Raw genomic sequence first — 113,493 nt, 5'->3', positions numbered from 1 at the left:
CGTCAACTTGATCAACGTGTGCCAAGGTGATGCCCTCAAACTCGGGCGCCACCCGGGGACTGAACCCATGGGCGCTAACCACCTGGCGAAACAACTCAGCTAATGTCACGTTATCAAATGAGCGGGTTCGGCGTTCCTTGAAGCGGGTTTTGTCATCGATCTGAAACGGCGCAGCCGTGGCCACAATGGTAACGGTCGGCGGGAACAGGCGCGGGATGATGCGGGTGATCTTAAACTCGCCCTTATCAACCAATTTGCCGTCATACCCCTCTGACCACCCTAGGGTGGCGCCCTCTTTGGGCATACCAGTTTGGCCGGCTGTGTCCACCGTCAGAGTAATTTGGTCAGACTGGATGCCTGAGGCGTCAACTCGCTCCCAAGAGATTAGCCGGCTATTGATAATGCCAGCACCCGGGCCACGAACTGACACTTGGGGAATAAATCCTAATCCCATACGTTCACCACCTTATCCGGCGTTTTGGCTGCAAGCTCTGGCAGCTTCACCTCTATCCCTGCCGGCAAGATAGGGCCGTATTGCTCCAGACCAGGATTGAGTTGATACAGCGCCTCTTCGGCTTCGTCATCATCCCGCTGCAGCTGTTGCCACAAAATAAGGGCCACAGAATCACCATCACGACTGCGTATTGTACTCACCGGCATACTCCTCCAGTTCTATGGTAAAGCCCACAACAAAAGCGGTACCGTCATCGATAATGCGGTCTTGTTTCTCCTGCAGGCGCTTAACTGTCCACAGCCCTAAATTGCGCCCATAGCCATCAGTCAACACCAAGGGCGCTCGCTTAGCTTGGAGTGCTCTGAGCTTGTCCATATTGCTCATACCTTCGCCACGGAACCAGGTACCCGTAACACTGATATTTTCCAACGCTTGCCCGGTGTTTTGACTGATAGGTTTTTGACCGTACCTAGGAACAGTGACCCATCCCCCATCACTGGTACGCTGCAATCCCTCATAGGGCGTTCCCTCGCTGAGCGAGAAGACAAACCCTCCCAATGACATCATCTGTCTCATGTGTCGCTCCTATCTGATAGGCTGCTATCTGCCCTGGCTGATACATCACTATTACCCAACAGCATCGGGCTAAGCTCAGCCTTCATTCTAGCCATAAGGTCGTTGCCCACATCACGGTCATAGGCAGGATTGCCCGAAGGCGTGATCTGAATCGTCGGTGAGAATGTGATGGTCTTGTTGGACTGTTCGAGCTGCTTGGTTTGTTGAGCGACAGCAGCCGGCGCGGGTTGGTCGGTTTTATCCTCACTGAACCAGCCGCCTATCTTAGTGCCTGCCCACTCTCCCACAGCACCACCACCTAAACCGCCAACAATGGAACCAATGATCCCACCGATAGCAGTGCCGACAATAGGCACAACAGAACCTAATGCCGCACCGGCCATAGCGCCAGCAGCTGCACCACCCATGCCGCCGACCATATCCCCTGCAGTGCCGCCTATCTGCTTAGAATCACCACCAGATATGGCAGACGCTAATCCAGCGCCTTGCAGCAAAATATCCGCTGGTTTAAAGATCTTCCCGGCACCTTTCAATAAGGCACCGCCTGCGGGTAGCATATCCATCACGCTACCTGCTGCACCGGCTATATCAGCCCCCGCCATGGCTAAATCACCGGCTGAAGCAGCGCCAGAAACCATAGACAAAGCAGCGCCACCACCAAGTAAGCCTGCCATGCGACCAAACCTACCGGCACGACCAGGACGACGACCTGGTGCATTAGAGCCCGCCAAGGCAGGCTCTGGCATTAAGCCACCAAGCAGATCACCTATGCCTCCGGCTAAGCGGCTGGCACCTCCGCGCATACGACCAAGACGGCCACTAGGACGGGCAGCACCTCGCCTGGTTCGGCCCTGACGGCCATAACCACCTGAGCCAGCACCTAAGCCGCCAAGTTTACGATTAAGCCTATCCAGCGCTCTAGATGCTCTGTTGGCGCTTGTGGTTGTTTCTTCGGTAGAGCTGGACAGTTTGGTCTTACCCAACTTAAAGCGGTCGAGGCCATTGCCCATGGTCAGCTTGGCCAGCTTGAATGCGATAGCACCAGCTTTAACCACAGCAATGGCTGCTGCCACTCCTAACAAGGCACTGGTTAGGTTTGGGGAATCTTTAGCAACATCAGCTATAAAGTCCACTACTGTCATCAGGGGCGGCACCACGGCATCGAGGACGGGTAGCATTCGATCACCTAAGGCGATAACCATGTCATCAAACTTACTGCTTAACATTGCAAGTTGATGGCCACGGGTCTTAGATTTATTTGCATATTCGTCATTGACGCTGCCGGCGCGGTCAGCTTCTTTAGCTACCCGACCAAAGGCCGCTATTACCCCGTTTTTGTCATCATCCATGGTCGTGACCAACTTGGACACGGCACCCTTGATTTCAGAGCCAAACAGTTGCGATATGACTGCCCCACGCTCATCGGCTGAAACGTCCTGCAGTTCGCGTAATACGCCCAACAAGGTGCCCTTGGCATCTTGCTGCATGGCACTGGCGAGTTCTTCTGGGTCGAACCCCAATTTACCCAAGGCTTGTTTCTGACTGCCCGTGGCCGAATAGCCGGCAGTCAAAGCGCCTGAGATATTTTTCAGGGCAGTGGCCGCAGTTTCTTCCGTGGCGCCACCGGCGATCAAACTGGCAGACAATGCGGCGGTATCGTTGTAACTGAAACCGGCACCCATGGCGGTAGAACCCTGACGAACCATCACAGCAGCAATGTCTTTCGCCTTGGCGTTCATGTTGTTGCTGAGATAGTTGGTCGCGTCAGCTAAGTCGAGGGCGTTCTTCTGGGTGAGGCCCATAGCCGCTCGCCACGTTGCTAACGTAGAACCCGCCTCTTCAGCAGAGACGTCCCATGCCACGCTCATTTTGGTGGCCGACTCGGCGAACTGCAGCAGCTGGTCTTTCTCGATACCAGACTGACCTGCAGCCGTGACTATGTCGGCAATGCCGTCTTGCTTCACACCCAAGTCACCGGCCATCTTCATCATCTGGCGGCGGTAATCGGCTTCTTCCTTCTCACTTGAAAAGTTAACGACTTTCTTTACATCAGCAAACTTGCTCTCGTACTCAATGGAACGCTTACCCGCCATCACCATAGGTGCAGCGGCAGCTGCCACCCCAACCGCCTGACCAACCAGCTCGCCCTTTTGAGCATTTCTGGCATCAATGCGGCCCTGTAGGGTCTGAATGTGTTTCAGCTTCGCCGATTGCTGCTCGAGCGCCTTGTTCGCTGCAGTGGTTTGTTTAGCTAGACGTAACTCTTCCGCGCCCAAGGCGTTAACCTTGAGCCCTGCTGCTCCCAAGTCACGGCGTAAGCCACCAAGCTCTTGAGCCTGGCGACCATAGGCAGTGGTTAACTTAGCCGTGGATTGCTCTGCCGATTTCAATGCCAGGCGCTCTTTTTTCAGCGCCTGCTCGGCATCCTTCTTAGCCTGAGTGAGACGGCCCACTTCCTTACGGGCCTTAGCCACTTCTGCCGATTCAGCACCATAGGATAACGTCAGTTTTTCAACCTGACTTTCAGCCGATTTTAATGCTGTGTTGTGCTGGTTCAACGTGGCAATTGCAGACTGCTCTGACTGCTGCAATAGCTTAGTTTCAATTTTGGCGTCAGCGAGCTTGGATTGGGTTATGTCCAGCTGTTCAGACAAGCTCTTGAAACGGGTGATTAGCTTTTGCTTATCACCTAATTCCTTTAACTGGGCACTCGTTTCGGTAGCTGCACTTCGCAGCTTGCCGACACTCTTGGTCGCATCATCGGTCGGGCCGCTAAAACGGTTTACCGCCGATAAGATGATCGATGTTTTTTGGTTGGTTTCTCCCACGGCTTACCCCTTCTTTATCCCCAGCTTTGCGGCCGCCAAGTGATAGCGGCGCATAGCTTCGTCAATGCGCCAGCCTAAAACCTCCCCCGGGGATACGTGGTAAACCAGGGGGATAACATCCGTTAGGACTTCAACATCTTTTGGCGAAAGAAGTCCGCCGGTTTTTCCAAAAAATCAATCAGGCGCTCCTGCAGTAAATTCCAGTCAGGCAGCGAAAGGCGCTCCAACTCTTCACGGCTGAATCCTGAGCAACTGGAACTGATAAACAGGGTTCGGTCCCATTCATCCTTGTGCGTGTCCATCAAGTCGGTCGTGGCCACGGTAGGTGGGCGAAGCGTATAACCGGTTTTATCCTGGCCATCGTCACCTTGGAACGGCACCAACAACACAGGCTCAGCAGATGAGTCGAAGCCTTCAATAAGTTGGGCGGCACTCATGTGCATTAGCTCCAACACTTGCTCCTGCAGGCTGGTATAGTCTGGCGTAACAAGGCGCTTTAATTCGCTCAACGTCAGGCCTGTACTGGAACAGATGCAGGCACGGAGCAGGTCGGTATCTTTGCCTTTGTGGGTCTTGCTCATTTCTCGGTGCTGACCCATGGTCAGTAATTTCACTGGGACAGAATTAAGCGGTTGTTTCTTGTCGTCTTCAATCGCCCATACCAGTTCATGCGTTTTAGGTTTAAACATTTCAAACTCCCAAAATGAAAAAAGGCCCACTCCTAAATGGAGGGGCCTGTGCGTAGCAGCGAAGAAAAATTATGCCATGCCGATATTGCGACGATGCTCAACCATGAGATCGCCTTTACCCAGATTCAAAATCTGCGCGTTGCGGTCAATCTCGTAGATCAACTTGCCATTTTCGGTTTTCTTGTAAGCACTGATGGCCATTTCCAACTCAGAATCGGGCAACTCTCCCATCTTGCTAGGGGATTCAGTGACAGAAATTACCTCGCCGGTCAGGCTGTAAATGATGGCGAACTTGTTGCCATCTTCATCCTGGTGCGATTCCTTCACATCCACCTGACAGACTTCGCCAGCAGCAAGACCAAAAGCGGCAAGCAGCTCCTGGTTGGCGCCCTTGACCTTGAACTTACTGTTCATCTTTTCCAAACCGACCATGATTTGCCCAGGGATAAACGAGCCTCCCCGGGTGTCCTGCATGGCCTTCTTGATTTCTGGCGCAGTAAACTCTTCCAGCTCTTTGATCAAAGGCTGACCGTTAATCATGCCGGCGCGGGTAATACGTGAGCGTTGTCCACCCATTACAGAACTCCTTCTAGGAAGGACTCGACAATGCCGACATCCTCAATTAAGTGGTACACCATGTGCTCGTTCGGGGCGAAGCCATGGTACTTAATGGCAATATGCCATTCGCCGTTGCGATAGTTGTCTACCGTATTCAGCGTGGGGTGCAGATACACTTGAGCGCCCATCACTGTCTCATCTGCCTGCAGCGTCTTGAGCCAGTAGTTCAGCTTAGTGATCTCTTGCTCCATAAAGCTCTTGCTGAGATTGCGGCCCATGGCGCTCTGTGCGGTTTTAGCCAGCTTGCGCACAATCGCGTACTCAAGCCCCACCTGAGACACGAAACGCCCCATCACGCAGCGGTTGCCAATAAGCGAGAAGCCACCCATTGAGGTTCGGGCAAAATAGGACACGCCGTTTTTATTCAACAAATCACCATTTGTTGATTTGTCCATGATGTTGTAATCAATGGTACGAGCCGTGCCTTGGATTAACGCACCCATACCGCCCTTGGCTGGACTCTCCCAAGCTCGAACCCTGGCAAAGCAAGACAACGCCACTGCAGCCGCCGAGAAGTACACGTTACCCTTGGCCGCTTGGCTGTATACAGCCACTTGGGGATCGACTAGATAGAAAGACTCATAACCAGTGCCGTCACCACCCAATGACTGTGAGTAAGCCACTGCGGCTTGGTCGTTAGTGTTTGGACCATCACCCACTGGAATAGCAAACAGGCGCTTACCCATAGCTGCCAGTGCATCAGCTACCGGCTTAGTATTGAAGCCAGGGGCCGCAATATGGGTAGGTGTTTCCTGACAATCTGGCAAGGCTTCGATACCGGTACGTTGTCCAGTTGCAGCATCTATTCTTCCGATGATGTTGTTAGTTGCAGCGGCCGCATCAAGACCTTCTTCGACGATCACCACATAGATAGGTACTGAGACTAAGCGGAAAATCTCATAGCAAGAACGCCACAAGGTGCCGCGCTCGGTACCGGCAATATCCAGCTTGGCCGCATCACCTAGATTAGCCACACGAATAGGACTGTTCTTAGGCAGTAAAGGGTCGGCATCTGGCGCTGTTCCTACCAAACCAAGGACAATGCTACCCAAGGGTCCCATAGGTGGCGGCGCGGCTTGACGCTCGATGCTGATCCCGTTATGCACAAACGATGCAATCTCAGGCATTAGTTATCTCCTTTGGTGGATTTGTCAGCCTTGGCAACGCCAAGCTTGCCTGACAGCAATAGAAAATCTGCCTCACAGGGCAGCAGTTCAACAGTCGCACCGGCTTGGTGCCAGTGCTTGTTATTCGGACACTGATAGGCTTCCAGCACCTGATACTTCTGGCGCGGATTAGCCTGGGCTTTCTGGGTAGCCATAGGGCCTCCTGAAATAAAGAACCCGGCACATGGCCGGGTTAGGGGTATAAAAAAACCGCCTTTAGGCGGTTAGTTATTCGGGTTTAACGGGCCAGACAACAGCAAGCGGGTCATCAAACATCTGTGGTAGGTCACGCAAGGCTTGACGATAAATCTTAAACTCTTCCGCTTTTTCTATAGATAAGGGTGAGTCTGGCATCTGAGTGAAATCAGTTTCGCGCAAAAGGCGATCCCGAATCATTTTGTTTTCTTTCCAGTGACCATTTTTTATTACATCAATTGGAGTTTGATTTTCCATTATCCATTTACCTCACCACGAATATAACCAACAGTAGGAACGCCAACATGAACGCCATCAGTAATAGGAATTGGGGCCGCGGCGGAATAACCAGCGATAGGTACTTGTGCCTCATAGTAAACATTGATAACTACATTGGCAAAGTCGGCACCAATTTCATACGTTGTATTTCCACGCAACCAGATCCACACATCATATGGGCTAGACTGCGTTGACAACTTTCCAATAAAAGGAATATCTGCGTCAGGTAAAACCCTTGATGTTGATTTACCATCAACCAGATACATGTCAACCAGAATGTAACCAAAATTAGCGCCATATTCACGATCGTTGGCTCTGAAGTGGAATTCTAAGGCCCCATTCCATTGACCGTACACCGCGCTGTCTTGATGGACATGGCGACGCAAATAAAAATTAGCGCCGTTAGGTTGACTAATTCTGACTGGATACCAGAAATTCTGGTTTCCTTCGACTCGCAGCGGTTTAGTTATACGCTTCTGTAACGCATAGCGATTGTCAGCATTCGTTTTGAAGCCTTCAAAACTTTCTGAGGCAGCGGCCACCTTCTGATCAATCTGCCCCATCTTTCCGGCCACTGTGGCGGTCATACTATTGACCGATTCAATTAGCGCCGCTGTTTCTTGCGTACTCATAGGTGCTCCTTTTATACGCTGTTAATTAAATTAGTGCCGTTATCAAAAGCGGCGGTTAATTGGGTTATCAGGCTACTGAGTTCCTGATTGGTACTATCTAGTCCGGTTTGTTTGGCGTAGAACGCAGCCGCTTTACCCTCTAACAAAGCGGCATCGGCGGCCTTAGCGCCTTTTGCCAGATACCTGGCATCGGCTGCTATCTTGTCGTACACATCGGCGCTATTGGCCTTAGCGGCCAGCGTGGTAATGATGGTACCAATGCTGTCTTGGTTGCCCTTAAGCGCAGCGGCTAACTCGTAGATGGTGTCCAACTCAGCCGGCGCCAAACCGATAAGGTTCTGGATAAGCTGATTAACTTCATCCTTGGTGTAAGTCACCCCCTTGTCTGCTTTATTGGCCAGCTCAGCTATGTTTACGGTAATTTCCACATCACCACTGCCGTCGAAATTGACTTGACCACTGGCATCACCCGTTAGGCTAAACAGCCTGGCCACCTTAAGCGCATGGGCATAATCGGCAGTGGCTGCTAGGCGATTGGTGACAGTCAGATAATCTATAGTGCCGCCGGATTTACTGAGCTTGTTGCGCAGCTTGCCGTCAATTGTGCCAAGCAGCTGACTGAGCTTACTCAGCATGATGTCTATTGGCGTTTGGGGTTCAGCCATGGGTTACTCCTGGGCGCCAATGGCGCCAATATAATGATCCAGTGTTAGGCTCATGCCGCTAACCATACCCAACTGCGCTTGGCTTACCTGTTCGGCCTTTTCGCTTGCCATAACGGCGGCATGCTGTGCCTGCTGCGCCATGGTCAACACACTTTCAGCTACGGTGCCGACAGGCCCTTGAACGCCGATAGATACGACATTAAGCCGTGGCCGGCTAAGCTGCTTAATGGTGACCTGATTGCCACCAATATCCATTCTCACTACTTGCCGAACGGTATGGCGCAGCGTTATACGGTTGAGGTTATTCATTGCACAGCCCCAACAGTCAGCCGCGCCCAACCGCGCACCAGGCTGTAGGCATCACCACTTGGGAAGGTGACCCGCACTTCCCAGTGCGCATCCTGCCACGCATCAGCCTGCTGACCAGCGGTTTTCTCTGGGCTGATATGTATGGCCATACGGCCCTTGGTAGGCTCGGGCACGGTAATGTCACCCGCCATACTTGTGCAGCTAACCAGTAGGGCATTACTGACTGAACTACGCACCTGCAGGGTGATACTGCAGCCGGTAATGTCAACCGGTTGCAACACGCCGGCTTCGTTTTCAGTCTCCCAAGTCAACTCAAAGTCAAAGGTAGTGCCAGTGACCAGGGGCAGCTCTTGTTCGTCCATACGCCCCCCTTAGGCATGTTTCTTTTCCAAATCAAGCAGACGAAACTCCTGCTTGATTTGGCGATGCATGGTGTCTACCTGAGCGATGGCCATCTTGATAAATTCCTCATCGATGAGGATGTTGAGGTTTTCAGTGCCAACAACCACAGTCACTGTGTTACTGGGTAAGGCGCTCAAATCCAAGGTGATGGGCTGGATGCAGTGACCATCCTTTGGCTTGTAGTTTAAGGTTGTGTTAGGGGCAGAGATCACCCCGAACAACGTACCTGACGCCAACCAGAACCCTAATTCTCTGATAGGGTATTCTTGTGGGCCGCTGAACTTAGCGGTGGCTTGCAATGTTGCGCCGGCGCCGTCCTTATATTCGCCAAACTCGACCCGCTGAACTTCGTTCTGCAGCGTGGCCTGGTCTGGGTTTGGGGTGTAGGCTCTGTCACCTGCCGATACCCATTTGAGTTCGGCTTTAATCCCTTTTGACTTGGCGCCAATACATTCGTCCAAGCCCTTGCGGGTAATTACTAATTTGAGTTGGTCGGTCATCTGATTACCTTATATAACTGCGCTCGCGTTAACTGCTGAGACTGTGATGCTGTAATGGCCGGCTACGGCCGTGATACCCAACTGGGCATAACCGCTAACGATGGGCGTGATAGCCAGCAAGTTCAACGGCTGAATGTTTATCCCAGGCAGAGCGCCACCGGCTATCGCAAGCGACACGGTGGCGTTAGGCATAGGCCAAAGCCCTGCCGCACCATGAGTCTCTTTGACATTTGTCGCTGGGGCTCTGGCGCCGGCTAAGCCGAGCTGAGTTTCTACCCCAAACATCAGCGACAGTTCGATCACATCACGCTCTGATTTACTGTCAGCTATATAAGCCATAAGCTTATGCACGTTGGCGACGTTGACCGGCTTATTACCTTTATCCCACGCCAGCACGGCGAGGTTATAGGGTGCCGCTTGCGGAACCTGTTTATACCAAGGCGTGATCTCACTCAGAAAATCCAGTGACTCCAGCGCCATTTTCAAGCCGGCACGAGTGCCACTCAGGCGGCGAACCTGCCAAGCATTGCCGGTCAAATTTCGCTTTAGATGCTCAGGGTCAGCCGAGTCCCATACCGGCAGCTGCCGCTCGGCAGCAAGATACGGCAGCATATTAGGCGGGGTATACCTGGCATCGAGTAACTGAGGGTAAGGCTGAGGAACAGCATAAAGCTCTTCACTCAACGCCAGCTCCAGCCCCCGCTCTAAGGCGCTGCGGTTATCTGGCAGGACGCTATAGGTTTTCAGTGCTGACGGTAATGTTGATTGACTCAAGATACGGCGCCTCACTGTGAGCACAGCGTATGGGCTGCGCGGGTTCGGTTAAATCGGCTCTGTGAGCCCCTGTTGATTTCAATAAAACGCTGTAGATCATTGACGGCTCTATGCTCCCGCCCAACCTATGCTGGCTGGTTGCATATTCCTGCACGGCTTTCTCTGCAGCGACTTTAACCATGTTGGCATCTGGCCCTGGACGAACATAAAGCTGTGCTCTACACGACCAGTTTTGAATGCTCGGGGTCTTCACCGTAATAAGATCCGTTTCTTGGGCTATGTCATCCCGACCAAGATAGCTCTGGGTCGCATCCACCAATGCCTGCTCTGGTATACCGTTGCCGGCATGGGCCAATATGTAACAGTCCACTACGCCAGGAGTGACTTGACGGGCTTGGGCATCTTTGGTTTTGCCAGCATCTTCATGCTCTGCAAACTCATAGGTCACCACCACCTTGTTAGGCTCAGGACTTTCCACCTTAACCATCGGCCTCCCCCCCAAGGTCATAGCATGGAAGCGGTAACCTGAGCGCGTACCCGTAGTGGCCAAGGCGTAAGCTGCCAGGTAATAACGGGTCAATAGAGCCTCGTTGCTCTCCATCACTGGCGGTACAGGCGGGTAAGCATTAGGGTCACCTTCTGCCAGCACCAGACGCTTAACGCCCAACTGGCTGGCGATCAAGTCAACCATGGCCTTGTCCGTGGCATACATACCGAACATCTGCTGCGCCTGGGCATTCATCTGCCGAAAATGGCTTTGCAGAATAACGGTAAATGCCTCGGTGAATTTGGTCATCAGCTCGGCCTCGTTGGCGAATGTTTCGCGCACCGCGGCGGCATATCCTGGGGCTTTTTGTTCTAGGTACTCCAGTACGCGATTTTTGACATTGGCCAGCAAGGTTTCAAAAGTCGGTGTGGTGATCACATCCGATTTAGGTAATGGGTTTTGATGGGGAAACATCCAGTGGCACCTCAAATCTAACAGGACGGCCATGCCACATGCCCTCAAAATACAGGCTCAATCCAGTGGCACCGCGCTTGGCCATGCAGCTGCTAGGGATAAAATCCTGCAGCCCGTTGGCCGGGTTATAAAAAGCCTCGATGGCAAATGCCTGGGCACGAACCAGCATGCTGTCAGACATATTGTCGGCCAAGGTTTCCCGCACTCTGCTGCCAAACCTCGGCCGTTTAGCACGGCCAACCAGCGGCGTGGTCATCACCTGGATAATCCGGCTCACCAACTGCTCAAAGCCGTCAATCTGACGGCCTGTGTTACGGTCGATTCCTATCATAGAAGCGCCTTTATATTCTCCGGCAAGGTCATATCTAACGCTGCGCGGGTGCAGTCATTGTTCCATAAGACTTCAATAGATTGAGCCAATGAAGATGCCATCAACTTATTTTTCATATCCGCTAAGAATCGTTGCTCTGCTGCGAATCGCTCAGCAAGGCTACTCATTGCAGATTGAAACATTTCAGCAATGTCAGACAAAAAACTTTCTAAAGCAGACGATGACATTGAACCCGAAAAGTAGGCTGCAACTTTTTCAACGATGCTATTTGCAGCATCACCAATCACATTGAAAAACTCGTCACATGCACCGTTGACCGTTGCAAACAATGCCTCGGTGTTGAAGCAGCTAGACGGCACTTGATTCGTCAGAGCATCTAATCTATTAGCTTGCTGCGCCATAGACGAAAGCCGTAACGTGTCATTTGACATAGCCGTTATTTGAGACACATTCCCGAGTAAACTGCCATTTGCAGAACTCAATAGCTGGCGCGTACTGGCTAGAATATCTGGATTAACGACACCTAAACTTTCTAATGGCCTTAATGCATTGTCGGCTTGATTTACCGCCGAAATAGCTTGATTACCCACTCCGATAGATGGACTCGAAAAACTCAGGCCGCCCGATTGGATTTTTTTAAATAAATCAATGTTCATCGCTATTTCGTCTCGTTAGGTGTACTCGTGTTAGGGTTGCCAGTTGGATGCGTATGTCCATTATAAATATTGCGATCATCTTGCATGCTGCGCGTGTGGTCGCTGACCTCGCCATCAGCCTTGACGTCCTTAGTCGCATACACCAGCTTGGTATCGAGGGTGATCTTCTCGCTCGCCTTTAATGTCAAGGTGCCGGCATCCATGTCCCATATTTCTGCGCACTTATCCCCATAGGCCGTAACCACTTGTTTAGGGTTATCAGCGGGGAAAGGGAACTGGGTGGAATCTATACCAACCAGTGCAATGCTTTGGGCGCCGGTGTTGCCGCCGCCAAAATTCAAAATGAGTGCTTGCTCGCCTTTCGTCGGGCAACGGTAATGAGATACCCGCCCTGCAGACTGAGCAAACCACTTAATAAAAGGCGTGGTCAGGTCGCCATGCTTAACCTTGACCAGTTTATTGCTTCCGTGTATTTCACTGACACAACCCAAACGGATCATGAGTTGCTGGCGCCGGCGTAGTTCTTCCACCTCAGTGCTTAGCTCTTCAATACGATCCAGATATGGCCCAAGCATTTCACGCACCAAGATTTCAAGCATCTGCCTCATTGAAGTCCTCCAGTGGGTGATATTCGGCAGGGTCATCCATGTTTACCGGATTCACTGCCAGGCGTATGCCCCGTTCTTCATCAGGCTCCAGCGTTGGCATGCCGATGGTAACTTTCTGCACGTATTTGATTGACCACACTGAATAGGCATCAAGCTCAGGATCTAATGCATCTGGGTCGGCGCTGACGACTTTAGCCGGCATAGCCTTGATGCCAAAGTTAGTGTCCTGCAGGACCACACTGAGGAACATGGCCGCATTACGGGCATCAAGCTGATAAGTGCTTTCTTTGACTCCCATAACGGCCAACACTTCACAGTGCAAATTGACCGCCAACTGGCCATTACCCGGTTGATCTCCAACTGGCTCCCATCCCATTACTGAGATAAACGCACAAGGCGTTTCTAGGGTGTCCGTAATCTCAGGGTAATACTCTACCCCCTTGAGCCATGGCGCCTTAGATTTGAGCCAAAGGCGCACAGCCTCGTGATATTCCGTTAGGTGTATGCCTTTGCTCATGCGTATTTATTCCATTTCTGTTGACGACTAGCGATTGAACTACGGCCAGCCACCCGGCCTTTCATATCAGTGGTGAAGTGCTGCATGAACACTTCCGGCAAGTCCATAAACACTTCATCTTCAAGCCTAAACTGGAGCGCCTCTCCCACAGCCACTTTCTTCTCTCGGATAGGAAATCTGGCCGCCCCTTTACGTGCAAAGATGGAGCGCTTACCGCGAACTCGACCAAGAAAGCCGTCTTCGTATTTTTGCTGGCCAAGGGTCTTTGATGTAAAAGCCGCGCCGGCTGGAGAACGCTTGCTACCTAGTCGAGACAATCGGCCTTTTAAACGGCCAATAGACATATCGTTAAGACCAAACCACAGCTTAAGTTCGTCCAGCTTGGCGCTATCAGTTTGACCAACACGAAATGAATACTTGTGCGCCTGCATACGCTTGCGCACTTCCTTGAGCCCCTTGGCATCCATGCCGTCACGCATTAATTTTGAACCTTGTGACTTCATGGTGACCGAAGTTCTAGCAATAGCGCGGTTATAGGCGGCCAAAAGCTCCTTTTCAGTGCCGCCCAACATCAACTGAACAGACTCAAGCTCACTTGGATCAATATCGAATAGCAGGCTTTGTTGATTGCTTTGCATCTTTGACTCCAAGATAAACCCGGGTCAGACCTGAACCTTCTGGAACCGGTTGTTTAACCAGTTGCCACTCACTGCCAGCCACGGTCACACAATCCCGAATATTAAGCCCTGCAGCATCACTATCGGGCAGCAGTAGGGAAGCGTTATTCCCCTCAACAAAACCGCCCCCTTTCAGCTTGGCCGTCTGCTGTGGATTTTTGTAAATCCCCACAACAGGCTTATTTCCGCTTGATAGATGCAGGATGGCTGGCGTACCGAAGTCTTTGGGGTTAAAGAACACCCCAAAGTCATTAGCGCCTATCACTCTTCAGGCTCTTCTTCATCACCGAAGAAATCATCAAGCGCATCGGCTTCGCCTTCTGGGTCTTTGATTTCAACGGTGACCTTGGTTGAGTCCTTAACCACTTTTGCCTGACCGGCACGTACTAAATCACGCGCTTCTGCTTTGGTGACTTCTACGACAGAATCAACCACGCTCTTACCTTCGCCTATCTTTGGAAATACAGCGGTACCACGGATCATCACGCCAGAAATAATTTGAACTTTCATGAGTTCACTCCAGATATAAAAAAGGCGCCTCGTTGGCGCCGTAACTTAAGGGTTATTACACTTTCTTGCCGTAGGCAAAGGCAGCACCATGGCGGATAGCAACGTCTGCATCCTGGAACACGCGCAGCACAGTACCACCGCTAGCAGCCTTGGTTGACTTATCAACGGTCAGGTCAAGAGCACCCCACATACCGACCAGTGCCTGGCTAAAGTCGCCGTGCAACATGGCATCGGTTTCAAGCTGGGTAGATACCACACCTGGATAACCGTTCACCTGGTCGCCATCCCACAGGTACTTAGCCGTTCCAGCCGCCTTTTCTGTGGTTTTTAGGATGCCACGTAGTGATGGACGCATAGCGTAAGCCATATTAGCCGCCAGTGCGTTGGACTCGGCCACGGCGGTTTCAAACGCCACGATGGTATTCCAGTCCCAACCGCCTGCAGGGATTGGGATCGCATGCACACCCGTCTGATTTTTGATACCCAGCGGCTGGTTATTGAGGCCAGTTCCGAGGAACACCGCCTTATCAATACCCAGACCGATACCGCGCAGCATTTCATCACGCACCAGTAAATCAATATCTGGCGTGGATTGCTGCATCAGACGGCGTGTAATTGGCACAGCACCGGCAATGGTCTTCGGTGACATCTTAATGATGCCCAAGCCTACATTTGACTCAGTACCATCTTCGTCTTCATCAATCCAGTAGAAAGACGCGCCGCTGGTCATTTTGGGAATATCGACGTTACCGACCAGGCCAGTCGCAAAACGCACACCTAAGCCGGCTGCGATTGAGTTAGGGCGCAGCAGATCGATAAACTGGCTGCTCCATAAGTCAGTTGCGACCAACTCGCCACCCATACCTGCACCTGTAGACTGAGCCGCTCGGCCCAGTTGCGCCAATACTTCATAGTTGACGTAAAAGCCGCGAGCATCTTTGCCCATTTTATCTGCTAGGGCGACAGAGATTTCACGCTCAAAACCAGCAGATTTCCAATTGCCGGTGATACTGGCGCGAACCGCATTGATAAGGCTATAACGGCGAACGTCTTTAGCGTCTAACCCCAGGTTCATTTCTGTACCGGTAGGTTTAACTTTCTTATCACGCACACCATCAAGAACCAATTGACGGAACTTATCAACTGGGTCGCCATTGGCCACGGCTTCTTGGGCTTCACGACCCATGCCAAATTGTGAACCCATAGCCATGATTTCTTGGCAGCGTTCAGTTTCTTGCTTGCGAACGGCTTCTTCGTCTACGGCTACAGCCGGTGCTTTAGCACGAGGCTTAGCCGCTGGCTTTTGAACGCGGGTTTGTTCTTGTTCTTGCTCTAAAACATCATCTTCTGGGTCCATATCTAACTCTCTTAGTTCAATGTTAAAATCAGTTGTGTCGTCGTTATCATCACTTCGGCCTAACCCCACTGAAGTGTCAGCTGGCACAGATACAGATGAAATTTCATAGGGCTGCCATTTGGTTGCCCTATACCAATCAACCCCGTTCTCGTCTCGCTTAACGTGGATGATCTCCAAAACACGGTACCCAACGCTGATATGCGGTCGAATACCATCTTTGAGGTCTTGCCATAGCTCTTCGCCGCGCTGGCTATTGGAAAGGCGAATAATGGCTCTACCTTTCTTTTGGTCGATAACTGCGCTTTCAATCGCTCCACGTTGGTCACGAGTGTTGTGATCCATCAGGAACGCGCCGCTATTATTCAGTCTCGACAAATCACACTCACCAGGCGCATGCCCGAGAATTTCCATGCCGAACCACCGTTCAACGGGTTCCTCGCTTGAGAAACTCAATTCAACGGTGCGGTTTTCTTCATTAATGGATTCACGGACAAAGGTGAGGGTGCGAAACTGGCGGCCAAGCTTAAGAGTCTTGCTCTTCTTCTTTGCCATTTAGGTTTCCTTGTTGTTGAGTGGTTACGGCTCGCTGCTTGCGTACCTGTGCCACCATGTTTTCAAACTCCAGCAACTCGTTGATCACTGTCTCAGGGTCCTCCCCCCGTTCACGAATGATCTGCAGCGGGGATTTGGTCATGTTGTTGATGGCCTCAGTGTTGGCCTTCTCATCTTTGAGCGGGTCAACCCAATCCCATCTGCGGCCCTGGAACCTGTGATTATCCAGCCGTTTAAGTTCGCTAAACCGCAAGCCAGGGATGGCATTGCTGAGCAGTGACATTCGCAGCCATTTTGATTTAACCAAGTCACACAGTTCTTGACGCATCCAGCGCTGTTTCTTCTTCCAGCCGTCTCGGTCTTCCAACACGAACTGGCGTAGGCTAGAGAAGCTAATTCCCTCACCATCATTACCTAGGGTGTTGTAACTGACATCCAGACCACTGGCAGCGCCGCGCTTACCCTCTTTCATGTAGGCCGCAAAGTTGCTGCCTGACTGATTGAAGTTCAGCTCTTTTAGGGTGTAACCATAGGGAACAACCACGGCCATGCCGGGTTCGACCTCTTCAACAAAATCGGGCTCATCGTCTTCATCCTCTGGCTCAACGTCAGAGTCAGGCTCGTAAGCCAACATCTTGGATGCTGCTACCCTTGCACCGGTCAGCTCCGCTTCGCGGTAGCCATGCAAGTGGTGCATTTCCAGCAGCGCAGCATGTGCCCAGGGAACGCCACGACATTGACCTACCCTGTAAGGCAAAAAGGCCAGTAACATTTCACTGGCCGGGATGCGTTCATAACGGGTGTTGCCGTAAAAATAAACCCTATCCCCCGGGTGGTTAGTGAGAATGTGGTACGCCACAGGGCGGTCCCATCCATCTAATTCAACCCCCATGCGAATACGCAGGCCATCTTTAAGTTCACGGTTATAGTTAATGTCTAAGTGGGCTGAATCGAGCAGTTGCAGCGCAAAGCCGTACTGATTAGGGAACCCCTCAACAAAGCGCACCAGGATTTCACCGTCCTCGGCAACTGTACGGATAAACAGCGTCTGAATGTCTTGCCAGCTATAACGGCCAGTCACATCACAACTGCCTTTCTTCCCCCAGTTAGCAAAGTGTTCCTCAATCAAATCATTGGCAGCCTTGTCATCTGACTGACCACCAAAAGACTTGGCCTTGCTCTGGAAGGCAAACCCTTCTGGCCCGACTATGTGGGTTTCGCACATAGACAAGAACTTGACCACGTAACCGTCATCGTTACCGGCGCGGCGAGACTGAGCCTTTATCACGGACAAGTCTCGGCGCAGTTCCTCGTTAATGCTCAGTGACATGCCACCAAGGCGTGGTCCTGTCAGCCCTTGCTTTGCTAGCGCGAAGCGTTTGCTGCCTGGTTGGCTGCGGCGCGTCTTGCGGCCATCGGTTTCTTGTTTGGCTTCTGTCATGCTGGCAACCTCGTCAACACTCGTTTAAGCCGGAAGCCTTTACCCTTCTCGCTTCTGACTTTTTGAATGTAAACCCGACGCAGCTTATGCAATTCCAGAATGGGAATGCGGTCTAGGCGGCGGTCGTCAATGGTGTAACTCTCATGATCGGAAAGAATCCGGCCCTCGAGCACCGTGTTAATCGCATCCAGCATTCGCTTGGCGTGACTGCGGGGATCGTGCCCAGCGGTCAAGCTGGCAAAATCGGCCTCAATCTCCATCTGGCCAGACGCTATTAACTGCCGGTCAGCGCCATTACTGGCATACAGGCGCCAGTCATACAGCCCAGGAATCCAGGCTGCTGTCACATCGGCTAACTTGGAGACTGTCACCAGTCCGTCTGCAGCGGTTGTGTCTATGTCAATGGCACCTTGGCCGCGCAGGGCATAGTTAAACTGCCACTGGCCATCCGCTAACTCGTGACCAAATGACCAGCCAACTGAGGTACCGGCGCTTATTTTCTTGGGTTCATTCATTATCTATACCGGCTGACAAAGCCTCCGCCGCCGGTGCGTTTACGGCTGGACCGTTTGCGCTTGACTGGCTTTCTGGTGGCTTTTGGTGGAGTTTCTTCATCTGGCTCGGCATCTTCATGCTCGGAGCCATCGGGTTCATCTGGTGAAGCAGACGACTTCTTGCGGTCAATTCTCAGCATACGGGCGCACATGTATTGCATCCCCTCACAGTCCAGGTAATCGTTCCGATTTGCGGTCTGATTCCACTTTCCTGTCTCTTCGTTAAATTCTTCGGCAACAATATGGCGGCAGTATTCCTCGGTAATATCTGAGGGGATCAACCAATCGCCTTCTTTGCCCTTGGGCCAGCGCACTCGGCTATGTACCCAGGCTTTGGCCAACGTAGTATCAAAGTCCCATCGTTTATCACCGTGCAGGCGAGTCTTACCCTTCTTATCTACTTCAAGGCGAACTAAACGAAACGGTTTAGGCAAACGCTCAAACCCCATAAGGGCGCGAGTTCGGCCCTTATGCCGGCGCACGAACGCCAACACTTCATCAGTTCTGAAACCAGCATCGACACCCATCAGTTGGATTTGCTTGCCATCCCATTCCTGCTCTAGGAACTCTGACAGCTCATTCCAGACCTCAGGCTTATCTGTGTCTCCCCAAATCTCGCCCCACTCAATCAGACGACTAGACATGCCAGGGCGCCAAGCGCGAAGCACGTAGTACAGCCTGTTCTTCTGCACGTCTACCGTGCAAATGAGTTGGTCAAAACCTTCAGGGATCTGGCCGGATGCATAGGACGAACGCAGCGCATAAACCTCTTCCCACTCTGGCGCCTCACCGGCTATGGCGTATATCTCACCAAAACCAGTGTTATAGACAGTCAGTAATGCATTGGGGTTACCACTCTTTTGTGCTTCCAACAATTTACGAGCAAGAAAGCCATAACTTTTCTTGCCAGAAAAGCTACACAAACCACTGACCCAAAGACTGAAATGGTTGTTTTCATCGGAGGTATTCAAAAAACCCGCATAGGGAATGACATGTTCATAGCCATTCTGAGTGATAAGCACATGCCCATCGGCAAGCGTAGCAACCTGACCAGGAGCAATTGCCACCCCGAGACGGTTCATTTCTTTACGGTGACGGTCTTCAATCTGGCTCCCACAATGAGGGCAAATTAATCTCGCCGCTTTCACTGCTTGAGCGGGTGTACACTCATCCTCAGTCCCGATGCCTGGCCACCATAGAAGCTCACTTCTAGGCATAAAGTATTCGTGACAGTCGGGACAAGGTACTGCCCATTCGTGGCGAGTTCCCTTTTCCCATTGCCGCCAAATGGGGCTTGAAACTTTCCCCTTATCAGAAAGCGCCCAATGAACTAAGCCTGTATCAGGATGAGGCGATGCCCTCACAATACCGTGAGTTGGCGTGCTGGTGAGTCCAAGCTTTGAATCGGTATACGCATCACCACGCGCTTCGGCAATTTCAGCTAAATCACCTTCACCTGTGGCGTTCTCATCGGGTCTATCCAATTCATCAACGAGCGTGATAACCGCTGAATCAGATGCCAGTTCTGTGGCCGAACCTGCCCATGCAAAACGCAGCGATGCGCCCGCGACACGTTTCTTATGTTTGGTACTTTTCTTGTCGAACTTCATCCATAAGGTTTTGGCCTCTTGGAACATTTCAATAATTTTGGGTTCGACAACGTTGTTAATATTAGATTCTGTAGGGCCGACATAAATGATTGGTGCAGGATCATCGTCAAGCTTCCAACCAATGACATTCTGCATCGTTGCAGATTTACCCATTTGCGTTCCCATCACAAAGGTCACGCGATTAAACTGCGGACAAGCAAATGCTTCACAAACAGGAAGCATGTAAGGCGTTGTCGAAGTATCAAAGGGCCCTGGTATCGGAGAGCCGGGTGGCATGATCCGATTCTCAGTCGCCCAAGTCGCCGCATTCCTCAGAGGCTTCGCATCCACGATCACTGCGCTGTTGAGCACGGTATTCAGCAACAAATCCACGGAGGCGTTCAGCTGTGGCAGCGCGGACACGGCGGCATTCACTGTCGATTCGATGCTTGCACATGGCTGGTTCATGTATTTGTGCGACCTCTGAAGCTAAACGCGCTCCCAAGCTGTTGAGTTCACTGCCATAGAGTGCGGAAATTGCATATAAAAATTGCCCAACATCTTCCAAATCAATCACAGATTGCTCGGCTTTCGCGGCATCTACATCGGCCTTACGCCGTTTAGCCATGGTTAAAAGCAGCTCTTCACCATCTTTGGTGCCTTCTACAGGAGCACCGTTGGGACCTTGAAGCTCACCAACCTGTCGTTTTACTTCACGCTCGATCAACCAATTGATCGCTAGCTCAGTATTTATAACTAACGCCTTACCTCTACTCCCACCTCCTTCAACGGGTAACCCCGAGTCAATTTGGTTAGCAACCCATTTGGGTGACTTACCCAAAATGTCAGCAAATTCATTACGATTTACATATGCCATAACGCACCAAAAGAAAGGACTTCTTAAATTGAGTAAAAATCAAACAAAAGTCCTTTCTTTTGCTCCAAAGTCCTTTCTTCATATTTAAAACAACGATCTGATTTCAAAAATCTTTTATCAAAAGTCCTTTCTCAAACCAGAAAGGAGAAAGGACTCAGTTTGAAAATATGAAACGAGGCAGACTCCGCGAGTCTATGCCCCGTTGGTTAACTCCTTTCCTAGGAGTACCTTTTTTCTTTCATATCAGAAGATTACATAGAGTTGACTGCAACGCATTGGCGTAATTGTTCAATGTAAAGCGTGAGCTGAGCCATGTCTGATTGAGAAACAATAAAAACTTCATCGCTCTCGATCACATTCGTTAGCACTGGAACTGTTGCCACGCATGGGGTTTTGGGGGTCGGTAACATGCTGCACCCGCCCAAACTGACGCAAATAATCACCAGGATTGGTCTTAGCCAGTCGCAACCGTTCTTCACGCTTTGTTTCATCATCACGCCTTTTTAGTTGCACGCCCCACTCAAGCAGTAAAACGAACAACTTCAGCCAATTCACTGCTTATTCTCATTCTTTGCTGCACCGTAATTAGCAGCAACAAAATTAAGTATTGCTTTCAATGCATTAGGTAAACGAGAGGTAATAGACGTTGGCAGTAATGCAACAGCATGAGCAACACCATAAAGCACAGCAATCATCACTCCTGCCCATCCCGGCAATGCCTCAATAGGTGGAATTAGTTCTGGCGATGCTGCCAATGCCGCAAATGGCATTAACACTAAAGCAAGCATTAACCCGAAAACTGTGGCTAATTTCGTATTTGAAAATAGTTTTTGCATAATCAATCTCCTATGGAAGTAACGCATTAACACCTGCAAGCTCACACCGCACCAAGTACTCCTCTGGTGTGCCCTTGCCTGCCGATGTGTTGTAATGCCGCTTCCAGTACAGCGCTCGCCCTTCACGAGTCTCAGGTATCGGACTCTGCACAGCGAAATAACGTAAGCGACAAAAGATAAAACTCAGTAATGGCGAGGTTTCTAGCTCGACATAGCTAACCTTGCCCAGATAGATGCCAAATGCCTGATAAAGCGCATCAGCCAGTCGATGTTTTTTGTATTTACTCTTTAACCAATCAAACGTGCCTTCATCTACCTGTGTTACACCTGTTCCAGCGGCATAAGTGGTTAAGTCACGATAAGAGCCCAATAGCGTTTCAGCTGCTGCAGTCTCAATCAATAAATCAACGGCCTTATCACCACCGCCTAACACCCCACAAACCGCTTGAGCAAACACCATTACTTGCTGCTTATTAACGAGGCCGTAATACACGGTCATAGCAATCCTCCAGAAACAAAAAAGCCCCGAATATTCAGGGCTTATGGAATGAGTTGACTGTTTTATTTGGGCTTCTTAGCCTGCTGACGCTCGTCTAAATATTTCCAAATATCAAACACTAATCGGCCTGCCACAACTAACAAGCCACCAACTGAAACTAACGTGGAAATAGTAAAAGCTGAGGTAGGAATTTGTGCCGCCATATCTGCGGCTTCCTGTGCCTTAGCCGCCACTTCACTAGAAAAAATACTGATACCACTACCGCCACCGTAGGCAATTAAACGCCCTTTCCATTCGCTGGCTTTTATTAATACATTCATAAGCTTTAGGCCAAAAAAATGCCCTATCCAAATGAATAGGGCAACAGGTGAAGTTCTCAGGTTATTGCTTTGGTGAGCATAGCTGTAATGTACAGTTTTTCGGCGTTTCAAATAGCCCTAAAAATGTCCCTTTTTAAGTCTTTTGCCACAGAAAAAACCTTTTTTGCCTTGGTTCAGGCTCAAATTTTGTCACTTAACTGACATTTTTCACTTACCGATTAACCAAACTCATCCCAAATTGACTAAACCATTGCATCCTTCTCTGAGGCTGATGCAATAACTTGGCTGTAGAGCTTGGTGTTACAGGGCTTAGGGCTGACTAAGAAAACAAGATGATCTCAGAAATATCTCAGTCATACATTATCGAACACCAGTAATACCAAGTAACATTAACATCTCTTTTTTTATAGCTCGTAAATCATGTGCCGCCATAGTGTTTTGGTTATATAAATAATGCATCACAGCCTCATTCCCACCATTATGCACCTTTGAGAAATTACTATAAAAATCATATGTTTTAGTTGTATACGAATTAAATACATACACTCCTTCTTCACTCAATTTATTGAACTTTGGAAGCAGCTCCAGCTCTATTTTCAATTCATAGCTTTTAAGTTCATCTTCAATACTTTTCAGTTGTGAATTATCTAAATAATAATCCAATCCGTGATATACAAAATTAAAAGTAAAATCGGAACTAACATCTATCAACAACGCTGCCATTTGAACTTTAGGATTCTCAATCTTCCCTTGTTTTTTTTGCTCAATAAATTCATAAGTATTTTTCATTGAAACTTGAAACTGATTATTAAGACGATAAGGAGTGATAATTAAATCCACAGGGAAGCTAGTAATACCTAAATGACCTCTACCAAACTCAAAATCTATAAAAATAAAATCGTAGTAACCTGCTATATCGCTGAATGCAGATTCAAAAACAGCCTCTCCACTCCAACAAACATCTTCACTAAATAATATTTTTGGATATGGCTGATTTGAATAAATGAAATATTTTTCCATCAACTTTAGATGGCTATATTTCTCATTTACGATTACTAAAACATCATAACCATCATTAGCGAGAAGAATCGCCATATCTCGAGTGAGCGAAGATCGTCCCATACCTCCTGCTCCACCGGCAAAACTAATAACTTTCCCATGGTGATAGCCATCGCTAAAATTTGGTGGAAACGATAAGCCTGTCTTCAAACAGAACAATTCCAAAGTAGCATCAGCGATTCGTACATGGGTACCAGAAGATTCAGACTCTTCAAATTTCTGCCACTGTCGAAGTGAAACATGGACCAGTTCTGCGGCTTGCTTTTGAGTCAGCCCTACTTTTAAACGTAAAGATTTAACTTGTTCAGGACTAATTAAGAAAGTTTTCCTAGCCATACGTCTTTTTATTCGCAATAACAACAATAAGTCGTACTTTAGTACATTTAACGAATAAATGCACGTACGAAAAAACAGCTAGAAAAATCATGCTACTAAGGAGAAACTATATGTAATTAAAGGAAAATACTTTGAATTTGCGCTTTGTGGCATGGCGGATTTATTGCGCGATTGGAAAGGTGTGTTCTCATAGACTTATCAAGAAAACATAGAGAAAAGTATAAATATGGCACTAATAACCCGAATACTAGAAAACGCCGATGGAGCTCAGCAGATTGCAATTTTTGATACAAAAAAACACCTTACTAAAAGTGTTCTAGGTCTATTTATAACAATCAATGGTGAAGAAGTTATAGCCCGTATGGATGAACAAATAAATGCAAAACCAATAGCAAAATTGATTTTTATGGGAAAGAAAATCTAAGAATTAGGCACTAGTAGATGTTGAGTCTAATAATTTTAAGAACATCATTTGATGTATTCATAAAAACAGGCAGAAAAAATTAATTTCCCACCTGATTTTAAAATTATTAGGCATAAATTATTCATATGCCTGTTAAGTATCTACATTCCTAATGCTTTTATTATTATTGCACCAATTACAGCTGTAACCAATGGAGCAAGATAAAGTTGATGTAGCTGAGAGAAAATACTTGATGATGATACCTGAGTAGATGCTTCTATTTGCTCTCTACTTCGAGCATTATAGCCTTTTATCGATTCTTCAATGAGTTGATCTTCGATCTTTTCATTTATCTTCGCAATTCGTATATTTAGTTTTTTGCCAGATGCCAAAAACGCAATACCAACAAAAAAAAGCATATAGATGAATATGAAATAGACGTTTTTTGGCTCAGACAAGTTCATATGATCTGGAATAGGTGAATGTTTCCAGAACACACTTAACGGTTGGGTATGTTCATACACCCAAATTACCAACTGCTTAAATGGTCGAGCAAGTGCACTACCAAATTGAGTCCCATCATCTAGCCGATAGTAAATCATCTTTAGAAACGATATGACTGTAGACACGATTGAAGGTAAAGCAATAACAACACCAATAACGATCTTCACCGCGGCCTTCTTCTTGGCTTCTTTAATATTCACTCAATACTCCGTTGAATTGTTGGTATGTAGCTAAAGAACTAGCAACAACTAGCCCTTTAGCTATGTAAAACATCTGAACTATCTATAGATTATTGTTGTACTGGATAAACAATGAGCTGCCATTTAATTTGGCCATTACTAGTGCTGTGTTGCTTGTGGTTTTGTGGAGGTAAGGTGTGACCTCCAGCAATAGCAATCTCATCACCACAGTTAGTACATCTATATATTCCAGGATGAGGTGCAGCGGTCCCTGGACTATAAACAGCATCGAAGGCAGCATCTTGTGACTGGGTTAGCGTATTTCCATATTTATACAAAGCCATGTTTATCTCCTATGATTTAATAAAACTTATCAGCGTTCTAACAAAGGCTCTGTTTGACAAAAACACCGACAAGGATAACAAGCACACTACTTAAAACCCACAGCTAAATCCTTATAACTTTACATCTTGTTAAACTTATCAAAAAGAGAAGGAGCGCACAAATATCCGTATAAAAACTATAAAAAACAGAGAAAAGTGATAGTTGTGTATATCAGTCGAAAAAGTCGATTCCAAAGGTATTTTTCAAATCTAATTAAAAATAAAGAGCAAGCAACAACGATTAGTGGACTAGAACATCAACACAACAACAGCTAAGTAATAGCGGTATAAAATAAAGCTTCATAATAAATAAAACGAATCATCAATTAATAACCTTCCGGACCACCTTCTCGTAAAATTTGAATCCTAGTTCATTGATTGACGCCCCACCGAGACTTCCGGCATAGGAGCCTCCCCCTGGCAAATGTAGCAATCCAGACATAACTAATGGTTGGTAACCCAACTGTGCTCTTTGCATCCAAATTTTACGTTTCTCGTCATCATTTAAAGCTGCATTCACTTGAATCTCATATTGATAAAATTCCTTAAGTCTTGGTATACCCTCAAACGGATGTATGGAGTCAATACTGAACATCAAAGAATTATACTCATCACCTGAAAAACTATAGTTTACAAAGGTTTCAACAAATAGTTGCCCAAGTAGTTTTGCTTTAATTTCATCATGATAACGGTCAATATAAATCAACGTATTCTCAGTAATTTTTTCAATAACCTCAGCAGATAACACATCTTCTTTTAGTAAAAGCACATCTTCTTTAGTTATATGTTCGACTGAAATTTGACCAATAAAGCTCGCATATTTCTTAAGAAAATGTGCATTGTGAACCGAGTTCCATACACTATTGGCAGCAACCAGCCATTTAATTACAGGAAGATCTCTAAGAAGCTCTTGGTCTGTCACAAATTTTTTCATTGTAGTATCGAGCGATATTTCAGCTATATCAGATAAAACGTCCTTATTGACTTGCGTCAATGACTGGTCAATAAGGTTCGATTTTGGCTTTTTGCTCATATAGTTAAAACTCCAATGCTCACTTCAAACCAACTTTAAACTTTATGTGGTTATCAAAGCAACTCCCCCTCCGCTCGCCGTAGCCAATACAGGTAAGATTTTTGTGAATCGAAGCCCACCAAAGCCCAGTTGCGTTTACAGATATAGTGGACACGTAAGGCACGGCGGCAATCATGACTTAACCGGGTAATTTGTCGATCATAGTTGGCAATATGGGCAGGAACTGTGACTTCACTGATAACCGAACCAAAGCAACGGACCTCTCCCAACTTATCGCAGGCGCTGCGGCTGGCGTGCCCTTGCCCATACTCCTTGTTCGACCAATAACGCCCCCACTGAGTCAGCTCTTTGCGCAGCTGTTTAATAGTAATCCTTTCTCTTACATCATCTTGCATAAACCGCCGCCCTTTGGATTTCACTCAATGGAATACGAAACACCTGGTCGCAAATCGCCGTTAAATCATCATAGGAAACTGGCGTTTGCCCACGTTCCCAACGCTGATAAGTCTTTGAGTTAACGCCATAGGTTTCAGCAACTTCAGCTTGGGTCAAACCACGAATACGGCGACCCGTTTTTAAAATCTCAAATCCACGAGTCATACAGCCCCCACAAATCCGCGCTTAACCAAGTGTTGGTGATAAGCCTCAAGCGCCGCCAAAACACCTTTATCTAAGGTGCTATGCACGTAAGTGCGCAGTAATACCGGTAAGGCGTGGTTTAAAATGCGCTCGCCAACCATAGTGTCCACGCCCATATCAGCAATAATGGTTCGACAGAGTTTACGAAGCGCATGGCTAGTAAACTCTTTAAAGCGAATTTGCTCACTCCAGTATTGCGCAGCTCTTTTGGAGATCACCCCGCTATCACCACAAAATAAGTAAGCTCGCTTACCTATATGCTTTAACTGCCATTGGCGATAGCCAAGTAATAATGCCTTTGCTGCTGGGGTTAATGGCAACCGGTGCTCTTGGCGGGTTTTGGCATTTACGGCAGGGATAATCCAATAATCACCAGCAAAGTGCTCCCAACGGCTTAACCGGGTTTCATTAATGCGTGTTCCAAACATCAGCATAAGTAAAAACAGTAAATTGGCAGGACGACTAGCACCCTGTAATGCAGCAAACAGTTCAGTTAAATCCGTCTCTGTGAGTGTTGTTTCTAACGCTGGGCCCAACTTCAAGCTAAACTGCACTCTGTATCCAGCTAGCGGGTTAACCGCTAATAAACGTAAATCGCATGCCGCCGAAAAAGCTCTTTTTAAAACGTTTACACATAGACGGATATAATGGGGAGCATACTCGGCAGAAAGCATCGCTTTTACCAGTAAAGAGTCGATACTAATAAAATCAAACTCAATGATTTTTTGGTGCCCGACTTTTGGTAAGAGCTGCTTATGGATCATTGAGACACAGTTATCTCGCCAACTTTTACTTAAGGTTGTATTGGTCGAAACATGCTCTGCATACCAAAGCAACAGATCTTCAAGCGTTAGCAATTCACTACTATTGCTAATCTCACCAATCGCACGTTTGGCCAGTAATTGTGGTAAGCCATTAAAAAACGTCTTCAAACACATAGAAGGAAAGTTGCCTTGCTTCTTCCAAAGGCTTTTCCCACCCTCATGCAACACCAAGAACACGCTCGCTTTAGTCCTATTTTTATTCGCCCTAAACTTCACATTGGGATATTGCCAATCCCTAAATTCACGCGCACCAGACTCCACTAACCAGCGTTTTATTGTTGTTATATTAGCCTTACCAAACTGCACTCCCACGAAAGGCTTAACCGATTTTGGCATCAATCCCCCCACCCAAACCATGCTTAGCCCTTAACTCAGCCAGTATCTGCCGTGCCTTAGAGGGAGCGGTTGGAACAGTCACTTCTGCCGGTAAAGCTTTCGGTAACTCAAAATCAAAATCCTCACCGGCCACATACCGCCTAACTAATTGCGTGTAATTATGGCTAAACACCTCAAAAACCTCTTTTTCAGCCCCTTGAGCAAATAACCAACTTCCAGTCTCGCGTACAGCCAAACGCACAATATCATGGCTCCAGCGGTGCCTATCGGGACGATGGTAATGCTTTAACGCTTCGCGATAGGCAGCTTCCAACTCTGGCAATCCGGCATCATTTGCAGATGGCATACACCAGGCACAAAATTGCCTTGGAGTAGGCCAAAACTTACGGTCGCCTACCTCTCGCCGCGCCCTATTTAAACCATGCTGAACTTGTTCACGACTACGAATCCCCTGCACTGCTAGTGTCTTAAGCCATTCAGATTTATGTATTCCTTCTTCATCCTGGCGAGGCGCACCAACAGGAAATAAAATTCTTAGTTTGACGAAAATACTATCCACAATGGCCCGATCTGCAGTAGTCGGTTCAGCCCTATTACCCTGCCCGCCATTCCCAACAATCGGCCGTGAATGCATTAAGGTTTGTATGCTTTGTGCGCTCATACCAAAGGGTCCTCCGGGTCAAATACATGGCGAGTCCAATCCTCTGAAGCAGTCGGAATATGATTAGGGCTTACGCCCGCATTCCCTAACCACACAGCATTAAATCCACGCCAATTTCGAGTAACACATTCGGCCAAGCAATCATCGACGCTAAAACCGGCACCAACGGCTAAGTGCAACTGTGGCGCTAAACGATTAATCACCGTTTGGCTAACATCAGCCCTTTGTCGTTTTCGCATAGCCTGCCAATCAGCCAATGTCTGTTCACTCGGCATGGCTGGCCAAGCAGAAAAATCCAGCGCATTTTTTTGTATAGTTTTTTTAGAGCTTTTAATGACTGGTTTAATGACTGATTCGGTGCTATCTGGTGGCATAGGGTCTGCTACCTGCTGGCATACCCCTATGCTATCTGATGACATAGGGTCTGCTATCTGCTGGCATCCCCCTATGCTATCTGGTAGCACCCTTGAATTATCAGCCTTTGCGGCCTGTTTTGGTGTTAAAGACGGATTTTCATTCTGCTGCAAAGGCTCGTGCTTAGACGGTTTGCGTTCACCTTCCCGAAGGTGCAATTTATACACATTTGAGTCATTGCCTTTTGGACCTTTTCTGGCCTTAATCGTCAACAGACCATCATCAGCAAGATCTTTAATGTGTTTACGCACCGTACTGTTACCAATCTCGCACTGCTCAGCAATATATTGATAGCTCGGCCAACACTCGCCACTATCACTCGCATTGTCAGCGAGCTTGATTAGAACCAGCTTGCGTAGGGGGTTGCCGACTTTCACCTTCATCGCCAGCACCATTAGCTCCATACTCATACGTAAGCCCCCGTTCTTTCCCTCAAATTAGTCAAATTGACTAAACTCATTTGCTTATCTATCATGCTATTGCCTTTTAGATGGGTATTAAGCCTGCACTCTGTCGCCAAACATTCGGCAGGCTTTCTTCATTTTTTCGGACTTAAGTGAATCGCAATTAGACCGCGCCAATAGAACTTCACGCTTTATCCCAACCTCACCGTCTGCTTGTAGCTTTGCTTTTTTGGCTTTAAGGGCAGTAATTTCAGCTTCAAGCTCTATCGGATCTTTGTCACTTAACTGACTATCCAGATCATGTGAATGTGCGCTGTAGTTTGCTGCACCATAAAAACAACAGATCAAACATTCCTCATCAAACATGGTTCCCCTCCACTGCCTTTAAGCCGGCTTTATTACCAACAAATGGATAATGCTTCTCAAGCAAATCAAGAGCTGCTTGGGTTGTTCCCCTTGACTCAGTTAGCTCACGATATGCGGCCATAACCTCATCACGGCTTGGCGCATTACCGAGTTGAATAACGGCAATTTGGGCTTCGGAGTTTTCTTTGGTCAAAGTGATAGCTAACGCCGCGGTATTAATCTCATTCCCGGAAAATCCATGGTCGGCAACAACAGTTACCCCAACAATGCCGTAAACGGCGTTAAGGTAGTTCAGCTTCAAGTGCTGAGGCATAGCCGCCAAAATGGCTTGTTCAACGTGGAATAAACGTTCAGGCATGGCATGGGTTTCTTGATACTGCCCAAGCCATCTAAAAATCTTTTGGGCATTGACCCGCGAATCGTTATACGGGTCACTTGTATTGTTAAAACTTATCCCCTCATTTGCCAACAAAGGCATTAGCCCAAGTTCATTAGCCGCTACAACAATCTCAGAGGCAATAATCGAACGGCTCACCTTAGGCATTTCAAGCCAACGGTGAATTGCCACCATTAATAAATCCAACCGTGATTTGTGTTTCATGAAGATTAATCCCTAAGCAGTATGCTTGAGCTGGTGATTAGTTTCGTGATCGTGCAGTAACTCATCCACACTGACCTCACCTTGAGTTGCGGTGGAAATAAAACGGATATATTTGGCAGGGGCTTGTTTATGACGATGGAGCCAATTCCACACATGGCCTTGTCTGATTCCTAGCTGGTTGGCTAATACTGTTTGCCCACCAATAATCTCTATCGCTTTTTCAATAGCTAACATTTGACTCCCTTACATGTAATAACAACCAAAACTGTATTTGATAACAGTTTTTACTGTTTGTCAATTACACTTAAAGTTGTGAGAATCAAAGCATGAACCTAGCACACAGATTAAAATCACGAAGAATCGCACTCGGCCTGACTCAAAAGGATGTTGCCGAGGGGTCAGGTATTACCCAACAATCACTGCAAAAAATTGAAGATGGTAAAACCCAGAATCCTAGAAAAATAGTTGACCTAGCGCGTATTCTTAAATGCTCTCCTGAATGGCTGTTATTTGGTCGCGACAATATCCCATCGTCTGAAACAAGCAACATATCTGTTGGTCCAGAAATTAAGGGGTTCTTTCCATTAATAAGTTGGGTACAGGCTGGAGCTTGGTCCGTCATTGAAGAAATACATGCTCTTGAAGCCGAGCGTTTTCCTTGCCCAGTGAGCTGTAGCGCCAATACCTTTGTGCTGAAAGTACAAGGCATTAGTATGGAACCCACCTTTCATGATGGCGATTTAATCTTTGTAGATCCCGAAGTTGAATGGCGTCATAACTCTTATGTTGTTGCTCGGCTAAATGACCAAAATGAAGCAACATTTAAGCAGTTAGTTGTAGAGGGTAGTTTAAAATTTTTAAAGCCATTAAACCCTAATTGGCCAGAGCAGCTGATCCCCATTAATGGGAATTGTTCAATTGTCGGTGTAGTAATTTTTTCAGGACGTTCATTCTAAACTAGGTCACAACATGCGTAAAAACAGGGATCGTAAGCAAAAAAACAAACTAGACCTTTTTGGAAGAAAGGTTTCTTCAAAACGGCTCCAATCAGGCTCATTCTCAAAGTTAACTAGAAAAAAACCTTGGAAAGCACGTAAAGTTGTAAGTGAAATTAGAGTTATTGCACCAAGTATTTTGAATTTTTATAAACCCAAACATTTTGGACCAACTAACACTTTTATTCAAAATTTACAAAAGGCGATAAAGCAAGCTCACAATCAAAAGAATACTAAAGTAAGCATATGTTTTAGAAGTACAAACTTAATTACTGCAGCTGCTGCAATTAGTTTATTTTCAGAAACTGATCGCTCAGTAAAAAAATTTCCTAACGTTAATTTTTCAGTAGTAAAACCACCAAAAACATTACTCTCAAAAAAGGATAGGACCCCTTTCCCCTTGGTTGATTCAGTATTGAATCGACTTGGATTTTATGAACTACTGGGACAACCAAGTAGACACTTAAGAGAGTTAGCTAGTGTAAGATGTTGGAAACATGCAGTAGGTAGAGTTGCTGATGGTGAGGTTGCAGCAAGCTTGATAGAGCAGGCAAAAGAAGCTGGGATAGACACAAACATACTGTATCGAAGCTCACTTGAAGCATTAGCTAATGCAGTAGAACACGCTTATTCTCAAGAAATTGCTTCAAAAGCAGATCTCACTGACAACCGTTGGTGGATGTTTATAGCAATACTTAATGGTAGACTAGTTATACTCATTAGTGACTTAGGTCACGGTATTCCGAACACATTAGAAAAAACACAGCCTCCAGAGGTACTCAGAAAAATTTGGGGACTTCTAGGTGGAAAAGCAACTACAGATTGTAAAATTATTGAAGCTTCAACTTTAGTCAAAAGAACTAGGACTCAGAAGCAAAACAGAGGTAAAGGAGGGAAAGACTTAACTTCTGTTATTGATAGCCATCCTGGTAGCACGTTGACAATTTTTTCTGGCCACGGAGTTTATCAGTACAAAGGTACACATGCTCTCAAAAGGGGCTATGCTTTCGAAACTCGTTCACCGATAAATGGCACAATAGTTGAGTGGTCAATTCCAATAGCCAATGATCTGGATAAGATATGAAAACAGTAACAGTAGCAGAATTTAGCCGATTCCCAGGACCTAGATTTAAAAAACTTGGACCTCATAGCGGTGAAGAGTTCAGAGACGATGTCTTGTTAGTTGAGCTTGCTAGCAATGATGAAGTTCAAGTCGATCTTGATGGTGTATTTGGATATGGATCTTCGTTTTTAGAAGAAGCTTTCGGTGGCTTAGTTCGCAAGGGCGTATCTAAAAATAAGCTGAAATTTCTTATGGATAACCTAAAGTCTGAAGATGATCCTTCATTAATAGAAGAAATAATTGAATATATACAAGATGCTCAACGAGGTAGCTGATGGAAGGTTACTTTTGGGTTGCTTGGATACTAACGATTGTTAGTTGGGGGGCTGTGCCCGTCTTAAATCACAGATTAACAATTTCACGAGATAAACGTTCTGAAAGAAATAAGACAATAGATGCAATTGAGTCTTTATTTGAAAAAATGAATCAAGATTTTTTAACATTTTTAAAAAGTGAAGACTTTCAACTGGATATGTATTACAACTTAATATCAAAGAATCAACAACTCCAATTTCTAGTGAAAAGAGTTATTTCATTTGATAAGAATTTAGTGACGCCCAGTGCAAACATAAGAAAAATCAGAAGATTAACAACTAGTGATGACTTGAAATCTGACAGAAAGATGGAACTTATGCGAGAGCTTCTGGCCGTACAGATTGAGTTATTGCAAAAACTCCCCAAAGTTTTTTGATTTAACCTCCAAGAAACCCCGCAAATGCGGGTTTTTTTATACTTAAATTCACGTTAAAACAACCTAAAACAATTTAAACAACTAAAAACTGTTGACACAAATACAGTTTAAAGTTGTAATGATTCTATCTTTTACAACCAAAGAGTGGAATCATGATACTCACCCATACACCAAGCACCACCAAACAACGCCAGGAACATCGTCTACTGGTCTCAATCCGCTTTGCCGCCGTCTTACACGCTATACGCTATCCAAACAGCAATCCTATGGAGAGCGAACGAGTGCAACAGCGTCTGCAAGACCTAGAACAACATCTTTTTTTTAACAATGCAACTCAGCTATTCCACCAACAGTTTGTCGGCCGTAGTGGCGAACTTGGCCAAGAGTATTCGCTATATGTTGATCCCCGTTCAGGTAAAGCATCAGTCACTAAAGTCTCATCTGAAAACATAAGCCACTTAGCCTTAGCAAGAGCCTAAATGGCGGCATCTGGGCCGGAGCAGGAGACACAATATGTTTTATGTATACGGAATTTCCTTGGGTGTAGCCAAAAAACTTGCGCGGAAAAAATGCAGTACAAGTGTTGGTTATGGTGCTAATCGCCGAGACCTATCACCTACCGAGTACGAACAAAAACTTGAAGAATTGACGTTAGCGAACTTTGAAAAAATGAAACCACAAAAACTCAGTCATTCACTTTCAACGCCAACGCTATGCCAACAATACATTGAGCTTGCGAAAACACAGGAACCCCATAAAGAGCTGCATATTCGTTATAGAAAACCAACAGGGAAAGTACACCCAAAGACTAAAAGGCCACTGTTTTCTTGGGAAGTTTATAACGGAGAACAGCTATGAATTACCTAATCCAAGGTGGTGAATCGTCTAAGCGCCTCAAGCTATTGGTTTCACTCACCCGTATCGACTCGAAGGGAATTTGTGAAGCGTTAGAAGATTATTACGTATTCGGATTTCAAGACTCTGTGGCGATCGCGAGGAATAGCATCGACGCCGGTAACTTCTCCCGAGCCCGTAAACGCCTAGAAAGTGTGGCCGCTACAGTTGAGCGGATAAAAGAAATCGACTGGATTAATAAAGATTTGTCAGTTAACCGACAATAACGGAGAACAACACTATGCAGTTACCAGAACAAGTAAATAACCAGGACATCATCATAGGCTCTGGTTGGATAGTCGCCGTAAAAGATGGCTGGGCCTTACCCGGAGGTGGATTTACCACAAATCGTGCCGTAGCCATTCGAGCCGCCAAAGGTATTCACAGAGTATCCGTTAAGAGATAAAGGACTCATCATGCAACAAATCCTAACAGAGCAAGATCTTGAGGAACTGTCAGGCCATAAACGTGCTTCAGGACAAATTGAATGGCTTGGGCAAATGGGGATTAACTTCTTTATTCGAAAGGACGGCAAACCCAGTGTCACTTGGCACTTTGTTAATAATCCCTATGGCATGAAAGCGAAAGCCGCTGCCAATGATGAACCTGATTTTGGTGCAATGTAATAATGCGTAAACGCAAAGCAGAAGATGCCTGGATGCCACCTAGGGTATACCGCAATAAGGTACGTGGTCAGTATGTAAGTTATATCTATAAGCAAGCTGGTAGTACTAAAACGATCACCCTATGTGGTATCAATGCGAGCCGTGCCGAAGTGTGGGTAGCCTATGAGTCCGCGATTGGTGAACTCAATGCCGTCTATACCATGCGCAGTTTGATCAATGAATACCTAACAAGCACTCACTTTATTGAGTTAGCTCCCCGCACTCAAAAAGATCGAGAACAAGAGCTTGAACGCTTTGGTAAGGTATTTGGCAAAATGCGTCCCGACGCCATTGAGCCACACCATATCCGCACTTATATGGATAAGCGCGGAGTAAGCAGTAAAACACAGGCAAACCATGAGTTAGCCTCTGCCAGTGTGGTATTTGCTTGGGGATATGAGCGCGGCCGATGCAAAAGCAATCCAGCAAAAGGGATTAAAAAGTTTAAGTTAAAAGCGAGAGAGCGTTATATCACCGATGTGGAATATCAGGCTATTTGTGACTGCGCAGAGCTACGCCTACGACTGGCAATAGAGATAAGTTATTTATGTGCTGCTCGTCAGGGAGATGTGATCGACCTGAAATGGTCACAAGTAACAGAGGAAGGATTATTTATTCAGCAAGGTAAAACCGGCAAGCGCCAAATCAAAGGCTGGTCAAATAGGTTAAGAAACATCATCGATGAAGCCAAAAGTTTACAGTCTTGTGTTGCCAGCATTTATGTCATTAATAAAGATAGAGGCGGAAAGCTATCATCCGAAGGTATTCGTTCTTCATGGCGCCGTGCTATTAATAAAATGAAGGAGCAATACCCACATCTAGCAACAGACTTCACTTTTCATGATCTTAAAGCCAAGGGCATTAGTGACTTTGAAGGAACTTTGGCAGAAAAACAACAATTCAGTGGTCATAAGACGTTAGCGCAAGTAAACACTTACGACAGAAGAGTGCCAGTGGTACCCACTTTAGGCGGTAATAAAGGTGAATAGAGATGCGATGAACTGCATATCTTTTTTCAACACTTATTCCAACAAAAAGAAAACGGCTCGCATATTTCTATGCAAGCCGTTGTTTTATTTGGCAGGGGTGGCAGGACTCGAACCCGCAACCATCGGTTTTGGAGACCGCTGTTCTACCAATTGGAACTACACCCCTGTTGACGTGGGGCATTATGCTAAAAGCACCTCCAAAGGTAAAGTACTTTTTATGGCAAAACTCATTAACTGAAGGTTTTTCAAACAAGTTAGGCTATTGCTGTTGATTTAACTGCCACTGAGATTAAAAAGCCATCGCATATTAGCTTAATGGCGTAGTAGATACTTAGTTTAAAGCCCATAGATTAAAGGTAACTAGACTAAATGATCCCACAACAAATCAGTTTGATGACGTCGAATAAGTGTGCCGTTTCGGCCATTTTGAGGTGCTTAAGGGTTAAAGACGCGCATTTATCGAAAAAAGATCTGAGTTCGATTTATAAAATCGGCGTTTTATAGTATAAGCATCGTCAATTTCATACACAGCTCGACGGAACCACTCATGTCTGACAAATTTTTCTTCAAGGGTCGTAAAACCCCCAAGCCGAAGCACGAAAGCTATGGCTACAACACTAAGCGTGCCGCTAAACCGGGTACAGAAGCATTACCATTACAATTAATTGTTGCCGACGAAGCGCGTAAACTCGAAGTTGCCGCGATTGTTGCCGAACACCAGCTGTTCGCCAATATCGAAGTCAATGCCGACGTCGCTGAAGATATTGTTGAATTAGACGGTTTATTAAATAAGCCTAAGACCACGACTTTCGAGAAAAAACCGAATCGTAACGAGCCTTGCGCTTGTGGTAGCGGTCAAAAATTCAAGAAGTGCTGCGGCAAGTAAGCGCTTTCATCAGCGTGATATAGATAGGGACTTTTGCTGTAACGCTTTTGTGCGTCGGGAATCGCCCCTTTTCTCCCCCCTCTTTTTAGTTTCTCTCCCCAAAGCCAATTAATCTTCCAACTTTGAGATAAAAATCCGCTGCAAATCGTTATTCCATAGCTGAATAATTTTGCGGGTCTTTTCTTTATTCCAAAAACATTTACCAAATAAAATTAAACCAGCGCCTTCAAAGCAGCGTTTATCTTCTATTTCAAATTGCGCTAATAATGGTTGCTTTATCCCATCGATAGGAATGCCGATATCTTTACTGTCGGCGGGGTTAAGCCAGCTCATCGTCGGGTCAGTGTGGGATATCGTGCCCCAATACATGTGGGGTTTATTGTCGCTTGGGTCCGCATCGGCAAAATTGACAAACAGGTTCTTCGCCCGCCAACGGTATTTTCGCTCAGCGTCTGTGTATACCCAGAGATCCGATTTTGCTAAATCTGTACCGCGCAATAAACTGTGGAGTAACTTTTCGAGCCCTTGGCTGGGCACTCGTTTTTCAGTGGAATGTTCAGCGGTGTTAACTTGGTAGCCTGTTTTCGACTCTTGTATCCGATCATCCACTGACGGTGCAACAGACACTTTCGATGACTCAGGCATAGAGGACAATTTAGGCGTTGGCTCAGTCTTGCTGCTTAATACCTGTGCAGTCGAAGCTTTGTTTGCAGGCGTATGGCGACGAGGTTTACGGCTAAAATCGATCATTAAGGCATCGGCGTCCACCAGCTGTTGCTGCACTTCGATGGCATCTTGCTCCTCACGGGACTTTTGTGCCGAAGGTTTAAATTCAATGCAATCGGCTTGATGATATCGCGAGCCAAAACAAGCGGCTTTACCGTCTTTTGAGGCTTTACGGAAATATGCTTTACCACCGCAGGCGGGGCAAATTAACCATTGCCGCAAACGCTCGATATCCTCATCGGGTAATTGTTGAAACTTAAAAACACTATAAGTCGTTCTCGCAATTAAATGATCCTCTGTTTCGAGTTCACAAATAGCATCTAACATAGTGTTCTCCTTTATTTTCGACTGCTGGCAATACCGCTATCTATGCCCAAGCATTAATCCCAAAAGTGATAACACTTAACAGAAGCAAGATGCCAAGTACGCGGTAAATCAAACCTAAAGTGCTGGTGCCTTGCGAGCTCGCATCCGAATGTAATGGCATGATTTTAACTTTTGCGGCATCTTGGGTTTTGTGTTTCATTCTGCATCCTTAAAATATTTCGCCAATGGAATTATCAAACTTGAAGGAATTAATAATGCGGCTTTTGCGGCACTTGATGCATGATAAAAGGGTGTCAGTTGAGTGATTAACGCGTTGAAGCATTTGAGTGCGGCCAAGGCATCGGCTGCGGCATAATGAATTTGCGCACTGGATAAAGGCACGTGCTGCCAATTCGATAAGGTGACTTTTTTAGGTTTGTCGATACGTACACCCAAAAGCGCCGCAACTAATTGGCGCGTCCCCATTTCCTTCTCCGCTCCAAGTTGAGCCAGTGCCCAATTTAAATCTAATGTTGAAGCGACATTAATGTCCCATTGCCGCTTGAGAGCTTGTGCATCACTGCGTAAACCAACCCCGACTTTGAGTATGGTTTCATCTTCTAATAAGGCTTTTAACTGGATGAATTGCTCTCCCAGAATGGCATGCTGAAATAAATAACAGGTATTCGCTGTCGCGATTTGGATAAGACTCAAGGGGTGTTGCACGCCGCGCTCAAAGCTTGCACGGGTTTCTGTATCAAAACCTAAGACTTGCTCAACCTGTAATAGTGCCAATACTGCATTAAACTCCGATGGCTCAACCACCTCGATGCGGACATGTTGAAATTCAAAAGCTGCTAACGCTGCAAGTTCAATATCATCAATACGTGTAGTCAAAGCGATACGTTGCTGCAGCCACAAATATGCCCACTGACGCTGCGCTTGAAGCTGAGTTTTAGCTTTAATCGCATTTTCAGCCTCGGCCGATACCCGCTCACTTTTCAGCGGCTCAGTCGAGGCATTGAGGTTATCAAGATAAGCCGTGCCAGCAGCATCCATTGCCGCCATTAACCCATCGGCATCTTTGCCAAACTCTTTACGTAACCAAGCCAGCTTACTCGGGGAGACACAGTACTTCATTAACTTCATTGTGCTCATCCTTGATGGTTGATGCGCGCAGCTAGTTAACTACGCAATTTCTGTATTCCTGTCATCGCAATAAGTGCAACAGCGCCAGCAACGACACCAAATAAGCCATTAAGAATACTTGGCGTCAGCACAGCAAACACAGGTCCAACAACACCAATGGCAGCAACCGCTTGTTCAGCATGGTGGATTTGCTCGCCGACTAGGTGTAGGCCATGAGTTAAAATCCCACCGCCCACCATAAACATGGCTGCCGTGCCAATAATCGTTAAACTTTTCATTAATACGGGAGCTGCGCTCAATAAACCAAAACCTAATTTACGGTTCATTTGAGTTAATACAGAGGCACCTTCACGTTGACTCAAGTACAAACCCGCATCATCCATTTTCACAATCGCCGCCACTAAGCCATACACGCCTATGGTCATGACGATCCCAATGACAGCTAACGTAAAAAACTGTGTCGATAGGGATTTGTCCGCCACGATACCAAGGGTTATTGCAATAATTTCCGCCGATAACACAAAGTCGGTACGAATCGCCCCTTTGACTTTTTCGGCCTCGTAGGCGGCGAAATCTTTAATCTCAGGTAACTCATTCTCTACTTGGGTTTCGTGTTGTTGCTGGCCTTTTCTATGGCTATAACTGTGATGCAGTTTTTCAAACCCTTCGTAACATAAAAACAGTCCACCAAACATTAATAAAGGGGTGACAGCCCAGGGAATAAAAGCACTGATAAGCATTGCTGCTGGTACTAAAATCAACTTATTACGGAATGATCCCTTAGCCACCGCCCACACGACGGGTAATTCACGATCGGCGCTTACGCCCGTCACTTGCTGGGCATTGAGGGCTAAATCATCCCCCAGTACACCCGCGGTTTTCTTTGCCGCCACTTTACTCATTACCGCTACGTCATCCAAAATTGATGCGATATCGTCAAGTAAGGTTAATAAACTCGCGCCTGCCATGCTAAATCCCTCTACAAATCATCTATAAACCATTCTGCTTTTGCCATAGTAGCTTAGTTAGATTAGTTGCGTATAGCGAAATGCTTTCCAACTTAACTGCTTAAGTTACTTACGTTATTGGGACTGCTTGCTAATGTGAAAATGCCTGCAATCTAGATCACACCCACGGTGGAATTGCGCCACATTATTTATCGGAAAAGAGTATACTAAGCCCAGAATTTTTTACTCATTTGCCGTTACAGGATGTCAACATGACTCAAGATGAAATGAAAAAAGCTGCCGGTTGGGCCGCACTTAAGTACGTTGAAAAAGACAGCATTGTTGGTGTTGGTACGGGTTCGACTGTGAATCACTTTATCGATGCACTGGCGACCATGAAAGCCGATATCGAAGGCGCAGTCTCTAGCTCTGAGGCATCAACTCAGAAAATGAAAGCGCTGGGTATTCCCGTTTATGACTTAAACAGCGTCGATCGTTTATCTGTCTATGTGGACGGTGCCGATGAAATCAACGACCGCATGGATATGATTAAAGGTGGCGGCGCGGCATTAACTCGCGAGAAAATTGTCGCGGCTGTGGCTGAGAAGTTTATCTGTATCGTGGATAACACTAAGCAAGTCAACATACTAGGCGAATTTCCACTACCCGTAGAAGTCATTCCGATGGCACGCTCTTATGTGGCGCGTCAACTCGTTAAACTTGGCGGCGATCCTGTGTACCGTGAAGGCGTTGTTACCGATAACGGCAACGTGATCCTCGATGTGTACAATCTTAAGATCCTTAATCCAAAAGAATTAGAAAGTCAGATCAATGAGATAGTCGGTGTAGTGACTAACGGTCTGTTTGCCAAACGCGGTGCGGATGTGTTACTCGTTGGCACCCCTGATGGCGTAAAAACCTTTACCGCCAAATAAGTTCTGCGTTTAAAGAATCCATCGCAGTCACAAGGCTGCTGATTATAAAAATGCACAGTAAAAAATACGCTGTAAAAATGCCAGCCACTTTATTCAAAGGGCTGGCATTTTTTATGGTTCTATTTAGGGTTCAATGTTATCTGACTCAGCAGCCCATCGCAGACAGCTTATATCAAACGCTTGGCTTACCAAGCTCTGGCAACTAGACCTTTTAAGTAGAATCCTTCTGGGAAGGCGCTACCGATAGGGTGATCGCTCGCTTGGCTTAAGCGTTCGATAAACTGGATTTCACGTTTCGCATCGAGCGCAGCATCGGCCACGATTTTTTGGAACAGATCCGCAGGCATTAATCCTGAGCAAGAGAAGGTCAATAACACGCCACCCGGATTCAACAACTGCAATGCAATCATGTTGATGTCTTTATAACCACGGCAAGCCCCGTTTAACTGTGCCTTGTTATCGGCAAACTTAGGCGGGTCGAGCACAATCACATCAAAGGTTTTGCCTTCATCACGGTACTGGCGCAGCAACTTGAACACATCGGCTTCGTTGTAATGCACATTGTCATCACTCAAACCGTTCACTTGCATATTGAGGCGCGCTGTCGCCAAGGCAAGAGAAGACACATCGACGTTTTCAATACTGGCAGCACCTGCTTTCGCAGCGTACAAACCAAAGGTGCCTGTGTAGCAGAAACAGTTCAATACCGATTTATCTTTCACGAAACGGGCGGCAATGGCGCGGTTATCACGTTGATCGAGATAGAAACCTGTCTTATGGCCTTTAATGACATCGACGGCGATCTTGATGCCGTTCTCTTCGATAATCACCGGCATTTCAGGCAGAGTGCCGTGCAGTAAACCGGTAACTGGCAGCAGGCCTTCTTTCTTACGGGAATCCACATCGGAACGCTCATAGATAGCACAATCTGGATATTGCTCAGCCAATAGCTCGACTAAGGTATCGCGCCATAAATCAGCACCTGTGCTCAGTAACTGGCACACCAACACATTGGCATATCTGTCGATGGTAATCCCAGGTAAACCATCGGACTCAGCAGCCACTAAACGGTAACCCGTTAAGCCTTGCTCGCGGATTAAATCGTTACGGCCGATTTGCGCCCGCTGTAAACGTCTGGCAAAAAACGCGCGATCAATTTCTTCTTCGCGATCGAAAGTCCAAATCCGCACTTGAATTTGCGACTCAGGCGACCAAGCACCACGACCTAACCAATGACCATCATGCGCGACCACATCGACTGTCTCACCCGCTTCAGGTTTTCCCTTAATGTTATGAATAGCATTGGAAAATACCCAAGGATGGCGACGCTCGAGTGACTTCTCGCGGCCGGGTTTAAGTTTGATTCTGATAGCCATAGTTGCCTTTAAAAATAGGGCCGCCACTAAAAAAGGGCTGCTGTCTAAAAATGGGAAACGGATGATATACCCAATGCCACCTAAGTGCGAGTACCGAACACGCCGCAGCGCTTATTTACCATCATCCACGGGTGGCCGATCATACCTTATTTTAACGGTTAATTCTGAATGATCTTCATGCGAAATGATGTTGGAATGGTTAATGAAACAACGCTAACAAAACCGTAAAGACAACTGACATGATTTGAAATAAGACGAATTAATCAGTGAACACGAGAACTTAGCTACGTAGCGCTAACTCAACAATGACGGGCGCATGGTCAGTACTGTAGGCGTCGCGTTCATATTCAGGTCTGACTAAGTGTCTATCGCAGGTCTGATAATCTACGACTTGCGCTAAACTGCGGCCATGGCTCGCATCAAACTCACTCGAAAGCAAAATATAATCCAGCACTGAACCTTTAGGGCCATAGTAATGGGTCGCCGCTCTGTGTTCCCTATGGTAAGCGGTATTGCCCGTCAAACTGTCCCTCAAGTTCGCTTCAATAAATAACTCATAGGCATCCTTAAGTTGATACTGAGCAAACACTGCCTCTAACGCCGCATCCGATAAATGCCCAAGGCCAGCGGCTTTAATGTCATTACTGTGGATACTCTCGCCCTGTATCGTTAACGCATCTAAGGCGCCCATTGTCAGACTGTCATTAAAGTCCCCCATCACGATAACGGGATGTTTAGATTCTTGCCTGCGTACCAATATGCCATTGAATAATAATGCTGCTTCTGCGCCGCGCTGCATGGTAGATGCCCAGCGGCCTAAGGCTTGCTCTGTGAGTAATTGGGTTTCTGAATGCAGTTTCATGCTCGCTGCGGGCGCTAAATTATCTAAACTAAGTGGCTGATGTCCGAGAGGTTGATGTTCAAATAGCTTAGGCTCGAGCGCTAATCCGGCACGTTTTGACTTAAAGTGCACCACATAATAGTCACACTTGCCGATATGTGGCACTTCAACGGTTGCGCGCAGCACCTTACGGCTAAAGGCAAATTCACTCGATAATCCCATGGCTGCCACTAAACGCGCATCAGGTTCAACACTGCTGATTTCCACTATGGGATAACGGGAGGCAAGCGCGACCACAGGGCTGCGATAAATGTAATCACTGATTAGAGTTGGCTCATCAACGACCGCAAAATACCCTAGACCTTGCTCGCGAGCGATTCGTTTGAGCGGTTCAGGGCTAAACACTTCTTGAAATCCCACAATATCGGGCTGGCGATGGGCGAGAAACTCACTCAACCACTGACACTTTTTCTGCCATTGCCCATGGCTATAGATATTTTCAAAATCATAGTAAGCCAAAGGCGGCTCAATAAAGTTAAACAGATTGATACTGGCGATCTTGATATTCGCGGTGCATTTATGATCGATAGGTGCAGCCATTGATTCCAACTCATCGATATTGTGTGCCACAGCTTAATACCCCCAAAATCTGAATACAGCAAACTCTCTTAATCTGACTTAATCTGACTTAATCTGAGTGAGCACAATGACTCACCGCAGGCACGACAAGGGTATACCCGAAGTGCACTAATGCCAAATCCCCATTATGGATAAAGTGCTAACTCATCTCTGGCGACTCAAACACAGCTTACTGAGATAAGTCATACCGTTAAAAACCACAATTCAATATCACAGTTAAATCCGACAACAAAAATCAACCGCCACCAGCCAAAAAACAAACAATCACATAACAATGAATGGTGCGCAAAACCACCAGCACTCCCAACAAAATCACGCAAACCCAAGAATGATCATAAAATTAACTTTTCCTTAAAGTGTAAATTCAAACAAAAACATATGTAATAACATGTGCGGTTGACTTTACATTTCAGTCCCTTAGAATGTGGCGACTTTAATCATTGCGGAGACCCACTGTGGGCACACACATAAGCGACAGTAGATGCCCTGTCCAAAAGACAGGATTTAACGCCTAGCACTAGCCCGCAATATTTGCTGCTACCTGCTAAGCAGGGTAGTAGTGTGAACCATTCTTCACTCAGCCTCCCCCAAAATATCAATCACAGACAATAAGCCTGAGCCTATGGCTGCGCTTTAGCAATTCCAGCATTTTGCTGGGGTTCAGTTATGTGTATTTATTGCATCTCAAAGCAAGTTTTTTGCCTCAGTGGACTTCGTTTTCCCTATGGATTTACATCTATGGGTTTACATCTGAGGAGCCTAAATATGGCTTACATAAACAACACATCAATTTTGCGATCTTTATCCTGCGCAAGTATCAGCTTGTACTACAGCATGAGTGCGGCGGCATCCCATCTCGAAGTGGATGATCCTGCCCTCGCAGAGCGCTGTGAATTAGAAATGGGCTGGCAACAACCTAGGTCGGATCATGCTCGTCCACAATTAAACGCGGCCACGACTTGCAGCCGCAATCAATGGGAATGGCATTTAGGATTAGCGTCCAATGCCAATGACGATATTCGTGGGGATCAAGCAGAAGTCGGCATTAAGCTACCGCTCAACTTAAACTCCCACTCAGATCCAGAGCAGCAACAGGATGATTGGCACAGCGCACTGGTAATCAACTTGCAGAAAAACCTCGATGCCAGTAACGAATTAGCCACCGAAGTCTTCGGCATTTTTGGCAAAACCTTAGGCGATTCTGATGTCAGTCTCTATGCCAATTTAGGTTTTACCCATGAATTTAATCAATCAACCCAATTACTTGTGGGTATCGCGGCGGCGTATGAACTCAGTAGTCATTATCGCGTGATAGCCGAGATTTATCAAAAAGAATTGAGCGAGACTACCTATCAGTTCGCTTATCAACACACACCGCAACAACAGCTACAGCTGGAATTGAGCTTAGGCAATGCCCTTCGTGGCAACGCGCTGCAACTTGGCGCAGACATCACCTTTTACTTTGGTCACTAGATCGTTGAGAGAATGAACTATGAACATGAATAACAGCACAAACAACACTAAAAAAATCATCCATAACCTGCAAATGATTATCGAGCAACGCAGTGCCAGCGCCATGGCTGAATTAGCCGAAAAACGCCACCCTGCCGATATTGCAGCCGTATTTAACGTCTTTAATCAAGCTCAACAAGTCCTATTATTGCAACTGGCCTCACCTAAGGTTTGCGCCAATTTGTTTCGCTATCTGACCGATGAATTGCAGGCGAGCTTAGTACAGCAATTAGATAAAACTACGCTATCTGCGCTGCTGGTTCACATGGCAGCAGATGAACGTGCCGATCTCTATAATCTGCTCGATGAAACCCAGCAAGCGGCGATTTTACCTGCGCTAGCATTGGCCAAACGGGAAGATATGCGCACCCTCGCCGCCTATGATAAAGCTAAAGTCGGCGCGGTCATGACTTCGGATTACACCTTGCTCAATAGCCGCCATACTGCGGCAGAAGCCATTGATACCCTACGCACTGAGGCCGCTGATAAGGAAACCATTTATCAAACCTATGTGGTGGACATGTTAGGTCGCTTGATTGGTACTGTGTCTTTAAGACAGCTATTGCTGGCGCAACCGCACGAGCGAGTGGTCGATTTTATGAAGCCCGATCCCGTCGCGCTCGATGCCAATGCCTTTCGCGAAGAAGCGGTGCAGATGATCGCCCATTACGACTTGATGGCGCTGCCTGTAGTCAATGGCAAAGGCCAGCTTGTCGGTATTGTCACCTATGATGATGCTATGGATATTGCCAGCTCACAGGCGGATCTTGAGTTCACAAAAACTGCCGCCATCGGTAATATTGACCATAACCTTAAGACCGCCAGCATAGGCTTACTCTACCGCAAGCGCGTGGTTTGGCTGGTGATTTTGGTTTTTGGTAATATTTTCTCGGGAGCGGGGATCGCCTTTTTCGAAGACACCATTGCCAGTTATGTATCCTTAGTCTTCTTCCTACCTCTGCTGATCGATAGCGGCGGCAATGCGGGATCACAATCGGCGACCTTAATGGTACGCGGCCTAGCCACAGGGGAAGTGGTTCTCAAGGATTGGTTATCTATGCTAGGGCGCGAGTTATTTGTCGCCGGATTATTAGGAGCCAGCATGGCAGTTGCAGTGTCCTTGCTAGGATTTTGGCGCGGCGGACCTGAAATCGCGCTAGTTGTGGCACTCACAATGCAAATTGTGGTGATTATTGGCAGCTTGATTGGTATGTCTCTGCCTTTCTTACTGAGCAAGTTAAAGATGGACCCTGCGGCCGCTAGTGCGCCACTCATCACCTCCATCGCCGATATCATAGGTGTGCTCGTGTATTTCAGCATAGCCACTGTGGTGCTCGACTTACCTATGCCATAAACCTAAGACCTCAAAGTGAACCAAGCTAAGTTAACCTTAGCGTGGTTCACTTATCATTCGATAGTGCTAACCCATTTATGACAAAGCATAAAAGCTTCAATAACCTTAAAAAAATTAAGAATAAAGCTTAAAGATCAGTTAATATTTCCACACCTGAATCGTTTTACTTTTTATTAACATTGCAGTATTTACCGCTGAGCCCAGTCACAGTAAGTCGATAAGCAATAGTGATAGTCCTAGCGACTTGAGAGGTTTTATATGTGGTTTAATTCCCAGCTCAAAGCTGAAAACCAAGCGCTTAAAGAGCGACTCATCCAACTAGAACGCCAACACCAAAATGAAATAGATGAACTGCGTGGCATGATCCGTGAAAATGAAACTATGCAGCAACAGTCGCGCCAAAATGCAGACCACTACACTGAAGTGATCGCCTGCCAAAACCAAGGCGGAGATATGCTTAATGCCGTGCGCGAAGGCTTAGCCAGCAGTGCCGAATTACTCTCTGCGGAAAAAGAATCACTGTCTGAACTCAATCACGTTTTTGATCAAACCCGTGTGGCCATTGCCAATTTAGGCACTAGAGCGACTTATATTAATGATCAAGCATCGAACAGCATGAAAGCTGTCACAGAACTCGATGCTACAACCTCTTCAATCAATCAATTTGTCGCGGCAATTCAAGGAATTTCAGAACAAACAAACTTGCTGGCATTGAACGCCGCCATTGAAGCCGCCCGTGCAGGCGAAGCGGGACGGGGGTTTGCCGTGGTGGCCGATGAAGTGCGCCAGCTTGCAAGCAAAGCCCATGAAGCCAGTAGCCATATTGAAAAGCTCGTGAAACAAATCGTCGCACAAGCAGCTGAGATTAAAGAAATTGTTCATAACAATCAAAGCAGTGCCGTTGATGTAGCCACCTCCTCAACCCAAATTGGTCAAGTCGTTGAAGATGTCCTGCAACGCTCAAAACAAATGCAGCACGTTATCCATAACGCAGCCACAGCGTCATTCTTGAATACCACTAAGCTCGACCACGCAGTCTGGAAAAGTAGCGTTTATCAATTAATTGAAAAACCACAGCATAACCACAATGTGAACTCACACACTGAGTGCCGCCTAGGGCAATGGTATTTCAAAGGATTTGGTGCCGAGAATTATCAGCATTTAAGTAACTTCAAAGCATTAGATGCACCACATAAAGCGGTACACGAGGCAGGAAAAGCGGCGCTCAATGCGAGACAAAAAGGTAATTTGCCTGAGATGGTCAAACAACTGCACTCAATGGAAGACGCCAGTATGCGTGTTGTGCATTGCATTGATAACCTTATGCGTGATGTATATCGAGCGTGATATATAGGCACAGAAAGATAAGCTATCGCCCATAAATAAGCCTACCTAAGAGCGCCATACAAGCGCTCTTTTTTTATCGTTCAAAACGGTATAGTAAATTTAATCTTAGAAAATGAACCCCTAGCTATACTTGATTTAAACACAGCCTTCATCTTTAATCGTTTCAAGAGCAAGCAGTGAGACTCAATTATAACATTCTAATTTTTAGGGTTATTAATGAAATTAGTCACAAGTTTATTCCTATCACTCACCCTTAGCAGCGCATTTTCTCTTCGCGCGCAGCCGCTCAACATCTATACCGAAGAATGGTCACCAATCAGCTTTTCTGTCGATGGCAAACCCGATGGTTTAGCTGTACAGGTAGTACAAGAAATTCAAAAGCGCATAAACAACCCAGATCCAATCAAGGTCGTACCTTGGGCTCGCGGCTGGAAAATGCTGACCGAGCAACCTAATACTGTGTTGTTTACTATGACGCGCACAGCAGAAAGGGAGCAAATGTTTACTATGATTGGGCCTGTTGCTGTCGGCACGACTAATTTTTATGCCTTAAAAAATAGCGGTATAAAAATAACCACTATAGAGGATGCAAAGACAGCTAAGGCAATTGGTGTCTATCGTGCCTCGGTGGAAGAACGCCTATTGCTCGAACTGGGATTTACAAATGTTGCGGCCTCATCCGAACCCTTATTGAGTGCAAAACAATTGATGAAGCAACGTGTCGATCTTTGGTGTAATGCCAATCTCACCGCGCCGAGTATTCTGTCGGATGCGGGCGCGAGCATTGATGATGTAGAGTCGCTCTTCACGATTAGTGCTAATCATCTTTACATTGCCTTCTCACAAGGCACGCCCAATGATGTGATCGAACAGTGGAAAAACAGCCTAGAAGCGATAAAAGCAGATGGCACCTTCGCAACGATTTACCGTACTTGGCTCCCCAACGATGCGCCGCCCATGAAGACCGAACGTATCGGGTTTAGCAACTAAACCCATTGCTCTAAATTCTACGTGCTAAGTGATGAATGCTGAGAGCTAAACTCTATTGCTCTTTTAAAAGCGCTTAAAAAGGACACTCACAAACCCAGTCGATACGCTCACCCGTGATAGGATGATTAAACGCTAAGCGGGTCGCATGCAGCATTAATCTGCTGCTCGTGGTATTAGTGATATCAGCTTCATCTGCATCAGCCTTATCAGTCACGCACTCACCCACGCCGCCGTAAAGATCGCACCCCAGTATTGAGTGACCCAATTGCTGACTGTGGATCCGCAGTTGATGGGTTCGGCCAGAAACAGGGATAAATTCGACCCGCGTGGCGAAAGGTTCGGTTAATCGTTCCAGCACCTGATATTCACTGATCGCAACTTTGCCTGTGCTATGGCAGATCTTCTGCAGTGGGAAATGCTCAACATCTTTAGCGATCGGCAGATTAATCACCCCGCTGTCAGCGGCTAAATGCCCGTGGAGCAAGGCGGTATAGCGCTTCTCAACCGTGCGCGCCTGAAACTGCTTTGTCAGCAAACCATTCACGCTTTTATTCAGCGCCACCAGCATGATGCCCGAAGTGCCAAAATCGAGTCTGTGCAACAAAGTGGCCGTTGGGAAATCCTGCACTAAACGATAATGCACCGAGTCGAGATTCAGCGGATTCTTCCCCGACAAACTCAATAATCCGCTTGGCTTATCAATCAGTAGAATATCGTTATCTTGATAAAGCACGCGTATTTGCCCGAGGCAAGGCGGCGCAATAAAAGTATCGACTTTGGCAAGGCTATCGGCTGGCGCAGACATAGTTTTCTCAGGCAACATAAGTAGGTGAAAAGTAGATCAATGGGCGATCACAACAAGCTAAACCATTCAGTAAAACAGACTAATAAACTTAGCAAAACAGATATAGCCTAAATAATAAGGCCGCATAACCTAAGTTATGCGGCCCTCTAATTAACGACATTAACGCTGTGGCTTATTTAGCCAATACGCGCAGATGCAGTTCTTGTACTGACGTCACGTTAGTACGATCATCGGCGGCATGGGCCATACAAGTGGCGAATGCAGCATTCATGGTCGTCGTGTAGTTAACTTTGTAACGCAGTGCACCGCGGCGCAATTGACGAGAATCTTCAATCGCTTGGCGACCTTCGGTAGTGTTCACGATATAAGTGTATTCACCATTCTTGATGCGATCGAGAATGTGTGGACGCCCTTCGTGCACTTTGTTCACTAAACGTGGGTTGATACCCGCTTCGCCTAGGATAACCGCAGTACCATGAGTCGCATCGATTTGGTAACCGAGCTCAATTAACTTAGCCGCTAAATCGGCAACGCGTTTCTTATCGCTGTTACGCACAGACAATAATGCACGACCCGACTTAGGCACCTCAGAAGTCGCACCTAACTGCGCCTTAGCATAGGCTTCGGCGAACGTATCGCCCACGCCCATGACTTCACCGGTAGAGCGCATTTCAGGGCCTAACAGTGGGTCAACACCCGGGAACTTATTAAAGGGCAACACCACTTCTTTCACTGAGTAGAAAGGTGGGATCACTTCTTTAGTGAAGTTTTGCGACGTTAAGCTTTGACCCGCCATCACACGCGCGGCAATCTTAGCCAAAGGCACACCGGTCGCTTTAGACACGAATGGCACAGTACGGGCAGCACGTGGGTTAACTTCAATCATATAGATTTCGTTATCTTTCACGGCGAACTGTACGTTCATCAAGCCAACAACACCGAGTTCCATCGCCAACTTGCCGACTTGAACGCGCATGCGATCTTGGATTTCTTGGCTTAGCGTGTATGGCGGCAGCGAACAACCTGAGTCACCAGAGTGAACACCCGCTTGTTCGATATGCTCCATAATCGCGCCAATCACCACGATTTCACCGTCACATACTGCGTCGATATCCACTTCAATCGCATCATCTAAGAAACGATCGAGCAATACTGGCGACGCGTTCGATACGCTCACGGCTTCGTTGAAGTAACGCAGCAAATCTTGCTTGTCGTAAACGATTTCCATCGCGCGGCCGCCCAGTACATAGGATGGACGCACAACTAGCGGATAACCGATACGCTCAGCGGCAATCACAGCACCTTCAACCGTAGTCACGGTATCGTTTTCAGGCTGCTTCATCTCTAAGCGTTGAATCGCTTGCTGGAAACGCTCACGGTCTTCGGCGCGGTCGATGGCATCTGGGCTAGTACCAATGACAGGTACACCAGCGGCTTCTAAGGCACGGGCCAATTTCAATGGTGTTTGACCGCCGTACTGCACGATAACGCCCTTTGGCTTCTCGATACGGACGATTTCTAATACGTCTTCCAGTGTGACGGGTTCGAAGTACAAACGATCTGATGTGTCGTAGTCGGTTGAAACGGTTTCAGGGTTACAGTTCACCATGATGGTTTCATAACCGTCTTCACGTAGCGCTAACGCCGCATGCACACAGCAATAATCGAACTCAATACCTTGACCGATACGGTTTGGCCCGCCACCTAACACCATGATTTTGTCACGGGTCGATGGGTTAGCTTCACATTCTTCTTCATACGTTGAGTACATGTAAGCCGTGTCCGTCGCAAACTCGGCCGCACAGGTATCCACACGCTTATAGACTGGGTGCAGGTCGAACTTATCACGCAGCTTACGCACTTCGGCTTCGTTCACGCCTAATACATCAGCCAAACGCGCATCGGCAAAACCTTTACGCTTCAGCTTACGCAGTAAGTCGATATCCAGACCCGCCAGACCCGCTTCAGCGACAACACCTTCGAGCTGAACCAGCTCTTCGATTTGCACGAGGAACCAAGGGTCGATATTGGTCAGTTTAAAGATTTCATCTAAGCTCAGCCCCGCACGCATCGCATCGGCTATGTACCAAATACGGTCGCAACCAGGCTCTTTCAGCTCGTGGCGAATACGCGACATCGCCTCAGGTTTAGACATATCTGTGACGGGATCTAGGCCGTTACGACTAACCTCTAAACCACGTAATGCTTTTTGCAGTGACTCTTGGAAAGTACGGCCAATCGCCATCACTTCACCCACAGACTTCATCTGTGTGGTTAAGCGGTCATTCGCGCCGGCAAACTTTTCAAAGTTAAAGCGTGGCACTTTAGTCACAACGTAATCGATAGCAGGCTCGAATGATGCTGGCGTACGACCGCCAGTAATGTCGTTCATCAGCTCATCAAGGGTGAAACCGACCGCTAACTTAGCAGCGATTTTCGCAATCGGGAAACCCGTTGCTTTTGATGCTAATGCTGAAGAGCGCGATACACGTGGGTTCATCTCGATAATAACCATACGGCCATCTTTCGGGTTGATACCAAACTGTACGTTCGAACCGCCGGTCTCAACCCCAATCTCACGCAGTACGGCCATAGAGGCGTTACGCATGATTTGGTATTCTTTATCAGTCAGGGTTTGCGCGGGTGCAACAGTAATAGAGTCGCCCGTGTGCACGCCCATAGGATCGAAATTTTCGATGGCGCAGACGATAATGCAGTTATCGTTGCGGTCACGGACCACTTCCATCTCGTATTCTTTCCAACCGATCAGTGATTCGTCGATCAGCAGTTCACTCGTTGGCGATAACTCTAAGCCCTGTGAACAGATCTCTTCGAACTCTTCCCTGTTGTAAGCGATACCGCCGCCTGAGCCACCCATAGTAAAGGATGGGCGGATAATGCAAGGGAAACCCACTTGATCAAGTACGCCATAAGCTTCGTCCATATTGTGGGCAATGCCCGCGCGTGGACAGTCAAGACCAATACTTTTCATCGCTTTATCAAAGCGGCTACGGTCTTCAGCTTTATCGATAGCATCGGCAGTCGCGCCAATCATCTCGACGTTAAATTCTTTCAGTACGCCTTTGGCTTCAAGTTCTAATGCGCAGTTCAGTGCGGTTTGGCCGCCCATGGTTGGCAGAATCGCATCTGGGCGTTCTTTAGCAATAATGTTACGGACCACTTCCCAGTGAATCGGCTCGATATAAGTGGCATCGGCCATTTCTGGATCAGTCATAATGGTGGCAGGGTTAGAGTTCACCAGAATGACACGGTAGCCTTCTTCACGCAGCGCTTTACACGCTTGTGCGCCAGAATAGTCAAATTCACATGCCTGACCAATCACGATTGGGCCGGCGCCTAGGATAAGAATACTCTTTATATCTGTACGTTTTGGCATTGCTTCTCTCTTCTCCTAGCTAGCGTACTACTTGGCGTTCTGACGGTATATGTCGATTAGCTCGATAAAGTGATCGAACAGCGGGGCGGCATCGTTCGGGCCTGGGCTCGCTTCAGGGTGACCTTGGAAGCTGAACGCGGGCTTGTCCGTGAGATGGATACCTTGGAGTGAACCATCAAACAGCGACTTATGCGTCACCTTAATGTTGGCGGGTAAGGTCGTTTCATCGGCAGCAAAACCGTGGTTTTGGCTGGTGATCATCACGTTACCTTTCTCGATATTGCTCACTGGGTGGTTTGCACCGTGGTGACCAAACTTCATCTTCAAGGTTTTTGCACCTGAGGCCAGTGCGAGTAGCTGATGACCTAAACAGATACCGAAAATCGGCGTGTCGGTTTTCAGAATTTGTTGAATCGCTTCAATCGCGTAATCGCATGGCTCTGGATCGCCAGGGCCGTTCGAAAGGAACACACCATCGGGATTCATCGCTAACACTTCGGCGGCTGAAGTTTTAGCTGGCACTACGGTAACGTCACAACCGCGGTCCACTAACATACGCAGAATATTTTGCTTAACGCCGTAGTCGTAGGCTACTACTTTGTATTTAAGCTCATTTGCTGGCGTATCTTCTGGTAAGCCGCCCACTAAACGCCAGCTACCTTTACGCCATGGATAGGCAGTTTTAGTCGTGACTTCTTTAGCGAGATCCATGCCTTTTAAACCGGGGAAAGCTTTGGCAGCGGCGAGCGCTTTTGCTTCGTCTAAGTCTGCACCAGCCATAATACAACCGGCTTGAGCACCTTTTTCACGGAGAATACGAGTTAACTTGCGGGTATCGATATCTGCTATGCCAACGACATTGTTCGCTTTGAGATAATCACTTAAGCTTTGTTGATTACGGAAACTACTTGCGATGAGCGGAAGATCACGAATGATAAGACCACAAGCGTGAACCCCATCGGATTCAATATCTTCATCATTGGTACCAGTGTTGCCTATGTGTGGGTAGGTTAATGTTACAATCTGGCGTGAGTAGGATGGATCAGTTAAAATTTCTTGGTATCCTGTCATGGAAGTGTTAAAAACAACTTCACCAACAGAGAGACCATCGGCACCAATTGCTGTGCCAGAGAATACAGTTCCATCTTCGAGTACGAGTAAGGCAGACTTTGTCAACGCGACCTCCATAAAGAGCCAAGCCACTGAAATATAATGTTTTTATGTTATGTTAAGATACCAATTTCCGCTAATTTACGAAATTTTGACAAATTCCAGCGAGTTTACAGTAAAAACGCGAAACCGTCCACCCACTGGTAACTGGGTGCAAAAAAAAACGCCATATCGGCGTTTTTAATATTAATGCAAACCTAAAACCTGCTGCATATCATACAAGCCCGGCTTTTGCTCCACGAGCCAGTGCGCGGCACGCATAGCACCATTAGCAAAGGTCATACGACTCGAAGCTTTATGGGTGATCTCTAAACGCTCACCGATATCGGCAAACATGGCCGTGTGTTCACCGACTAAATCACCGGCACGAATGGTCGCAAAACCGATAGTTTCACGGTCACGTTCACCCGTGATCCCTTCGCGGCCATATACGGCACATTTTTCAAGATCGCGACCTAAGGTCTTAGCAATCACTTCACCCATTTTCAGGGCTGTACCCGACGGCGCATCTTTTTTATGTCTGTGGTGACCTTCGATAATTTCGATATCCGTGTAATCACCCATGACTTCGGCAGCCAGTTCGAGCAATTTCCACATCAGGTTGACACCCACAGACATATTCGGCGCCATCACTACCGGCGTTTGCTCGGCAAAGGCATTGATCTGTTCTTTTTGAGCATGATTGAAACCGGTTGTGCCAATCACCATTGCTTTCTTATGGCGCACACACCAATCTAAATGGACAATACTGGCGTCTGGCGCAGTGAAATCAATCAAGACATCAAAATCATCGGTCGCGTAATCCAGCGAATCCATGATCATGACCTTTAATTTACCCACACCAGCTAGCTCACCCGCATCCACGCCCACTAAACTAGAGCCAGCGCGCTCAATAGCGGCACCCAGCAATATATGGTCGTGATTGTAAGCCGCTTCAATAAGAGTGCGTCCCATACGACCACCGGCACCGACGATTGCCACTCTCACTTGTCCACTCATTTCAATCTCCTCAATCTTTCTTTGTCTTCCATAAGAAAACGCCTAAGACAGGCTTAGGCGTTTTTTCAATATTAGATTATATCTAATAATTCAACTTCGAATACCAAAGTTGAATAAGGAGGAATCGATGCCCCCGCGCCGCGCTCACCGTAAGCTAAGTGATGTGGCACAAATAATTTCAACTTAGTGCCTACTGGCATCAGTTGCAGTGCTTCAGTCCAGCCAGCGATAACGCCAGAAACTGGGAACTCAGCAGGTTGGCCACGAACTACAGAGCTGTCGAACACATCACCATTGATGAAAGAACCATGGTAGTGAGTACGAACAGTATCTTCGTAAGTTGGAGTAACACCGTCACCTTGGACTAATACTTCGAACTGCAGACCAGAGTCAGTCACAGTCACGCCATCACGCTTAGCATTTTCAGCTAAGAAGGCATCGCCTTCAGCAGACGCAGCAGCAGCAGCTTGCTCTTGAGCAGCTTGAATACGACCGCTAATTTCAGTGAAAGCAACTTGCAGATCTTGCATAGACACAGCACTTTCTAAACCGGCAAACGCATCGGCTAAACCCGCTTGAACGGCTGGAATATCCACACCATCAAAAGAATTGGCGGCCAGTTGCTCACCCATTTGACGGCCTACACCGTAGCTTGCTTGCTGTTCAACAGTACTGAATTTATCAGACATAATTAACGACTCTCAATTATCAGTGGAATTTTGCGCGCCAGTTTACCATAGTTCAGCGAGCTATGCTGATAAACTGACTGCTTATTTAACTAAGGAGGCTTTTTTACACACTTATTGCGTATTTATCCAAAAGCATAAATAGGTTAAGGACACGTATCTCTGCGCAAACGACAGCGAACACTCACCAAACGGGTACTTAGATCTTAAATAGATTTCAGCTTATTTCGGCGCCACACATTGATTCTTCACCTGCGCTTTAGCACTGGCATAAAGTGGCTGCATCTGTGCTTGCAATTGTTGTAGCTGAGCAATGCGATTACTGTTCGATGGATGGGTCGATAATAACTCCGGCCCTTGGCTACCGCCCACCTTCGACATATTCTGCCATAACTCAACACTCTGAGCCGGATTGAAACCCGCTCGAGCCATTAACTCTACGCCCATGATATCGGCTTCGCTCTCTTGGGCACGGCCAAAGGGCAGAATAACCCCTACCTGAGCACCGAGTCCTAACGCCGACATATATAAGTCGCGATTCGACACACCACTCGCCCCTAACGCCGCATCGGCAATCTGCATTCCAACGCCCGTTAACTGTCCACGGGAAACCTGCTCATTACCGTGCTGCGCCAACACATGCGCGACTTCGTGACCGAGCACAGTGGCAAGCTGATCTGGTCCCTTAGCGACCTTAAGCAATCCGGTATAAACCCCAATATGCCCACCCGGCAGAGCAAAAGCGTTAACTTGTTCTGAGTCAAACAAAACCACATCCCAGCGCTGGGTTTGGTCCGGCAGCACTGCAGTAATACGATTAGCGACACAATTGACGTATTGCGTCAGCTTTTTATCACTACTCACTTTTTGCTGTTTTTTCATTTCCTCGAAGGAGGAATCGCCCATCTGCTGCATTTGCGCCGCTGAATACAACAAGGTCTGCCCTCGCCCCGTTGGCGATTGCGTGGTCGCACAGGCCGATAATCCGAGCGCAACCGCCATTCCCACTAAGCCTAAACGCATTGATTTCATGTGGCACTCCTTAAATCCCATGACGGGCGTGAAGATCTTTGAGCCAACAGGGGCTCAACTAATGGAAAGATTTTACTGAGATAGACAAGATAAGCCAAATAGAGAGACACTGGCGGCGCGCGTTAGCGATACTTTGCACCTAAAGGGAATTAATACTCCTCCTTTAACAAGGCATAGAGGAACTCATCGCCCCACGCGCCTTTAAAGAAGATGTTTTTCACATAATGGGCTTCACGCCTAAAGCGGAGTTTTTCGAGTAAGCGACAGCAGGCAAGATTTTGTGCATCGGTGATGGCAATGACTCTATGCTTATGCAGTTCAATAAAGAGGTAATCCAGCAATGCGCTGACGGCCTCAAAAGCAACCTGTTTACCTTGATGTTCAGGCGCAATCGTAAAGCCAATTTCCACCTGCTGCTCATCAATAAAGTACAGCGCCAGATCGCCAACTAATTGGGTTGGTGTAGTTCCCAACGCGCCAGTAACAATCGCAAGCTGAAACCAAGTACCAACCGCACCAAATTGTGCATAATCCATCTTCTCGAACAACGCGAGTGCATCGCTATAGCTGTAATCCGTCCAGCTTTGATATTTAGCGACCTTAGGGTTGGCTCGATAGGTGGTAAAAGCCTCAAGATCCGCTCGCTGGAATGGCCTAAGAACAAAGTGCTCAGTCGTTAAACCGTTATTCACCACTTTATGAAGTGCTTTGCTTAACGCCAATGTCGATCCCATGACTTAGTTCCTTAATGTAAATAAGTCACTAAGTTACACCCTGAGCGAAAGTGATAACAGCGGCCAATGCGCTTTATTCTGTTATCAGTTTAGTGATTGAGGCACGCCAAGCTTGAACGCTATGAATAGCTTCAAACTCAGCGCTTACCTTTAAACTCTTTGGCGCTGTGCTTATTGATGCTACGGCGATTCGCCTGTTTATCCCGTGGTGGTCGCTTACGCTCAACTTGGATCTCAGTGGCGCCATCAGTGATTTTTTCACTCGGCTTATCCGTTACCGGAAAGTCAGCCAATAATGCCAGCGGTAACTCCCGCGCAGTTAAACTGCGGATCGCCGTTAAAGTTGCCATTTCACCGTGGCACACGAGGGAAATCGCCAGCCCTTTTTCGCCAGCGCGCGCGGTGCGGCCAATACGGTGCACGTACACAGGCGCACTCATGGGCAAATCCAAATTGATGACGACAGGCAAGGCATCAACATGAATACCGCGCGCCATCAAATCTGTCGCCACTAATACTTGGATCCGATTGGCTTTAAAGTCGGCCAAGGTTTGGCTGCGAACGGTTTGCTCTTTTTCACCGTGCAGCGCAGCGACTTTCATCCCCGCTTTGGCGAGTCGTTTAGCGACGGCATCGGCATCATCGCGGGCGCTGATAAACACCAACACCTGCGGCCATTGATATTGTTTTAACAGCGCAATCAATGCTTGTGCTTTGCTGCCCTTGTTGACTAAATAGAGCTGCTCTTCGATTTCACCAGCCACTGAATTCACCTTGTGGGCTTCGACCCGGAGCGGCTCATTCGCCAGTAGCTTGCCCGCCAATGCATCCAAAGCCTCGGGCAAGGTGGCAGAAAACAACAAGGTTTGCTTAAGCTTAGGCATAAACGCCATCAGCTTTTGCACATCAGGCCAAAACCCCATTTCTAACAGGCGGTCAGCTTCATCCAGCACAAGATGTTTTATCGAATCGAGGCTGATGTGGGACTGTTTGCATAAATCCAGTAAACGCCCAGGGGTTGCCACTAATACCCGCGGCTTGGCTGCAAGTTCGGCTAATTGGTCTTCCAGCGCGACCCCGCCACACAGAAGCTGAATGTTCAACGAAGTCGATAACTGGCTCGCCACTGTTTGCAGCGCCTCAGTCACTTGCAGCGCTAATTCCCGTGTAGGCACCAGCACTAACGCCAGTGCATTTGGAGGCTGTACAGACTTAGTGCTCTGCAACTGTGTTTGCTGTTGCAACAAAATTTGTTGTAGGAGTGGCAAACCAAAGGCTAAGGTTTTTCCGCTACCGGTTTGTGCTAAGGCTAACAAATCCCGTCCTGCAAGAATGGCCGGAATCGTGAGTTGCTGCACCTTTGTCGGATGTTTAAGACTTGCAGGCAAGGCCTTAAGTAACGTCGAATTTAAGCCAAGCTCAGCAAAAGTTAACGACTCAGGGGAAGAAGAAAGCTCAGGAAAGGACATCACAGCACCGGATCAAAACATGGGAGCGAAAGTTTACTGAGAGTTGCCTTTGAATACCAATGTTGTTTCGGCTTTTACCCAAGCCTTGGTACAGTTTGCAACGCTACTCATTACAACGGTACGGTTTGCAACGATACAGTTACGGCATTTGCGTTACGCCACTAAGAAAGTCTAGTTTGAAACTTCGATTGAATTTCTAAACCAAAGGTCAAATCAATAGCCGACCTAAAGAGAATCAACTGCAATCCCCTCTTGGATCTCCCCTGCCAACAAGGTCCATGTCTAACGGCCAGTTCGCAGGAATAGGTGAATTACTGTCGCTTCGGTGTTCGTGGTTTATCTTAAAAGAGACTCCAGCCGCATCTTTCTTATGTGCGCAAAGTTAACGCAGGTGATGGGATGGTAGATTTTAATCCCACAGCTTTCGTGAGCGCTTATGGTAGAATCCCGCCCAATCAGCTTTATGAATGTGCAACACAACTCATTTGTTTAACTGAACGTAGTGGAACACTACCGTGATTAACTAAATGAGGAGAAAAGATTATGAGTAAGTTAAATGCCGAAGAACGTAAAGCCCGCGATAACGCCCGTTTTTCACAACGCGTCGATGAACGCCGCACAAAAGGTGAAGACGTGGTCGCCTACGTGCTAGGCAACAAGCTCGCGTTTAAGTTTCTGACTAAACCAGAGAGACACGAATTTAAACAAAGAGAAGCCGCACTTGAAGAAGAAGCCAAACTTAAAAAGCAACAAGCGTTTCAGCTGAAAACCGAGCAAGAGTTAGAGAAAGCCGAAGCCGCATTTACTGCTACAGAAGAGTAAAAACTCTTAGGTTTCCAAACTTCGTTTGGATTTTCGAATCGAAATCAAAATCAAAGTCAAAATCAACGCGTGGGGCTTCACCCCACACGCGACCAAAAGGGGAAAAGCGCTTATTCCCCTTTTGGAAATACCCCGGCGAACAACGTCCATGTCTAACTGCCAGTTCGCCATCCCAGGCTCTCGTTCGAAACGCTGCTACGCAGCACTCACCCTAGCGAAGTTACATGCATTAATTACCTGTCTCATACTCCAATAAAAATTGCCTAACGGCTCAGATGGCACATCCATGTGCCCCCGAGCCTGCACCATCATCCATGATGTCGCCACGGCATTTTTACTCCGTATTTAGACAACTTCGCAGGGAATATGAACTCCTGAAGTTTCAGTGTTACTTATTCGTATTTAAAAAAGAACTAACACTCCATCTTTCTAAAATTTAATAATGAGTGTCTCAATAACATTTCCTGCCTGTCCAATCATTTCAATGACACGGCATACAAACCTCCTTGTTCAATGCTTAAGCAAAGCTGGAGATTAACTACCACGCAATTACTGTGGATGCCCGTCTGATCTTCTGGGCGTTATCATGAAGGGAGTAGTGGCTATATTTAAATTTGGTACAAGTTTTATTATTTAGTGGACAATTAAATTAATAGGTTTGCAAGTCCGTGGTCTGCTCTTGTTAGCTGCATTGATTGTCTGCATATACATTACCAGTTTTAGGGCAGATTCTAAAAACACATAAAACATTTTCTGCATCACCATCATCGCCCCAAAGAGAAACTTCATAACCAGCTTGAGGAGGAATGACTATTATTATTTCTTCACTATTGTTAGTGAATTGAACTTGTGGAAGTAGATTTTTGAAATCATTAAAATCCATTTTTAGGATTTGTTCGTGTGCAAATTTCACTTTTAAAAAGGAGGTTGGGTAATTTTCATAGGGCCAATCATTTTCAGCTTCTCGGGGATGGACTGATTGTATCTTGATACTTCCGTCATATCTTATTTGATATTTGATTGAACCACCATCATGCATAAACGGATAAATTAATGCTATGCTAGAAAACTGGATGTTGTCGAATAAATCTAATATATCTCTGTTTAATGTAAACAAAAGATGTAACTTTGCTGTCTCGGGAAAGTTAGATATTAATGGTAAGTTACCGCCAAAATATGACTCAGACTCTTCAGATATATTCAATGCTACGAGATTTCCCTTATAGTAAATTAAGGGTTTTCTGATTTGTCCATATTCTCCAGTTATTGAATCCATAATTACTCTCTCATTAGCAGTTACGGTGCATATTAAGTGTTACTTTTCATTATAGTAACGCTATTTACGGTCATAGTCATTTTGTTTTATAGCAACTGCTTGATTCCGAATTCAACTCCGAAGTACGACACAGGACAATTAAGTAGCTAATTGGTGAAACACCACAGCAGGCTGCTTCAACTTCAAACACTTTAATATTTGGGCATAAATTCGAATATAAATAAAGCCCCGCTAGTGCTAAACACTGCGAGGCTTTATTCATCTACTGCGCCGCTAACATAACAGCGGCGCCACTAGACCAAGTTAGCTATTCAGATCTTGAAAGAACTTTTTCACGCCATCGAAAAAGCCCTCAGCCTTTGGGCTGTGTTTTTTCGACTCACCTGTTAAGGTGGCTTCAAATTCGCGTAACAGTTCTTTTTGACGATCGTTTAAGTTAACTGGGGTTTCCATAACCACTTTGCAGAGCAAGTCGCCTACCGCATGGCTGCGAACCGACTTGACGCCTTTGCCACGTAAACGGAACATACGGCCCGTTTGCGTTTCGGCTGGGATCTTCAGGCTGACTTTACCATCCAGTGTTGGCACTTCAATCTCACCGCCTAGGGCCGCTTTACTGAAGGATATCGGCACTTCGCAGTAAAGGTTGTTGCCATCACGGACGAAAATCGCATGCTCACGCACACTGACCTGAACGTATAAATCCCCTGGAGGCGCGCCAAACTCACCCGCTTCGCCTTCACCCGCTAAACGAATACGGTCGCCCGTATCAACGCCGGCTGGGATCTTAACCGATAAGGTTTTGCTCTTTTCAACACGGCCATCGCCATGACACTTAGTGCAAGGATCTTTGATGATCTTGCCGCGGCCATGACAGGTTGGACAAGGCTGTTGCACCGCAAAGAAACCTTGGCGCATTTGCACTTGGCCTTGGCCATGACAGGTGCCACAGGTGGTTGCAGAGGTGCCTTTTTTAGCGCCGCTGCCTTCACACAGATCGCAAGTCGCCAGTGTTGGAATCCGCAGTTCTTTGGTTAAGCCTTTAACGGCTTCTTCCAGTGATAACTCTAGGTTGTAACGTAAATCTGAGCCGCGGGCCGCTTGGCGTTGACCGCCACGACGTCCACCGCCGAAAATATCGCCAAAGACATCACCGAAAATATCGCCGAAATCGCCTTGACCACCACCGTAACCACCGCCACCGCGATTAGGATCCACACCCGCATGACCAAATTGGTCGTAGGCCGCTTTTTTGTCGGCGTCGGTTAGGATCTCGTAGGCTTCTTTAATTTCTTTAAAGTTAGCTTCTGCGGTTTTGTCGCCTGGGTTGCGATCTGGGTGAAATTTCATGGCCAGACGTTTGTAGGCCTTTTTAATTTCACGTTCGCTAGTGTCACGACTGACACCTAATACTTCGTAGTAATCTCGCTTTGACATAATCTCATGCTTCTCAGCTGGTGTTGAACAAACGGGCGTTAGGGTTGCCCCGTAACGCCCGCCTAGAAATTAACGCTTTGAAATCAATCTATTTGATTGATGACAAGTCATTATTTCTTGTCGTCTTTCACTTCTTCGAATTCAGCATCGACAACGTCATCGGCAGCAGCGTTAGCCTGTTTGCCCGCGTCGGCATTGTCGCCGCCTTGAGCTTGAGACTTAGCTTGAGCGATTTCCATCAGCTTAGCAGATGCTTCGATTAAGTTTTGAGTTGCCTTTTCAATGGCTTCTTTGTCATTGCCTTTGATAGCAGTGTCAACAGCATCCATTGCAGCTTGGATTTTTTCTTTATCTTCGCTTGGCAGTGCATCGCCCGCTTCTTCTACTTGTTTCTTAGTTGCGTGAACTAAGCCGTCAGCTTGGTTGCGTGATTGCACTAACTCTTCAAACTTCTTGTCTTCATCTGCGTGAGCTTCGGCATCACGTACCATTTGCGCCACTTCTTCTTCGCTTAAGCCAGAAGATGCTTTGATGGTGATGTTTTGTTTCTTGCCGGTTTTCTTGTCTGTCGCAGACACATGCAGAATACCGTCGGCATCGATGTCGAACATCACTTCAATTTGTGGCTGGCCACGTGGAGCTGGCTCAATACCGTCTAAGTTGAACTGACCTAATGACTTGTTCGCGCTCGCTTGCTTACGCTCACCTTGCAGTACGTGAATAGTCACTGCGTTTTGGTTGTCATCGGCTGTTGAGAACACTTGCTGCGCCTTAGTAGGAATCGTGGTGTTCTTCTCAATCAACTTAGTCATCACGCTGCCCATGGTTTCGATACCAAGAGACAGTGGTGTTACGTCTAACAGTAATACGTCTTTCACGTCGCCTGACAGAACGCCCGCTTGAATTGCAGCACCTACGGCTACCGCTTCGTCTGGGTTCACGTCTTTACGAGGTTCTTTGCCGAAGAAGTTTGTCACTGCTTCTTGAACCTTAGGCATACGTGTTTGACCACCCACTAGAATCACTTCGTTGATGTCTGTTACAGATAAATCTGCATCAGCCAAGGCAACTTTTAGTGGCTCTAATGTACGGAGAATCAAGTCTTCAACCAGTGATTCCAATTTTGCACGAGTGATTTTAATCACTAAATGCTTAGGACCTGTTGCGTCTGCCGTGATGTATGGCAGGTTCACTTCAGTGTGGTTGGTGCTTGAAAGTTCAATTTTCGCTTTTTCTGCTGCTTCTTTCAGACGTTGCATTGCTAATGGATCTTTACGCAGATCTAAGCCTTGCTCTTTCTTGAATTCGTCAGCTAAGTAGTTGATCAAACGGTTGTCAAAGTCTTCACCACCTAAGTGGGTGTCACCGTTGGTTGCCAACACTTCAAATGTTTGGTCGCCATCGTTGCTGTCGATTTCGATGATAGAGATATCGAATGTACCACCACCTAAATCGTATACTGCAACAATGTTGTCGCCTTGTTTCTTATCGATACCGTAGGCTAATGCTGCAGCCGTTGGTTCGTTGATAATACGTTTAACATCAAGACCTGCGATACGACCCGCATCTTTAGTCGCTTGACGTTGTGAATCGTTAAAGTAAGCAGGAACAGTAATAACCGCTTCTGTTACTTCTTCACCTAAAAAGTCTTCTGCGGTTTTCTTCATCTTTTTCAAGATTTCTGCAGAAACTTGTGGTGGAGCCATCTTGTTGCCACGCGATTCAACCCATGCATCACCGTTGTCGGCTGCAATGATTTTGAATGGCATGATGTTCACGTCACGTTGGACTTCGTCATCTTTAAAGCGACGACCAATCAAACGCTTAATCGCGAAGAATGTGTTAGTCGGGTTAGTCACAGCTTGACGTTTTGCTGGCGAACCGACAATGGTTTCATCATCTGTATAAGCGATGATTGACGGGGTTGTGCGATCGCCTTCAGCGTTTTCTAACACACGTGCTTTGCCACCATCGAGGACAGCTACACAAGAGTTTGTTGTGCCTAAGTCGATACCAATAATTTTACCCATGAGGTCCTCCGAAAAATTTCATTCAATCTAAATTTGTTTAGTTGGTTTTGATATGGGGCTAGACGGTTTAAATATCAAGTCCATCGTTGGCCACCTTCTCTGCCTTGATACCTATATTGGGACAGGGAATTTAATTACAAGGGCGAACAAAAAAATTTTCTGATTTATCTTTCTCGCATCTACAGCGGGATAAAATATCCAATCACATAAAATAGTCTTGCTTATCAACCAAAGCTGTTATTCAATCTGCCCACATTTGGCGGATGTTTATCCTAGTAAGGTAGCAGAGTGAAGTCTTCGAATTTAGCGTACGTGTATGGCATGGCGGCGGTCTTTCTCTGGTCTACAGTGGCCACGGCCTTTAAGATTGCCTTGAGTTACTACACACCGCTGCAACTGGTGTTTGTTGCCGTACTCACTTCGATTATTGCCCTTGCCGGAATCCTTGCTTGGCAAAAAAAGCTTTCCTTACTCAAGCAACAGTTTTTACGCCGCCCCATGTTTTATCTGGTGACTGGGCTCATCAATCCCTTCCTTTACTATGTCGTGTTATTTAAAGCGTATTCCTTACTGCCAGCGCAGCAAGCGTTGTCACTTAATTACACTTGGGCGGTATTACTACCGTTACTGGCTGCGCCTTTGTTAAAGCAACATTTGCGTAAGAGCGATATTGCTGCCGCGCTGATTGCCTATACTGGGGTGTTTATCATTGCCACCGGCGGCGATATCAGCGGCTTTAGTTTTGATAGCCCGCTCGGTATCGGATTGGCGCTGACCAGCACCCTACTCTGGTGCCTATATTGGATCGTGAACACCAAAGATCAAGGCGATCCCGTGGTGAGTTTATTATTGAGTTTTCTTATCGGCTTACCTTTTATTGCCGTCACCTTATTGCTGACAGATACCCTGCCCAGTTTTAGTCTTAAGGCGATATTTGCAGGTATGTATGTGGGCTTATTTGAGATGGGCATTACCTTCGTGCTCTGGTTAATGGCGCTGAAAACCGCCACTCGCACCGCGAACATCAGCACTATGGTGTTTTTATCCCCTGTGATGTCGATTGGTTTTATCGCGTGGATTTTGCAAGAAACGATTGCGATGGCAACCTATCTCGGCCTAGCCTTTATTTTATCGGGGATGATGTTGCAGCAACTTCTGCCCCGTTATTTAGAGCGTAAAAACAAGATAAGCACAAAGCTAGCGGAATAATCGTTGAGTAACAGCCTTAAATAATGTTAGCTCACGGCAATGAGCCAATTAAAAGCGCTGGCTAACATTTTAAGCCAAGATTAAGCGCTAATATCCCCCATTTTGTGAAGGAGTATAAAATGACCCCGGCCGTCCGATTGGCTAAAAAAGCCAAGATCGCGTTTGATATCTTAGAGTACAGCCACGATCCACACTGCGCCGCCTACGGCGAAGAAGCCGCTAACACCTTAGGGCTTGAACCCGCGCAAGTATTTAAAACCCTTTTAGTTGCCATCGACAAAGCCCATGCGCCGATTGCCGTTGCGCTCGTGCCCGTCGATCATCAGCTTAATCTAAAAGCCGTAGCGAAATGCTTAAGACAAAAGAAACTACAAATGGCCGATGCCGACCTAGCACAAAAATCCTCAGGCTATCTAGTCGGCGGTATTAGTCCCTTAGCGCAAAAGAAACAATTACCAACCTTGATTGATGCCAGCGCTCAAGGCTTCGACAGGATTTATGTCAGCGCGGGCAGACGCGGTTTAGAGATAAGCTTAGCGGCCACAGACTTAGCCCTGCTTTGCAAAGGCGAATTTGCCGATATCAAGACACTTTAAGCTATCCAGGCCACATTAAGCACAAGTCATTCGACGTTAAGTAAGGAATTCACTCCACTTTAAGTTGTACGCGCTCATATTGGATAAATGGTGAACAAGGCTCAAACGGCAACAAACTGGCCAGCGTACTGAGTCTAACAGTGGAAAGCGTTTGATAAAGCCGAGATATCCGTCTATAAATTGTACTGAGGTACAAATCGACTAAGGATAGTCAGATGGAAAAATCAACCCAATGGAATCCAGAAAATAGCATCAGCCCTATCAGTTGGTGCGCCATGCTACTCTGCATCGCCTTATTTATTTATGAGCATTTCTGGGGAAACAGTTTTACCACTATGGTAGTCATGCTCTATTGCAGTTTTATGCTGCCTTCGGTTTTACTCACTCGCAGAGTACAAGAAAAGTACTTTATTTATACCTTGGAATACATCAAGGCCTTTCGTAAATTCACTATCGTTATGTCGACGATATTTTTCTGTATCTGGTTACTTGTTACTTATACCCCGCTCGCCATAAGCAGCTAAACTCGTTAGCCAAACACATTAATGTCGCTATTCAGTTGGATACCGCAAACAAAAAAGCCGTCAACCTAGTAGGTTAACGGCTTTGGGTTTATCGGTATTTACCGCTAAACACGACTAGTGTAATCACCCCAAGCTAACCACTTATATGTGGTTAATGCCTCAAGCCCCATTGGACCGCGGGCGTGCAGTTTTTGCGTGCTCACCGCCACTTCAGCGCCAAGACCAAACTGACCGCCATCGGTAAAACGAGTACTGGCATTCACATACACGGCGGCTGAGTTCACTTCATTCATAAAGTGCGCCGCTGCATGAATATCATCGGTCAAAATGGCTTCCGAATGGCCGCTAGAATACTGGCGAATATGGCTAACGGCGGCATCGATATCGCTCACGACTTTGATACCTAAGGTTAATGACAACCATTCAATGCCAAAATCCTCAGACTTAGCAAGCGTCACATCGAACCCTAAACCATCCAGTAGACTAAAACTTGTGTCACAAACTGAAAAACGCACGCCTAAACGATGCAGATACTCGGCAATTTGCGGTACAAAGCTGCTCGCCACGCGCTCATCCACCAGTAAGGTATCAAGGGCATTACACACAGTTGGACGCTGCACTTTGGCATTAGCGATTACGCCTAAGGCACGCTTAAGGTCGGCATTTTTATCGACATACAAGTGGCAAATACCAATGCCGCCTAAGATCACCGGAATGGTCGCTTGCTCGGCACATAAGCGCTGCAATGCTTGACCGCCGCGCGGCACTATCATGTCGACATATTGATCGAGCTTAAGTAAACCTGTCACTAGGGCTCTGTCTGAAGAATCAATAAATTGCACCGCATCTATGGGTAAACCTTGGGCAACAATCGCGCCGCGGATCACTTCGCTGATAAGCTTATTCGATTCAAGGGTTTCTTTACCGCCACGGAGGATCACCGCATTACCCGTTTTAAGGGCCAGTACCGCGATATCGACTGTCACATTCGGGCGCGCCTCGTAGATAACCCCAATCACGCCCAGCGGTACGCGGCGACGAGTCAGCCTTAAACCGTTATCTAATAACTTGCTGCCAAACTCTTCACCCACGGGATCAGCAAGGCGGATCACATCGCTGATATCACCGATAATGCCCGCTAAACGCGCATCATCGAGCAACAATCTGTCGATCATCGCCTCCGTTAATCCATCGTTCTTAGCGGCGGCAACGTCTTTAGCATTAGCCGCTAAAATGGCGGCGGAGTTTGCCGTTAGCGCATCGGCAATAGCTTCGAGTAAGTCAGCCTTTTGGCTCGCAGTTAAGTTGGCTAAAGCATAACTGGCCTGTTTGGCATTTTGGCCAAGTTGCTGTAAATACTGATCTTGATTCATTTGACTCAAAATAGACCTCGCTTATAAGACAACCATGTCGTTGCGGTGCACTATTGCGTCACCATAATCGTAACCGAGTACAGACTCGATCTCGTCGGAATGCTTACCCGCAATCAAACTCAGGGCTTGGCCACAGTATCGAGTCATCCCTTTAGCAATCACTTTACCTTGTTGATCAACTAATTGCAGCGTTGCACCACGTTCAAACTGACCTTTAACACCTACGATACCTTTAGACAATAGACTGCGGCCCTTGTCAGTCACGGCTTTGACCGCGCCCGCATCAAGCACTAAAGAACCTTGAGTCGCAGGTCCCGCTAGAATCCACTGTTTGCGGCTTTCGAGCGGGTTTTCGATGGCACTAAAGTGAGTACCGACTGACTCTTTGGCGACCACTTTTTTGATCACATCAGGGTGATGGCCAGAAGCGATAACCACTTCGATGCCTGCACGGCGAGCAATATCCGCCGCTTCCAATTTAGTCGACATACCACCCGTGCCTAAACCCGATACAGAACCGCCCGCCAGCATACGCAAACTATCGTCAATCTTCACCACCTGTGAAATTAACTTAGCGTTCGGGTTAGTGCGTGGATCCGCATCGAATAAGCCCTTTTGATCCGTCAGTAAAATCAATAAGTCAGCATCGCATAAGAGTGCTGCGCGCGCCGATAAATTGTCGTTATCGCCCACTTTGATCTCATTGGTGGCAACGGCATCGTTTTCATTGATGATCGGCACAATATTATTCGCCAACAAGGCATTGAGCGTGTCGCGGGCGTTAAGGTAACGCTCCCTATCCTGCAAATCGGCACGGGTCAGCAGCAATTGGCCCACATGCAGCCCATAAATACTAAAGAGTTGTGCCCAAGCGAGGATCAACTGACTTTGCCCGACAGCGGCTAACAATTGCTTATTGGCCATAGTGTCGGGCAGCGTCGGGTATTGGAGATGTTCACGCCCAGCGGCAATTGCCCCTGAGGTGCATAATACGACTTCGACCCCTGACTTCATCAGTGCGGCCATTTGACGAGCAAGCTCAACCATGTGGGCTTTATCTAGCTGTTTACTGCCAGAGGTCAGCACACTCGTCCCTAACTTCACTACCACGCGGCGATACGCAATCTCACTTAAGTTCATTATTCATTTGTAACAAAATAACCGAACAATCCTTATACCTAATCCGCTGAGTAATTGGTAGCAAGGAGTTATTAACTCGAGATAAATTTTCGTTTTTGCTTAGAATCGCGCATTAAAAAGGGCCATCGATTAGATGGCCCTCAAAAAATGTAAACAATCTACGTTGCGAGTTTTTACTGTGCAGGTGAATTAATCGACAGCATCAACCATAGACAAACTTAGCTACAAACAATGCGGCTAATACTAAAATGCCCACATTAAGATCGCTAAAGCGACCTGTGAGTAATTTGATTGCTGCATATGAGATGATCCCAAAGGCAATGCCCGTCGCGATAGAAAACGTTAGCGGCATTAATATACACACAACCACCACAGGCGCGGCTTCAGTCAAATCTTCCCATTCGACATGCACCAGTCCCGACATCATCAAAATCGCTACATAAAACAGTGTACCCGCAGTCGCATAAGCCGGGATCATCCCCGCCAATGGCGATAAAAATAACGCAGCAATGAAGAGTAATCCCACCACAACGGCCGTCAAACCAGTACGACCACCCGCGCTCACACCCGCGGTGCTTTCGATATAACTTGTCGTGGTGGAAGTGCCAAAAGCCGCCCCCGCAATGGTTGCTAAACTGTCAGCGGTTAAGGCACGATTCAGACGTGGTAAACGGCCTTTATCATCGAGAAAACCACCGCGCTGTGCAACCGCCACTAAGGTGCCAGAGGTATCGAAGAGATCCACAAATAAGAAGGCAAAAACGACTGATAGCATAGTTACTTCAAATACTTGGGATAAATCCATCTTCATAAATGTAGGTGCGATTGAAGGGGGCATTGATACAATGCCCTGATACTGCACATCACCAAACACTAATCCTAGGCCAGTGATAATCAGAATGCTGGCAATCACCGCCGACTTCATTCCCCGCTGCACCATAGCAATAATGAGGAAAAAGCCCAGCACAGCCATAACCGCCGGAAATGCCGTGATATCGCCCAGCGTCACTAGCGTAGCAGGACTTGCCACCACGATACCGGCGCTCTTAAGGCCAATCAGCGCAAGGAACAAACCAATACCTGCAGCAATACCGATACGTAACGACATGGGAATACTATTTACAATCCATTCTCGAATACGCACTAAGGACAAGATTAAAAAGCAAATTCCCGACAGGAATACCGCGCCTAACGCAGTCTCCCAGCTGTAACCCATTTCACCCACGACTGTGTAGGTAAAAAAGGCATTAAGTCCCATACCTGGAGCAAACGCAATGGGATAATTCGCCATCAGCCCCATAACCAAACAGCCGACAGCCGCCGCCAAACAGGTCGCTACAAATACAGCTCCATGGTCCATGCCCGCATCGGCTAACATCATTGGGTTCACAAAAATGATGTAGGCCATCGTCATAAATGTTGTCAAACCTGCGACCGCTTCCTGCTTGAGGCTCGTTTGATTTTGTTTCAGCTTGAACAGTTTTTCTAACATGGAACAAGGTTCCTTTTTATTTTAAGTATGTAGGGTATTTAGATGTGAACACTATGTAACGTGATGACATTTGCAGCCGATTATAGGGAGTTTAGGCTGGTCAGGCCAGAAAATTGGCAAAGGAGTAACGAAGAGAAAATGCTCAAATATCTATGCAAACGAATGCAATATCCTCGGGTGAGACTCGCGTTGAAGGTTAAGCATAAAAAATGAACATATTATGAACAAGATGATTCACTCGTTAGCGACCAATGCTGATTTGTAGCCATAAACACCCACATAAAGAGTAACAAGGATATATACAGCAGAAATAACTAAATTCAATTTCCACAGACTCAACTAAAAACTCCCTTTAAAATAGGTACGTAGCCTTACTTCTGATTTGCATAATGTTAAAGAAGAAGGTACCAACATTAACGCAGAACAGCCAAAGGTTGGTAATACCATAAAAATCATGCCTAAACCCGCAGCCCCAGCAGAAGCTTCAGATGCTTGACCGTCAATAGATGCTAGCGTTATATATCCTAAAATGACGCCTGCGATGGCAAGAATAAAACCTAACAGTTGAAGAGTTCTCAAATTCGTCCTTGGTAAAAAACAGCGTTTAAATTGACTTCTCGTAACATCCTATCAGCTCAGCGATTTCGCTTAGATGGGTATCGACCCAAGCGCTGCTGATTGGCCCCCAGGTGACTATGCGGTAATAACCTGAATTGTTACGGCTGCCTTCCTGCACAAACTCGACTCGAATACCTATATCCTCAAAAGCTGCGATAGCATCCTGTAAAGTTCGGCGAGGCATTCCGGTTAACTTATTGAGTGATAATAGATTATGGCGGTCATCATCCATTAAATGCGCCAAATATAACTTACGCAGAAACGCCTTATTTTGCTTTGAAACCTGTTGGGATGCTGGCATTGAAAGTGACATAGGATGACCTGTCTGGAAACAAAAGTAATTATCATCAAAACTACTTTATATTCAGTCAATAAGGCAATAGCCAATACTAAATACTTACGGTTCGCGACAAGATCATCAGATAACAAATCTGCACTTAAATCAAACGAAACGACTTGTCATCCTCCCCCAACAACTGTTATTTCTAATATCACTCAACACCTATGAAGAAAGGCTAAAATGAGCCAGACAATTACAGCCGATCAAATACTGACATTTTGGTTTGAAGACATTGAGCCAAAGCTCTGGTGGATTAAAGATGTTGAATTTGATACCCAGATCAAACAGCGCTTCGAAGGTGTACTACTTCAAGCTAAGCGGGGAGAACTTTCACATTGGCGAATCACGCCTCAAGGTCGATTGGCTGAGATCATAGTGCTCGATCAATTCTCCCGTAATATTTACCGCGATACGCCTGCCGCATTCGAAGCCGATGCGATAGCCTTAGTGCTTGCCCAAGAAGCCGTTGCCCAACGGGTCGATACAGCACTAAAATCCAAACAAGTCCCTTTTCTATTTATGCCCTATATGCACAGCGAATCGGCAACCATTCACCAAGTAGCAGTAAAACTGTTTAATCGCGAAGCTGCGATAACAAACCTAACGTTTGAACTGCGCCATAAAGCGATTATCGACAGGTTTGGCCGCTATCCACATAGAAATATTATCTTAGGCAGGGAGTCTACTGCGGAGGAAATTGCTTTTCTAACTGAGCCGGGCTCATCCTTTTGAGCCTGTCATAGGTTAAAACGTTAATGTGTATTTGATAAATAAAGCCGTGCTGAGTTCACAGACACACTACACTTACTCAAGAAAGTCATGGAATGACTTGGCGAGTATCAAACACAGTTACAAGTGTATACCGCGGAGGTGTTGGTAACTTATGGCGCATAAACTAAATAAGCCAAATAGCTCAGTGGCTCGTCGTAACCGCTATAAATTAATGGGGTTACTCATCCTATGTGGCGCTCATCTCGGCCAAGCGGCTGAAATTAAGATAGGCGTCAGCCTGTCTATCCCGCCCTATGTCATCCAAGCAACCAATAGCGGGATCGAACTCGAATTACTTAACCAAGCCCTCGCCGTTAAAGGCCATACAGCTTCTATCCACTACTTACCACTGGCGCGCACTTTCCATGAACTCAGGGAGGGTAAACTCGATGGCATCATCAACATCAAAGAAGGAATGATTAACAACGTTTTTTATTCCAACGTTGCGATAACCTACCAAAACTGCGCCATTAGCCTCGAGAGTAATCAATTTAACATCAATAGCATAGAAGACTTAAACAACAAACAAGTCGTCGCCTTTCAACGTGCATCATCGTTACTGGGGGAAGAGTTTGCCAACATGGTTAAGACCAATAGCGGCTACCAAGAACAAGCGAGGCAAGTGCAGCAGGTTTATATGCTGATGAAGCGCAGGGCCGATGTCGTTGTGATGGATAAAAATATTTTCAAATACTACTTAAAGCAGGCCTATCTTGAGGGCAAACTGACTGAGAAAGACTTAAAACAACAGGCGATTTGCCACCAAATATTCCCACCTACAGAATACAAGTTCGCGTTTCTCAGTGAACAAATTCGGGATGATTTTAATGCGGGACTCAAACAAATTACCCAAGATGGTAGCTTAGTGGCTCTGCAGGAAAAGTATCGACGCCTGATGTCATTTGACAATGAAGCAGAGGCGTCGACTAAGTTAACAGAACCTAAAATGATCAAAAATGATTCCTACTAAACTTATCCCATAGTGTTATTTCACCACCAACACAGGGCACTTAGCATACTTAACAATATCCTGTGTAACGTGGGGTTTTAAAAAGTCAGCTAAACCGCTGCTACCATGACTAGCGATAACCACCATGCCCACATCAACGGCTTCCGCTAAAATCTCATCAATAGCATCACCATGGCGCACGACTAACTTAATATTGAGCCCTTCGGTAAGGTTCTGCTGCATTTCCTGCTGCAAACTATGCATTTTTGCATCAACGAAAGCTTTGAGTTCATTTTCCAATGTAGCGGGAATATCGACCGCAATACCATAACAATGGGCGCCACGGGCAGGGCTAGTCACATGCAACAACCGAATATCGACGTGATAAACATTTGCCATTTCAACCGCATATTTTAACGCATGGGCCGCAGTGGATGAAAAATCCGTAGGGCATAACACTTCTTGAGTACGCATAAGCTTATCCATCATTTGAGTTTTTAATTAAGCTAATTATTAAGGCCAAAATACCACTATTTTATAGCAGTTTGCTATGCTTCTTGCGTACCCATTTCAATTAATTATTCTTTATCAATCAAAAAGAAAGGACGCTATAAGCGCCCTTTGGATTTATAGAGTCAAAGCCAGTTACTTAACCACAAGCACAGGACAAGCTGCACCATTCGCCACCGCTTCTGAGACATTGGTGTGTAAAAAATGCGAAATCCCAGTTCGGCCATGGCTAGCAATTACTACCATGCCAATGTCTTTACTGTTGGCCTCTTCTAAAATTTGATAGACAGGATCGCCACGGCGGATCAAGGTAGTGATAGGAAGCTCAGTATTCAATCCATCCAATAGTGCTCGCATTTTAGTTGCCGCCGCTTCCTCCATGCTTTTAGCAAGCTCTTCAGGGGTAATAGATAGAATCATAAAGTTTTCATCACCGATCGGCTGTTCAACCACATGTAAGATTTTTAGCCCTACATGGTATAGATTAGCCATTTCAATGGCATAACTCAGTGCATGGGCCGCAGTTTCCGAAAAATCTGTGGGCCAGAGTATTTGACCTGTACGCATAATTTGTACTCCTTCTATGGCGCGAATGGATTGTTGGGTGAATCTTTACGGTGCTGCTATAACGCCCGATTTAGCGCATTGGCAGACCACAAACTTCATCTCACAACCTTAGTCTCTCAGCCAAGCAACAGCATCGCCATTATCAACAAAAAACCTTACCTCAGCAGGCGTAAACCAGTTTGCCAATTTAGCCAACACTTCCTGCAAAGTCGTCTTACCGACGATGGCTATTTTCTCGAAATGACGAATATGCTTCACCCCAAGTTTGAGATCGTCCCAAGCAGCCTGTAGTTCCAAGCCTTCCAACTCGGTGACATCTACCAAGGCGAAGATATCAGGATCTTTCACCCCAGCTAATGCAGACTCCAACACAGGCACCATCATTTCGTAGTCTTGATGAGTTAAGGTACCGATAGCTTTAAAGGTAACGAAAAAATCATCATCACCATAACGCTCAATACCAATCGAAATTCCGTGCTTTAACAATGCCATACATACTCCTTATGTAACAACCCTTGATTTAGTGTAAAAGCTAACGCCACAACAAGCCGTGATCTTGCTCAAAAATACACCAGATACCTTGCACCATCTCACTAAAGCAAGCTAGGATAAACCGACTAATCAGTCGGTACTGATTTAATAAAAGACTCAATCGAGACGATTACTTAAATAAAGTACCGAATAAGACTCAGCCTACCATTTCCCTTGGAGCAACCACTATGAATATGGCCACCGAACACCTTAATACTTCGCCACTGACTCAGTTGCTCCAACGCCAACGCAGCAGTTATTTAGCGGCACCGAATCCTAATTACGCTACGCGAGTGGAGCAATTAACTCGACTGAAGGCGGCCATACTGCAATTTCAAACCCCCTTAGTCGAAGCCTTAAGCCAAGACTACGGCCATAGATCGATTGATGACAGCCTGATCTCAGACATTATGCCTGTCATCAACAACATCAATTACAGCTTGAAAAACCTCAAAAAATGGCTCAAGCCCAGCGCTCGCCATGCTGGCATCTTACTCGCACCCGCCAAAGTCACAGTGCATTATCAACCTTTGGGGGTGATCGGCATTATCGTGCCGTGGAATTTCCCCGTCATGCTGTCAATTGGCCCGCTAGTGACTGCCATTGCCGCGGGTAATCATGCCATGCTCAAAATGTCTGAATTTACCCCAGCGACCAACCAAGTAATAAAACGGTTATTGGCACAAGTCTTCGATGAATCCCACGTGGCGGTTGTTGAAGGTGAGGCAGATATTGCTGCCCAATTTTCTGCCCTGCCCTTCGATCATTTACTCTTTACAGGCTCGACCACAGTCGGCCGCCATGTGATGCGCGCCGCAGCGAATAACCTCACCCCAGTAACACTCGAATTGGGTGGTAAATCGCCTGTGATTATCGCCCCCGATATGCCGCTTGAGATAGCAGTAGAACGAATGATTTACGGTAAGTGTTTGAATGCCGGACAAATCTGCGTCGCACCTGATTATGTGCTTTGCCCTAAAGCCAAGGTGGATGACTTTATCGCCGCCTACCAAGCTAAGTTTAAGGCCATGTACGGCACCATTAACCACAATAAGGACTATGGCAGCATCATTAATACACGTCAGTTTGACCGCTTGATGACAGTGCTCGAAGACGCCAAAGCAAAAGGTGCCCGTGTTATTTCAGCAACTGACGAAGCCATAGATAGCCAACATCGTAAACTCGCAACTCAGTTGATAACTCACACCAGTGAAGACATGCTATTGATGCAAGAGGAAATCTTTGGTCCATTACTGCCGATCATTGGCTACGACTCCTTAGATGAAGCGATTCAGTACATCAACCACAGAGCCAGACCCTTAGCGCTATATGTGATGAGTTTCGATGAGCCAACTCAGCAAAAGATCCTCCAGCAGACCCATTCTGGCGGTGTTTGTATCAATGAAACCGTGTTTCATGTCGCCGCCGACGATGCGCCCTTTGGCGGAATAGGCCCGTCGGGCATGGGGCATTACCATGGCAAGGAAGGCTTTTTGACCTTCAGCCACGCTAAAACGGTACTCAGCCGTGGCCGATTCAACACAGGCAAATTTGTTCACCCGCCCTACGGCACTTTTATCCAGCGCATCTTAATGAAGCTATTTTTGCGCTAGTCATTGGGGGATAAATCTTGAATAAACCATCAACAGCACAACCCATTAAAACCATGACTGATAAACGCCAAGCTATTCTCGATACTGCTTTAGCGCTCTTTGTCAGCCAAGGATTTCATGGCACGTCTACCGCCTCGATTGCGAAACAAGCAGGTGTAGCAACGGGCACCTTGTTCCATCACTTCCCTTCTAAGGAAGCCTTGATGGAATCTTTGTTTCTTACCATAAAACAAGAATTTGCCGATGCCTTACTGTTAAACACCCATAAGGGCAGCGATCTTAAGCACAATGCCCTACAACTATGGCAAAGTGCGATAGATTGGTCGCTAGATAACCCTGTCAAGCAACTGTTTTTTCAGCAATATTCAATGTCACCCATGATTGCAGCGAAGGTGCGCGATCAAGCGATGAATAGCATCTTAGGCTTTATTAGCGAACTCATTAAGCAGGGACAAATGATGGGGCTAATCGCCCATTATCCAGTCGAATTGATGCTAGAAAACTGCCACGGCCAATATCTAGCTGCAACCCGATTCTTTATCGATAACCCGCACTTGGGGACAGATAGAACATACCGCGATGCCAGTTTTGAACTGTTTTGGAAGGCCATGCAAGCGGACTAAAATAGCCAAATATCAACTGACTGCTGCAATAACTGCAATAAAAAACCGAGTCAGCTTAACTGGCTCGGTTTTCTTTTTCGCTATCGCGACTAAGTGCTAAAGCAGAAGTCTGCTTTGCTCTAGCATCTAATACCGACTTTCAAGCACCTAGCCCTGACTCAACTCCTGGGCTTTTTCTGCTGGCTGCGCCACTTGAGTTGGGCTCCAGTAACCTTGTTTGATACCCTTATCAATCAGCTCAGCGACCGCCAATTCAATGGCTTGTAACACGCAAAATTGCACTGGCTCATTGGTAGTAAAACCGACTTCAGCCTCAGCGAGTCGATTTAAACTCGTGTAACGGAACAAGCCCGCACGCATTTCTTGGGATAAAACACGTTTGCTGGTTGAGACCGACATCATGACTTTACCTGTGTGTACATCCACGGCGCGTAGATAAATGGTCACCAGATCTTCACGGTACATTTCAGAGGCGCCAATACCATAGTATTCGACCCCGCTACCGCCTGTGCTAGTGTTGGTCTCATAACTAATCACCCCACCTTCGAGTAACAATCTGGCGGTGGATAATACGGGCACTTCATCGCCCTTAGTACCGCTCTGTTTGTTGCTGATCTTACGCTCGGTAAGCAAATTTTGTAGCCCTTCACGCTCAACGGGTGTAAACCATTTAGAGTCGAGCAAAGTCTGCATCAACATCGATGTTGCGCCCTGAGTTACCGCGGTCGAAAACGAACTCACGTTAGCCTGCGGCTTATATTGGCCAGTTTGATCGCGAAAGGAATACACGGCCACAGGGATAGGAAACTTAGGTCCTGGTTGAGTTTGCAACCCACGCATCACCTCACTCAAGGGGTTAACCTCGGCAGCCGTGATATTTAAATCGGGTTTGGAGATCAGGCTACAGGCCGACACACTTAGCAGTAATAAACTCACTAACACTAGACGGGCCATTAGTTGACTCCTCCGAATGTCGGCATTTCAATCACAGTGACTTCACCGGTTGCAGTATTAGTAATAGTTAGCATCACGCCATTTCCCGTAGAAGCCACTTCAATCCGAAAATCACCTGTATCATAAACACCATCGGTAATTTCACCATCAGCAACACCGCGGGTGATTGAGTTAATGATATTACGCTCTAGGGATTCTTTAAAACGGGTGACAAAGTCCTTCTCGGTCGAGGTAGATTTATTGTCATTCTGGGCTTGGGCTTTATTTAATAGAAAAGCCCCATTTTGTGGATTGCCGCCAAAACTGGGATTCACTGGCGTATAAATCAATTCAGTGGCTTGGCCACTGCTTGCCACACATAGCGTGACAAGAGCAAGTAACGTCCTGTATGTCATTATTATTATCCTAAAAGTCGTCCGATGTTCCTGAAAAATCACCTGTTATTGCATTGGCTCTGACTTGCGCTAAATAATCAATCGTAAGCAAAATCGCCTGCTCTGCGCTCTCTTTAATCGGATTTGCACGACGACCAAAATGGGTGGTGTAAATCCGAGTCCCGTTTACCTCTAAAGTTAAAACGGTTCCAGCCTGTGGAAACACTGTCTCATATAGAGTGACGTTAAAGCCTTGGGTAAAGGGCAGTTCGCGCCAATAGCTTGAGTAGTAAAAGCCAAAGTCCTTACCAAACCGAGTCAAGGTTCTATCTATTACTAAGCCACTAATTTCAATGTCGTTATCGGCAATAGTGATAGGGGAAGCCAGCAGCAGGAATGGACATAAAACGTAAGTAAGCAGACGCTGTTTTAACTGTTTCACTTATCCCTCCTTAACCTTTTTAATCGAACCTTAAAAACCGCGCTAACCTCTGTTAGAACAAGGTGAGTTTTAACGCAAATTTTCGATAAAACAGGTTAACAGGGTTAAAGATCTCCCGTCATTACGCTAGGGGGCAAATTAGCCCGAAGAGCTAAGGTAAAAAGGCAAAAATAGCCCATTTGGCTAATACGCCAAGAGGCAGTTGAGGATAGGAGTTATGCTTTAAACAAGCGGATAAGATAAGCAATAAAAATGCGACTTAAGAGTCGCATTACGGTGTTGATTCAAAACGCGAGCATTATTGTGGTAACCATAGTCGAACCAACAGGCCACCGTCACTGCGATTATGCATGCTAATACTGCCATCGTGGGCTTCGATAATTTCACGGCACAAAGGTAAACCTAAGCCTGTACCCGATTGTTTTGTTGAGTAAAACGGCAGTAGCGCCTGCTCTAATACTTCACCAGACATACCAGTGCCGCGATCCTCAATCACAATACTAAAACCTCCACCATCCACTAAGGTTTGATATCGAATCGACAGGGTGACATCCTCGGGGTTTGAGCCAGATTCATGGGCGTTTTTAAGTAAATTGAGGAGCACTTGCTCCATCTGTCCTTGATCGAAAAAACCATCAACCTCAGGTAACTCATGAATGAGTTTAAAGGGATAATGCTGAGTTAACTGGGCTGTAAATTGCCCCCAATTCACCTGACGCCGTTGCGGGAGCGGCAACTTAGCAAAACGGGCATAGTTGAAGATAAACTGGCTTAGATGACTGGTACGATTCTCGATAGTATCGAAAATTAAGGTTAGCTTGGGATTATCGATATCTTTGGTGAGCAGTCGGCCAGAGTTCACCATGGAGGCGATGGGCGCGACTGAGTTATTGAGTTCATGGCTAATAATGCGGATGACTTTTTTCCATACTGCCACTTCTTGACGATTGAGCTCGCGGGTCATCTGCTTGAGCAAAATTAAGTTATGCTGTTGGTTATTCAATAAAAATTGGCCGCGACTTAAATACCAAGTTTCCACATCATCTTCACCCATGGCGAAGAGTCCGTTCTTTTCATGTTTAAGCGCCAAGGCCAATACTTCGGGCAAATCCACCAGCAATTCATCTAGGCTCAAGCCTTCCATTCTGCCCTTTTTATGAAATAGGTGACGCGCCGCATCGTTGGCATAAATGAGCCGCTGATGATCGTCCAGTAACAACATCACATTGGGAGAACTTTGAATCACCTTATCCAGTAATAACTCCCGCTGGTAAATGTACTGCCTTTCTTGGCGCAATTTAGCAGCGCTATGGTTAAATAACTGCGCTAAGGTTTTGAGCTGACCTTCGCCATGTTCAGGAATACTCACACTAAAGTCATTATCACTAAAATTTAGCAAGCCGACTTCAAGGGAATCTAAACTGCGGCCGAGATGTCGAGTCAACCAAGCAATACCTAAACCACAGACAGCACAAGCGAGAAGCAACACGATCAAACCTTCACCTAAGGTCAAACTCGAGACACGCTCTCCCTTCGCTATCTCAGCGGATATCGCAGGAGATACAGGTGCTTTGGGCGGTAAAATGGATAGCGGTTCTACACGTAAAGGCTCAACCACATGAGGAATAGAATTAAACAGCCCTTCTTTAAGTTGTTCTAACTTGAAGAGTTTTATTTGTAACTGCTCTTGTTTAAGTTGTTCAAGCTTTTGCAGCTCGGCCTTAATCTGCTCGGCCCTCTGGTGCGCTTGCATCGCCGCAGCCTCCTGCAATTGCTCACTATTGTTAAGGGCGAGTTCGATGGAGGCGACCGTTTTCTCAAGCTCTGCAAAATCGAGTTGCACATTCACATCAGGGATTTCAATCGTGTTAGACGTGGCAACAGACGAAGCATCGGGTGAGATATACTTCACCAAGGCAAAACTCAGCAAGACGCCAAAGGCGCAGCAAGCCATTGAAAAAATGATAAGTTTAGTTCGAATTAACACTCAGATTCCTTAATCGATAGCCTTTACCCTAGCATCTGCACTTAGCCTATGACTTATCTAAACCAAACTTGTCCATCCGCCGATACAGCGCTTGGCGACTGAGTCCAAGCGCTTTTGCCACCCGAGCAATTACGCCATGATGCTGTTTTAGCGCCGCTTCGATATCTTCTCGGCTCACGTCTATCGCCTCATTGGCATCTGACACTTGGGCACGAACAGACTCATGATAAAATGCGGTATTTACGGGGATGGAAGCGGGCGAATAAACAGGCAGAGGATCAGAGTGTCTCAAGCCAGATAGCCGCGACTCAGATACAGCCGAAACACTGGAAGCAGATTTGATGACACTCGCAACAGGTGCCAAACCAAAGTCAGCTTCAGTCAACACATGGCTTTGCGCCAACAATACGGCTCGCTTACAGGCGTTTTCAAGCTCGCGCACATTTCCCGGCCAGCGGTGCTGTAATAACGCCTGCAACGCAGGTTTACTCAAGCTAAAATCGCTGCCAATAAAATGCTGCACTAAAGGTAAAATGTCATCGGTGCGTTGATTCAGCGGTGGCAATGCCAGTTCAATCACGTTTAAGCGGTAAAACAAATCCTCACGGAATCGCCCTTCAGCGATATCTTGGGCCAGATCCGCATTGGTCGCACTGATCACCCGCACTTTTACTTTCTGGGTTTTATGGCTTCCTAAGCGTTCAAATTCGCCGGTTTGTAGCACCCGCAATAATTTCACTTGCCCAGACAAAGGTAAATTGCCAATTTCATCTAGAAACAGCGTGCCGCCGTCTGCCGCTTCGAAACGGCCAATACGCGCTTTAGTCGCGCCAGTAAAAGCGCCCGCCTCGGCACCAAACAGCTCGGCCTCTAATAAATCCATCGGCAAGGCGCCGACATTGACCTTAATAAAAGGTTTGTTTTTTAAGGGTGAATTGGCGTGGAGAATATCGGCAAGCTTGTCTTTTCCCGCGCCATTGGGGCCAGTGATCAAGACCGACACATCGGAGCGCGCCAGTTGCAAGGCTAAGTCAATACAACGCTGCATAGCACCGCTACCAAAGACAATACCGCAGAGATCCGCATCGGCGATCGCCACTTGGCGTTGATGATTCACCCGCTCCAAGCGGTGGTTAGCACGGGAGAGTTTATAAAGCGCAATCAGATTAGTGATGCTATTGAGTAGCTTAGCGTCATCCCAAGGTTTGCCCATATAATCGGCGGCGCCCGCTTTGACTAATTCAACGGCGGTTTCGAGCTGAGTCCACGCCGTCATCAAAATAATCGGCAAATCCCCTTGGCGTTCGCGCAGGGCGTAAAACAGCTGCCGACCTTCCTCACCCGAGGTGGTATCTCGGGTAAAGTTCATATCTTGGATCACTAAATCCACATCTTGCGTCGTCAATAACCCAAGGGCGTCCTCTGGGCTATGGCAAATCAGCACCCGATAATCATTGAGTTCTAGCATCAAACCTAGGGCTTGGCAGATGGCATGATTGTCATCGACGATAAGGATAGTATCCATAAGTGTGAGTGTTGTCCTAAGTAAAACTGTTAACCGTAAAGTAACAAAAAGTGCAATAACATCCTATTGTTATCGCACTTTTGTCGAGCTTTTATCGTACCTTGAGTGACATCAAATATTCCGCTATACGCTGCGAGTTGCGGTTGCTGGCGAAATATTTGCCGCCTTACGCGCTGGTAAGTAAACCGCTAATGTGGTGACAATAAATAAACCTGCCACAGTAATTAGTGGGTAGCTTAAGTCCAACATAGGCAAGCTATAGATTTTCATTAACTGTTGGCCTAACTGTATCGCTAACAAGCCGCCCAGCACGCCTCCCGCTAAGCAAATCAAATAGTTCTCCACGAGGAAGTAACTGATAATATCTCGCTTTTTAGCCCCCAATGCACGGCGGGTACCTATCTGCTTAGTGCGGCGCTGGATATTAAACATCACCATGCCCGTTAAACCGAGCGAGGTGATAAGCAATAACAACACCACCATCATAGTTAACACAGTAATCATCAATTTATGATCGCGATATGAACTATCTTTTAAGGCCTCGATTGACTTAAAGCCATCGAGTACTCGGTTTGGATTCTCCGCCAGCAGCGCTTTTTTTATCGTGTCTTTAAGCTCGGCGTGAAACTCAGGTTTGGCCCGTACCATGTAAGAACTGCTGCCATAATCCACATTTTGAATCACGCTGTTTTCAAGACTAGAACTGTCAATCCACGCGCCTTGCAGTTTTTCGACGACCCCAATCACAGTGATCTGCGCATCCTTGCCCTCGTACAACACTTTACCAAGTGCGGATTCATCAGGCCAAATGGCTTTGGCTAACACACTGGAGATGATCGCTAATCGGCTAGGGCTATCGAGGTTATCCTTAAGTTCATGGGGGTAAAAGTTACGTCCCTCAATCAGCTTAATGCCTAAGGTCTCAATGGTGTGATCTGTCCCTAAATACATGGCAAATTGCGGTGTCGATTTAGCGCTATCTGGGTCGGGGCCCAGATTTAACGTGCTCGACCAGCCGCCACCGCTTAACGGCAACATATTGGTTGAGGTCGCATCAATCACATTGGCTAGCCCCCGCAAAATTTGCTGATCAATTTTGTTTTGCGCGGTTTTATCAATCAATGGATCGAAGTTGAACAAGCTAAAGGTCAAGACTTCTGACTCTTTAATCCCCGAATCACGCTGCATCAGGGCTAAACGCTCTTGAATAATAAAGCTCGCATTCGCCACAATTGCCACAGACAGGATAATCTGAATAAGCAGTAAGACTGGACCGCTTTTACTGCGCAATAAACTGCTGAGAATAGGTTTAATATGCAACATAATGAGTCCCTTACTGGCTTTTAAGATAAACGCTAGGTTTAGTGCGACACACCACCCATGCGGGATACAAGCCAGCCAACAAGGCTGTGCCTACCGCAATACTTGGGGTGATAATCCACATACTCGCCGATAAATGGGTTAAGCCCTTCGCGACCTCAAACTGGGCCGATAACCCATAAAGCGAAGCGTAGGCCCAAGCCAGTCCAAGCAAACCACCGAATAAGCCAATCATGCCCACTTCCACCATATATTGAGCGAAGATTTGACCACGGCTAGCACCAATAGCGCGGCGTACACCCACCTCGGGGGCTCGCTTGAGGAACTTTGTCAGCATTAAACCTAATATATTGACTAAACAAACACTTAAAAACAGCGCACTCAAGCCAACCAAGATTTTATTGTCTTCGGGCACCACATGATTGTATTCAAGCCAAGTTGCCACATCGGATACTTTGACTGAGTCAGCGGCAGATTTATTATCCGTAAAACGGCCTAGGGCTTTTTGCTCCGCCACATAATTGCTGAGCCAAGAACGGTAACTGGCTACTGCGTCTTTATTTGGCAACTCAACCCAATACAGCAACCACACTTTTTCAGAGTTAAGGCGATCGCTGTAACTATTCATAGTCTCAAACTTCCAACCTGAAGTGTTACCCCATATATCAAACTCTTCGATAGGCGTCAGCGAAAACGGCACAAAAATTTGTTCCGTGTCGTTAAAGGCACCGTTAGTGGGATCATAATATTTAGGCTTAGGATCCCAAGCATCAATCACCCCAACCACTTGATAAGGTTTACGATTAAGATAGATAACCTTGCCAACACTGTTTTGACCCGCAAACAATTTTTGATTGAGTTTATCGTTAATCACCACTTGATAAGCAGGTTCAGTGTCGACGGATTTATCCCACGCATTACCGTACAAAAATGGCACGTCAAACAGCTTAAAAAAGTCACTGTCCGTCACCCGAATGCTTTCTAAAATAGGCGCAAAATTGGCATCCTCCGTTTGCACTGCCATCCCAGTGCGAAACATCGCAGCTTGGCGTTTAGGTAAGGTATTGTTGCGCAGATTCATCGCGTCTTGATAAGTCACTAACGAGTTTAACTCATCCCAAGAATCAGGACCTTGGCTCCAAAGCTGTACCGCATTTAACTCATCAGAGCGTTCACCCGCAGGATTAAATGACATCATCTTGTACACGTTTAACGTAGTAATCGTGATACCAATACCAATCGAAATCGCCAACACCATCAACAGCGACAACACTGGGGTTTTCTTAATGCTGCGCCAAGCTAAATCAACATAATAAAAGAACATAGTGCATATCCTTAACGGTCGGCGTTGGCAACAAGTTTGTCGATATCAGTCGCAGCAGTGATATCACTGACATGTCGATGACCTTGATGATACATAGTAAAATCACACACTTGACCATCGACAATTTGAATGTTGCGTTGGGCGCGGCGAGCGAGTTCAGGATCGTGCGTCACCATGATAATGGTCGTGCCCGCTTGATTGATATTTTCGAGTAATTCCATCACTTGACGTGCCATTAGGCTGTCGAGGTTTCCCGTAGGTTCGTCGGCAAGTAGGAAGCGTGGCTCCCCCGCCAAAGCACGAGCAATCGCCACCCTTTGTTGTTGTCCACCCGACAACTGAGTAGGTAAATGTTTAAGCCGTGAAGCTAAGCCCACTTGCTCTAATGCCTCTTGTACACGACGTTGACGCTCCTTGGCATTAAAACCACGATAGCGCAGCGGCACTTCGATATTCTCAGCTAAGTTAAGATCGGGAATTAAGTTAAAACCTTGGAAAATAAAGCCAATTTTCTCATTTCTGATAGTGGCGCTCTTATTATCGCTCAAGTTAGACACGTTAATCCCATCGAGAAAATAGTCGCCGTGGGTAAAACCTTCGAGTAAACCTGCAATATTTAAAAAGGTGGTTTTACCCGAGCCAGAAGGACCGGTGACTGCGACAAATTCGCCTTCGTTCACCTCGAGGTTAAAATCGCGCAGGGCGTGGGTTTCTACTAAATCCGTTTTAAAAACCTTGCTCACATTCTTCATTGATAACATGTTAATTTCCTTTAAATAATCAAATCTATTTTGCGCCCAGACTCTGCGTCGACACCTTAGGCATCGACTCATGTACGACCGTAATCAGCACAGCTTTATCAGCCAAAGAATGGCTCAACGACACACTCTAAAAACCACATAAAAGCGCCCAGCATAAGGTTGGCAGTTTCGTTGGAAACCTCACCCACTTGGCGAAACTCATCCAAAGGATTGCTCCATTCCAACAAATTGAGTCCGAGGAAAAACCAGCTATTGGCCTCACCGATACTTAGCTCCACCGCAACCACCAGTAATAATAAGGCTAGTACTCCAAACATTTTGGATGACATCAACACGCTGATATCAAATTGTTTATCACGCATATCCGGCTCCTATTCTTATCCATGTCGCAGCAGGTTTCGTCATTCACCTTGATCACTGCGCTGTTAAATTCATCAGATTGGTTGTTTAATAATTTACGAATATCGGTCATCAATGAATTCTGACCTGTTCGGCGTGATTAAAGGGATCAACGCTTGAAATAACCCACTCATCTCCGGCTTTCCCGCCATCCAGCACTTCGACTTGGCTCAGGCTAGTACTACCGAGCTTAACCTCACGACGACTGGCTAAATCGCCCTCGATTTGATAAGCCACATTACCCCCACCGCTGGTCATAAAGGCGCCGCGTTTTACCATAAGAACATTGGGTCTGTGCTCTAATAACACTCGGGCCGAGATGCGTTGATTCTGGCGCAGTGTTAGGCTGTCGCTTTGGTCAAATTGCACCCTAGCGGTCACTTCACGGTTACGCACTTCAGGGGAAATTGACGATAACTTGCCCATTAACTTAATACTGCCAAAACTCAACTCGACTTCCATGCCTAAACCCAGATCGTCCGCATAGGATTCAGGCACGGCTAACTCAGCCTCATAGGCGCTTAAATCCACGACGGTTAAAATCGGTTGGTTAGCGCTAAGACGGGTTTTCTGCTCGGTAATCCAGTTACCGATAATGCCGTTAACAGGTGCAACAATATTCAAGGCATCGACTTGGCGTTCTAATTCACGCACCGCGAGAGTTTGACGCTCAACTTCTAGGGCTTTATTTTTAATTTCAAAGGTTAACGTATCTTTCGTTAACGCAACTTCTTGTTCGGCATGCTTAAACTTCAGCTTGGCTTTGTGTAAATCATCTTTGCCCTTTTCATAATCAATCTGGCCAATAAGCTGACTTTGAATCAGCTCCTCTCCGCGTCGGCTTTCCCTATCCGCCGCTTCAAGATCGACCGTTGCGATATCTAAGGTTTGATAAGCTTGTAATTGATCGCGTCTTGCATCCAACTTAGCGCGCTCTAATGCACTCTCCATGCCCGCTAATAGGGACTTGGCTTGCGCTAGCTGATTTGTGAGTCTTGGACTATCGAGTTTGGCGACCACATCGCCCTTATTAACAGTATCGCCAGGATTGCTGAGCAGAGTCACTGTGCCTTCCTCTGTGCTATACAAAATAGGCGCATTGGCCGCCACGATTTTACCTGTGGTCGCCACATCGCGGGTTAACGTTCCAACGAAGAGTTTTGCGGTAGTGATGTCGCTGCGGCTAAGGGATTTGCTAACACTATCAGAGCCTAAACTTGCCCACACTAAGGCGCTGACTAATAAGGCGCAACCGCCAATGATCAGCGGTAACTTAAGACGTTTAGAGGTCGATGGCACAAGTACTGTATCTTGGCCGCTAGTATCTTTAATCATGGCTTTACTCGCTTCCCTGTTGTAATCATCAGTGCCGGAACGCATCAACGGACACTATTGGAAATCTCTACCCTAGAGTTAGCAAAGCCTATGCCAAACAAGTAAAATCATTTACTTTCATAACTTTAATAAAAAATCGCAGATAAAAGTGTCCGCGGACACTGGAGTTTAAATCGAAAAGTGTCCGCAGCAGATTAATCAAAAGTGTCCGATGCTAAAAACAGTGACATAGTACGGGCCATGCGGCTAAGCGCTTCAATTACATGTCCTAACAGATTTATTGGCCGAAACAGCCGAGTTTCCCTTTACAGTAAAATCCTTGCCACATAAGATCCCGCCACCCTCGCAGCAAAAACGATCAAAAGACCAAACCCTATGACTACAATAACAATCACTCGCCCAGACGACTGGCATATTCATTTAAGAGACGGCGCCCAGCTTAAAGATACAGTGCGCGACATCAGCCGCTATATGGGCCGCGCCATCGTCATGCCAAACTTAGTGCCCCCCGCTATCGATACCGAAACCGCACTGGCCTATTACGATCGCATTAAAGCGCAAGTGCCCGCGGGCTCACAGTTCGAACCTTTGATGGTGTTGTATTTAACCGACAAAACCAGCCCAGATGAAATCCGCAAGGCCAAAGCCTCGGGTAAAATTGTCGCCGCTAAACTCTACCCAGCGGGCGCGACGACTAACTCAGATTCCGGCGTGACCGATGTTAAAAACATCTATCCCGTACTCCAAGCCATGCAAGAAGTCGGTATGCTGTTTTTAGTCCACGGTGAAGTCACAGATTCAGCTATTGATATTTTCGACCGCGAGCGTGTCTTTATTGAAAATATCCTCAGTAAAATTGTCGCCAATTTCCCCGCGCTTAAAATCGTGCTTGAGCATATCACCACCAAAGATGCCGTCGATTTTGTCACTCAAGCCTCAGACAATGTGGCCGCGACTATCACAGCCCACCATTTACTGTATAACCGCAATCACATGCTGGCAGGCGGTATTCGTCCGCATTTTTACTGCCTGCCGATTTTAAAACGCAACACCCACCAGCAGGCGTTGTTAGGTGCAGCGGCAAGCGGCAGCAAGAAGTTTTTCCTCGGTACAGATTCAGCGCCACACGCCAAGGATAAGAAAGAAGCGGCCTGTGGCTGCGCGGGCTCCTACACGGCTCATGCCGCCATTGAGCTGTACGCCGAAGCATTTGAGTCGGTCAATGCGCTGGATAAACTCGAAGCGTTCGCAAGCTTTAACGGCCCAGACTTTTACCATCTGCCACGCAATACCGATACCATCAAGCTGGTCAAAAAGTCATGGGATGTCCCTACAACTTACCCGCTTGGCGATACTAACGTAGTGCCAATTCGTGCTGGAGAAGCCATTGATTGGCAAGTTGAGTAAGCCTTAAGTCTTTAACATCAAGTCGCCTACGGGCGACTTTTTTATCAGATTTTGATTTTTAATCCACAATCGGTCAGTATCCTGCGCTTAGAATACGGCCCTTACTTATCACCTTTTAAGAGAAAATCAGTATGCCCACAAGGATGTTATTCTCCGTTTTATCTTCAAGCCTGTTGCTGACCGCCACGATCTCTTTGCCGACCTTTGCGGCCAATGAACTCACAGGGATCTGGCAGGGACAGTTAGGTAAAAGCAAGGTCAGAATTTGTTTTAATCAATATGGAACAGGCAGTTATTACTATCAACGCTACTTAACGCCGATAAGACTCGAGCAGCAAGATGAACTGTGGAAAGAAGAAGACAATACCGGAAATTGGCAGTTTGATAGTGTCACACCACAAAAACTGAGCGGCCATTGGTTTAAAGATACCGCGAGTAAATCATTACCAGTGCAACTTGAGCGAGAAATCAGCCCAGATAAAGTCGAGGATTGCGGTGCCGATGCTTACAATCTACCGCTAGAAACCACGCCAAAACTCAGCCGAGGTAAATGGCAAAGCTACGAAAATATTGAGTATCGCCCGCTGACTTTTGGCACAGATGTAGGTATCGAATTTAAAGGCCCACAAACGGGTATATTGGCAATTAATCAATGGCTTGAACATAAGCTCACCGATGAAGCCCAACTAGCACAAACCTTTGATACTCGCCGCAGAATGCTGGCACAAATGGGCAGTTTTGTGACTGACGAAACCTTTGCCGAACCGATTTTTATTAATCAGCATTGGCTCAGTGTGCGCCTATATCGCTGGGCGGCAGGTTATGGCGCCAATGGTATCAGCCAAGAATTTGTGAGTTTCTCCCTTACCGACGGCAAACCTTTCCACCCATGGCAATGGTTTCTCGCCGATACTCAACCACAAAGCATGCTCGAGGGTATGAGTCATCCTTTACCCCCTGCATTAAGGGACAAATTGTTTGCTGGCAAAGCACCGGACGCAGAATGCCCCACATCCGACGGCTCAGGATATTACCAGCTCACCCTTGAGCCAAAGGGGATCAAATTCTGGGAAACGCCCCGCGGCGATGGCTGTGAAAATGAGTTTGTCCTCAGCCCGCAAGAAACGATGCCCTATGCCACCCAATGGGGACAAACACAACTTAAGCTATTGGAATAGTGTACTTAACTGAGAAAATACTAGAGGGAAAGAAAGCAGTCATGGCGATGATGCCTAACTGCCAGTTCGCCATCCCTGACTCTCGTTCGTAAAACTGCTACACAGCACTCACCCTAGCGAAGTTACAGGTATTGATTAGTGGCTTCGCCGGGAGTTGGCATATTTCTGATGTTTAACATGGCCAGTTATTAAGTGGAATTTAAAAGAATGCCTAGCCCGAATATAAATTAAGTAAGATAGACGATAGATGAATCAATCTTGCAGAATCACAAAGGTCAGCTACATTTGAGCCTAAAATACAAAATGCTCAATGAGTTACATTGAGCATTTTAGCTAAAATAAATGGCAGCCTATATCAGAAGTAATCAGACCTTCTACCACATTTAAATACTAGGCACAGCTACAGCATTCGCGGCACGTGTCTCACGTTTGTTTACCATCGAAATAAACACTAAGCCAAGCACAGGGACAATCACTGCTGCATAAGGGATCATGCCTGCGCCCATCTGGCTATCCAGCACTATCCCCCCTAAAAATCCACCGAACGCATTAGCTAGGTTAAAGGCTGAAATATTAGCGGTTGCTGCCAACTCTTGGCCTTCACCACCGTGATTCATTACCCGTAACTGCATTGCAGGAACATTAGCAAACGAAGCGATACCAAATACAAAAACGGCAATCACAAACATCACTTTGCTGTCCAGCGCGAAACCAACCAGTAGCAGCGACACTATCATGGCTATCGCCCAAAACATCGACGCTTTCTGCAGGTTTTTATCCGATGAACGCCCACCTAAAGTGTTACCCAATATCAAACCTAAGCCGACGATAACTAAAATCCACGTTACTGCATGTTCACTAAAGCCCGTAATGTGCATCGCAATTGGCGCAATATAACCGTAAACAGTCATAAAACCGGACCAAGCAAACACAGTGATAGCAAGACTAATCAACAACATAGGATTTTTAAACGCTCGCAGCTGAGCCGAAACATTTTTCGCTTCACCATGGCCGGTCGCATTAATAAACTTGAAGATAGAAGCGATTGAGATAACGCCCAATATCGCGACTGTGATAAAGGTGGTTTGCCAACCAAATTGCAGGCCAATCCAAGTGCCACCAGGTACACCCAATACGTTCGCTAAGGTTAAACCAGCAAACATCTGACCCACAGCACGTCCGGCCATTTTTTCAGATACCAAACTGGTCGCCACTACGGCACCTATGCCATAAAATGGGCCTTGTACTAAGCCGGTAATCACTCGGCTAATCATCAGCAAGGTGTAATTGGGGGCAAATGCCGACAGCAAATTACCCAAGATAAACAGCACCATTAAGCTGGTCAGTACGGTTTTTTTATTGAACCGCGCCAAGTAAATCGTGAGGATGGGACCACCAAACACAATTGCCAATGCATAGGCGCTGATCAAATACCCTGCCTGACCTTCACTAATAGACAAAGACGTGGCAATTTGTGGCAGGATACCAGCAATCACAAACTCTGCGGTGCCAATTGCAAACGCTGCTAGCGTTAGTATCCACACTTGTAACGGCATTTTTTCCTTGTTCATTGTAATCTCGCTTATTTCAAATTTTGTGTAGGGAACATACCGGCGATGTGTTATCAGCTCGGTGCAATAATGGGTAAAAGCACTATTTATTCAGTGCATTAGTTAATCAGCGCGCCACCATCAACATCGATAATGGCGCCAGTCATAAAGCTGTTGTTAATGGCAAGGTAATAGGCCATAGCGATATCACTCGGCTCACCCACTTTTGCTACAGGCAATGTGGTTTTGGCTTGTTCGTACATCGCCGTTTGCGCTGGCATTGACCCGGTTCTTGTTAATCCAGGGCTAACGGCGTTGACTCTAATGGGGGCAAGCTCTTTAGCGAGCACCTTAGTAAAGGCTTCTAAGGCGGCGTTCATTGTGCTTTTAACATAGGTATTAGCGACCACTTTTCGTGACAGCATCCCAGTGGTTAGTGTGATAGAACCACCTTGTTTAATGTAACGAACCGCCTGTTTTGTAGCATTGATTGAACCCCAAAACTTAGTGTCAAAAGCCGCTTTAGCTTGTTGAATATCGACATCAACGACCTTGCCAGCTGGCGCAGAAGAACCCGCGGTGATCACTAAGTGATCGAACGCACCAATGGATTCAAAAAATCGATTTACCGATTGTTCGTCCGACACATCTACGCCTGTTTGACGACTGGCGACATGGACAATCTGGTTGTCTACCGTTAGCTGCCTAGCAAGCGCAGCCCCTATTCCTGATGTTCCGCCGATGATGACAACCACAGCTTTATCGCTATTGCTCTGATTGCTAATCTGATTACTGATGTGGCTGCTCATGTGACTACTCTCTGTAATGCTGATTGGTTAGTAGAGCCAGTATATTCATTCGACATATTTTGATAATTGATTAATATATGAATTCATTATTCAGCCCAGACAAACAATAGATGTGAAAATGGATAAATTTTCAGATATGGCGCTGTTTATCAGCATAGTGAAACATCAAGGGTTGGCAGCGGCGGGCCGCGAGCTCGGACTTTCTCCAGCAACCGTCACGGCGCGCTTACAAGCACTTGAAGAACGCTACGGGGTTAAGCTGCTCAATCGAAGTACTCGACATCTGTCACTCACAGACTCTGGGGCCCTGTATCACCAAGCATGCTTGGGGATTATCGAAAATGTAAAAGAAACCGAAAATTTGCTGCAGAATGGGGTAAAAGAGGTCAAAGGCACCTTAAAAATTGCTGCGCCAAAAGATATAGGCAAACAATATATACTGCCGATTTTGTCCGCCTTCACCGACCGCTACCCCGATATCGTTCCCTATCTGTATCTCAATGATAATTTGTCTAATATTGCCGAATCGGGCATAGATGTCGTTATTCGCTACGGTGATTTAACTGACAGCAATCTGATTTTAAGGCGGCTCGCACCAAGTCGACGGGTGCTGTGCGCATCTCCGGAATACCTTGCGCGTAAAGGCACTCCCGTTAAACCGCAAGACCTCAGCCATCATGATTGCCTCGCTATGCTGCGCAGTAATGAAGAGCTCAAAACTTGGCACTTTCAAGACCAAGAAGGTCGCAACTCAGTCACTGTCACCCCAAAACGGTTTTCTGATGATGGCGAAGTGATCCGTTGCTGGGCATTAGAAGGCGCGGGGATCGCGTTAAAATCACTGCTCGATGTGCAAAATGACATTAATCAGCAACGCTTAGTGACAGTTTTAAATGGCTACATGAAAAACTTTAATAGCTCGACCACAGTCTCAAGTGCCGACCTCAACGTGGTATACATCAGCCGCCAATATCAGCCCAAACGACTGCGATTATTCTTAGATTTTCTGTTCGAACAATTTGAAAAGCAGCTGGAGTATTAATCGCTAAACGTCGATCAAACGGGGCAACTGCATCAACCAATAGACGCAAAGTATTTTATCGATGTGATCAACTGTATTTTAACGCATCACCTCGCAAGGATTACGTGTAAACAGCGCATGGCTTATGCCCCGCAATGTAAGCAGCAATAGCAGTGGTCATTACGGCTAAACCCGGCATAGAATTAAATGTACTTTTGCCCAATAGAAAATTACTAAGCACCCTCTACAATTAACCATCAGCTCACACTGCAAACTAGCAATGAGCGATCCACAACTTGATACTAACGAGGGAACTCATGAACACTAAAATCATCATCACAGCAAGCATTGCACTATTAATATCGGCAAATAGCTACGCCATTAACGATGAATATCGCAAGTTACTCGAGCGCTCTGGCTGCACCCAAATGTCAGAAGCCCAAGGCTGCGATATCCACAAAACCAAAGAGGAAAATGCTAAGGCAAGCGCCATGTCCCAAACCGCAGATGACGCTAAGGTAATCATTCCCAATGCCCGACAATGGCTTGCAACCGCCAGCTCAGGCGCGACGGTTGCCAACATTCAAATCGATGATAAAAATCAGGTTTGGGTTAATGGTAAACACGTAAAATCGAGCCATAGTGATGGCGCAATCAAATTCAAACAAGGCATGGTGGAGTTCACCATTTATCCTGATGCAAGCATGAATAAAGACAGCTCGTGGATTGATACTGATGCTGGAACTCAAGGCTCAATTACCGCGAAGTAATATTCAGTAGATGCCTGACAACGATGTGCTGAGCCATCGTTGTTGGGCAAACGCATTAGTGAGATTAAAGATTATCTCTTTGAAGTGATGGTGTTTGAGGTTAATGATGAATTGATTCAAGCCATGTGGAGTTTTGCAACCAACTGATTGGTTTTTTTTATAATTTTAAAAAAGTCAAAGTCGTGTGAGCTTGACCTCTGATGTTAAATCAAGAGCCAACCAAGAGGGAATTAACAGCAATCCCCTCTTTAAGAGAGTGATTAGTTCTTTATTTTGTATGCATAGAATTAATCACTTTCATTCCAGTGACACGCCATAAACTCATCCCTGAGGGCTCGACGACGGCATCCATGCCGCCAACGGTCACTTACATGCAAGTGCTTAATTTCGTCAACACTTGAGTAGTCTGTAGCTAAATGACTCATATCTCCGTAAACACCTTAGTAACCAGTCTCATACTACAATAAAAATCACCTAACGGCTCAGAATGTGCCCCCGAGCCTACGCCATCATCCATGATGTCGCCACGTAATTTTTATCAATATATTTCAACAACTTCGTAGAGAATAGCGTATTCCTGTAGTGCAAGGTGATTACAACTCATCTTAATAATCAAAAGGAGTTGCACCAGAACCGTCTTTTTGCAAAGCTAGGTTGTCGAGTTCTATGAGTAAATTCATAGTCTTTCTTATTAAATAGCCAAGTTTAATATACCACTACAAATGGAGTTGCAAATTGCCGAACTCGGATACAGAAAACCAGCAAGTAATATCGTGTGTGGCTGATGCCATTAAATTAGCAAAGACAGAAACTTCAAATAACTCTAAGAAATGGTGGTTTAGGGGACAATCTAACGCCCGCCACAATCTTGTACCTAGTTTATTTAGGCCAATAGACGGAAAATACTATGATGAGAACATGCTCATCGATGAGTTTGTAAGGATGCATCCAGAAGCAAGAGAACGTCATACCGATGTTTTAGAGCTTCTTACTTATGCCCAACACTATGGCTTACCGACAAGACTTCTCGATTGAACGGAAAATGTATTAGTTGCTCTTTATTTTGCGTGCTCAACAGAAAATAACCTTGATGGTAAACTCTTTTTTTTACCCGATTTTGTAGACGATATATTTGATTTCGATTATTACAACTTTGATTTTGGTAAAATATTTCTCACCAAATTAATAGAATATAATGATGCAGATGACTTTGATAATATTTTTAAACAGGTCGCATCTTCCATCCGCGAAGATCATCTTGAATTCTTAAATAACCAGATTCTCTTTAATGGATTACGTTTTGATGATTTTTTAGAATTAGAAAAGAAATATCATGGCCAGCTATCTGACAAAGGGGTTGATTTGATTTGTAAAGCAATCAATGGAGGAGCCCATGAACAGATAAAACATGCTGGATTCATGTACACACCAAAACGCCTTAACAAACGATTAGTCACACAACAAGGTTGCTTTACCTGCCATACAGGTAAAATATTGTATAACCAACAATATGTTAAAGTTAACGATGAATTTGATAAATTTTCACATTCCTTCATTATCCCAGCTAAGTTCAAGGAAGATATATTAAATGAACTTAAATATTGCGGAATATACGAAGCAACTTTATTTCCTGAACTTGAATATCAAACGAAACATATTAAAAGCTATTCACTGTTTGAACAAAGGTGGTAATTCTAGCTAAATAACACTTTACAACGTTCTAAATTAAGAAACTGAACTTATAGAGCTTTTATGCCTTAATAATGTACCAATAACACCAGAGTCTGAGGAATACACTATCCCCTCGGAGTTGCCGCAGGGCGAATAGGCAAATTGCGTGAGTCCAGCCATGGATGGCTGGCTAGCTTTCGCAGGTGCAGGGACGCATCCTTCGAAAGCGATAGCAAATTTGGCAATGAGCACAAGGGGCTTTCAACTCCGTTAGGGGCGTCATGGAGCATCCAAGGAGGATAGGACGAGCAGTCCTCCTTGGTCGGGTGTGGGGTGAAGCCCCACGACTTTGATTTAGATTTTAGAAATACATCAAATCAACTATCAGACATACACAGGGATTAACCAAATTAAGCACTATCATGGAAGTGACCGTCCGTGGCATGGTCGCTTATTCATATCCATGTGATCGCGACATTAGTATGTCCTATACAGCAGATGCCGCCATCGACCCCTCATGGACGACTATTTTAAAACCAAAGTCGGCGTGTCAGTGGAATGATAGTGCTGAATGGATATGCGGAATGAAAGCTCCACCTATATTTACAAACGCACGAAGGATTAAGTTGGCATCCCAACTAAACTGCGGACAAAACTGAGTATTCATGATCTCACCCTGCGGTAGATTGCATTAACTCACCAAAATATTTTTTGTTTACGAAAAAGTCTTAACCAAACATATCCTCATTGATCAAAATAGGCTGAAAGAGCAAAATGCGCCTCTTGAAGCCGTATGCCAATTCGACTAACGCTCCTGTGTCTATGGCAAAATTAAATGTGTTGATTATGTGAAGGTAGGTGCAATGGATAGCTCAATATTAGTTTTTGACTCAGGTTCAGGTGGACTGACTGTCGCGGCCGAAATAAAAAAGAGAATCCCCAACATACGGCTGAGTTACGTCTCTGATGCTGGCTTTTTCCCTTACGGAAAAAAGCCGCACGATATACTTAAAAAGCGAATTTTAGACGTTATATCCAAAGCAGGCGCACTGACTCAACCCGATATTATCGTTATCGCCTGCAATACAGCGAGTACCATTGCGCTAGACTTACTTCGTGCTGAACTCAATATACCTATTGTCGGCGTTGTCCCTGCGATAAAACCTGCCGCTTCGTTATCAAAATCAAAGGTAGTGATGGTACTTGGCACTCACACCACGGTGAACTCAGCTTATGTGAAGATGCTGATCACAAATTTCGCCACAGAATGTAAGGTTTTAGTAGAAGACTCTGAAGCGCTGGTTCTCGCCTCAGAGCAAAAACTTCTCAGCAATGGGTTTGATCCCGACATTGTAACCCAGGAAATTCAGCGTATTTTTAACAAACCCGATGCGTTTAATACCGATGTATTAGTGCTAGCTTGTACTCACTTTCCACTTATCAATGCAGAAATCAAAAATGCCCTTCCCCACCAGGTTACCGTCATTGATTCTGGATTAGCCATTGCTAATCGAACGCACTCATTGTTGAAAATCGAGCACCAAACGTGTAGCCCGATACTCGATCCAGAAATAACGTTTTACACCACTGGGAATGTAGATTCAGAACAAGCGAAACAAAGCAAAATTGAAGCACTGCTTCAGTGCCCCATTAAATTTAAGCCTCTGTTATTGTAATATTTTTAGCTCATTTTCTTTTAAAACCCGTTTTCAAAGAAATCTAAATGATTCCCCTAAAAGACACCCACGAAATAAATGCTATATCGCATCGCTGATTGTTAAATGTTGGATCTTAACAGGCCGCTATTGCGGCCTTTTTTGTATCAGCTACTTCCTGAAGTGCTTGTCTTCGCATAAAATTCGGCCCGTTTACTGGTGCGCATGAGGCGCAAGTTATCGGTGTAAAAGGTGTAGTTAAATGGAACTTTCGATTCGCAGTTTATTCACTGCAGCGGGCATGATGTTGTTATCCTCTTTAACGGTTATTCCTGCGGCAAGCGCTGCGAGCAAAGCCGTCCATCCCACTGTCGATTTACCGAATGGCCAATGGCTTAATTTTCACCAAAAAGACAATCAAGTGTGGAGCGAAATGTCCGACGGCGATGCGCCCGGCGTACATCTTGATGATTATGGTGCGGCTGAAATTGTGGCCGTTTTTTACTATGACTTTGATAAGGGTGGCGACAAAGAAGTCGTGGTCATGCTTAAAGATGCTGATGGTCAGCATTTACGGGGTTATGGTTTTGAGGATTCAAAGCTCACTAAGCTACCACGCCTTCAAGTTGTGCTGGATGAAGTCGCCCCGACGTTATCGTCATTTACCGTCAGCGACACCCGCAAAGTGTTAAACCAAATTCCGCCGCAGCAATATCGCATGACCTATGATGTTGAGGCGATAGAAGATCCTGCCATTAAAGCGATTATCGATGGATCAACCAAGCTCAAACCAACCTTAATCGGCTATCGCAATGCTAAAGGTTTACCCGACGATGTGAAAAACGCGGACGAATATAAATTACGTTACCCCCTCACCCGCAAAGATAAAGATGCCCAAGGCCACGAGCATCAATACAGCTTAGTGACCCACTTTTATCGCAATGATTATCGCGAACAACAGGGCAGTTTTGTGTTGGTGAGCGTTGTCTTTGAAGCCGATGATGTGGACTGGCTAAACAGCGGTGAGGGTGAGATCCCAAAAACGGGCCCAGCTTATGATTATATGAATCTCGGTGGATCTTGGGCTGGACTTGCGCTTGAAAGTCATTATGCCCAAGGTGTGCTCGATGGCCCCTATATCGCCTACGATAACCGTAATGCCAATATCATGTTGAATGGTCAGTACAAACAAGGCAAAAAAGTCGGTAAATGGATGGAGGCTGACGGCCAAGCAAGCTATTGGGAAGGTGAATATCTTGACGGTAAAAAGCAAGGTAAATGGATTGCACAGTCCATGTTCGATGAGGCAGATAACTACGGTTTTGCCCATTACAATCAAGGAGTACTCGATGGCCCCTATGAAATCTATGAGCCCGAATATGGCGCAGACACAGGGGATAAGCGATTGTCTGAAAAAGGCATTTATCGCAACGGCGTCAAAGACGGTGAATGGCTTGAGAGCAATGGCAATAAAGGTCACTATCAAAACGGCATTAAACAAGGCCCTTGGGTAGATAAAGTCTCGCTTGGCGAATACCGCAACTATGTGGGTAACGGGGCTTACCTTGATGGCAAGCGCACTGGCCCTTGGGTATTTAAAACTGACAAGAAATCACGGATCGAAGTGACTTATCTCAATGGATTACGCGAAGGTGAAGAAAAACTAATCAGCGATGAAAATGTGCTCTTTGCCAATAAGCATTATAAGCAGGGCCTGCTCGATGGTCAGAGTATTTGGTACTCAGCACAGGATGTTGCCAGTGGCATTAGGCACTATCGCAAAGGTGAATACCATGGCATGCAGGCGATATTTGATCCTAACCATAATCACCGGCTTATGGAGTTAAGTCATTATGAATATGACGAAACCTTGCCCGTCAAGCCCTCTCAGGACGAGTGCATAATGCGAGAAAATCCCTATAGTAATGACTGTAAGGACATACTGAATCCCCCCTTTAGAAATACGCCATCGATTAAGCATGGGGAACAATATTATTATGATAGTAAAGGAAAATTATACAAATTTTCTGACTACCATCATGGCAACCTCATCAAAGAATATGAATTCGATGAAGAGGGGCATGTCCAAAAGCTGCAAAATAATCAACAGGGGCAAGACAGTCAAATCAGCATCCACTACAAGAAGGATGGCGGTTATTCACTGTCCAATTACAGCGACAATGAGCAACGTGGCTGGACATATGAAATCGATAACAAGGATCGATTACTGTCCCTGAAGTATTACCACGATGGTGAGAAAAAGGGGTTTATCATCCGCTATAACACAGATGGAAGTTATGCGATTACAGAAAGGTAAACATTAATATCGAACATCAGGCACTGCTTATCCTTTTATCCTAATGATTAACTCAAGACCTTGAAGACAATTACCAGCAAAAAGGCAAAGTTTAAAGTTGGGATATAGGGTAATGCGGATGCCATTGATTAAATTGACCTATATAAGCCTAATTAAAGTGCGCTTTATTCAGGCTAAGTAGAAATGGTTATTTTACCAATCACTTAGTTTGTTCTTGTTAATAGATGTAATGGTGCGTCATCACTTAAATAAATATCATCCACCAGATATAGCTTATTAGTACGGATCATCTGACGAATCGCCTCAACATAGGCGTGACCACGCTCCGAATATCGGTCTAACGTCCCTGCGAGTGCAGAGCCTGTCACAGCTTGATTAGCTTGTCTTGATTGGGCACGAAAATCTCGCATCTTCTGATAAGCATTATGGGTATTCAAATTCAACAAATACCCTTCCACCGAAGCAAATGGTGTATCGAATCGTGCTAAACCATAATTGCCTAAACCTTGGCGCTTCTGCCTAGGTTCCATACCATTACCCTTGAAATCCCACTGCCCAAATAATGCATTACCTTCACGGGCAAATCGCGATGTGCCCCAACCGCTTTCTTTTGCCGCTTGAGCTAACACTAACGATGGCGGCAGGATATCCACCCTTTCAAGTAGCATTTGTCTTTGGGCTTCTAACAGCGGTTTATCTTCACTGCTTATTACTTTGTACTTTACCCCTAAGGCTAATAACGCAATATCATCGAGGGGGGCAGACATAATGACCTGTCTTTCTTGCAAAATTTTCTCATTCGCCAATAAGACTAAAGGGGCAATCATCCTAAGAAACACCATTTTCTTTTGCTTCACCGGGAGTTGGCTTGACACTGAACTCCAGCCCTCACCCACGGCATCAAAGGTCAACCTAGGGACCGATTTATTACCATCACGAAAGCTTTCTGGCGTGTAATTAAGCGAGTCAAACAAGCCCATGAGTTCATCGAGAGAACTGATATTCAGACTCAGTTGTTTAATCTCTGGATTATCTAAGGATGACTGCTCAAGCATTTTTGGGGATGAGAAATGTTCAGCAACCGTTGGATTTGCAACAGCACCTTGATTCGCTTGCAACAGGGAAGTCGTCATCAGTTTTGGCAAACTCTGCATATGATGCAGAGCACTCTGACTGGCAACTAAAGGATTGGAAGCCGTCTGTGACTGAAAACCAAGAGCATCAACTGGCAGCCTATTCGAAATCAGCTTAGTCGCTAGCGTTTCTTGCACATACACCGAAGAGCATAAAACAGACAAAGCAATGAGTGCGAGCATAGCAACGGGAAGCTTAAACTTTATAAACATGGTATCTCTTTAACTGAGGTAAAACGGTAGCAATGGGATTAGCCAATACATCGGGGGCGTAAGGTAACAGTAAAAACCTGACAGTTTGCTTAATAGATATACAAAATGACCTATTACGATCATTTTATTAAGGAGAATAGGACGAACGCCTTCTTGGCCGCCTCTTGACCCAATGTCAGCAATTAAATCCAACACCTTGATTTATTTAAACTCAATATGAAAATAGCGAGCGTTCACTCGCCAATAGAGCTTGGCGAAATAAAATCAACTTATTCCAGTGCCAGCAAAACGAGGTAATGCCTCTTCAAGATAGGCGACGCAGGTGCGAAGTTTGGCAGACGTTTCTAATCGTGAAGCATAAATTACATGAATTTCAGCGGATTGATGATACTCGGGGAGTACTCTGACTAATCTGCCACTTAAGAAATCTTGCTGTAAATCCCAGATGGAGCGCAACATAATACCGTGGCCTTTAAGGCACCACTGCTTAGCGACTGTGCCATTATTGGTCATCAAGGAAGCCGCTAAATCAACCGAGGCTATGCCAGCCGCACTTTCCAATCGCCACACTCTATGGTTTTGATCGCGCTCGCGGATCCCTATGCACTTATGCTCGGCTAATGCCGCGAGATTATTTGGCATGCCATGCGTGTCGATATAGGTCGGCGATGCCGCCAATACCCGATAATTACTCGCAAGACGCTTAGCTATCATTTGCGGTGGCAATTCGCCACCGACACGGATCTCCAGATCAAAACCTTCAGAGACCAGATCGACCGGGCGGTCGAGCAACTCTAAATCAACTTCTAATTCGGGATAGTGGAACACGAGGTCTGAAATAATCGGCGCAATACAGTGGCTGCCAAATCCTGTGCTGGTTGCGATACGTAATCGCCCCCGTGGCACTTGCTGCTCTAAACTAATTTCAAGGCTCATTTGCTCCATGGTATCGAGCAAACGTTCGGACCATTCCAAGGCAATCTTACCCTCTAAGGTGAGACTGACACTTCTGGCAGAGCGCAGAAACAAGCGTACTCCGAGCGCTTTTTCTAATAGGCCAATGCGTTTACTCACATACGCTGGAGAAAAAGATAATTGCTCCGCAGCGGCTGTAAATCCCCCGCTTGTTGCGGCGAGAACAAAGACCCGTAAATCTTCAAGTGGCGGCAGTTGACTCACGATTCGTAATCCTTAACAAAACATTTAGCCTATTCATACACGATACGAATATGGAATAACATACTAAAAACGCAGAATCCCCTATTGGAGTCGAAGATGTCTAAGGTAAAAATCGCCGTAATTGCCGGAGATGGCATAGGTACTGAAGTGATCCCCGAAGGGATACGCACACTCGAAGCCGCAGGAAAAATCTTAGGTGTGGCGTTTGAGTGGACCTACTTCGACTGGTCCTGTGAAACCTACCATAAAACCGGTCGCATGATGCCAGAGGATGGACTTGAGCAACTAAAATCCTTTGATGCCATCTACTTAGGCGCTGTTGGATTTCCAGGCGTTCCCGACCATATTTCACTCTGGGGATTGCTACTACCGATCCGCAGAGCCTTTGAGCAATACGTGAACCTTAGGCCTATTCGGTTATTTGAAGGCGTGCCCTGCCCACTCGCAGGCAAAAAGCCCGGCGATATCGATTTTTATGTAGTACGTGAAAACGTGGAAGGCGAATATTCCGCCGTCGGCGGCATTCAATATGAAGGCACTGAACATGAGATAGTCTCCCAGCAAAGCATTTTTACCCGTCGTGGCACAGACCGCATCTTAAAATATGCCTTCGATTTAGCCCAAAGCCGCGAGGCAAAGCACTTAACCTCGGCGACCAAATCCAATGGCATATTTCACTCTATGCCTTATTGGGATAGTCGCGTCGGGGAAATGGCAAAACAGTATCCAAATGTTAAGGTCGACCAATATCATATCGATATTCTGACGGCAAATTTCGTACTGAAACCTGAGCATTTTGACGTGGTTGTTGGCTCAAATTTGTTTGGCGATATCCTGTCTGATCTTGGCCCTGCGTGCACTGGCACTATCGCCATTGCCCCTTCGGCGAACATCAATCCAAGCAAGGAATTTCCGTCGATGTTTGAGCCGGTACATGGTTCGGCGCCGGATATTGCAGGCCAAGGTATTGCCAATCCTTTAGGCACAATTTGGGCAGGCGCTATGATGATGCAACATTTAGGTTATGGTGCAATGCACGACCTGATACTCAGCGCAATAGAAAACGTATTGAAAGATAAGCTGTCTTTAACCCGCGATATGGGCGGAACGGCAAATACTCGGGAACTGACCGATGCGGTGATCGCTGCGATTAGTCGCAATTAAAACGTGCATCAAAACCTAATGCTAAAAGCCCTTTAACATTAGGATTGAAAGGAGTTTAGACTATCAAGCCGCTGATAATAAATGCATTAATAAGCTAGCCAGTTAATGCATTTATTAAAGGCCCCTCCTTACAGCGGCATTCTGTACTCAATGACTCCCGGTTTTTCACCAATCCAGTTATAGAGTTTTTGCGCGGTTAAATTTGTTTCCTGTGTATGCCAGTACAGGCGCGCACACTTGTGTTCAATGGCCGCTTGCTTTACATACTCAATCAATTGCTTTCCAACATGTTGCCCCCTTGCCGTTGGGGCAACAAACAAGTCTTCAAGATAACAATAATCCGTTTCGGCCCAAGTAGAACGATGAAAAACATAGTGCACAAAACCGAGTAAGTTTTGGCCCTCTCTTGCGACGGCGCAATAAATGGGTTCTTGGTCATCGAAAAATCGGCGCCACGTGGCTTGGGTGATCGCTTCTGATAACGCCACTTTGTAAAAAGTCTGGTAATCACGCCAGTGTGATAACCAGAGTGAATAGTCCGTTTCTTTAACCATATCAATGGTTACTGTTAGTGATTGGCTGGACATTAGCGCACTCCTTGAAATTAAGTAAATGGTCTCAGTTTTACTGAAGCAAGATTCTAGATTCAATTGTGGTACCGCATAAGGTACACTTTTTGTATTTTTTACAGTACCAGTTAGCAAATGAAAAAACCTCAATCCAATTTCCCTCACTTGCAACTCAAAGATGGCATCCTCAAAGATCAGCTTTATCATGCATTTAGAGAGGCCATTCTTGATGGACGTTTACACCCGCGAATGAAGCTCCCATCCAGCAGAGCCTTGTCGGAAACCATGCAGATTTCACGTAACTCAGTACTGCAAGGGTTTGAGCGCCTGATTGATGAAGGCTATCTGCTGACTAAACCGGGATCGGGCACTTATGTGTCAGATACCATTCCCGATGAACTGATCGATATTCCAAACCGTGCCAGAGAAAGCGCTCAAGCCTTTGATTCCGATTTAGAAATTAATCCACAGTTAATAGAAATGGCGCGACTGAAAGCGAAGGGGAATACGGACCACAGCCATAGCATGTTTAATATTGGCGTCGGATGCGTCGATATTTTCCCGCACCAACTTTGGGGGCGGCTGTTAGGCCGAGTTTGGCGGCAATCGCGTAAAACCTTAGGTAAATCAAACCATAGCGAGGGGTATTTGCCGCTGCGTGAGGCGATAAGTGACTATGCGCGTTCGACCCGCGGCCTCAATTGCACACCTGAGCAGATCATCATAGTCAATGGAACTCAGCAGGCCATTAACCTCACGGCGCAGGTACTACTCCAACAGGGAGATGAAGTCTGGCTTGATGAACCTGGATATGATGGCGCTTTAGGCGCTTTTCTCTCGCAAAATATGCAAGTTCGTCCTGTGAGTGTTGATGATGAGGGCACAAATATTGCCGATGCGATCCAGCGGTGGCCCTCAGTGAAACTGGCTTTTACCGCGCCCTCACACCAATTTCCCCTCGGCGGTATGCTAAGTCTGCCACGACGATTGGCCTTACTCGATTGGGCCGCTGAGCAGAGTAAATGGATTTTAGAAGATGACTATAATAGCGAGTTTCGTTATAGCGCCCGTCCGATACAGGCATTACAGGGGCTCGATAAACATCAAAGGGTGATCTACGCTGGCACCTTTTCCAAGATGCTGCTACCCGAATTACGACTCGGCTTTTTGGTGGTGCCCCCTAAATTGATACAGGCCTTCCAGCTAGCAAAGCATTACGCCGATACGCACACGGCTCACCTAGAGCAAGCAACATTAGCGCTGTTTATCGCCGAAGGACATTATGCGCGGCATGTTCGCCGAGTGCGAAAAGCCTGCTTAGCGCGCCAAACAGCGTTAATCGCGGCAATTGAGCAGTATCTGCCCGACAAATTGTCCGTTCAAACCTCTGACTCAGGTATTCACCTCGTGTGTTGGCTGAAGGGCGACTTGACCGAAGAGGAAGTGATCAACAAATGCCGCCAACTACGTTTGGGGGCACAGCCTTTGTCTCGATATTGCCAAGCGCCCTATCCAAGGCAAGCTATCTTACTGGGCTATGCCGCTCATACGCCTGATGAGCTGCGGGAAAGTATCAAAAAACTGGCGCAGATCCTTTAATATCCAAGCTTAAAAAGCCTGAAAGAAAATCCCGAAAGCACTGAAGATGGCAACAAACCATGTGAGGGATCTTAAGGTGCCTTTGTTGGCAAGATAGAGGATGTGATACACAAAGCGGGCGCCTACATGGACGATTGCGAGCCACTCAGTGGTGGGATTTACTTTGCCGGTAGCAATCACCACTAATACGGCTAGGCCAAACACCAGCAATGATTCAAAGGCATTTTGATGTCCCGCTAAAGCGCGAGCGCCAAAACCGGTTAGCTGTGCTTGCTGAGCACGGGGATGATTATTATCGTAACCACCCGCCTTTGCCATCGCCCAAGCCACTGGACTTTTCGCAAGATATGGCAATAACATGGCGACAAATAAGCAAATAAGTAAGGTATTCATGGGGTAATCTTCCTTTGATTGTTGTTTTAAGCTCTACTGTTTGAGTTCTACTGTTTGAGTTCTACAGCTATAAGTGCCTAAGTTACAAGTGTATTGATTAGCGGCGTTATTTCACCATATACATGCCTTCACTTGCGGGACGACTAAATTTAAAGCCAAACTTTTCATAAAGTTCAGGCACATCCGCCATCAGGGTAATATACGCGCCCTCAAAAGCCTCACGATCTAAATAAGCCATGATGTACTGCATAATAAGCCGCCCTAATCCCTTACCTTGATGCTCAGGATCCACTGCGATATCGACAATTTCGAAGTTGAGTGCGCCGTCACCAACCACACGCCCCATACCCACAGTCTGTTCGGCGAGCTTTATTTGCACGCCATATAAACTCCTTGGCAAGGCCTTGATGGCCCCCTCCAATGGTCTAGGGCTTAAGCCAGAAATCTGTCGTAGACGAACAAAATCATTGGCAGAAACAACGCCTTCAAGCACTTGGTACATGATATTTCCTATTGTTTTATTCAGTCACTTGCTTTCAGTCACTTGGCTTTCAACTATTTAGCTTTCAATCACCTCAAGAACAAAGCCTTCATCCAGAGTCGGCGGCTGAAAATAACCGCTCACATGCCAGAACATCGCCTCAGTATCGAACATGGCGCGCTCAGGGTGGCTTTGTCTGCGTTTATCGAGTTGACTCAAACAAAGCGCATCGCTGTGATTAAGATAAATAAGTTTATGGGCGGCACAATCAGTAAAAATGCTTCGAAACCACAGGCGCTGATTGATAGTATTCGCGGGAAAGTCCATGACCACAGAAACACCCGAACAGAGCAGTTCCTGCACATGCTTTTTAAGCAAAGGCTTAAGGCGAGCGGAATAGCTCAAGTAAGTATCAAAATCTTTAATTTCATCGGGGTATAGCGCCGCCAGCCATGCGTCTTCCGAGATTAAAATACAGTTTTCGGCCTCAGCAAGTTGTCGCGATAAGGTTGATTTACCTGCGCCCATTTTGCCACAAAAGAATATTAACGTACCTTTACTGACCAATTGTCCTAACGCATTCTGCTGTGTCATCTTCACTCCTTGATTACTGGTCTTTTATCTCAGCCGACGATTTCACTCGCTATGACACCAATGAACAACAGTACAGAGCATCACATAAAGCATGAACACCGAGCAAGACTTGGGACGAGTTTAAGGTAATAAAATCCCATTACATTAATGACTATCCTGTGTTTAGACAGCAGACGTTTACCGCTATTCGCACAATCCACCGTTAGCTTTTTTGAGATCTGACATCTCTTCGTCCGCTTAGATCGCCTCGCTCTCTGAGCCCTATCCTTTCCTTAAACCAGAGACAAACCAAAGCATTTAACTCGAATGATAAAACAATAAACCACATTATTAATCTAACAATTAAGCACTAAAGTAGTAATTTACGCTTAGCAATAAAAACATTACCACCATTCATGCTATGACATTAATTTAGGCGTATGCTAGGGTAAGAATGAAAGGATAACCGTCATAAGTGCAAAGGAGGCTCTATGAGCACTGTCGTTCCACGTACCGTCACTTCCCCTAAAAAATTCATTATCGGCAAGGGCCTATTAGCTCAAATGCATGATTATGTTAAGGACTTTGGTGACAATGCTTTTATCATCTGCGATGAATTTATCCTCAGCCGCGTGAAGAATGAAGCGGTCGCTGGGCTAGATCATAATGGGATCAGCAGCCACCTCGAAAAATTCAACTATGAGTGCAGCGAAGCCGAGATAAAGCGCTTAGGCGCGCTGGCAGAACAGCATCATACCAACGTTATTGTTGGAGTTGGCGGTGGAAAAACCTTAGATGCCGCCAAAGCCGTCGCTTTCTATCAAAAACGGCCTGTCATCTTGTACCCCACAATTGCTTCAACCGATGCGCCTTGTACTGCACTTGCAGTGATCTACTCCGAAACAGGTGAGTTTGAACGCTATCTGTTTCTGCCACAGAACCCAGATGCTGTCGTTGCCGACACTGCTATTATCGCCGCGGCTCCGGCCCGATTTTTTGCGGCAGGCATAGGCGATGCACTGGCAACCTATTTTGAAGCTCGTGCCTGCTATCAATCGGATGGCGTCAACCTAGTCCTGAAAAAGCCTTCCCGCACAGGGCTGGGATTGGCCCAACTTTGTTATCAGTTACTGACTGAAAATGTTGAAGCTGCTATGGACGCCGTTAAAAACAAAATAGTCACACCTGCGCTAGAGCAAACCATTGAAGCCACCATCTATCTCAGTGGTGTTGGTGCAGAAGCAGGCGGGTTAGCCGCCGCCCATGCCGTAAACAATGGTATGTCAGCGGTGGCAGACTTACATAAAGCTCAGCACGGCGAGAAAGTCGTCTTTGGGCTGCTAACTCAGCTCGTGCTCGAAAATGCCCCAAAAGCCGAAATCGATAACGTTATCCGCATCATCAAAACGGCAGGACTGCCGCTCACACTCGCAGATTTAGGGCTGAAAACCTTTATCGAGGCCGAGTGGCGCAAAGTGGCTGAGATAGCCTGTGCTGAAGGCGATACTATGGGCAATATGCCGATGAAATTAACCGCAGATGATGTCTATCAAGCCATGATAGCCGCCAATGCCATGGCTGAACGCTATAAAACAGCAGAAGCTTGTTAACCGTAACAATATGACGTGTACACCGTAGGCAGAAATAAGCTATATATCTGATTTTATTCATTAATGCTACTAAAATAGTTCCTACTGCCACATGAGTTGACCGTTCATCCTAGGCTTCCTTGCCACATATCAATGGTAAGGGAGCCCACAACAAACAAGACATTTCCACCCTCGATGCCAAAGCTGGCATTTACGCTCTATTTGTTAAACGCTTGGAGGCACATATGGCTTATGCAACAACCAATCCCTTTACGGGAAAGCTCATTAAAGAATTTCCAAATGCAACAGATACCGAAGTCACACAGGCGATAGAATCCGCCCATCAGGCATTTTTAAGCTGGCGAACCACTCCCTTTGCCGACAAGGCCGCAATACTGTCTAAGGCAGCGAAGATCCTCAGAGACAACAAGTCCAAATACGCCAATCTACTGACCTTAGAAATGGGCAAAGTCTCAGCAGAAGCCGAAGCTGAAGTCGAACTGTCGGCGCAAATTTTCGAATACTACGCCGAACATGCCGAGCGACTGCTGGCACCGCAAAAACTGCCGGTTGCCGATCCCGCCGAAGGTGAAGCGATACTGGTTAACGAACCGCTGGGCGTATTATTGGCCATCGAACCTTGGAACTTTCCCTACTACCAAATTGCGCGCATCTTAGCGCCGCAGCTTGCCGCCGGAAATACCTTACTACTCAAACATGCATCCAACGTGCCCCAGTGCGCTGCGGCCTTTGAAGGCTTAATGCGCGACGCCGGACTGCCCTCAGGTGCATTCCAAAATCTGTATGCCACCCGAGAGCAGATAGAACAGATCATCAATTCGCCCAAAGTGCATGGTGTTGCGCTCACGGGATCTGAAGATGCGGGATCGATCATTGCCGCACTGGCGGGTAAGGCACTGAAAAAGTCCACGCTAGAACTGGGTGGCGCAGATGCCTTTATCGTACTTGAAGATGCCGATCTGCCTAAAACCATCGGCTGGGCTGTGTTTGGCCGTCACTGGAACGCGGGACAGGTCTGTACATCATCTAAGCGGATGATCTTAGTTGAAGCCATTTACGATGAATTTATGAAGGGTTATATCAAGGGGATCGAAGCGCTAAAAGCGGGCGACCCTATGGACTCGGCAACTACGCTAGCGCCACTGTCTTCCCAAGGTGCGGCCGATGAGTTGAAGCAGAAAATTCGTGATGCCGTAAAACACGGCGCAACCGCGACCGAAGTAGGGCCAAAAGTGCCGCAGCAAGGCGCCTTTGTGCAGCCAACAATACTGACAAACCTGACGCCAGATAACCCAGCCTACTATTGGGAATTCTTCGGTCCTGTATCCAGCATCCACAGAGTGAAGGATGAGCAAGCAGCGATTGCCATCGCCAATGACTCGCCTTTTGGATTGGGTGGCTCAGTGTTTACCGCCGACACCCAACGCGGGCTGGCGGTCGCTAAGCAGGTTTCCACAGGCATGATGTTTGTCAATCATCCAACTATGGTCAAGGCCGACTTACCCTTTGGTGGCGTGCGCCGCTCAGGTTATGGCCGCGAGTTGATTGATTTAGGATTGAAAGAGTTTGTAAACCACAAGCTGATTAATGTGGTCGACATCAACGCGCCTTTCTAAACACTTAGAAAATAGCAACATCTGACTAAACGCCTGACGGAATAATCTGTCAGGCGTTTTATTTAACGTGCTTTATCCAAGGCATCACATAAGGCTTGAACGCCAAGTAAAGCTCTGGGCGTCGCGCGGTGTAATAAATCGGCATTGAGTTGATAAATATGCTGTTTCTTCACGGCAGGAATTTCTGGCCATTGGCGCCAATCAACCCCTTTCACATTACCTTCTTCTTCACTCTGCAAAATCACCTCGGGCAAGGTCAGCAAGACGTTTTCTAAACTGACTTGCGGATAATCACTGGCAGCATCGTAAAACACATTTTGTCCATGGCACACACTGATGATCTGTTGGATCCAACTGTTTTTAGAGACTGTCATCAAGGGGGTCGACCAGAGTTGATAGAATACCTTAGGTTCTGATTTTTTAGCATTTTCAACCCGCAATCGGATAAGCTCAGCGCGATAAACGGCCGCAGCCTTGCTTGCTTCTTCAACATGCCCCGTAAGTTGGCCTAACTCTTCAAGCTCCTTGGCGACGCCTTCTAAGGTTTTAGGATCGCTACCATAAAGGTTAAATCCTAACGTCCTAAGCTGGTTGATATCTTCGGCTTTATTACCCGAATCCCACACCACAATCAGATCGGGATTAAGCTCCATCACCCGCTCCATTTGAATACCATAGTAACCACCAATACGCGGGATATTTTTTGCCGCCTCGGGATAATCCGCATAATCGGTTGCGGCCACAATCGTATCGCCCGCACCTATGGCGTAAAGCATTTCCACCGCATGGGGCGAGAGCGCAATAATGCGTTTAGCGGGCTGCGCCAATACGCTATGGGGAAGAAACAGACTGAGCCCAAAAACGAGTCCAGCTAAGTGTCGCTTAATCATGATATGCCTTAGTATTTATCCCCAAACCGCCTGAAGATGCAGGCGTAGTAGCTTCAGGTCACTTGGGGTTATAGAGTTAAACTAGCTGCTCTGGCCAGCCATAGTGTTCGATATAGGTTTGTAGATTCTTGGGGCGATACTGAGGATCTTGATCCCAGCGGGCCTTCACCGAATGATGCAAAAGTACTGGGATTTGCTCAGGGTCGAGTGGTCGCAAATATTCCTGTTTTATCCGATAAAAACTGCGTCTCGAGTCATGTAAGGTCGCGAGCGGATTTGGATGCACACTCGCGGCTAAGTGTGGCTCTAGGCTTAAATTAAATTTCTGCGCCTCGGATATCATCCACAACAGTGCAATATCCGACAACAATGAACCGTCTTTATCGGGTTTATAACTGCCGCCAATATTGCTATGGGCGCCCGCAAACCACACTTGCTGCATGTCCATATTGTCACGCAGTTGCCAAATAGTCGGCTCAAAATCACTACGATGTTCATCTATGGCTAAGGCATGACGGGCAACGCGCACATTGCGGCCAATTTTAGTGTCGTAAAACTCGTCTTTATCTTCGAACAAGCCTAAAAATGAAATAGGGATCCCCATAGCACCCACGGTATCCCACACGCCAACAAACTTAATTTCCCGAGATTCATGACTGTATCTCGCTCTAAAATCTAGGGATTTTTCACCATCAGGCGCAAAGGGCGCACTGCTTTTTTTATAGTGGTCGAAAGCTTGTTGAATCAACGCCGCATCGGGACGTTTGAGTATGCCGCAGTTATTAATCAAGCCACACAAGCAACGCACAGTGTAAGCACCGCGGCTAAAACCAAAGAGATAAATCTCATCGCCGGGGGAATAGTTTTGCACTATATAGCGATACCCATCCATGATGTTTTTATGTAAACCGCGCCCTGTTGCGCCACCGATGGTTTGATCGTAATAGGAACCCACGCCCCAATCATAAAATACCTGTTGGGGTTTGCCGTCACTGGCCAAGGGGCTAATAGCCCGCGCGAGGCGCAGCACATTGGTTGGGAAATCGACCTTAAGATCTTTCTCGGGCCGATTCCAAGTCCCATCGGCACAAATCACAATACGTTTATTCATAGGATCATCCTTGAGTCACTGATACCCAATCTCGCTGGTAAAAATCTGTCGATACAGACGCTAACGGGTTTTACCAAGAATAACAGCCTCGATAGCCTTGTTTGCTGGCGATTCAAGGCGTTAAAAGCTCATCTTGCTTTACATGCTAACGTCGCAGCAAAAAACCTATAGTGACATAAAAACCTAAGCTGACAAATTGAAACAATAAAATGCAACTAAAGTTTGCATGTGTAATGTTCGTACGAGAGAAGATTAATGCTTTCTTTAACAAGAGTTAGACAGAGGAGCGTTAAATATAGAAGGGCTAATATCACTAAATGACTTATTGCTTGGTTATTAAATGCAGGCCCCTATTGAAGGGCGATCCATGGTATTTGCTCGACGACACGGTGATGGCTCACCTATTTAGCATTGACGTAGCCTGTAGACTTAAAAACCTTATGCTGCACGCTTTGGGACAAAAGTGCACGAATAGTACGATTGAGTGACTTATAACTTAAGCTGTTGGGAACTTAATGCATAGGCCCCGACTTATAGGTTTGCCATACCATTTGCTCGTCGACTCGCAGCA

General features: G+C 46.4%; 125 protein-coding genes and 1 tRNA gene (1 of these 126 only partly in view). 37 read left to right on the top strand and 89 right to left on the bottom strand.

Annotated features, from left to right (window positions below):
• From AAA952_RS07745 to AAA952_RS07590, 32 genes are all read right to left on the bottom strand, one after another.
• A protein-coding gene (locus tag AAA952_RS07745) for a hypothetical protein (protein WP_338255839.1) crosses the window boundary here: on the bottom strand, positions 1 to 454 show its 5' portion. The gene continues 557 nt to the left of window position 1, outside the view; 454 of the gene's 1,011 nt are visible here — the first part of the coding sequence; it begins with the start codon at positions 452 to 454; its stop codon lies beyond the left edge, outside the window.
• Entirely contained in the window at positions 445 to 654 is a 210-nt protein-coding gene (locus AAA952_RS07740; protein WP_220054888.1) for a tail protein X, read from the bottom strand. The genes AAA952_RS07745 and AAA952_RS07740 overlap by 10 nt, the downstream gene beginning before the upstream one ends.
• Entirely contained in the window at positions 632 to 1,030 is a 399-nt protein-coding gene (locus AAA952_RS07735) for a phage tail protein (RefSeq protein WP_220054887.1), read from the bottom strand. Before AAA952_RS07735 ends, AAA952_RS07740 begins: the two co-directional genes overlap by 23 nt.
• Positions 1,027 to 3,858, bottom strand: a complete 2,832-nt coding sequence (locus AAA952_RS07730; protein ID WP_338255834.1) for a phage tail tape measure protein — start codon at positions 3,856 to 3,858, stop codon at positions 1,027 to 1,029. Before AAA952_RS07730 ends, AAA952_RS07735 begins: the two co-directional genes overlap by 4 nt.
• 122 nt (positions 3,859 to 3,980) lie before the next feature.
• Entirely contained in the window at positions 3,981 to 4,547 is a 567-nt protein-coding gene (locus AAA952_RS07725) for a phage tail assembly protein (protein WP_338255832.1), read from the bottom strand.
• 69 nt (positions 4,548 to 4,616) lie between these two features.
• Positions 4,617 to 5,123 carry a phage major tail tube protein gene (locus AAA952_RS07720; RefSeq protein ID WP_338255830.1) on the bottom strand — a complete coding sequence of 169 codons (507 nt, stop codon included), beginning with the start codon at positions 5,121 to 5,123 and terminating at the stop codon, positions 4,617 to 4,619.
• Entirely contained in the window at positions 5,123 to 6,292 is a 1,170-nt protein-coding gene (locus AAA952_RS07715; RefSeq protein ID WP_338255826.1) for a phage tail protein, read from the bottom strand. Before AAA952_RS07715 ends, AAA952_RS07720 begins: the two co-directional genes overlap by 1 nt.
• Positions 6,292 to 6,486, bottom strand: coding sequence for a hypothetical protein (locus tag AAA952_RS07710; RefSeq protein ID WP_338255825.1), 195 nt, complete (start codon positions 6,484 to 6,486; stop codon positions 6,292 to 6,294). The genes AAA952_RS07715 and AAA952_RS07710 overlap by 1 nt, the downstream gene beginning before the upstream one ends.
• Positions 6,487 to 6,559: 73 nt before the next feature.
• Positions 6,560 to 6,784, bottom strand: a complete 225-nt coding sequence (locus tag AAA952_RS07705; protein ID WP_338255822.1) for a tail fiber assembly protein — start codon at positions 6,782 to 6,784, stop codon at positions 6,560 to 6,562.
• Entirely contained in the window at positions 6,784 to 7,437 is a 654-nt protein-coding gene (locus AAA952_RS07700) for a hypothetical protein (RefSeq protein WP_338255819.1), read from the bottom strand. Before AAA952_RS07700 ends, AAA952_RS07705 begins: the two co-directional genes overlap by 1 nt.
• Positions 7,438 to 7,448: 11 nt before the next feature.
• Positions 7,449 to 8,102: a hypothetical protein gene (locus AAA952_RS07695; RefSeq protein ID WP_338255817.1), complete on the bottom strand. Its 654-nt coding sequence runs from the start codon at positions 8,100 to 8,102 to the stop codon at positions 7,449 to 7,451.
• Positions 8,103 to 8,105: 3 nt separating this feature from the next.
• On the bottom strand, positions 8,106 to 8,411 hold the full coding sequence (locus AAA952_RS07690) for a hypothetical protein (protein ID WP_338255815.1): 306 nt from the start codon (positions 8,409 to 8,411) through the stop codon (positions 8,106 to 8,108).
• Positions 8,408 to 8,773 (bottom strand): hypothetical protein, encoded by a 366-nt coding sequence (locus tag AAA952_RS07685; protein WP_338255813.1) that lies wholly within the window; start codon positions 8,771 to 8,773, stop codon positions 8,408 to 8,410. The genes AAA952_RS07690 and AAA952_RS07685 overlap by 4 nt, the downstream gene beginning before the upstream one ends.
• A gap of 9 nt (positions 8,774 to 8,782) precedes the next feature.
• A complete protein-coding gene (locus AAA952_RS07680; RefSeq protein ID WP_338255811.1) occupies positions 8,783 to 9,313 on the bottom strand; it encodes a phage tail protein in 531 nt (176 codons plus the stop codon).
• 9 nt (positions 9,314 to 9,322) lie between these two features.
• Positions 9,323 to 10,087 (bottom strand): phage tail protein I, encoded by a 765-nt coding sequence (locus tag AAA952_RS07675; RefSeq protein WP_338255809.1) that lies wholly within the window; start codon positions 10,085 to 10,087, stop codon positions 9,323 to 9,325.
• Positions 10,047 to 11,048 (bottom strand): baseplate J/gp47 family protein, encoded by a 1,002-nt coding sequence (locus AAA952_RS07670; protein ID WP_338255807.1) that lies wholly within the window; start codon positions 11,046 to 11,048, stop codon positions 10,047 to 10,049. The genes AAA952_RS07675 and AAA952_RS07670 overlap by 41 nt, the downstream gene beginning before the upstream one ends.
• A complete protein-coding gene (locus tag AAA952_RS07665) occupies positions 11,020 to 11,379 on the bottom strand; it encodes a phage baseplate protein (RefSeq protein ID WP_338255805.1) in 360 nt (119 codons plus the stop codon). The genes AAA952_RS07670 and AAA952_RS07665 overlap by 29 nt, the downstream gene beginning before the upstream one ends.
• Positions 11,376 to 12,035, bottom strand: a complete 660-nt coding sequence (locus tag AAA952_RS07660) for a DUF7217 family protein (RefSeq protein ID WP_338255803.1) — start codon at positions 12,033 to 12,035, stop codon at positions 11,376 to 11,378. Before AAA952_RS07660 ends, AAA952_RS07665 begins: the two co-directional genes overlap by 4 nt.
• Before the next feature lie 2 nt (positions 12,036 to 12,037).
• Positions 12,038 to 12,643 carry a phage baseplate assembly protein V gene (locus AAA952_RS07655; RefSeq protein ID WP_338255802.1) on the bottom strand — a complete coding sequence of 202 codons (606 nt, stop codon included), beginning with the start codon at positions 12,641 to 12,643 and terminating at the stop codon, positions 12,038 to 12,040.
• Positions 12,627 to 13,160, bottom strand: coding sequence for a hypothetical protein (locus AAA952_RS07650; protein WP_338255800.1), 534 nt, complete (start codon positions 13,158 to 13,160; stop codon positions 12,627 to 12,629). The genes AAA952_RS07655 and AAA952_RS07650 overlap by 17 nt, the downstream gene beginning before the upstream one ends.
• Positions 13,157 to 13,798: a hypothetical protein gene (locus tag AAA952_RS07645; protein WP_338255798.1), complete on the bottom strand. Its 642-nt coding sequence runs from the start codon at positions 13,796 to 13,798 to the stop codon at positions 13,157 to 13,159. Before AAA952_RS07645 ends, AAA952_RS07650 begins: the two co-directional genes overlap by 4 nt.
• Positions 13,761 to 14,102, bottom strand: coding sequence for a head-tail joining protein (locus tag AAA952_RS07640; RefSeq protein ID WP_338255796.1), 342 nt, complete (start codon positions 14,100 to 14,102; stop codon positions 13,761 to 13,763). The genes AAA952_RS07645 and AAA952_RS07640 overlap by 38 nt, the downstream gene beginning before the upstream one ends.
• Positions 14,099 to 14,347: a hypothetical protein gene (locus AAA952_RS07635; RefSeq protein ID WP_338255794.1), complete on the bottom strand. Its 249-nt coding sequence runs from the start codon at positions 14,345 to 14,347 to the stop codon at positions 14,099 to 14,101. The genes AAA952_RS07640 and AAA952_RS07635 overlap by 4 nt, the downstream gene beginning before the upstream one ends.
• A gap of 55 nt (positions 14,348 to 14,402) precedes the next feature.
• Complete coding sequence (locus AAA952_RS07630) at positions 14,403 to 16,256, bottom strand: phage major capsid protein (protein WP_338255792.1); 1,854 nt, start codon at positions 16,254 to 16,256, stop codon at positions 14,403 to 14,405.
• Positions 16,228 to 17,586 carry a phage portal protein gene (locus AAA952_RS07625; protein WP_338255974.1) on the bottom strand — a complete coding sequence of 453 codons (1,359 nt, stop codon included), beginning with the start codon at positions 17,584 to 17,586 and terminating at the stop codon, positions 16,228 to 16,230. Before AAA952_RS07625 ends, AAA952_RS07630 begins: the two co-directional genes overlap by 29 nt.
• Before the next feature lie 107 nt (positions 17,587 to 17,693).
• Positions 17,694 to 18,212 (bottom strand): hypothetical protein, encoded by a 519-nt coding sequence (locus AAA952_RS07620; protein WP_263161777.1) that lies wholly within the window; start codon positions 18,210 to 18,212, stop codon positions 17,694 to 17,696.
• Positions 18,212 to 20,191, bottom strand: a complete 1,980-nt coding sequence (locus tag AAA952_RS07615) for a terminase gpA endonuclease subunit (protein ID WP_338255788.1) — start codon at positions 20,189 to 20,191, stop codon at positions 18,212 to 18,214. Before AAA952_RS07615 ends, AAA952_RS07620 begins: the two co-directional genes overlap by 1 nt.
• Positions 20,148 to 20,717, bottom strand: a complete 570-nt coding sequence (locus AAA952_RS07610) for a terminase small subunit (protein WP_263161771.1) — start codon at positions 20,715 to 20,717, stop codon at positions 20,148 to 20,150. Before AAA952_RS07610 ends, AAA952_RS07615 begins: the two co-directional genes overlap by 44 nt.
• A gap of 551 nt (positions 20,718 to 21,268) precedes the next feature.
• Positions 21,269 to 21,553, bottom strand: a complete 285-nt coding sequence (locus AAA952_RS07605) for a hypothetical protein (protein ID WP_263161769.1) — start codon at positions 21,551 to 21,553, stop codon at positions 21,269 to 21,271.
• Positions 21,554 to 21,563: 10 nt separating this feature from the next.
• Positions 21,564 to 22,052, bottom strand: coding sequence for a hypothetical protein (locus AAA952_RS07600; RefSeq protein ID WP_330149494.1), 489 nt, complete (start codon positions 22,050 to 22,052; stop codon positions 21,564 to 21,566).
• A gap of 62 nt (positions 22,053 to 22,114) precedes the next feature.
• Complete coding sequence (locus AAA952_RS07595) at positions 22,115 to 22,372, bottom strand: hypothetical protein (RefSeq protein ID WP_220054859.1); 258 nt, start codon at positions 22,370 to 22,372, stop codon at positions 22,115 to 22,117.
• Between the two features lie 360 nt (positions 22,373 to 22,732).
• Positions 22,733 to 23,767: a hypothetical protein gene (locus tag AAA952_RS07590; RefSeq protein ID WP_338255782.1), complete on the bottom strand. Its 1,035-nt coding sequence runs from the start codon at positions 23,765 to 23,767 to the stop codon at positions 22,733 to 22,735.
• A gap of 226 nt (positions 23,768 to 23,993) precedes the next feature.
• Here AAA952_RS07590 and AAA952_RS07585 point away from each other — a divergent pair, with 226 nt between their 5' ends.
• Positions 23,994 to 24,191: a hypothetical protein gene (locus tag AAA952_RS07585; protein WP_338255781.1), complete on the top strand. Its 198-nt coding sequence runs from the start codon at positions 23,994 to 23,996 to the stop codon at positions 24,189 to 24,191.
• Between the two features lie 140 nt (positions 24,192 to 24,331).
• Here AAA952_RS07585 and AAA952_RS07580 read toward each other — a convergent pair whose 3' ends face one another.
• The 11 genes from AAA952_RS07580 to AAA952_RS07530 all read right to left on the bottom strand — a co-directional run bounded on the left by AAA952_RS07580 (position 24,332) and on the right by AAA952_RS07530 (position 30,748).
• On the bottom strand, positions 24,332 to 24,874 hold the full coding sequence (locus AAA952_RS07580; RefSeq protein ID WP_338255779.1) for a YniB family protein: 543 nt from the start codon (positions 24,872 to 24,874) through the stop codon (positions 24,332 to 24,334).
• Positions 24,875 to 24,963: 89 nt separating this feature from the next.
• Positions 24,964 to 25,197, bottom strand: a complete 234-nt coding sequence (locus tag AAA952_RS07575) for a hypothetical protein (RefSeq protein ID WP_338255777.1) — start codon at positions 25,195 to 25,197, stop codon at positions 24,964 to 24,966.
• Positions 25,198 to 25,558: 361 nt separating this feature from the next.
• Positions 25,559 to 26,269, bottom strand: a complete 711-nt coding sequence (locus tag AAA952_RS07570) for a hypothetical protein (RefSeq protein ID WP_338255774.1) — start codon at positions 26,267 to 26,269, stop codon at positions 25,559 to 25,561.
• A 53-nt stretch (positions 26,270 to 26,322) separates the two neighbouring features.
• Complete coding sequence (locus AAA952_RS07565) at positions 26,323 to 26,664, bottom strand: hypothetical protein (protein ID WP_338255771.1); 342 nt, start codon at positions 26,662 to 26,664, stop codon at positions 26,323 to 26,325.
• Positions 26,654 to 26,869, bottom strand: coding sequence for a helix-turn-helix domain-containing protein (locus AAA952_RS07560; RefSeq protein ID WP_220054856.1), 216 nt, complete (start codon positions 26,867 to 26,869; stop codon positions 26,654 to 26,656). The genes AAA952_RS07565 and AAA952_RS07560 overlap by 11 nt, the downstream gene beginning before the upstream one ends.
• Positions 26,866 to 28,068: a tyrosine-type recombinase/integrase gene (locus AAA952_RS07555; RefSeq protein WP_338255768.1), complete on the bottom strand. Its 1,203-nt coding sequence runs from the start codon at positions 28,066 to 28,068 to the stop codon at positions 26,866 to 26,868. The genes AAA952_RS07560 and AAA952_RS07555 overlap by 4 nt, the downstream gene beginning before the upstream one ends.
• Positions 28,052 to 28,729, bottom strand: a complete 678-nt coding sequence (locus tag AAA952_RS07550) for a replication protein P (protein ID WP_338255767.1) — start codon at positions 28,727 to 28,729, stop codon at positions 28,052 to 28,054. Before AAA952_RS07550 ends, AAA952_RS07555 begins: the two co-directional genes overlap by 17 nt.
• Positions 28,726 to 29,553: a helix-turn-helix domain-containing protein gene (locus AAA952_RS07545; protein WP_338255765.1), complete on the bottom strand. Its 828-nt coding sequence runs from the start codon at positions 29,551 to 29,553 to the stop codon at positions 28,726 to 28,728. Before AAA952_RS07545 ends, AAA952_RS07550 begins: the two co-directional genes overlap by 4 nt.
• A gap of 87 nt (positions 29,554 to 29,640) precedes the next feature.
• Complete coding sequence (locus AAA952_RS07540; protein ID WP_338255763.1) at positions 29,641 to 29,913, bottom strand: hypothetical protein; 273 nt, start codon at positions 29,911 to 29,913, stop codon at positions 29,641 to 29,643.
• On the bottom strand, positions 29,906 to 30,514 hold the full coding sequence (locus AAA952_RS07535; RefSeq protein ID WP_338255761.1) for a hypothetical protein: 609 nt from the start codon (positions 30,512 to 30,514) through the stop codon (positions 29,906 to 29,908). Before AAA952_RS07535 ends, AAA952_RS07540 begins: the two co-directional genes overlap by 8 nt.
• Before the next feature lie 12 nt (positions 30,515 to 30,526).
• Positions 30,527 to 30,748 (bottom strand): helix-turn-helix domain-containing protein, encoded by a 222-nt coding sequence (locus AAA952_RS07530; RefSeq protein ID WP_338255759.1) that lies wholly within the window; start codon positions 30,746 to 30,748, stop codon positions 30,527 to 30,529.
• Positions 30,749 to 30,840: 92 nt separating this feature from the next.
• On the opposite strand from AAA952_RS07530, the gene AAA952_RS07525 reads away from it, so the two are divergent.
• The 10 genes from AAA952_RS07525 to AAA952_RS07480 all read left to right on the top strand — a co-directional run bounded on the left by AAA952_RS07525 (position 30,841) and on the right by AAA952_RS07480 (position 35,871).
• The gene (locus AAA952_RS07525; protein WP_338255757.1) at positions 30,841 to 31,470 is read left to right on the top strand and encodes a LexA family protein; all 630 of its coding nucleotides are present in this window, start codon (positions 30,841 to 30,843) and stop codon (positions 31,468 to 31,470) included.
• A gap of 13 nt (positions 31,471 to 31,483) precedes the next feature.
• Entirely contained in the window at positions 31,484 to 32,593 is a 1,110-nt protein-coding gene (locus AAA952_RS07520; protein WP_338255755.1) for an ATP-binding protein, read from the top strand.
• Positions 32,590 to 32,907, top strand: a complete 318-nt coding sequence (locus tag AAA952_RS07515) for an STAS-like domain-containing protein (protein ID WP_338255753.1) — start codon at positions 32,590 to 32,592, stop codon at positions 32,905 to 32,907. Before AAA952_RS07520 ends, AAA952_RS07515 begins: the two co-directional genes overlap by 4 nt.
• The gene (locus AAA952_RS07510) at positions 32,907 to 33,323 is read left to right on the top strand and encodes a hypothetical protein (protein WP_338255751.1); all 417 of its coding nucleotides are present in this window, start codon (positions 32,907 to 32,909) and stop codon (positions 33,321 to 33,323) included. Before AAA952_RS07515 ends, AAA952_RS07510 begins: the two co-directional genes overlap by 1 nt.
• Before the next feature lie 152 nt (positions 33,324 to 33,475).
• Complete coding sequence (locus tag AAA952_RS07505) at positions 33,476 to 33,802, top strand: hypothetical protein (protein WP_338255749.1); 327 nt, start codon at positions 33,476 to 33,478, stop codon at positions 33,800 to 33,802.
• A 34-nt stretch (positions 33,803 to 33,836) separates the two neighbouring features.
• Positions 33,837 to 34,181 (top strand): hypothetical protein, encoded by a 345-nt coding sequence (locus AAA952_RS07500; RefSeq protein ID WP_330149481.1) that lies wholly within the window; start codon positions 33,837 to 33,839, stop codon positions 34,179 to 34,181.
• Positions 34,178 to 34,444, top strand: coding sequence for an adhesin biosynthesis transcription regulatory family protein (locus AAA952_RS07495; RefSeq protein ID WP_263161723.1), 267 nt, complete (start codon positions 34,178 to 34,180; stop codon positions 34,442 to 34,444). The genes AAA952_RS07500 and AAA952_RS07495 overlap by 4 nt, the downstream gene beginning before the upstream one ends.
• A gap of 14 nt (positions 34,445 to 34,458) precedes the next feature.
• The gene (locus tag AAA952_RS07490) at positions 34,459 to 34,623 is read left to right on the top strand and encodes a hypothetical protein (protein ID WP_338255741.1); all 165 of its coding nucleotides are present in this window, start codon (positions 34,459 to 34,461) and stop codon (positions 34,621 to 34,623) included.
• Between the two features lie 10 nt (positions 34,624 to 34,633).
• A complete protein-coding gene (locus tag AAA952_RS07485; RefSeq protein WP_220054842.1) occupies positions 34,634 to 34,843 on the top strand; it encodes a DUF4224 domain-containing protein in 210 nt (69 codons plus the stop codon).
• A gap of 2 nt (positions 34,844 to 34,845) precedes the next feature.
• Positions 34,846 to 35,871: a tyrosine-type recombinase/integrase gene (locus AAA952_RS07480; protein ID WP_338255737.1), complete on the top strand. Its 1,026-nt coding sequence runs from the start codon at positions 34,846 to 34,848 to the stop codon at positions 35,869 to 35,871.
• 89 nt (positions 35,872 to 35,960) lie between these two features.
• On the opposite strand, the gene AAA952_RS07475 is transcribed toward AAA952_RS07480, so the two are convergent.
• A tRNA-Trp gene (locus AAA952_RS07475) sits at positions 35,961 to 36,037 on the bottom strand.
• Between the two features lie 381 nt (positions 36,038 to 36,418).
• Here AAA952_RS07475 and AAA952_RS07470 point away from each other — a divergent pair.
• The gene (locus AAA952_RS07470; protein WP_263178946.1) at positions 36,419 to 36,757 is read left to right on the top strand and encodes a PBPRA1643 family SWIM/SEC-C metal-binding motif protein; all 339 of its coding nucleotides are present in this window, start codon (positions 36,419 to 36,421) and stop codon (positions 36,755 to 36,757) included.
• A gap of 108 nt (positions 36,758 to 36,865) precedes the next feature.
• Here the strand turns inward: AAA952_RS07470 and AAA952_RS07465 are convergent, their stop codons facing one another.
• The 4 genes from AAA952_RS07465 to AAA952_RS07450 are packed head-to-tail and all read right to left on the bottom strand — an operon-like array spanning position 36,866 to position 39,906.
• Entirely contained in the window at positions 36,866 to 37,810 is a 945-nt protein-coding gene (locus AAA952_RS07465) for a hypothetical protein (RefSeq protein WP_338255733.1), read from the bottom strand.
• 40 nt (positions 37,811 to 37,850) lie between these two features.
• Positions 37,851 to 38,009: a hypothetical protein gene (locus AAA952_RS07460; protein WP_219251175.1), complete on the bottom strand. Its 159-nt coding sequence runs from the start codon at positions 38,007 to 38,009 to the stop codon at positions 37,851 to 37,853.
• Positions 38,006 to 38,938 carry a 3'-5' exonuclease gene (locus tag AAA952_RS07455; RefSeq protein WP_338255729.1) on the bottom strand — a complete coding sequence of 311 codons (933 nt, stop codon included), beginning with the start codon at positions 38,936 to 38,938 and terminating at the stop codon, positions 38,006 to 38,008. The genes AAA952_RS07460 and AAA952_RS07455 overlap by 4 nt, the downstream gene beginning before the upstream one ends.
• A 35-nt stretch (positions 38,939 to 38,973) precedes the next feature.
• A complete protein-coding gene (locus AAA952_RS07450) occupies positions 38,974 to 39,906 on the bottom strand; it encodes a DUF808 domain-containing protein (RefSeq protein WP_105251669.1) in 933 nt (310 codons plus the stop codon).
• Positions 39,907 to 40,157: 251 nt separating this feature from the next.
• On the opposite strand from AAA952_RS07450, the gene rpiA reads away from it, so the two are divergent.
• Positions 40,158 to 40,820 (top strand): ribose-5-phosphate isomerase RpiA, encoded by a 663-nt coding sequence (rpiA, locus tag AAA952_RS07445; RefSeq protein WP_263140033.1) that lies wholly within the window; start codon positions 40,158 to 40,160, stop codon positions 40,818 to 40,820.
• A 185-nt stretch (positions 40,821 to 41,005) separates the two neighbouring features.
• Here the strand turns inward: rpiA and AAA952_RS07440 are convergent, their stop codons facing one another.
• Entirely contained in the window at positions 41,006 to 42,196 is a 1,191-nt protein-coding gene (locus AAA952_RS07440) for a class I SAM-dependent rRNA methyltransferase (RefSeq protein WP_011788387.1), read from the bottom strand.
• A 280-nt stretch (positions 42,197 to 42,476) separates the two neighbouring features.
• A complete protein-coding gene (locus tag AAA952_RS07435; protein WP_338255718.1) occupies positions 42,477 to 43,667 on the bottom strand; it encodes an endonuclease/exonuclease/phosphatase family protein in 1,191 nt (396 codons plus the stop codon).
• 774 nt (positions 43,668 to 44,441) lie between these two features.
• Between AAA952_RS07435 and AAA952_RS07430 the strand changes: the two genes are divergently transcribed.
• The 4 genes from AAA952_RS07430 to AAA952_RS07415 all read left to right on the top strand — a co-directional run bounded on the left by AAA952_RS07430 (position 44,442) and on the right by AAA952_RS07415 (position 48,879).
• Complete coding sequence (locus AAA952_RS07430) at positions 44,442 to 45,149, top strand: hypothetical protein (RefSeq protein ID WP_338255716.1); 708 nt, start codon at positions 44,442 to 44,444, stop codon at positions 45,147 to 45,149.
• A 19-nt stretch (positions 45,150 to 45,168) separates the two neighbouring features.
• The gene (gene mgtE / locus AAA952_RS07425) at positions 45,169 to 46,542 is read left to right on the top strand and encodes a magnesium transporter (protein WP_338255714.1); all 1,374 of its coding nucleotides are present in this window, start codon (positions 45,169 to 45,171) and stop codon (positions 46,540 to 46,542) included.
• 258 nt (positions 46,543 to 46,800) lie between these two features.
• The gene (locus AAA952_RS07420; RefSeq protein ID WP_198571774.1) at positions 46,801 to 47,889 is read left to right on the top strand and encodes a methyl-accepting chemotaxis protein; all 1,089 of its coding nucleotides are present in this window, start codon (positions 46,801 to 46,803) and stop codon (positions 47,887 to 47,889) included.
• A gap of 216 nt (positions 47,890 to 48,105) precedes the next feature.
• Complete coding sequence (locus tag AAA952_RS07415; protein ID WP_338255711.1) at positions 48,106 to 48,879, top strand: substrate-binding periplasmic protein; 774 nt, start codon at positions 48,106 to 48,108, stop codon at positions 48,877 to 48,879.
• A 73-nt stretch (positions 48,880 to 48,952) separates the two neighbouring features.
• Here the strand turns inward: AAA952_RS07415 and AAA952_RS07410 are convergent, their stop codons facing one another.
• From AAA952_RS07410 to AAA952_RS07375, 8 genes are all read right to left on the bottom strand, one after another.
• Entirely contained in the window at positions 48,953 to 49,684 is a 732-nt protein-coding gene (locus AAA952_RS07410) for an RluA family pseudouridine synthase (protein ID WP_338255709.1), read from the bottom strand.
• Between the two features lie 172 nt (positions 49,685 to 49,856).
• Positions 49,857 to 53,081 (bottom strand): carbamoyl-phosphate synthase large subunit, encoded by a 3,225-nt coding sequence (gene carB, locus AAA952_RS07405; RefSeq protein ID WP_105251663.1) that lies wholly within the window; start codon positions 53,079 to 53,081, stop codon positions 49,857 to 49,859.
• Positions 53,082 to 53,108: 27 nt separating this feature from the next.
• Complete coding sequence (gene carA / locus AAA952_RS07400) at positions 53,109 to 54,269, bottom strand: glutamine-hydrolyzing carbamoyl-phosphate synthase small subunit (RefSeq protein ID WP_113941188.1); 1,161 nt, start codon at positions 54,267 to 54,269, stop codon at positions 53,109 to 53,111.
• Positions 54,270 to 54,437: 168 nt separating this feature from the next.
• Positions 54,438 to 55,250 carry a 4-hydroxy-tetrahydrodipicolinate reductase gene (gene dapB / locus AAA952_RS07395; protein WP_006082785.1) on the bottom strand — a complete coding sequence of 271 codons (813 nt, stop codon included), beginning with the start codon at positions 55,248 to 55,250 and terminating at the stop codon, positions 54,438 to 54,440.
• Positions 55,251 to 55,321: 71 nt separating this feature from the next.
• A complete protein-coding gene (locus AAA952_RS07390; RefSeq protein WP_338255702.1) occupies positions 55,322 to 55,939 on the bottom strand; it encodes an FKBP-type peptidyl-prolyl cis-trans isomerase in 618 nt (205 codons plus the stop codon).
• Positions 55,940 to 56,158: 219 nt separating this feature from the next.
• The gene (locus tag AAA952_RS07385) at positions 56,159 to 56,968 is read right to left on the bottom strand and encodes a M48 family metallopeptidase (RefSeq protein ID WP_028759303.1); all 810 of its coding nucleotides are present in this window, start codon (positions 56,966 to 56,968) and stop codon (positions 56,159 to 56,161) included.
• Between the two features lie 149 nt (positions 56,969 to 57,117).
• Entirely contained in the window at positions 57,118 to 57,702 is a 585-nt protein-coding gene (locus AAA952_RS07380) for a GNAT family N-acetyltransferase (protein ID WP_338255699.1), read from the bottom strand.
• A gap of 137 nt (positions 57,703 to 57,839) precedes the next feature.
• A complete protein-coding gene (locus AAA952_RS07375; protein ID WP_263266316.1) occupies positions 57,840 to 59,171 on the bottom strand; it encodes a DEAD/DEAH box helicase in 1,332 nt (443 codons plus the stop codon).
• A gap of 543 nt (positions 59,172 to 59,714) precedes the next feature.
• On the opposite strand from AAA952_RS07375, the gene AAA952_RS07370 reads away from it, so the two are divergent.
• Positions 59,715 to 59,993: a DNA polymerase III subunit epsilon gene (locus tag AAA952_RS07370; protein ID WP_338255695.1), complete on the top strand. Its 279-nt coding sequence runs from the start codon at positions 59,715 to 59,717 to the stop codon at positions 59,991 to 59,993.
• A 682-nt stretch (positions 59,994 to 60,675) separates the two neighbouring features.
• Here AAA952_RS07370 and AAA952_RS07365 read toward each other — a convergent pair.
• From AAA952_RS07365 to dnaK, 3 genes are all read right to left on the bottom strand, one after another.
• Positions 60,676 to 61,269, bottom strand: coding sequence for a hypothetical protein (locus AAA952_RS07365; protein WP_263197283.1), 594 nt, complete (start codon positions 61,267 to 61,269; stop codon positions 60,676 to 60,678).
• Positions 61,270 to 61,572: 303 nt separating this feature from the next.
• Complete coding sequence (dnaJ, locus tag AAA952_RS07360; protein ID WP_220776835.1) at positions 61,573 to 62,706, bottom strand: molecular chaperone DnaJ; 1,134 nt, start codon at positions 62,704 to 62,706, stop codon at positions 61,573 to 61,575.
• Between the two features lie 110 nt (positions 62,707 to 62,816).
• Positions 62,817 to 64,736, bottom strand: coding sequence for a molecular chaperone DnaK (gene dnaK / locus AAA952_RS07355; protein ID WP_338255691.1), 1,920 nt, complete (start codon positions 64,734 to 64,736; stop codon positions 62,817 to 62,819).
• Between the two features lie 288 nt (positions 64,737 to 65,024).
• On the opposite strand from dnaK, the gene AAA952_RS07350 reads away from it, so the two are divergent.
• From AAA952_RS07350 to AAA952_RS07340, 3 genes are all read left to right on the top strand, one after another.
• On the top strand, positions 65,025 to 65,945 hold the full coding sequence (locus tag AAA952_RS07350) for a DMT family transporter (protein WP_131523197.1): 921 nt from the start codon (positions 65,025 to 65,027) through the stop codon (positions 65,943 to 65,945).
• A 119-nt stretch (positions 65,946 to 66,064) separates the two neighbouring features.
• Complete coding sequence (ybaK, locus tag AAA952_RS07345; RefSeq protein ID WP_028759489.1) at positions 66,065 to 66,541, top strand: Cys-tRNA(Pro) deacylase; 477 nt, start codon at positions 66,065 to 66,067, stop codon at positions 66,539 to 66,541.
• Between the two features lie 215 nt (positions 66,542 to 66,756).
• The gene (locus tag AAA952_RS07340) at positions 66,757 to 67,065 is read left to right on the top strand and encodes a hypothetical protein (RefSeq protein ID WP_338255688.1); all 309 of its coding nucleotides are present in this window, start codon (positions 66,757 to 66,759) and stop codon (positions 67,063 to 67,065) included.
• Between the two features lie 104 nt (positions 67,066 to 67,169).
• Here AAA952_RS07340 and AAA952_RS07335 read toward each other — a convergent pair whose 3' ends face one another.
• The 5 genes from AAA952_RS07335 to AAA952_RS07315 all read right to left on the bottom strand — a co-directional run bounded on the left by AAA952_RS07335 (position 67,170) and on the right by AAA952_RS07315 (position 72,001).
• Entirely contained in the window at positions 67,170 to 68,447 is a 1,278-nt protein-coding gene (locus AAA952_RS07335; RefSeq protein WP_338255686.1) for a glutamate-5-semialdehyde dehydrogenase, read from the bottom strand.
• Positions 68,448 to 68,459: 12 nt separating this feature from the next.
• On the bottom strand, positions 68,460 to 69,578 hold the full coding sequence (proB, locus tag AAA952_RS07330) for a glutamate 5-kinase (RefSeq protein ID WP_105251651.1): 1,119 nt from the start codon (positions 69,576 to 69,578) through the stop codon (positions 68,460 to 68,462).
• 202 nt (positions 69,579 to 69,780) lie between these two features.
• Positions 69,781 to 71,070, bottom strand: a complete 1,290-nt coding sequence (locus AAA952_RS07325) for an NCS2 family permease (RefSeq protein ID WP_338255683.1) — start codon at positions 71,068 to 71,070, stop codon at positions 69,781 to 69,783.
• Between the two features lie 339 nt (positions 71,071 to 71,409).
• Positions 71,410 to 71,649, bottom strand: coding sequence for a carbon starvation protein CstA (locus tag AAA952_RS07320; RefSeq protein ID WP_338255681.1), 240 nt, complete (start codon positions 71,647 to 71,649; stop codon positions 71,410 to 71,412).
• A gap of 25 nt (positions 71,650 to 71,674) precedes the next feature.
• The gene (locus AAA952_RS07315) at positions 71,675 to 72,001 is read right to left on the bottom strand and encodes a winged helix-turn-helix domain-containing protein (protein WP_338255679.1); all 327 of its coding nucleotides are present in this window, start codon (positions 71,999 to 72,001) and stop codon (positions 71,675 to 71,677) included.
• A 207-nt stretch (positions 72,002 to 72,208) separates the two neighbouring features.
• Between AAA952_RS07315 and AAA952_RS07310 the strand changes: the two genes are divergently transcribed.
• A complete protein-coding gene (locus AAA952_RS07310) occupies positions 72,209 to 72,760 on the top strand; it encodes a DUF924 family protein (protein ID WP_338255676.1) in 552 nt (183 codons plus the stop codon).
• A 151-nt stretch (positions 72,761 to 72,911) separates the two neighbouring features.
• Positions 72,912 to 73,769 (top strand): substrate-binding periplasmic protein, encoded by an 858-nt coding sequence (locus AAA952_RS07305; protein WP_338255673.1) that lies wholly within the window; start codon positions 72,912 to 72,914, stop codon positions 73,767 to 73,769.
• A gap of 15 nt (positions 73,770 to 73,784) precedes the next feature.
• Here AAA952_RS07305 and AAA952_RS07300 read toward each other — a convergent pair whose 3' ends face one another.
• From AAA952_RS07300 to AAA952_RS07290, 3 genes are all read right to left on the bottom strand, one after another.
• Complete coding sequence (locus AAA952_RS07300) at positions 73,785 to 74,222, bottom strand: universal stress protein (RefSeq protein ID WP_263199981.1); 438 nt, start codon at positions 74,220 to 74,222, stop codon at positions 73,785 to 73,787.
• Between the two features lie 171 nt (positions 74,223 to 74,393).
• A complete protein-coding gene (locus AAA952_RS07295; RefSeq protein ID WP_028761700.1) occupies positions 74,394 to 74,825 on the bottom strand; it encodes a universal stress protein in 432 nt (143 codons plus the stop codon).
• A gap of 108 nt (positions 74,826 to 74,933) precedes the next feature.
• Positions 74,934 to 75,317: a SpoIIAA family protein gene (locus AAA952_RS07290; RefSeq protein ID WP_028761699.1), complete on the bottom strand. Its 384-nt coding sequence runs from the start codon at positions 75,315 to 75,317 to the stop codon at positions 74,934 to 74,936.
• Positions 75,318 to 75,544: 227 nt separating this feature from the next.
• On the opposite strand from AAA952_RS07290, the gene AAA952_RS07285 reads away from it, so the two are divergent.
• Positions 75,545 to 76,969, top strand: coding sequence for a coniferyl aldehyde dehydrogenase (locus AAA952_RS07285; protein WP_338255669.1), 1,425 nt, complete (start codon positions 75,545 to 75,547; stop codon positions 76,967 to 76,969).
• A 17-nt stretch (positions 76,970 to 76,986) separates the two neighbouring features.
• On the top strand, positions 76,987 to 77,592 hold the full coding sequence (locus AAA952_RS07280; protein ID WP_263148809.1) for a TetR/AcrR family transcriptional regulator: 606 nt from the start codon (positions 76,987 to 76,989) through the stop codon (positions 77,590 to 77,592).
• Between the two features lie 147 nt (positions 77,593 to 77,739).
• On the opposite strand, the gene AAA952_RS07275 is transcribed toward AAA952_RS07280, so the two are convergent.
• The 10 genes from AAA952_RS07275 to AAA952_RS07230 form a co-directional block, all read right to left on the bottom strand.
• Positions 77,740 to 78,546, bottom strand: a complete 807-nt coding sequence (locus AAA952_RS07275) for a CsgG/HfaB family protein (protein ID WP_105251644.1) — start codon at positions 78,544 to 78,546, stop codon at positions 77,740 to 77,742.
• Positions 78,546 to 78,941 carry a curli assembly protein CsgF gene (locus AAA952_RS07270; protein ID WP_131523187.1) on the bottom strand — a complete coding sequence of 132 codons (396 nt, stop codon included), beginning with the start codon at positions 78,939 to 78,941 and terminating at the stop codon, positions 78,546 to 78,548. Before AAA952_RS07270 ends, AAA952_RS07275 begins: the two co-directional genes overlap by 1 nt.
• A gap of 10 nt (positions 78,942 to 78,951) precedes the next feature.
• A complete protein-coding gene (locus AAA952_RS07265; protein WP_131523186.1) occupies positions 78,952 to 79,362 on the bottom strand; it encodes a curli production assembly/transport protein CsgE in 411 nt (136 codons plus the stop codon).
• A 298-nt stretch (positions 79,363 to 79,660) separates the two neighbouring features.
• A complete protein-coding gene (locus AAA952_RS07260; RefSeq protein WP_338255664.1) occupies positions 79,661 to 81,349 on the bottom strand; it encodes a sensor histidine kinase in 1,689 nt (562 codons plus the stop codon).
• A gap of 46 nt (positions 81,350 to 81,395) precedes the next feature.
• Positions 81,396 to 82,874, bottom strand: a complete 1,479-nt coding sequence (locus AAA952_RS07255) for a sigma-54-dependent transcriptional regulator (protein ID WP_338255662.1) — start codon at positions 82,872 to 82,874, stop codon at positions 81,396 to 81,398.
• A 123-nt stretch (positions 82,875 to 82,997) separates the two neighbouring features.
• A complete protein-coding gene (locus AAA952_RS07250; protein WP_286991573.1) occupies positions 82,998 to 84,197 on the bottom strand; it encodes an FtsX-like permease family protein in 1,200 nt (399 codons plus the stop codon).
• Between the two features lie 10 nt (positions 84,198 to 84,207).
• Positions 84,208 to 85,518 carry an ABC transporter permease gene (locus AAA952_RS07245; RefSeq protein WP_198571797.1) on the bottom strand — a complete coding sequence of 437 codons (1,311 nt, stop codon included), beginning with the start codon at positions 85,516 to 85,518 and terminating at the stop codon, positions 84,208 to 84,210.
• Between the two features lie 11 nt (positions 85,519 to 85,529).
• Positions 85,530 to 86,279, bottom strand: coding sequence for an ABC transporter ATP-binding protein (locus AAA952_RS07240; protein WP_028761691.1), 750 nt, complete (start codon positions 86,277 to 86,279; stop codon positions 85,530 to 85,532).
• 98 nt (positions 86,280 to 86,377) lie between these two features.
• Positions 86,378 to 86,641 (bottom strand): hypothetical protein, encoded by a 264-nt coding sequence (locus AAA952_RS07235; protein WP_263186665.1) that lies wholly within the window; start codon positions 86,639 to 86,641, stop codon positions 86,378 to 86,380.
• Between the two features lie 109 nt (positions 86,642 to 86,750).
• Entirely contained in the window at positions 86,751 to 88,013 is a 1,263-nt protein-coding gene (locus AAA952_RS07230) for an efflux RND transporter periplasmic adaptor subunit (RefSeq protein ID WP_198571798.1), read from the bottom strand.
• 375 nt (positions 88,014 to 88,388) lie between these two features.
• Here AAA952_RS07230 and pyrC point away from each other — a divergent pair, with 375 nt between their 5' ends.
• Positions 88,389 to 89,420 (top strand): dihydroorotase, encoded by a 1,032-nt coding sequence (gene pyrC, locus AAA952_RS07225; protein WP_338255655.1) that lies wholly within the window; start codon positions 88,389 to 88,391, stop codon positions 89,418 to 89,420.
• Between the two features lie 131 nt (positions 89,421 to 89,551).
• Complete coding sequence (locus AAA952_RS07220) at positions 89,552 to 90,598, top strand: hypothetical protein (protein ID WP_338255654.1); 1,047 nt, start codon at positions 89,552 to 89,554, stop codon at positions 90,596 to 90,598.
• Positions 90,599 to 90,981: 383 nt separating this feature from the next.
• On the opposite strand, the gene AAA952_RS07215 is transcribed toward AAA952_RS07220, so the two are convergent.
• Together AAA952_RS07215 and AAA952_RS07210 are read right to left on the bottom strand one after the other, a co-directional pair.
• Positions 90,982 to 92,169 carry an MFS transporter gene (locus AAA952_RS07215; RefSeq protein ID WP_338255652.1) on the bottom strand — a complete coding sequence of 396 codons (1,188 nt, stop codon included), beginning with the start codon at positions 92,167 to 92,169 and terminating at the stop codon, positions 90,982 to 90,984.
• Between the two features lie 98 nt (positions 92,170 to 92,267).
• Positions 92,268 to 92,957, bottom strand: coding sequence for an SDR family oxidoreductase (locus AAA952_RS07210; RefSeq protein WP_219255357.1), 690 nt, complete (start codon positions 92,955 to 92,957; stop codon positions 92,268 to 92,270).
• A 118-nt stretch (positions 92,958 to 93,075) separates the two neighbouring features.
• On the opposite strand from AAA952_RS07210, the gene AAA952_RS07205 reads away from it, so the two are divergent.
• The 6 genes from AAA952_RS07205 (at position 93,076) to AAA952_RS07180 (ending at position 100,391) form a co-directional block, all read left to right on the top strand.
• Positions 93,076 to 93,999 carry a LysR family transcriptional regulator gene (locus AAA952_RS07205; RefSeq protein WP_338255648.1) on the top strand — a complete coding sequence of 308 codons (924 nt, stop codon included), beginning with the start codon at positions 93,076 to 93,078 and terminating at the stop codon, positions 93,997 to 93,999.
• 296 nt (positions 94,000 to 94,295) lie between these two features.
• The gene (locus tag AAA952_RS07200; RefSeq protein ID WP_028761683.1) at positions 94,296 to 94,748 is read left to right on the top strand and encodes a hypothetical protein; all 453 of its coding nucleotides are present in this window, start codon (positions 94,296 to 94,298) and stop codon (positions 94,746 to 94,748) included.
• A 777-nt stretch (positions 94,749 to 95,525) separates the two neighbouring features.
• Entirely contained in the window at positions 95,526 to 95,783 is a 258-nt protein-coding gene (locus AAA952_RS07195; RefSeq protein WP_263202250.1) for an FRG domain-containing protein, read from the top strand.
• Positions 95,784 to 96,110: 327 nt separating this feature from the next.
• Positions 96,111 to 96,440, top strand: coding sequence for a hypothetical protein (locus AAA952_RS07190; RefSeq protein WP_263202251.1), 330 nt, complete (start codon positions 96,111 to 96,113; stop codon positions 96,438 to 96,440).
• Between the two features lie 842 nt (positions 96,441 to 97,282).
• Positions 97,283 to 98,095, top strand: a complete 813-nt coding sequence (gene murI / locus AAA952_RS07185; protein WP_263202252.1) for a glutamate racemase — start codon at positions 97,283 to 97,285, stop codon at positions 98,093 to 98,095.
• Between the two features lie 241 nt (positions 98,096 to 98,336).
• Positions 98,337 to 100,391, top strand: a complete 2,055-nt coding sequence (locus tag AAA952_RS07180; RefSeq protein WP_338255641.1) for a toxin-antitoxin system YwqK family antitoxin — start codon at positions 98,337 to 98,339, stop codon at positions 100,389 to 100,391.
• Positions 100,392 to 100,594: 203 nt separating this feature from the next.
• Here AAA952_RS07180 and AAA952_RS07175 read toward each other — a convergent pair whose 3' ends face one another.
• A complete protein-coding gene (locus AAA952_RS07175) occupies positions 100,595 to 101,737 on the bottom strand; it encodes a glucosaminidase domain-containing protein (protein WP_338255639.1) in 1,143 nt (380 codons plus the stop codon).
• 264 nt (positions 101,738 to 102,001) lie between these two features.
• Positions 102,002 to 102,916, bottom strand: coding sequence for a LysR family transcriptional regulator (locus tag AAA952_RS07170; RefSeq protein ID WP_338255637.1), 915 nt, complete (start codon positions 102,914 to 102,916; stop codon positions 102,002 to 102,004).
• 96 nt (positions 102,917 to 103,012) lie between these two features.
• Here AAA952_RS07170 and AAA952_RS07165 point away from each other — a divergent pair, with 96 nt between their 5' ends.
• Positions 103,013 to 104,080 carry a tartrate dehydrogenase gene (locus AAA952_RS07165; RefSeq protein ID WP_338255635.1) on the top strand — a complete coding sequence of 356 codons (1,068 nt, stop codon included), beginning with the start codon at positions 103,013 to 103,015 and terminating at the stop codon, positions 104,078 to 104,080.
• A 128-nt stretch (positions 104,081 to 104,208) separates the two neighbouring features.
• Here AAA952_RS07165 and AAA952_RS07160 read toward each other — a convergent pair whose 3' ends face one another.
• A complete protein-coding gene (locus AAA952_RS07160; protein WP_338255633.1) occupies positions 104,209 to 104,667 on the bottom strand; it encodes a GNAT family N-acetyltransferase in 459 nt (152 codons plus the stop codon).
• Between the two features lie 117 nt (positions 104,668 to 104,784).
• Here AAA952_RS07160 and pdxR point away from each other — a divergent pair, with 117 nt between their 5' ends.
• Positions 104,785 to 106,248, top strand: coding sequence for a MocR-like pyridoxine biosynthesis transcription factor PdxR (pdxR, locus tag AAA952_RS07155; protein ID WP_338255631.1), 1,464 nt, complete (start codon positions 104,785 to 104,787; stop codon positions 106,246 to 106,248).
• A gap of 9 nt (positions 106,249 to 106,257) precedes the next feature.
• On the opposite strand, the gene AAA952_RS07150 is transcribed toward pdxR, so the two are convergent.
• The 3 genes from AAA952_RS07150 to AAA952_RS07140 all read right to left on the bottom strand — a co-directional run bounded on the left by AAA952_RS07150 (position 106,258) and on the right by AAA952_RS07140 (position 107,716).
• Entirely contained in the window at positions 106,258 to 106,641 is a 384-nt protein-coding gene (locus tag AAA952_RS07150; RefSeq protein ID WP_338255629.1) for an MAPEG family protein, read from the bottom strand.
• A gap of 106 nt (positions 106,642 to 106,747) precedes the next feature.
• Entirely contained in the window at positions 106,748 to 107,143 is a 396-nt protein-coding gene (locus AAA952_RS07145) for a GNAT family N-acetyltransferase (protein WP_263186616.1), read from the bottom strand.
• A 57-nt stretch (positions 107,144 to 107,200) separates the two neighbouring features.
• Positions 107,201 to 107,716, bottom strand: a complete 516-nt coding sequence (locus AAA952_RS07140) for an AAA family ATPase (protein ID WP_338255625.1) — start codon at positions 107,714 to 107,716, stop codon at positions 107,201 to 107,203.
• Positions 107,717 to 108,186: 470 nt separating this feature from the next.
• Between AAA952_RS07140 and AAA952_RS07135 the strand changes: the two genes are divergently transcribed.
• A complete protein-coding gene (locus tag AAA952_RS07135; RefSeq protein WP_338255623.1) occupies positions 108,187 to 109,305 on the top strand; it encodes a glycerol dehydrogenase in 1,119 nt (372 codons plus the stop codon).
• Positions 109,306 to 109,529: 224 nt separating this feature from the next.
• On the top strand, positions 109,530 to 110,921 hold the full coding sequence (locus AAA952_RS07130; RefSeq protein ID WP_338255621.1) for an NAD-dependent succinate-semialdehyde dehydrogenase: 1,392 nt from the start codon (positions 109,530 to 109,532) through the stop codon (positions 110,919 to 110,921).
• Between the two features lie 62 nt (positions 110,922 to 110,983).
• Here AAA952_RS07130 and AAA952_RS07125 read toward each other — a convergent pair whose 3' ends face one another.
• Positions 110,984 to 111,811: a cobalamin-binding protein gene (locus AAA952_RS07125; RefSeq protein WP_338255619.1), complete on the bottom strand. Its 828-nt coding sequence runs from the start codon at positions 111,809 to 111,811 to the stop codon at positions 110,984 to 110,986.
• A gap of 76 nt (positions 111,812 to 111,887) precedes the next feature.
• Complete coding sequence (locus AAA952_RS07120; protein WP_338255617.1) at positions 111,888 to 112,922, bottom strand: DUF2235 domain-containing protein; 1,035 nt, start codon at positions 112,920 to 112,922, stop codon at positions 111,888 to 111,890.
• Between the last annotated feature and the right edge of the window lie 571 nt (positions 112,923 to 113,493).

The organism is Shewanella sp. M-Br (assembly GCF_036245925.1).
Classification (GTDB): Bacteria; Pseudomonadota; Gammaproteobacteria; order Enterobacterales; family Shewanellaceae; genus Shewanella; species Shewanella oncorhynchi.
The sequence above is the reverse complement of the archived record's forward strand: the minus strand, read 5'-3'. Positions and strand labels throughout refer to the sequence as shown.

What these genes read in the sequence shown, in the direction of transcription:
- AAA952_RS07735 (WP_220054887.1), bottom strand. Translation starts at nt 1,030, where the DNA reads ATGAGACAGATGATGTCATTGGGAGGGTTTGTCTTCTCGCTCAGCGAG.
- AAA952_RS07725 (WP_338255832.1), bottom strand. Translation starts at nt 4,547, where the DNA reads ATGTTTAAACCTAAAACGCATGAACTGGTATGGGCGATTGAAGACGAC.
- AAA952_RS07720 (WP_338255830.1), bottom strand. Translation starts at nt 5,123, where the DNA reads ATGGGTGGACAACGCTCACGTATTACCCGCGCCGGCATGATTAACGGT.
- AAA952_RS07715 (WP_338255826.1), bottom strand. Translation starts at nt 6,292, where the DNA reads ATGCCTGAGATTGCATCGTTTGTGCATAACGGGATCAGCATCGAGCGT.
- AAA952_RS07710 (WP_338255825.1), bottom strand. Translation starts at nt 6,486, where the DNA reads ATGGCTACCCAGAAAGCCCAGGCTAATCCGCGCCAGAAGTATCAGGTG.
- AAA952_RS07705 (WP_338255822.1), bottom strand. Translation starts at nt 6,784, where the DNA reads ATGGAAAATCAAACTCCAATTGATGTAATAAAAAATGGTCACTGGAAA.
- AAA952_RS07700 (WP_338255819.1), bottom strand. Translation starts at nt 7,437, where the DNA reads ATGAGTACGCAAGAAACAGCGGCGCTAATTGAATCGGTCAATAGTATG.
- AAA952_RS07695 (WP_338255817.1), bottom strand. Translation starts at nt 8,102, where the DNA reads ATGGCTGAACCCCAAACGCCAATAGACATCATGCTGAGTAAGCTCAGT.
- AAA952_RS07690 (WP_338255815.1), bottom strand. Translation starts at nt 8,411, where the DNA reads ATGAATAACCTCAACCGTATAACGCTGCGCCATACCGTTCGGCAAGTA.
- AAA952_RS07685 (WP_338255813.1), bottom strand. Translation starts at nt 8,773, where the DNA reads ATGGACGAACAAGAGCTGCCCCTGGTCACTGGCACTACCTTTGACTTT.
- AAA952_RS07680 (WP_338255811.1), bottom strand. Translation starts at nt 9,313, where the DNA reads ATGACCGACCAACTCAAATTAGTAATTACCCGCAAGGGCTTGGACGAA.
- AAA952_RS07670 (WP_338255807.1), bottom strand. Translation starts at nt 11,048, where the DNA reads ATGTTTCCCCATCAAAACCCATTACCTAAATCGGATGTGATCACCACA.
- AAA952_RS07665 (WP_338255805.1), bottom strand. Translation starts at nt 11,379, where the DNA reads ATGATAGGAATCGACCGTAACACAGGCCGTCAGATTGACGGCTTTGAG.
- AAA952_RS07660 (WP_338255803.1), bottom strand. Translation starts at nt 12,035, where the DNA reads ATGAACATTGATTTATTTAAAAAAATCCAATCGGGCGGCCTGAGTTTT.
- AAA952_RS07655 (WP_338255802.1), bottom strand. Translation starts at nt 12,643, where the DNA reads ATGAGGCAGATGCTTGAAATCTTGGTGCGTGAAATGCTTGGGCCATAT.
- AAA952_RS07650 (WP_338255800.1), bottom strand. Translation starts at nt 13,160, where the DNA reads ATGAGCAAAGGCATACACCTAACGGAATATCACGAGGCTGTGCGCCTT.
- AAA952_RS07645 (WP_338255798.1), bottom strand. Translation starts at nt 13,798, where the DNA reads ATGCAAAGCAATCAACAAAGCCTGCTATTCGATATTGATCCAAGTGAG.
- AAA952_RS07635 (WP_338255794.1), bottom strand. Translation starts at nt 14,347, where the DNA reads ATGAAAGTTCAAATTATTTCTGGCGTGATGATCCGTGGTACCGCTGTA.
- AAA952_RS07630 (WP_338255792.1), bottom strand. Translation starts at nt 16,256, where the DNA reads ATGGCAAAGAAGAAGAGCAAGACTCTTAAGCTTGGCCGCCAGTTTCGC.
- AAA952_RS07625 (WP_338255974.1), bottom strand. Translation starts at nt 17,586, where the DNA reads ATGTCACTGAGCATTAACGAGGAACTGCGCCGAGACTTGTCCGTGATA.
- AAA952_RS07620 (WP_263161777.1), bottom strand. Translation starts at nt 18,212, where the DNA reads ATGAATGAACCCAAGAAAATAAGCGCCGGTACCTCAGTTGGCTGGTCA.
- AAA952_RS07610 (WP_263161771.1), bottom strand. Translation starts at nt 20,717, where the DNA reads ATGGCATATGTAAATCGTAATGAATTTGCTGACATTTTGGGTAAGTCA.
- AAA952_RS07605 (WP_263161769.1), bottom strand. Translation starts at nt 21,553, where the DNA reads ATGCAAAAACTATTTTCAAATACGAAATTAGCCACAGTTTTCGGGTTA.
- AAA952_RS07600 (WP_330149494.1), bottom strand. Translation starts at nt 22,052, where the DNA reads ATGACCGTGTATTACGGCCTCGTTAATAAGCAGCAAGTAATGGTGTTT.
- AAA952_RS07595 (WP_220054859.1), bottom strand. Translation starts at nt 22,372, where the DNA reads ATGAATGTATTAATAAAAGCCAGCGAATGGAAAGGGCGTTTAATTGCC.
- AAA952_RS07590 (WP_338255782.1), bottom strand. Translation starts at nt 23,767, where the DNA reads ATGGCTAGGAAAACTTTCTTAATTAGTCCTGAACAAGTTAAATCTTTA.
- AAA952_RS07585 (WP_338255781.1), top strand. Translation starts at nt 23,994, where the DNA reads ATGGCACTAATAACCCGAATACTAGAAAACGCCGATGGAGCTCAGCAG.
- AAA952_RS07575 (WP_338255777.1), bottom strand. Translation starts at nt 25,197, where the DNA reads ATGGCTTTGTATAAATATGGAAATACGCTAACCCAGTCACAAGATGCT.
- AAA952_RS07570 (WP_338255774.1), bottom strand. Translation starts at nt 26,269, where the DNA reads ATGAGCAAAAAGCCAAAATCGAACCTTATTGACCAGTCATTGACGCAA.
- AAA952_RS07565 (WP_338255771.1), bottom strand. Translation starts at nt 26,664, where the DNA reads ATGCAAGATGATGTAAGAGAAAGGATTACTATTAAACAGCTGCGCAAA.
- AAA952_RS07560 (WP_220054856.1), bottom strand. Translation starts at nt 26,869, where the DNA reads ATGACTCGTGGATTTGAGATTTTAAAAACGGGTCGCCGTATTCGTGGT.
- AAA952_RS07555 (WP_338255768.1), bottom strand. Translation starts at nt 28,068, where the DNA reads ATGCCAAAATCGGTTAAGCCTTTCGTGGGAGTGCAGTTTGGTAAGGCT.
- AAA952_RS07550 (WP_338255767.1), bottom strand. Translation starts at nt 28,729, where the DNA reads ATGAGCGCACAAAGCATACAAACCTTAATGCATTCACGGCCGATTGTT.
- AAA952_RS07545 (WP_338255765.1), bottom strand. Translation starts at nt 29,553, where the DNA reads ATGAGTATGGAGCTAATGGTGCTGGCGATGAAGGTGAAAGTCGGCAAC.
- AAA952_RS07540 (WP_338255763.1), bottom strand. Translation starts at nt 29,913, where the DNA reads ATGTTTGATGAGGAATGTTTGATCTGTTGTTTTTATGGTGCAGCAAAC.
- AAA952_RS07535 (WP_338255761.1), bottom strand. Translation starts at nt 30,514, where the DNA reads ATGAAACACAAATCACGGTTGGATTTATTAATGGTGGCAATTCACCGT.
- AAA952_RS07530 (WP_338255759.1), bottom strand. Translation starts at nt 30,748, where the DNA reads ATGTTAGCTATTGAAAAAGCGATAGAGATTATTGGTGGGCAAACAGTA.
- AAA952_RS07525 (WP_338255757.1), top strand. Translation starts at nt 30,841, where the DNA reads ATGAACCTAGCACACAGATTAAAATCACGAAGAATCGCACTCGGCCTG.
- AAA952_RS07520 (WP_338255755.1), top strand. Translation starts at nt 31,484, where the DNA reads ATGCGTAAAAACAGGGATCGTAAGCAAAAAAACAAACTAGACCTTTTT.
- AAA952_RS07515 (WP_338255753.1), top strand. Translation starts at nt 32,590, where the DNA reads ATGAAAACAGTAACAGTAGCAGAATTTAGCCGATTCCCAGGACCTAGA.
- AAA952_RS07510 (WP_338255751.1), top strand. Translation starts at nt 32,907, where the DNA reads ATGGAAGGTTACTTTTGGGTTGCTTGGATACTAACGATTGTTAGTTGG.
- AAA952_RS07505 (WP_338255749.1), top strand. Translation starts at nt 33,476, where the DNA reads ATGATACTCACCCATACACCAAGCACCACCAAACAACGCCAGGAACAT.
- AAA952_RS07500 (WP_330149481.1), top strand. Translation starts at nt 33,837, where the DNA reads ATGTTTTATGTATACGGAATTTCCTTGGGTGTAGCCAAAAAACTTGCG.
- AAA952_RS07495 (WP_263161723.1), top strand. Translation starts at nt 34,178, where the DNA reads ATGAATTACCTAATCCAAGGTGGTGAATCGTCTAAGCGCCTCAAGCTA.
- AAA952_RS07490 (WP_338255741.1), top strand. Translation starts at nt 34,459, where the DNA reads ATGCAGTTACCAGAACAAGTAAATAACCAGGACATCATCATAGGCTCT.
- AAA952_RS07485 (WP_220054842.1), top strand. Translation starts at nt 34,634, where the DNA reads ATGCAACAAATCCTAACAGAGCAAGATCTTGAGGAACTGTCAGGCCAT.
- AAA952_RS07480 (WP_338255737.1), top strand. Translation starts at nt 34,846, where the DNA reads ATGCGTAAACGCAAAGCAGAAGATGCCTGGATGCCACCTAGGGTATAC.
- AAA952_RS07470 (WP_263178946.1), top strand. Translation starts at nt 36,419, where the DNA reads ATGTCTGACAAATTTTTCTTCAAGGGTCGTAAAACCCCCAAGCCGAAG.
- AAA952_RS07465 (WP_338255733.1), bottom strand. Translation starts at nt 37,810, where the DNA reads ATGTTAGATGCTATTTGTGAACTCGAAACAGAGGATCATTTAATTGCG.
- AAA952_RS07460 (WP_219251175.1), bottom strand. Translation starts at nt 38,009, where the DNA reads ATGAAACACAAAACCCAAGATGCCGCAAAAGTTAAAATCATGCCATTA.
- AAA952_RS07455 (WP_338255729.1), bottom strand. Translation starts at nt 38,938, where the DNA reads ATGAAGTTAATGAAGTACTGTGTCTCCCCGAGTAAGCTGGCTTGGTTA.
- AAA952_RS07450 (WP_105251669.1), bottom strand. Translation starts at nt 39,906, where the DNA reads ATGGCAGGCGCGAGTTTATTAACCTTACTTGACGATATCGCATCAATT.
- rpiA (WP_263140033.1), top strand. Translation starts at nt 40,158, where the DNA reads ATGACTCAAGATGAAATGAAAAAAGCTGCCGGTTGGGCCGCACTTAAG.
- AAA952_RS07440 (WP_011788387.1), bottom strand. Translation starts at nt 42,196, where the DNA reads ATGGCTATCAGAATCAAACTTAAACCCGGCCGCGAGAAGTCACTCGAG.
- AAA952_RS07430 (WP_338255716.1), top strand. Translation starts at nt 44,442, where the DNA reads ATGGCTTACATAAACAACACATCAATTTTGCGATCTTTATCCTGCGCA.
- mgtE (WP_338255714.1), top strand. Translation starts at nt 45,169, where the DNA reads ATGAACATGAATAACAGCACAAACAACACTAAAAAAATCATCCATAAC.
- AAA952_RS07420 (WP_198571774.1), top strand. Translation starts at nt 46,801, where the DNA reads ATGTGGTTTAATTCCCAGCTCAAAGCTGAAAACCAAGCGCTTAAAGAG.
- AAA952_RS07415 (WP_338255711.1), top strand. Translation starts at nt 48,106, where the DNA reads ATGAAATTAGTCACAAGTTTATTCCTATCACTCACCCTTAGCAGCGCA.
- AAA952_RS07410 (WP_338255709.1), bottom strand. Translation starts at nt 49,684, where the DNA reads ATGTCTGCGCCAGCCGATAGCCTTGCCAAAGTCGATACTTTTATTGCG.
- carB (WP_105251663.1), bottom strand. Translation starts at nt 53,081, where the DNA reads ATGCCAAAACGTACAGATATAAAGAGTATTCTTATCCTAGGCGCCGGC.
- carA (WP_113941188.1), bottom strand. Translation starts at nt 54,269, where the DNA reads ATGGAGGTCGCGTTGACAAAGTCTGCCTTACTCGTACTCGAAGATGGA.
- dapB (WP_006082785.1), bottom strand. Translation starts at nt 55,250, where the DNA reads ATGAGTGGACAAGTGAGAGTGGCAATCGTCGGTGCCGGTGGTCGTATG.
- AAA952_RS07390 (WP_338255702.1), bottom strand. Translation starts at nt 55,939, where the DNA reads ATGTCTGATAAATTCAGTACTGTTGAACAGCAAGCAAGCTACGGTGTA.
- AAA952_RS07385 (WP_028759303.1), bottom strand. Translation starts at nt 56,968, where the DNA reads ATGAAATCAATGCGTTTAGGCTTAGTGGGAATGGCGGTTGCGCTCGGA.
- AAA952_RS07380 (WP_338255699.1), bottom strand. Translation starts at nt 57,702, where the DNA reads ATGGGATCGACATTGGCGTTAAGCAAAGCACTTCATAAAGTGGTGAAT.
- AAA952_RS07375 (WP_263266316.1), bottom strand. Translation starts at nt 59,171, where the DNA reads ATGTCCTTTCCTGAGCTTTCTTCTTCCCCTGAGTCGTTAACTTTTGCT.
- AAA952_RS07370 (WP_338255695.1), top strand. Translation starts at nt 59,715, where the DNA reads ATGAGTAAGTTAAATGCCGAAGAACGTAAAGCCCGCGATAACGCCCGT.
- AAA952_RS07365 (WP_263197283.1), bottom strand. Translation starts at nt 61,269, where the DNA reads ATGGATTCAATAACTGGAGAATATGGACAAATCAGAAAACCCTTAATT.
- dnaJ (WP_220776835.1), bottom strand. Translation starts at nt 62,706, where the DNA reads ATGTCAAAGCGAGATTACTACGAAGTATTAGGTGTCAGTCGTGACACT.
- dnaK (WP_338255691.1), bottom strand. Translation starts at nt 64,736, where the DNA reads ATGGGTAAAATTATTGGTATCGACTTAGGCACAACAAACTCTTGTGTA.
- ybaK (WP_028759489.1), top strand. Translation starts at nt 66,065, where the DNA reads ATGACCCCGGCCGTCCGATTGGCTAAAAAAGCCAAGATCGCGTTTGAT.
- AAA952_RS07340 (WP_338255688.1), top strand. Translation starts at nt 66,757, where the DNA reads ATGGAAAAATCAACCCAATGGAATCCAGAAAATAGCATCAGCCCTATC.
- proB (WP_105251651.1), bottom strand. Translation starts at nt 69,578, where the DNA reads ATGAACTTAAGTGAGATTGCGTATCGCCGCGTGGTAGTGAAGTTAGGG.
- AAA952_RS07325 (WP_338255683.1), bottom strand. Translation starts at nt 71,070, where the DNA reads ATGTTAGAAAAACTGTTCAAGCTGAAACAAAATCAAACGAGCCTCAAG.
- AAA952_RS07315 (WP_338255679.1), bottom strand. Translation starts at nt 72,001, where the DNA reads ATGTCACTTTCAATGCCAGCATCCCAACAGGTTTCAAAGCAAAATAAG.
- AAA952_RS07310 (WP_338255676.1), top strand. Translation starts at nt 72,209, where the DNA reads ATGAGCCAGACAATTACAGCCGATCAAATACTGACATTTTGGTTTGAA.
- AAA952_RS07305 (WP_338255673.1), top strand. Translation starts at nt 72,912, where the DNA reads ATGGCGCATAAACTAAATAAGCCAAATAGCTCAGTGGCTCGTCGTAAC.
- AAA952_RS07300 (WP_263199981.1), bottom strand. Translation starts at nt 74,222, where the DNA reads ATGCGTACTCAAGAAGTGTTATGCCCTACGGATTTTTCATCCACTGCG.
- AAA952_RS07295 (WP_028761700.1), bottom strand. Translation starts at nt 74,825, where the DNA reads ATGCGTACAGGTCAAATACTCTGGCCCACAGATTTTTCGGAAACTGCG.
- AAA952_RS07290 (WP_028761699.1), bottom strand. Translation starts at nt 75,317, where the DNA reads ATGGCATTGTTAAAGCACGGAATTTCGATTGGTATTGAGCGTTATGGT.
- AAA952_RS07285 (WP_338255669.1), top strand. Translation starts at nt 75,545, where the DNA reads ATGAATATGGCCACCGAACACCTTAATACTTCGCCACTGACTCAGTTG.
- AAA952_RS07275 (WP_105251644.1), bottom strand. Translation starts at nt 78,546, where the DNA reads ATGGCCCGTCTAGTGTTAGTGAGTTTATTACTGCTAAGTGTGTCGGCC.
- AAA952_RS07270 (WP_131523187.1), bottom strand. Translation starts at nt 78,941, where the DNA reads ATGACATACAGGACGTTACTTGCTCTTGTCACGCTATGTGTGGCAAGC.
- AAA952_RS07255 (WP_338255662.1), bottom strand. Translation starts at nt 82,874, where the DNA reads ATGGATACTATCCTTATCGTCGATGACAATCATGCCATCTGCCAAGCC.
- AAA952_RS07250 (WP_286991573.1), bottom strand. Translation starts at nt 84,197, where the DNA reads ATGTTGCATATTAAACCTATTCTCAGCAGTTTATTGCGCAGTAAAAGC.
- AAA952_RS07245 (WP_198571797.1), bottom strand. Translation starts at nt 85,518, where the DNA reads ATGTTCTTTTATTATGTTGATTTAGCTTGGCGCAGCATTAAGAAAACC.
- AAA952_RS07240 (WP_028761691.1), bottom strand. Translation starts at nt 86,279, where the DNA reads ATGTTATCAATGAAGAATGTGAGCAAGGTTTTTAAAACGGATTTAGTA.
- AAA952_RS07235 (WP_263186665.1), bottom strand. Translation starts at nt 86,641, where the DNA reads ATGCGTGATAAACAATTTGATATCAGCGTGTTGATGTCATCCAAAATG.
- AAA952_RS07230 (WP_198571798.1), bottom strand. Translation starts at nt 88,013, where the DNA reads ATGATTAAAGATACTAGCGGCCAAGATACAGTACTTGTGCCATCGACC.
- pyrC (WP_338255655.1), top strand. Translation starts at nt 88,389, where the DNA reads ATGACTACAATAACAATCACTCGCCCAGACGACTGGCATATTCATTTA.
- AAA952_RS07220 (WP_338255654.1), top strand. Translation starts at nt 89,552, where the DNA reads ATGCCCACAAGGATGTTATTCTCCGTTTTATCTTCAAGCCTGTTGCTG.
- AAA952_RS07215 (WP_338255652.1), bottom strand. Translation starts at nt 92,169, where the DNA reads ATGAACAAGGAAAAAATGCCGTTACAAGTGTGGATACTAACGCTAGCA.
- AAA952_RS07210 (WP_219255357.1), bottom strand. Translation starts at nt 92,957, where the DNA reads ATGAGCAGCCACATCAGTAATCAGATTAGCAATCAGAGCAATAGCGAT.
- AAA952_RS07205 (WP_338255648.1), top strand. Translation starts at nt 93,076, where the DNA reads ATGGATAAATTTTCAGATATGGCGCTGTTTATCAGCATAGTGAAACAT.
- AAA952_RS07200 (WP_028761683.1), top strand. Translation starts at nt 94,296, where the DNA reads ATGAACACTAAAATCATCATCACAGCAAGCATTGCACTATTAATATCG.
- murI (WP_263202252.1), top strand. Translation starts at nt 97,283, where the DNA reads ATGGATAGCTCAATATTAGTTTTTGACTCAGGTTCAGGTGGACTGACT.
- AAA952_RS07180 (WP_338255641.1), top strand. Translation starts at nt 98,337, where the DNA reads ATGGAACTTTCGATTCGCAGTTTATTCACTGCAGCGGGCATGATGTTG.
- AAA952_RS07175 (WP_338255639.1), bottom strand. Translation starts at nt 101,737, where the DNA reads ATGTTTATAAAGTTTAAGCTTCCCGTTGCTATGCTCGCACTCATTGCT.
- AAA952_RS07165 (WP_338255635.1), top strand. Translation starts at nt 103,013, where the DNA reads ATGTCTAAGGTAAAAATCGCCGTAATTGCCGGAGATGGCATAGGTACT.
- AAA952_RS07160 (WP_338255633.1), bottom strand. Translation starts at nt 104,667, where the DNA reads ATGTCCAGCCAATCACTAACAGTAACCATTGATATGGTTAAAGAAACG.
- pdxR (WP_338255631.1), top strand. Translation starts at nt 104,785, where the DNA reads ATGAAAAAACCTCAATCCAATTTCCCTCACTTGCAACTCAAAGATGGC.
- AAA952_RS07150 (WP_338255629.1), bottom strand. Translation starts at nt 106,641, where the DNA reads ATGAATACCTTACTTATTTGCTTATTTGTCGCCATGTTATTGCCATAT.
- AAA952_RS07145 (WP_263186616.1), bottom strand. Translation starts at nt 107,143, where the DNA reads ATGTACCAAGTGCTTGAAGGCGTTGTTTCTGCCAATGATTTTGTTCGT.
- AAA952_RS07140 (WP_338255625.1), bottom strand. Translation starts at nt 107,716, where the DNA reads ATGACACAGCAGAATGCGTTAGGACAATTGGTCAGTAAAGGTACGTTA.
- AAA952_RS07135 (WP_338255623.1), top strand. Translation starts at nt 108,187, where the DNA reads ATGAGCACTGTCGTTCCACGTACCGTCACTTCCCCTAAAAAATTCATT.
- AAA952_RS07130 (WP_338255621.1), top strand. Translation starts at nt 109,530, where the DNA reads ATGGCTTATGCAACAACCAATCCCTTTACGGGAAAGCTCATTAAAGAA.
- AAA952_RS07125 (WP_338255619.1), bottom strand. Translation starts at nt 111,811, where the DNA reads ATGATTAAGCGACACTTAGCTGGACTCGTTTTTGGGCTCAGTCTGTTT.
- AAA952_RS07120 (WP_338255617.1), bottom strand. Translation starts at nt 112,922, where the DNA reads ATGAATAAACGTATTGTGATTTGTGCCGATGGGACTTGGAATCGGCCC.